Source organism: Nonomuraea spiralis (assembly GCF_014648435.1).
Lineage (GTDB): Bacteria > Actinomycetota > Actinomycetes > Streptosporangiales > Streptosporangiaceae > Nonomuraea > Nonomuraea spiralis.
In genome coordinates, this window is record NZ_BMRC01000001.1 from 66,071 (window position 1) to 179,660 (window position 113,590).

The 113,590-nt window shown below is 73.0% G+C and carries 100 protein-coding genes (2 of these 100 cut by a window edge); 50 read left to right on the forward strand and 50 right to left on the reverse strand.

What is annotated here, in order from left to right; translation table 11 throughout:
• On the forward strand, positions 1–371 hold the 3' portion of the coding sequence (locus IEZ27_RS00335; RefSeq protein WP_189645336.1) for a TetR/AcrR family transcriptional regulator. Its footprint begins 223 nt before the window's first position; 371 of the gene's 594 nt are visible here — the last part of the coding sequence; its start codon lies beyond the left edge, outside the window; it ends in the stop codon at positions 369–371.
• 19 nt (positions 372–390) lie between these two features.
• Here IEZ27_RS00335 and IEZ27_RS00340 read toward each other — a convergent pair whose 3' ends face one another.
• The 8 genes from IEZ27_RS00340 to IEZ27_RS00375 form a co-directional block, all read right to left on the reverse strand.
• On the reverse strand, positions 391–2,622 hold the full coding sequence (locus tag IEZ27_RS00340; RefSeq protein WP_189645337.1) for a SpoIIE family protein phosphatase: 2,232 nt from the start codon (positions 2,620–2,622) through the stop codon (positions 391–393).
• Positions 2,623–2,641: 19 nt separating this feature from the next.
• Positions 2,642–6,595 (reverse strand): HAMP domain-containing protein, encoded by a 3,954-nt coding sequence (locus IEZ27_RS00345; protein WP_189645338.1) that lies wholly within the window; start codon positions 6,593–6,595, stop codon positions 2,642–2,644.
• A gap of 129 nt (positions 6,596–6,724) precedes the next feature.
• Positions 6,725–7,087, reverse strand: coding sequence for an STAS domain-containing protein (locus tag IEZ27_RS00350; protein WP_189645339.1), 363 nt, complete (start codon positions 7,085–7,087; stop codon positions 6,725–6,727).
• 256 nt (positions 7,088–7,343) lie between these two features.
• Positions 7,344–8,834, reverse strand: a complete 1,491-nt coding sequence (locus tag IEZ27_RS00355) for an MFS transporter (protein ID WP_189645340.1) — start codon at positions 8,832–8,834, stop codon at positions 7,344–7,346.
• 156 nt (positions 8,835–8,990) lie between these two features.
• A complete protein-coding gene (locus tag IEZ27_RS00360; RefSeq protein ID WP_189645341.1) occupies positions 8,991–9,593 on the reverse strand; it encodes a TetR/AcrR family transcriptional regulator in 603 nt (200 codons plus the stop codon).
• 118 nt (positions 9,594–9,711) lie between these two features.
• Positions 9,712–10,155, reverse strand: coding sequence for a CBS domain-containing protein (locus IEZ27_RS00365; protein ID WP_189645342.1), 444 nt, complete (start codon positions 10,153–10,155; stop codon positions 9,712–9,714).
• 82 nt (positions 10,156–10,237) lie between these two features.
• Positions 10,238–10,780: an RNA 2'-phosphotransferase gene (locus IEZ27_RS00370; protein WP_189645343.1), complete on the reverse strand. Its 543-nt coding sequence runs from the start codon at positions 10,778–10,780 to the stop codon at positions 10,238–10,240.
• A 36-nt stretch (positions 10,781–10,816) separates the two neighbouring features.
• Positions 10,817–11,785 carry an ArsR/SmtB family transcription factor gene (locus IEZ27_RS00375; RefSeq protein ID WP_189645344.1) on the reverse strand — a complete coding sequence of 323 codons (969 nt, stop codon included), beginning with the start codon at positions 11,783–11,785 and terminating at the stop codon, positions 10,817–10,819.
• Positions 11,786–11,929: 144 nt separating this feature from the next.
• On the opposite strand from IEZ27_RS00375, the gene IEZ27_RS00380 reads away from it, so the two are divergent.
• Genes IEZ27_RS00380 through IEZ27_RS00390 form a run of 3 tightly spaced genes read left to right on the forward strand, consistent with a single transcriptional unit; the run spans position 11,930 to position 16,677 of the window.
• The gene (locus IEZ27_RS00380) at positions 11,930–13,147 is read left to right on the forward strand and encodes an MFS transporter (RefSeq protein ID WP_229822996.1); all 1,218 of its coding nucleotides are present in this window, start codon (positions 11,930–11,932) and stop codon (positions 13,145–13,147) included.
• On the forward strand, positions 13,144–13,683 hold the full coding sequence (locus tag IEZ27_RS00385) for a DUF892 family protein (RefSeq protein ID WP_189645345.1): 540 nt from the start codon (positions 13,144–13,146) through the stop codon (positions 13,681–13,683). The genes IEZ27_RS00380 and IEZ27_RS00385 overlap by 4 nt, the downstream gene beginning before the upstream one ends.
• Positions 13,684–13,740: 57 nt before the next feature.
• Entirely contained in the window at positions 13,741–16,677 is a 2,937-nt protein-coding gene (locus IEZ27_RS00390) for an FAD-binding and (Fe-S)-binding domain-containing protein (protein WP_189645346.1), read from the forward strand.
• Between the two features lie 78 nt (positions 16,678–16,755).
• Here IEZ27_RS00390 and recD2 read toward each other — a convergent pair whose 3' ends face one another.
• The 3 genes from recD2 to IEZ27_RS00405 are packed head-to-tail and all read right to left on the reverse strand — an operon-like array spanning position 16,756 to position 21,329.
• Positions 16,756–18,912: an SF1B family DNA helicase RecD2 gene (recD2, locus tag IEZ27_RS00395; protein WP_229822998.1), complete on the reverse strand. Its 2,157-nt coding sequence runs from the start codon at positions 18,910–18,912 to the stop codon at positions 16,756–16,758.
• A 10-nt stretch (positions 18,913–18,922) separates the two neighbouring features.
• Positions 18,923–20,179 (reverse strand): erythromycin esterase family protein, encoded by a 1,257-nt coding sequence (locus IEZ27_RS00400; RefSeq protein ID WP_189645347.1) that lies wholly within the window; start codon positions 20,177–20,179, stop codon positions 18,923–18,925.
• A complete protein-coding gene (locus tag IEZ27_RS00405) occupies positions 20,172–21,329 on the reverse strand; it encodes an acetate/propionate family kinase (protein ID WP_189645348.1) in 1,158 nt (385 codons plus the stop codon). The genes IEZ27_RS00400 and IEZ27_RS00405 overlap by 8 nt, the downstream gene beginning before the upstream one ends.
• Before the next feature lie 121 nt (positions 21,330–21,450).
• Here IEZ27_RS00405 and IEZ27_RS00410 point away from each other — a divergent pair, with 121 nt between their 5' ends.
• From IEZ27_RS00410 to IEZ27_RS00425, 4 genes are all read left to right on the forward strand, one after another.
• Positions 21,451–21,939 (forward strand): (2Fe-2S)-binding protein, encoded by a 489-nt coding sequence (locus tag IEZ27_RS00410; RefSeq protein WP_229823000.1) that lies wholly within the window; start codon positions 21,451–21,453, stop codon positions 21,937–21,939.
• Positions 21,936–22,907, forward strand: a complete 972-nt coding sequence (locus IEZ27_RS00415) for an FAD binding domain-containing protein (RefSeq protein WP_189645350.1) — start codon at positions 21,936–21,938, stop codon at positions 22,905–22,907. Before IEZ27_RS00410 ends, IEZ27_RS00415 begins: the two co-directional genes overlap by 4 nt.
• Positions 22,904–24,928, forward strand: coding sequence for a xanthine dehydrogenase family protein molybdopterin-binding subunit (locus IEZ27_RS00420; protein WP_189645351.1), 2,025 nt, complete (start codon positions 22,904–22,906; stop codon positions 24,926–24,928). Before IEZ27_RS00415 ends, IEZ27_RS00420 begins: the two co-directional genes overlap by 4 nt.
• Positions 24,929–24,994: 66 nt before the next feature.
• Positions 24,995–25,501 (forward strand): DUF6328 family protein, encoded by a 507-nt coding sequence (locus IEZ27_RS00425; RefSeq protein WP_189645352.1) that lies wholly within the window; start codon positions 24,995–24,997, stop codon positions 25,499–25,501.
• Here IEZ27_RS00425 and IEZ27_RS00430 read toward each other — a convergent pair.
• From IEZ27_RS00430 to IEZ27_RS00465, 8 genes are all read right to left on the reverse strand, one after another.
• The gene (locus IEZ27_RS00430; RefSeq protein ID WP_125649231.1) at positions 25,444–25,758 is read right to left on the reverse strand and encodes a cation:proton antiporter; all 315 of its coding nucleotides are present in this window, start codon (positions 25,756–25,758) and stop codon (positions 25,444–25,446) included. The two genes, IEZ27_RS00425 and IEZ27_RS00430, sit on opposite strands and share 58 nt — an antisense overlap.
• Positions 25,759–25,763: 5 nt before the next feature.
• A complete protein-coding gene (locus IEZ27_RS00435) occupies positions 25,764–26,024 on the reverse strand; it encodes a monovalent cation/H+ antiporter complex subunit F (RefSeq protein WP_185845316.1) in 261 nt (86 codons plus the stop codon).
• Complete coding sequence (locus tag IEZ27_RS00440; RefSeq protein WP_189645353.1) at positions 26,021–26,563, reverse strand: Na+/H+ antiporter subunit E; 543 nt, start codon at positions 26,561–26,563, stop codon at positions 26,021–26,023. Before IEZ27_RS00440 ends, IEZ27_RS00435 begins: the two co-directional genes overlap by 4 nt.
• Positions 26,560–28,128 carry a Na+/H+ antiporter subunit D gene (locus IEZ27_RS00445; RefSeq protein ID WP_189645354.1) on the reverse strand — a complete coding sequence of 523 codons (1,569 nt, stop codon included), beginning with the start codon at positions 28,126–28,128 and terminating at the stop codon, positions 26,560–26,562. The genes IEZ27_RS00440 and IEZ27_RS00445 overlap by 4 nt, the downstream gene beginning before the upstream one ends.
• A 21-nt stretch (positions 28,129–28,149) precedes the next feature.
• The gene (locus IEZ27_RS00450) at positions 28,150–28,968 is read right to left on the reverse strand and encodes a Na(+)/H(+) antiporter subunit C (RefSeq protein WP_189645355.1); all 819 of its coding nucleotides are present in this window, start codon (positions 28,966–28,968) and stop codon (positions 28,150–28,152) included.
• Positions 28,965–31,736: a Na+/H+ antiporter subunit A gene (locus tag IEZ27_RS00455; protein WP_189645356.1), complete on the reverse strand. Its 2,772-nt coding sequence runs from the start codon at positions 31,734–31,736 to the stop codon at positions 28,965–28,967. Before IEZ27_RS00455 ends, IEZ27_RS00450 begins: the two co-directional genes overlap by 4 nt.
• 145 nt (positions 31,737–31,881) lie before the next feature.
• The gene (locus IEZ27_RS00460; RefSeq protein WP_229823001.1) at positions 31,882–33,285 is read right to left on the reverse strand and encodes an alpha/beta hydrolase; all 1,404 of its coding nucleotides are present in this window, start codon (positions 33,283–33,285) and stop codon (positions 31,882–31,884) included.
• 78 nt (positions 33,286–33,363) lie between these two features.
• Positions 33,364–33,783, reverse strand: a complete 420-nt coding sequence (locus tag IEZ27_RS00465) for an SRPBCC family protein (RefSeq protein ID WP_189645357.1) — start codon at positions 33,781–33,783, stop codon at positions 33,364–33,366.
• A 180-nt stretch (positions 33,784–33,963) separates the two neighbouring features.
• On the opposite strand from IEZ27_RS00465, the gene IEZ27_RS00470 reads away from it, so the two are divergent.
• From IEZ27_RS00470 to IEZ27_RS00490, 5 genes are all read left to right on the forward strand, one after another.
• The gene (locus IEZ27_RS00470) at positions 33,964–35,526 is read left to right on the forward strand and encodes a TIGR02677 family protein (RefSeq protein WP_229823002.1); all 1,563 of its coding nucleotides are present in this window, start codon (positions 33,964–33,966) and stop codon (positions 35,524–35,526) included.
• On the forward strand, positions 35,523–36,728 hold the full coding sequence (locus tag IEZ27_RS00475; protein ID WP_189645358.1) for a TIGR02678 family protein: 1,206 nt from the start codon (positions 35,523–35,525) through the stop codon (positions 36,726–36,728). Before IEZ27_RS00470 ends, IEZ27_RS00475 begins: the two co-directional genes overlap by 4 nt.
• Entirely contained in the window at positions 36,725–40,783 is a 4,059-nt protein-coding gene (locus tag IEZ27_RS00480; protein WP_189645359.1) for a TIGR02680 family protein, read from the forward strand. Before IEZ27_RS00475 ends, IEZ27_RS00480 begins: the two co-directional genes overlap by 4 nt.
• Before the next feature lie 61 nt (positions 40,784–40,844).
• Positions 40,845–42,401, forward strand: coding sequence for a beta-N-acetylhexosaminidase (locus IEZ27_RS00485; RefSeq protein ID WP_189645360.1), 1,557 nt, complete (start codon positions 40,845–40,847; stop codon positions 42,399–42,401).
• Positions 42,402–42,422: 21 nt separating this feature from the next.
• On the forward strand, positions 42,423–45,005 hold the full coding sequence (locus IEZ27_RS00490; RefSeq protein WP_189645361.1) for a glycoside hydrolase family 2 protein: 2,583 nt from the start codon (positions 42,423–42,425) through the stop codon (positions 45,003–45,005).
• A gap of 13 nt (positions 45,006–45,018) precedes the next feature.
• On the opposite strand, the gene IEZ27_RS00495 is transcribed toward IEZ27_RS00490, so the two are convergent.
• From IEZ27_RS00495 to IEZ27_RS00505, 3 genes are all read right to left on the reverse strand, one after another.
• Positions 45,019–45,954 carry a carbohydrate kinase family protein gene (locus IEZ27_RS00495; RefSeq protein ID WP_229823003.1) on the reverse strand — a complete coding sequence of 312 codons (936 nt, stop codon included), beginning with the start codon at positions 45,952–45,954 and terminating at the stop codon, positions 45,019–45,021.
• A gap of 151 nt (positions 45,955–46,105) precedes the next feature.
• A complete protein-coding gene (locus IEZ27_RS00500) occupies positions 46,106–46,684 on the reverse strand; it encodes an SRPBCC family protein (RefSeq protein ID WP_189645363.1) in 579 nt (192 codons plus the stop codon).
• Positions 46,681–46,998 carry an ArsR/SmtB family transcription factor gene (locus IEZ27_RS00505; RefSeq protein WP_185845314.1) on the reverse strand — a complete coding sequence of 106 codons (318 nt, stop codon included), beginning with the start codon at positions 46,996–46,998 and terminating at the stop codon, positions 46,681–46,683. The genes IEZ27_RS00500 and IEZ27_RS00505 overlap by 4 nt, the downstream gene beginning before the upstream one ends.
• A 288-nt stretch (positions 46,999–47,286) precedes the next feature.
• On the opposite strand from IEZ27_RS00505, the gene IEZ27_RS00510 reads away from it, so the two are divergent.
• Together IEZ27_RS00510 and IEZ27_RS00515 are read left to right on the forward strand one after the other, a co-directional pair.
• The gene (locus tag IEZ27_RS00510; protein ID WP_189645364.1) at positions 47,287–47,997 is read left to right on the forward strand and encodes a hypothetical protein; all 711 of its coding nucleotides are present in this window, start codon (positions 47,287–47,289) and stop codon (positions 47,995–47,997) included.
• 84 nt (positions 47,998–48,081) lie between these two features.
• The gene (locus IEZ27_RS00515) at positions 48,082–48,531 is read left to right on the forward strand and encodes a hypothetical protein (RefSeq protein WP_189645365.1); all 450 of its coding nucleotides are present in this window, start codon (positions 48,082–48,084) and stop codon (positions 48,529–48,531) included.
• Positions 48,532–48,610: 79 nt separating this feature from the next.
• Here IEZ27_RS00515 and IEZ27_RS00520 read toward each other — a convergent pair whose 3' ends face one another.
• Together IEZ27_RS00520 and IEZ27_RS00525 are read right to left on the reverse strand one after the other, a co-directional pair.
• Positions 48,611–49,435, reverse strand: a complete 825-nt coding sequence (locus IEZ27_RS00520; protein ID WP_189645366.1) for a PIG-L family deacetylase — start codon at positions 49,433–49,435, stop codon at positions 48,611–48,613.
• Between the two features lie 199 nt (positions 49,436–49,634).
• Positions 49,635–51,026 carry a tetratricopeptide repeat protein gene (locus IEZ27_RS00525; protein WP_189645367.1) on the reverse strand — a complete coding sequence of 464 codons (1,392 nt, stop codon included), beginning with the start codon at positions 51,024–51,026 and terminating at the stop codon, positions 49,635–49,637.
• Positions 51,027–51,203: 177 nt separating this feature from the next.
• Between IEZ27_RS00525 and IEZ27_RS00530 the strand changes: the two genes are divergently transcribed.
• Entirely contained in the window at positions 51,204–51,521 is a 318-nt protein-coding gene (locus IEZ27_RS00530; RefSeq protein WP_189645368.1) for a hypothetical protein, read from the forward strand.
• A 10-nt stretch (positions 51,522–51,531) separates the two neighbouring features.
• Positions 51,532–52,770 (forward strand): cytochrome P450, encoded by a 1,239-nt coding sequence (locus IEZ27_RS00535; RefSeq protein WP_189645369.1) that lies wholly within the window; start codon positions 51,532–51,534, stop codon positions 52,768–52,770.
• Here IEZ27_RS00535 and IEZ27_RS00540 read toward each other — a convergent pair.
• From IEZ27_RS00540 to IEZ27_RS00565, 6 genes are read right to left on the reverse strand one after another with little or no spacing between them, the layout of a single operon-like run.
• The gene (locus IEZ27_RS00540) at positions 52,736–53,233 is read right to left on the reverse strand and encodes a MarR family winged helix-turn-helix transcriptional regulator (protein ID WP_189645370.1); all 498 of its coding nucleotides are present in this window, start codon (positions 53,231–53,233) and stop codon (positions 52,736–52,738) included. The two genes, IEZ27_RS00535 and IEZ27_RS00540, sit on opposite strands and share 35 nt — an antisense overlap.
• A 45-nt stretch (positions 53,234–53,278) precedes the next feature.
• Positions 53,279–54,844 (reverse strand): amidohydrolase, encoded by a 1,566-nt coding sequence (locus tag IEZ27_RS00545; RefSeq protein WP_189645371.1) that lies wholly within the window; start codon positions 54,842–54,844, stop codon positions 53,279–53,281.
• On the reverse strand, positions 54,841–55,524 hold the full coding sequence (locus tag IEZ27_RS00550; RefSeq protein WP_189645372.1) for an ABC transporter ATP-binding protein: 684 nt from the start codon (positions 55,522–55,524) through the stop codon (positions 54,841–54,843). Before IEZ27_RS00550 ends, IEZ27_RS00545 begins: the two co-directional genes overlap by 4 nt.
• Positions 55,525–55,549: 25 nt before the next feature.
• A complete protein-coding gene (locus tag IEZ27_RS00555; protein WP_229823005.1) occupies positions 55,550–57,304 on the reverse strand; it encodes a branched-chain amino acid ABC transporter ATP-binding protein/permease in 1,755 nt (584 codons plus the stop codon).
• 37 nt (positions 57,305–57,341) lie between these two features.
• Positions 57,342–58,199, reverse strand: a complete 858-nt coding sequence (locus IEZ27_RS00560) for an ABC transporter permease subunit (RefSeq protein ID WP_189645374.1) — start codon at positions 58,197–58,199, stop codon at positions 57,342–57,344.
• Positions 58,199–59,389, reverse strand: a complete 1,191-nt coding sequence (locus tag IEZ27_RS00565) for an ABC transporter substrate-binding protein (protein WP_189645375.1) — start codon at positions 59,387–59,389, stop codon at positions 58,199–58,201. The genes IEZ27_RS00560 and IEZ27_RS00565 overlap by 1 nt, the downstream gene beginning before the upstream one ends.
• A gap of 97 nt (positions 59,390–59,486) precedes the next feature.
• Between IEZ27_RS00565 and IEZ27_RS00570 the strand changes: the two genes are divergently transcribed.
• Positions 59,487–60,422, forward strand: a complete 936-nt coding sequence (locus IEZ27_RS00570) for a TIGR03619 family F420-dependent LLM class oxidoreductase (RefSeq protein WP_229823007.1) — start codon at positions 59,487–59,489, stop codon at positions 60,420–60,422.
• A 41-nt stretch (positions 60,423–60,463) separates the two neighbouring features.
• Here the strand turns inward: IEZ27_RS00570 and IEZ27_RS00575 are convergent, their stop codons facing one another.
• On the reverse strand, positions 60,464–60,856 hold the full coding sequence (locus IEZ27_RS00575) for a nuclear transport factor 2 family protein (RefSeq protein ID WP_125637694.1): 393 nt from the start codon (positions 60,854–60,856) through the stop codon (positions 60,464–60,466).
• Positions 60,857–60,868: 12 nt separating this feature from the next.
• Entirely contained in the window at positions 60,869–61,639 is a 771-nt protein-coding gene (locus IEZ27_RS00580) for a MoaF C-terminal domain-containing protein (protein ID WP_189645376.1), read from the reverse strand.
• Positions 61,640–61,705: 66 nt separating this feature from the next.
• On the opposite strand from IEZ27_RS00580, the gene IEZ27_RS00585 reads away from it, so the two are divergent.
• Positions 61,706–62,494 carry an SDR family NAD(P)-dependent oxidoreductase gene (locus IEZ27_RS00585; RefSeq protein WP_125637692.1) on the forward strand — a complete coding sequence of 263 codons (789 nt, stop codon included), beginning with the start codon at positions 61,706–61,708 and terminating at the stop codon, positions 62,492–62,494.
• Positions 62,495–62,561: 67 nt separating this feature from the next.
• Positions 62,562–63,380 carry a DUF1206 domain-containing protein gene (locus IEZ27_RS00590; RefSeq protein WP_229823009.1) on the forward strand — a complete coding sequence of 273 codons (819 nt, stop codon included), beginning with the start codon at positions 62,562–62,564 and terminating at the stop codon, positions 63,378–63,380.
• A gap of 83 nt (positions 63,381–63,463) precedes the next feature.
• Here the strand turns inward: IEZ27_RS00590 and IEZ27_RS00595 are convergent, their stop codons facing one another.
• Entirely contained in the window at positions 63,464–64,558 is a 1,095-nt protein-coding gene (locus IEZ27_RS00595; RefSeq protein ID WP_189645377.1) for a glycerophosphodiester phosphodiesterase, read from the reverse strand.
• A gap of 110 nt (positions 64,559–64,668) precedes the next feature.
• Complete coding sequence (gene hpaE, locus IEZ27_RS00600) at positions 64,669–66,135, reverse strand: 5-carboxymethyl-2-hydroxymuconate semialdehyde dehydrogenase (protein ID WP_189645378.1); 1,467 nt, start codon at positions 66,133–66,135, stop codon at positions 64,669–64,671.
• Between the two features lie 278 nt (positions 66,136–66,413).
• Here hpaE and IEZ27_RS00605 point away from each other — a divergent pair, with 278 nt between their 5' ends.
• Genes IEZ27_RS00605 through IEZ27_RS00645 form a run of 9 tightly spaced genes read left to right on the forward strand, consistent with a single transcriptional unit; the run spans position 66,414 to position 76,143 of the window.
• Complete coding sequence (locus IEZ27_RS00605) at positions 66,414–67,673, forward strand: ABC transporter substrate-binding protein (protein ID WP_189645379.1); 1,260 nt, start codon at positions 66,414–66,416, stop codon at positions 67,671–67,673.
• Positions 67,673–69,574, forward strand: a complete 1,902-nt coding sequence (locus tag IEZ27_RS00610; protein ID WP_189645380.1) for an ABC transporter permease — start codon at positions 67,673–67,675, stop codon at positions 69,572–69,574. The genes IEZ27_RS00605 and IEZ27_RS00610 overlap by 1 nt, the downstream gene beginning before the upstream one ends.
• Positions 69,571–70,260, forward strand: a complete 690-nt coding sequence (locus IEZ27_RS00615; RefSeq protein ID WP_125637687.1) for an ABC transporter ATP-binding protein — start codon at positions 69,571–69,573, stop codon at positions 70,258–70,260. The genes IEZ27_RS00610 and IEZ27_RS00615 overlap by 4 nt, the downstream gene beginning before the upstream one ends.
• The gene (locus tag IEZ27_RS00620; protein ID WP_125637686.1) at positions 70,257–70,943 is read left to right on the forward strand and encodes an ABC transporter ATP-binding protein; all 687 of its coding nucleotides are present in this window, start codon (positions 70,257–70,259) and stop codon (positions 70,941–70,943) included. Before IEZ27_RS00615 ends, IEZ27_RS00620 begins: the two co-directional genes overlap by 4 nt.
• Entirely contained in the window at positions 70,930–72,417 is a 1,488-nt protein-coding gene (locus IEZ27_RS00625; protein WP_189645381.1) for a GMC family oxidoreductase, read from the forward strand. The genes IEZ27_RS00620 and IEZ27_RS00625 overlap by 14 nt, the downstream gene beginning before the upstream one ends.
• Positions 72,414–73,850, forward strand: a complete 1,437-nt coding sequence (locus IEZ27_RS00630; protein ID WP_189645382.1) for an aldehyde dehydrogenase family protein — start codon at positions 72,414–72,416, stop codon at positions 73,848–73,850. The genes IEZ27_RS00625 and IEZ27_RS00630 overlap by 4 nt, the downstream gene beginning before the upstream one ends.
• Positions 73,850–74,710, forward strand: a complete 861-nt coding sequence (gene hpaD / locus IEZ27_RS00635) for a 3,4-dihydroxyphenylacetate 2,3-dioxygenase (protein WP_125637683.1) — start codon at positions 73,850–73,852, stop codon at positions 74,708–74,710. The genes IEZ27_RS00630 and hpaD overlap by 1 nt, the downstream gene beginning before the upstream one ends.
• A gap of 33 nt (positions 74,711–74,743) precedes the next feature.
• On the forward strand, positions 74,744–75,451 hold the full coding sequence (locus IEZ27_RS00640; protein ID WP_189645383.1) for an alpha/beta fold hydrolase: 708 nt from the start codon (positions 74,744–74,746) through the stop codon (positions 75,449–75,451).
• A gap of 2 nt (positions 75,452–75,453) precedes the next feature.
• Positions 75,454–76,143: a GntR family transcriptional regulator gene (locus tag IEZ27_RS00645; protein ID WP_189645384.1), complete on the forward strand. Its 690-nt coding sequence runs from the start codon at positions 75,454–75,456 to the stop codon at positions 76,141–76,143.
• Positions 76,144–76,203: 60 nt separating this feature from the next.
• Here IEZ27_RS00645 and IEZ27_RS00650 read toward each other — a convergent pair whose 3' ends face one another.
• Positions 76,204–77,370, reverse strand: coding sequence for an acyl-CoA dehydrogenase family protein (locus tag IEZ27_RS00650; RefSeq protein ID WP_125637680.1), 1,167 nt, complete (start codon positions 77,368–77,370; stop codon positions 76,204–76,206).
• A 177-nt stretch (positions 77,371–77,547) separates the two neighbouring features.
• Here IEZ27_RS00650 and argG point away from each other — a divergent pair, with 177 nt between their 5' ends.
• Together argG and IEZ27_RS00660 are read left to right on the forward strand one after the other, a co-directional pair.
• Positions 77,548–78,996: an argininosuccinate synthase gene (argG, locus tag IEZ27_RS00655; RefSeq protein ID WP_189645385.1), complete on the forward strand. Its 1,449-nt coding sequence runs from the start codon at positions 77,548–77,550 to the stop codon at positions 78,994–78,996.
• A gap of 69 nt (positions 78,997–79,065) precedes the next feature.
• Positions 79,066–80,181, forward strand: a complete 1,116-nt coding sequence (locus IEZ27_RS00660) for a cupin domain-containing protein (protein WP_189645386.1) — start codon at positions 79,066–79,068, stop codon at positions 80,179–80,181.
• Here IEZ27_RS00660 and IEZ27_RS00665 read toward each other — a convergent pair.
• The 4 genes from IEZ27_RS00665 to IEZ27_RS00680 all read right to left on the reverse strand — a co-directional run bounded on the left by IEZ27_RS00665 (position 80,173) and on the right by IEZ27_RS00680 (position 82,160).
• Positions 80,173–80,748 (reverse strand): class I SAM-dependent methyltransferase, encoded by a 576-nt coding sequence (locus tag IEZ27_RS00665; RefSeq protein WP_189645387.1) that lies wholly within the window; start codon positions 80,746–80,748, stop codon positions 80,173–80,175. The genes IEZ27_RS00660 and IEZ27_RS00665 overlap by 9 nt on opposite strands.
• 7 nt (positions 80,749–80,755) lie before the next feature.
• Complete coding sequence (locus tag IEZ27_RS00670; protein ID WP_189645388.1) at positions 80,756–81,418, reverse strand: glycine-rich domain-containing protein; 663 nt, start codon at positions 81,416–81,418, stop codon at positions 80,756–80,758.
• 9 nt (positions 81,419–81,427) lie between these two features.
• Complete coding sequence (locus IEZ27_RS00675) at positions 81,428–81,883, reverse strand: hypothetical protein (RefSeq protein WP_125637675.1); 456 nt, start codon at positions 81,881–81,883, stop codon at positions 81,428–81,430.
• 100 nt (positions 81,884–81,983) lie between these two features.
• Complete coding sequence (locus IEZ27_RS00680) at positions 81,984–82,160, reverse strand: hypothetical protein (RefSeq protein WP_185844866.1); 177 nt, start codon at positions 82,158–82,160, stop codon at positions 81,984–81,986.
• A 175-nt stretch (positions 82,161–82,335) separates the two neighbouring features.
• On the opposite strand from IEZ27_RS00680, the gene IEZ27_RS00685 reads away from it, so the two are divergent.
• Genes IEZ27_RS00685 through IEZ27_RS00700 form a run of 4 tightly spaced genes read left to right on the forward strand, consistent with a single transcriptional unit; the run spans position 82,336 to position 85,866 of the window.
• Positions 82,336–83,250: an ATP-binding cassette domain-containing protein gene (locus IEZ27_RS00685; protein WP_189645389.1), complete on the forward strand. Its 915-nt coding sequence runs from the start codon at positions 82,336–82,338 to the stop codon at positions 83,248–83,250.
• A complete protein-coding gene (locus IEZ27_RS00690) occupies positions 83,247–84,038 on the forward strand; it encodes an ABC transporter permease (protein WP_125637673.1) in 792 nt (263 codons plus the stop codon). Before IEZ27_RS00685 ends, IEZ27_RS00690 begins: the two co-directional genes overlap by 4 nt.
• Before the next feature lie 11 nt (positions 84,039–84,049).
• Positions 84,050–85,231 (forward strand): sensor histidine kinase, encoded by a 1,182-nt coding sequence (locus IEZ27_RS00695; protein ID WP_229823011.1) that lies wholly within the window; start codon positions 84,050–84,052, stop codon positions 85,229–85,231.
• Positions 85,222–85,866 carry a response regulator gene (locus IEZ27_RS00700; RefSeq protein ID WP_189645391.1) on the forward strand — a complete coding sequence of 215 codons (645 nt, stop codon included), beginning with the start codon at positions 85,222–85,224 and terminating at the stop codon, positions 85,864–85,866. Before IEZ27_RS00695 ends, IEZ27_RS00700 begins: the two co-directional genes overlap by 10 nt.
• Positions 85,867–85,888: 22 nt before the next feature.
• Here IEZ27_RS00700 and IEZ27_RS00705 read toward each other — a convergent pair whose 3' ends face one another.
• Positions 85,889–86,716, reverse strand: a complete 828-nt coding sequence (locus IEZ27_RS00705) for a metallophosphoesterase family protein (RefSeq protein ID WP_229823197.1) — start codon at positions 86,714–86,716, stop codon at positions 85,889–85,891.
• 137 nt (positions 86,717–86,853) lie between these two features.
• Here IEZ27_RS00705 and IEZ27_RS00710 point away from each other — a divergent pair, with 137 nt between their 5' ends.
• The 3 genes from IEZ27_RS00710 to IEZ27_RS00720 all read left to right on the forward strand — a co-directional run bounded on the left by IEZ27_RS00710 (position 86,854) and on the right by IEZ27_RS00720 (position 89,339).
• Complete coding sequence (locus tag IEZ27_RS00710) at positions 86,854–87,600, forward strand: hypothetical protein (protein ID WP_189645393.1); 747 nt, start codon at positions 86,854–86,856, stop codon at positions 87,598–87,600.
• Complete coding sequence (locus IEZ27_RS00715) at positions 87,597–88,430, forward strand: hypothetical protein (protein WP_189645394.1); 834 nt, start codon at positions 87,597–87,599, stop codon at positions 88,428–88,430. The genes IEZ27_RS00710 and IEZ27_RS00715 overlap by 4 nt, the downstream gene beginning before the upstream one ends.
• Positions 88,431–88,502: 72 nt before the next feature.
• Entirely contained in the window at positions 88,503–89,339 is an 837-nt protein-coding gene (locus IEZ27_RS00720; protein ID WP_189645395.1) for an aldo/keto reductase, read from the forward strand.
• 20 nt (positions 89,340–89,359) lie between these two features.
• Here the strand turns inward: IEZ27_RS00720 and IEZ27_RS00725 are convergent, their stop codons facing one another.
• Together IEZ27_RS00725 and IEZ27_RS00730 are read right to left on the reverse strand one after the other, a co-directional pair.
• The gene (locus IEZ27_RS00725) at positions 89,360–90,118 is read right to left on the reverse strand and encodes a maleylpyruvate isomerase family mycothiol-dependent enzyme (protein ID WP_189645396.1); all 759 of its coding nucleotides are present in this window, start codon (positions 90,116–90,118) and stop codon (positions 89,360–89,362) included.
• Between the two features lie 61 nt (positions 90,119–90,179).
• Positions 90,180–91,088: a winged helix-turn-helix transcriptional regulator gene (locus IEZ27_RS00730; RefSeq protein WP_189645397.1), complete on the reverse strand. Its 909-nt coding sequence runs from the start codon at positions 91,086–91,088 to the stop codon at positions 90,180–90,182.
• A 56-nt stretch (positions 91,089–91,144) separates the two neighbouring features.
• On the opposite strand from IEZ27_RS00730, the gene IEZ27_RS00735 reads away from it, so the two are divergent.
• Together IEZ27_RS00735 and IEZ27_RS00740 are read left to right on the forward strand one after the other, a co-directional pair.
• The gene (locus tag IEZ27_RS00735) at positions 91,145–92,434 is read left to right on the forward strand and encodes an MFS transporter (RefSeq protein ID WP_189645398.1); all 1,290 of its coding nucleotides are present in this window, start codon (positions 91,145–91,147) and stop codon (positions 92,432–92,434) included.
• A gap of 68 nt (positions 92,435–92,502) precedes the next feature.
• The gene (locus IEZ27_RS00740; RefSeq protein ID WP_229823013.1) at positions 92,503–93,420 is read left to right on the forward strand and encodes a MerR family transcriptional regulator; all 918 of its coding nucleotides are present in this window, start codon (positions 92,503–92,505) and stop codon (positions 93,418–93,420) included.
• A gap of 4 nt (positions 93,421–93,424) precedes the next feature.
• Here IEZ27_RS00740 and IEZ27_RS00745 read toward each other — a convergent pair whose 3' ends face one another.
• On the reverse strand, positions 93,425–94,774 hold the full coding sequence (locus IEZ27_RS00745) for an amidohydrolase (RefSeq protein ID WP_189645399.1): 1,350 nt from the start codon (positions 94,772–94,774) through the stop codon (positions 93,425–93,427).
• Between the two features lie 185 nt (positions 94,775–94,959).
• Here IEZ27_RS00745 and IEZ27_RS00750 point away from each other — a divergent pair, with 185 nt between their 5' ends.
• The 5 genes from IEZ27_RS00750 to IEZ27_RS00770 are packed head-to-tail and all read left to right on the forward strand — an operon-like array spanning position 94,960 to position 100,400.
• Positions 94,960–95,712 carry an ABC transporter ATP-binding protein gene (locus IEZ27_RS00750; RefSeq protein WP_189645400.1) on the forward strand — a complete coding sequence of 251 codons (753 nt, stop codon included), beginning with the start codon at positions 94,960–94,962 and terminating at the stop codon, positions 95,710–95,712.
• A complete protein-coding gene (locus tag IEZ27_RS00755; protein WP_189645401.1) occupies positions 95,709–97,424 on the forward strand; it encodes a branched-chain amino acid ABC transporter ATP-binding protein/permease in 1,716 nt (571 codons plus the stop codon). Before IEZ27_RS00750 ends, IEZ27_RS00755 begins: the two co-directional genes overlap by 4 nt.
• On the forward strand, positions 97,421–98,572 hold the full coding sequence (locus IEZ27_RS00760; RefSeq protein WP_221762332.1) for an ABC transporter substrate-binding protein: 1,152 nt from the start codon (positions 97,421–97,423) through the stop codon (positions 98,570–98,572). Before IEZ27_RS00755 ends, IEZ27_RS00760 begins: the two co-directional genes overlap by 4 nt.
• Positions 98,572–99,444, forward strand: a complete 873-nt coding sequence (locus tag IEZ27_RS00765; RefSeq protein WP_189645402.1) for a branched-chain amino acid ABC transporter permease — start codon at positions 98,572–98,574, stop codon at positions 99,442–99,444. The genes IEZ27_RS00760 and IEZ27_RS00765 overlap by 1 nt, the downstream gene beginning before the upstream one ends.
• Entirely contained in the window at positions 99,441–100,400 is a 960-nt protein-coding gene (locus IEZ27_RS00770) for an aldo/keto reductase (protein WP_189645403.1), read from the forward strand. The genes IEZ27_RS00765 and IEZ27_RS00770 overlap by 4 nt, the downstream gene beginning before the upstream one ends.
• A 59-nt stretch (positions 100,401–100,459) precedes the next feature.
• Here the strand turns inward: IEZ27_RS00770 and IEZ27_RS00775 are convergent, their stop codons facing one another.
• Positions 100,460–101,653: a S8 family peptidase gene (locus tag IEZ27_RS00775; RefSeq protein ID WP_308427238.1), complete on the reverse strand. Its 1,194-nt coding sequence runs from the start codon at positions 101,651–101,653 to the stop codon at positions 100,460–100,462.
• A 37-nt stretch (positions 101,654–101,690) separates the two neighbouring features.
• Complete coding sequence (locus tag IEZ27_RS00780; RefSeq protein ID WP_229823015.1) at positions 101,691–102,881, reverse strand: MFS transporter; 1,191 nt, start codon at positions 102,879–102,881, stop codon at positions 101,691–101,693.
• A 64-nt stretch (positions 102,882–102,945) separates the two neighbouring features.
• Here IEZ27_RS00780 and IEZ27_RS00785 point away from each other — a divergent pair, with 64 nt between their 5' ends.
• From IEZ27_RS00785 to IEZ27_RS00795, 3 genes are all read left to right on the forward strand, one after another.
• Entirely contained in the window at positions 102,946–103,884 is a 939-nt protein-coding gene (locus IEZ27_RS00785; protein ID WP_229823017.1) for a LysR family transcriptional regulator, read from the forward strand.
• Between the two features lie 10 nt (positions 103,885–103,894).
• Positions 103,895–104,224 carry a hypothetical protein gene (locus IEZ27_RS00790; protein ID WP_229823019.1) on the forward strand — a complete coding sequence of 110 codons (330 nt, stop codon included), beginning with the start codon at positions 103,895–103,897 and terminating at the stop codon, positions 104,222–104,224.
• Between the two features lie 84 nt (positions 104,225–104,308).
• Positions 104,309–105,919: a benzoate-CoA ligase family protein gene (locus tag IEZ27_RS00795; protein WP_189645406.1), complete on the forward strand. Its 1,611-nt coding sequence runs from the start codon at positions 104,309–104,311 to the stop codon at positions 105,917–105,919.
• Positions 105,920–105,937: 18 nt separating this feature from the next.
• Here IEZ27_RS00795 and IEZ27_RS00800 read toward each other — a convergent pair whose 3' ends face one another.
• Both IEZ27_RS00800 and IEZ27_RS00805 read right to left on the reverse strand, forming a co-directional pair.
• Entirely contained in the window at positions 105,938–107,449 is a 1,512-nt protein-coding gene (locus IEZ27_RS00800; RefSeq protein ID WP_189645407.1) for an acyl-CoA synthetase, read from the reverse strand.
• Positions 107,450–107,536: 87 nt separating this feature from the next.
• Positions 107,537–109,702: a choice-of-anchor J domain-containing protein gene (locus tag IEZ27_RS00805; RefSeq protein ID WP_189645408.1), complete on the reverse strand. Its 2,166-nt coding sequence runs from the start codon at positions 109,700–109,702 to the stop codon at positions 107,537–107,539.
• Positions 109,703–110,225: 523 nt separating this feature from the next.
• On the opposite strand from IEZ27_RS00805, the gene IEZ27_RS00810 reads away from it, so the two are divergent.
• A complete protein-coding gene (locus IEZ27_RS00810) occupies positions 110,226–110,423 on the forward strand; it encodes a hypothetical protein (RefSeq protein WP_189645409.1) in 198 nt (65 codons plus the stop codon).
• A 169-nt stretch (positions 110,424–110,592) separates the two neighbouring features.
• Positions 110,593–111,099, forward strand: coding sequence for a hypothetical protein (locus IEZ27_RS00815; protein ID WP_189645410.1), 507 nt, complete (start codon positions 110,593–110,595; stop codon positions 111,097–111,099).
• 660 nt (positions 111,100–111,759) lie between these two features.
• Here the strand turns inward: IEZ27_RS00815 and IEZ27_RS00820 are convergent.
• The 3 genes in view from IEZ27_RS00820 to IEZ27_RS00830 are tightly spaced (at most 29 nt apart) and all read right to left on the reverse strand, a layout consistent with a single transcriptional unit that may run on beyond the window.
• Positions 111,760–112,068, reverse strand: coding sequence for an LLM class flavin-dependent oxidoreductase (locus IEZ27_RS00820; protein ID WP_189645411.1), 309 nt, complete (start codon positions 112,066–112,068; stop codon positions 111,760–111,762).
• 29 nt (positions 112,069–112,097) lie between these two features.
• Positions 112,098–112,856, reverse strand: coding sequence for an aminotransferase class IV (locus IEZ27_RS00825; protein WP_125637648.1), 759 nt, complete (start codon positions 112,854–112,856; stop codon positions 112,098–112,100).
• 10 nt (positions 112,857–112,866) lie between these two features.
• Positions 112,867–113,590: the 3' portion of a hypothetical protein gene (locus IEZ27_RS00830; RefSeq protein ID WP_189645412.1), read on the reverse strand. It continues 299 nt past the right edge of the window; the window shows 724 of its 1,023 coding nt (coding positions 300–1,023); its start codon lies off the right edge, out of view; its stop codon occupies positions 112,867–112,869.

The following is a 113,590-nucleotide window of genomic DNA, read 5'->3' on the forward strand; positions in this document are numbered from 1 at the left end:
GCCACCGCGCGCTGCGCGGCGACCGCCCGCCCGGCCTGCCCGAGGCCCTGGCCCAGGTGCGCGAGCTCACCCTCGCCGTGTGCGCGGGGGCCACCCGCGACCCCGGCCGCTACGTCCTGCGCGAGCGGCTGATCGCCGATCATCCCGAGCTCGGCGACCGTACGGCGCGCAAACAGCGGCTCCTCGCCGCGACCATGACCGAGATCCTGCGCGAGCACGGCGCCGCGCCCGAGACGGCGGCCCTGGCCCCGCAGCTCGCGCTGGCCTGCTACACCGCAGGCCGCGCCGTCGCCGGGGACGACCCGGCGGCGCTGGCCCCCAGCGTGGCCGCCGCCTTCGACCGGCTCGGCCTGCTCCCGCCCGCGACCTGACCCCGGGTTGCGGCCCGGCTCAGCGCACGTGCACGCCGATCAGGCAGGTGTCGTCGTCGGTGTCGGAGTTGCAGTGGGTGAGCAGGTCGTCCAGCCGGTGGTCCAGCGTCGTCGCCGTACGCGAGGCGACCGCCAGCAGCCGGTCCTGGGCGTGGCGCAGGTTGTGGTCACGCCGCTCGATCAGGCCGTCGGTGTAGAGCAGCAGCGTGTCGTCGGCCTCCAGCTGGAGCCGTCCCTCCTCGTAGACCGCGTCGGCGAACGCGCCGAGCAGCGGGCCCTTGACCATCGGCAGCTCGGTGCCCCGCGCGCGGCGCAGCAGGATCGGCGGCAGGTGCCCCGCCCTGGCCCAGCGCAGGACGCGGGTGGCGGGGTCGTACACGCCGCAGATCGCGGTCGCGGTCATGCGGTCGGCGAGGTGGCGGGCGACCAGGTTGAGCCAGCCGAGCAGCTGCGCCGGGCCGCCGCCCGTCGTCGCCAGGCCACGCAGCGCGTTGCGCAGCACGACCATGCCGGTCGCGGCCTCGACGCCGTGCCCGGCCACGTCGCCCACCGACAGCAGCACGCAGCCGGACGGCAGGACGACCGCGTCGTACCAGTCGCCGCCCACCAGGTCCTCCTTCTGCGCCGGACGGTAGCGGACCGCGATGCGCAGGCCGAAGGAGTCCATGCGGCCGTGCGAGGGCGGCATGATGGCGTGCTGGAGCTGCAGGGCCAGGCGGTTGCGGGCGGCGGACTGCCGTTCGGTGCGGGCCAGCCTGTCGCGGGTCACGGCCAGCGCGACCTCCGTCCAGTGTTGCGGAGAGACGTCCTGGTACGCCCCCCGCACCGCCGTCAGCCGCCCGTCCGGCCCGAACGCCGGCTCGGCCACCACCCGCAGGTGGCGGGCCACCCCGTCGGGACGTTCCAGCCGGAACGCCGTCGCGGCCGGACGCCGGTGATGCAGCACCGCGCGCAGGAAGAGGCCCACGGCCACCTCGTCGTCGCGGTGCACGTGATCGCGCAGCCGTTCCAGCGGGACGGGCCGGGCGTCCGGCGGCAGGCCGTACAGGGAGAACATCTGGGCGTTCCAGGTGATCTCGCCGGTCAGGGCGTTCTCCTCGAAGCCGCCGATGCGGCCCAGGCGCTGGGCGTGCTCCAGCAGGCGGGCCTGGTCGTCGAGGTCGCGCCGAACGAGCAGCACGCTCCCGCCGTGGCGGGTGATGCTGACGCCGGACGCGGACGTCGCGGTGAAGGACATGTCGGCGGCGTGGAACGGCTCACCGGTCGCGTGCACGTGCTCGACCCTGGCCAGCAGCTCGCCCGCCGCGAACGGGTACGCCTCCAGCAGCAGCCTGCCCGCCCGCACCGCCGCCGGCCCGTTGGCGTGGTGGATGCGGAAGTCGGCGACGTCGCCCTGCGGATCGAGGTGCGGCACGAGGACGAACGCCGGGTCGGGCAGGGAGTCGGCCAGGTGGGCCAGCTCGGCCAGGGCGGCGTCGGCGTGGCCGGGCGGGCCGGGGGCGTTCAGGGTGAGGGCGCACAGGTCGGCCAGCGCCTCGATCTGGTGTTCCAGCCTGGGCGTGGGCTGGGGATGGTCCTCCGGCCAGCAGACCTCCAGGACGCCGAGCACCCGCCCGGCCACCCGGGCCAGGGCGGTCACCCGGCCGCCGGTGAGCTGGTGGCGGCCGATCGAGGGCGGCCCCGGCCTGTCGTGCCACAGGGTGCGGCGCTGGAGGAGCGTGCTGGTGGCCGGGGTGATCAGGCCCGGGGGGACCTGCCGCCAGAGCCCTGCCTCCTCGGCGCCGAAGCCCGCGTGACCGGCCAGCGTGAGCGAGGTGTCGGGCCCGGCCACCCATACCGCGACCGCCGTCGCCCCGATGGGCAGGAGGGCCGTCTCCAGCACCGCGTGGGCCGCGGCCTGCACGTCGGCCGCGCCGAGTGCCGCGCTCTCGGCCGTACGCAGCCGCACCCCCGCCGCCCCGCCTCCGGCCTCCGCATCGGCCGTCGGGGTGGTGACGGGGTCGGGGGTGGTGCGGTTGACGACGTCGGCCGCCAGCTCGGTCAGGGACCGGCCGGTCCTGGCCGCCAGCGTGGCGAGCTGGGCGGCGGCCTGCGCCGGGGCGCAGCGCAGGCGCTCGACCAGGATGCCCTTCGCCAGCTCGACCAGCGCGCGGTCGTCGGCCGCGCGGCGGGCCTCGTCCAGCTCGGCGCGCAGGCGTTCGACGGTCGCGGCCAGCCTGGCCAGGCCCGTCTCCTCCGTGGAACTCCCCATGGCGCGACTCCTCACCGCGTCAGGCCGGATCCATCCAATGCTGGATACGGCCGATGAGCTGGTCGGCGTCCACCGGTTTGGTCACGTGGTCGCTGGCCCCGGCCGCCAGCGACTTCTCCTGGTCGCCCGGCATCGCCTTGGCTGTGACCGCGATGATCGGCAGGTCGGCGTAACTGGGCATCGCGCGGATCGTCTCGATCGCCGTGTAGCCATCCATCTCGGGCATCATCACGTCCATCAGGATCAGGTCCGTCTCGGGATGGGCGGTCAGGGTGTCGATGCCCTTGCGGCCGTTCTCGGCGTGCAGCACGTTGACGCCGTGGATCTCCAGCATGCTGGTCAGCGCGAACAGGTTGCGTACGTCGTCGTCCACCACCAGCACCGTGCGCCCGGACAGCGTGTTGTCGATCTCCCGCCCGGACGCCGTCCCCACGGACCGGGACCTCACCAGCGGCAGCACGTCGCCGGGCTGGTCGGCGGTCAGGTGCAGGGCGATGCGCTCGCGCAGCTCGTCGAGGCTGGACAGCAGCTCCAGCGGCCGGTCGCCGATCCGCGCGTCCTGCGGCGGGGTGGACCGCCAGTTGGTGTAGGCCAGCACCGGCACGCCGCGCAGCCCCGGATCGCCGTCCATCGTCTCCAGCAACCCGTAGGCGGCCAGGTCGGGCAGGTCGAGATCCAGTACGACGCAGTGGCAGGGCTCGGCGGCCAGCAGGGCCGCCGCCTCCTCCGCGCCCGCCGCCGCGACCACCGCGACGGCCCCGCCCAGCGAGTCGTGCGAACCGGCCAGGCCGCTCACCACGCTCTCGGCCACCAGCGACAGCAGCCCGTGGGCGCGTTCCTCGATCACCAGCAGCCGCCGCGGCTGACCGGCCACCGGCGGCGCGACGGTCTCGGTGGGCGCGACGCTCTGCTCGTGCCCCTCGAAGCCGGGGCGCGCGACCGGCAGGTAGAGGGTGAACACGCTGCCCCGGCCCGGCGTGCTCCGGACGGTGATCGCGCCGCCGAGCAGGTAGGCGATCTCGCGGCTGATGGACAGGCCGAGGCCGGTGCCGCCGTACTTGCGGCTGGTGGTGCCGTCGGCCTGCTGGAACGCCCCGAAGATCACCTCAAGCTGCTGCTCGGGGATGCCGACGCCGGTGTCCATGACCCGTACCGCGATGGCGGGGGCGTGCTGGCGTACCGAGGCGGGCAGCTCGCCGCGGGCGGCCGGTTCGATGCGCAGTTCGACGCTGCCGGTCTCGGTGAACTTGACCGCGTTCGACAGCAGGTTGCGCAGCACCTGGCGCAGCCGCGAGTCGTCGGTGAACAGGTCGGCGGGCACGCCCGGCGCGGTGGTGACGCGGAAGTCGAGGCTCTTCTGCGAGGTCATCGGCCGGAACGTGGCCTCGACATAGTCCAGGAGCTGGCGCAACGGCACCCATTCGGGATTGATGTCCATCTTGCCCGCCTCGACCTTGGACAGGTCGAGGATGTCGTTGATCAGCTGCAGCAGGTCGGAGCCCGCCGAGTGGATGATCCCGGCGTACTCGACCTGCTTGGGCGTCAGGTTGCGCGTGTGGTTCTGGGCCAGGAGCTGGGCCAGGATGAGCAGCGAGTTGAGCGGCGTACGCAGCTCGTGGCTCATGTTGGCCAGGAACTCGCTCTTGTACGTCGAGGCCAGCGTGAGCTGGTGGGCCCGGTCCTCCAGCTCCTGCCTGGCCTGCTCGATCTCCAGGTTCTTGGTCTCGATGTCCTGGTTCTGGCGGACCAGCAGCGTCGCCTTCTCCTCCAGCTCGGCGTTGGAGCGCTGGAGCTCCTCCTGCTGCTGCTGCAACTCCTCCGAACGGGCCTGCAACTCGACGGCCAGCCGCTGCGACTCCTTGAGCAGCTCGTCGGTACGGGCGTTGGCCACGATCGTGTTGAGGTTGACCCCGATCGTCTCCATGAGCTGATCGAGGAAGACCAGATGGACCGGCGTGAACGCCTGCACCGACGCCAGCTCGATCACGCCGAGCACCTGCTCCTCCACCACGATCGGCAACACGATCACCGAACTCGGGTCGGTCCTGCCGAGCCCCGAGGAGATCGTGATGTAGCCGGGCGGGACGTCGGCCATCGCGATCGTCCTGCGGCTGCGGGCGGCCTGGCCGACCAGCGCCTCGCCGAGGCGGAATCTGGTGGGGCGGTCGGGGTCGGCGGGGTAGCCGTAGGCGCTGATGAGCCGGAGTTCGTTCTCCTCGGCGGAGAAGAAGGCGCCGTACTGGGCGCTGACCAGCGGGGCGAGTTCGTTCATCACGAGTTCGGCGACGGTGGCCAGGTCGCGGTGGCCCTGCATGAGGCCGGACATGCTGGCGAGGTTGGACTTGAGCCAGTCCTGCTGCTCGTTGGCGGTGGTGGTCTCGCGCAGGGACTTGACCATCGAGTTGATGTTGTCCTTGAGGTCGGCCAGTTCGCCTTCGGCGTCGACGGTGATCGAGCGGGTCAGGTCGCCGGAGGTGACGGCGCTGGTGACCTCGGCGATCGCGCGTACCTGGCGGGTGAGGTTGGCGGCCAGCTCGTTGACGTTCTCGGTCAGGCGTTTCCAGGTGCCGGACACACCCTCGACCTCGGCCTGGCCGCCCAGCCTGCCCTCCCGGCCCACCTCGCGGGCCACCCGGGTGACCTCCGCGGCGAAGGAGGACAACTGGTCCACCATCGTGTTGATCGTGGTCTTCAGCTCAAGGATCTCGCCGCGGGCGTCGACGTCGATCTTCCTGGTCAGGTCGCCCCTCGCTACCGCGGTGGTGACCTGGGCGATGCTGCGTACCTGGTTGGTCAGGTTGTCGGCCATCGAGTTGACGTTGTCGGTGAGGTCCTTCCAGGTGCCCGACACCCCTCGTACGGTGGCCTGTCCGCCGAGGTTGCCCTCGGTGCCGACTTCGCGGGCGACGCGGGTGACTTCGTCGGCGAAGGCGGACAGCTGGTCGACCATCGTGTTGATGGTCTCCTTGAGTTCGAGGATCTCGCCTCGGGCGTCGACGCGGATCTTCTGGGTGAGGTCGCCCTTGGCGACGGCGGTGGTGACCTCGGCGATGCTGCGGACCTGGGCGGTGAGGTTGTCGGCCATGACGTTGACCGATTCGGTCAGGGCTTTCCAGGTGCCGGAGACGCCTTTGACGTCGGCCTGTCCGCCGAGCCGGCCGTCGGTGCCGACTTCGCGGGCCACCCGGGTGACTTCGTCGGCGAAGGAGGACAGCTGGTCGACCATGGTGTTGAGGGTGTTCTTGAGTTCGAGGATCTCGCCGCGTGCTGAGACGGTGATGCGCTGGGACAGGTCGCCGCGGGCGACGGCGGTGGCGACCTGGGAGATGTTGCGTACCTGGTCGGTGAGGTTGCCGGCCATGAAGTTGACGGAGTCGGTGAGGTCGCGCCAGGTGCCGGCGACGCCTTCGACTTCGGCTTGGCCGCCGAGCTGGCCTTCGGTGCCGACCTCGCGGGCGACGCGGGTGACTTCGTCGGCGAAGGAGGACAGCTGGTCGACCATGGTGTTGACGGTGTTCTTGAGTTCGAGGATCTCGCCGCGGGCGTGGACGGTGATCTTCTGGGACAGGTCGCCGCGGGCTACGGCGGTGGTGACCTGGGCGATGCTGCGTACTTGGTCGGTGAGGTTGCCGGCCATGGCGTTGACGGATTCGGTGAGGTCTTTCCAGGTGCCGGAGACCGAGGGGACGTCGGCTTGTCCGCCGAGTCGGCCGTCGGTGCCGACTTCGCGGGCGACGCGGGTGACTTCGGAGGTGAACAGGGACAGTTGGTCGACCATGCCGTTGAAGACGGAGGCGATCTCGCCGAGCAGGCCGTCGGCGTCCTCGGGCAGGCGGGTGCGGAAGTCGCCGTCCCGTACCGCTGTCAGCCCGCCGAGCAGCTGACGCAACTCCGACTCGCCCACCTCAGCGGGACCTCGGGCACGCTTGGCGCGTCCACCCGAACGTACGGTGCCGACCGTGGGGTCGCTCATGTCGTGTTCCTCGTTCCGTGCTCGCCCGGCATGGAAGAACTTCAACTCTGGGTAGCGGAAGAGTAGCCGCCTGCGCCCAGGCGCGCGCTAGCCCCGAAGTTAGCCAAGAATGCCCTTGCGCGTCGCCGCTCACCCGGAACGTTCGGTGGTGGCCCTGGCCGCGGCCACCGCGTCGGCGACGGTGTCGTGCACCGGGACGTGCGTCAGCACCCCGGTGATCTCCAGCAACCGGGCGGGCAGGGGCTGCACCCCCGCCAGGCGCACCGTGCCGGACCTCCCGAGCCGGTCGGTGGAGAAGGCCAGCAGGACGTGCAGGCCCGAGCTGTCCATGAACGGCACCTGGGCCAGGTCGAGCACGACCTGCCGGCCGGGCTCCGGCCGTTCCCCGAGAAAGCTCTCGAACTGGGCGCGGTTGGTGACGTCGAGCTCTCCGCACACGACGATCACGGTCACGCCGGGCTGCTCCCGGCACAGCAGCGTCAGGGATGGCATCGCCGCCGCTCACCGCGCCCGCGGACAGGACGGGGCCTGCGGGGAAGGCACGCCGTCCGGCGCCTGGCCGGCACCGGCCCCGGTGAGGGTCGGGTACATCGAGAAGCCGCGTCCCGCGGGGGGCGGAGCAGTCACCCAAGCAGAATAACCTCCCGGGGTCGCCTGGGACATCCCGCCGTTCGCGGCGCGACCGGCGGGACGTCGGGGGGCAGCCGTAGGGCCTGCCCAGGGCCCGTGCGCGGTGTCAGTGGCCGTATCAGTGGCCGTGGCCGTGGCCGACGAACGCGCCCGCCGGTCTGCCCGGGGGGACGAGCCCGAGCGAGATCACGGCCGCCGCTCCGGCGACGACCGCGCACAGCACGAGCCCCGAGGTGAAACCGGACACCCCGGCCCCCTGCCCCAGGCTGGACGCGGCCACCGTGGACACCACCGCCACCCCGATCGAGCCGCCCAGCTCGTGGAAGGTGTTGATGACGCCGGACGCGACGCCGTTCTCGCCGGGCGGGACGTTGGCCATCGTGGTCGTCGTGGCGGTCACGAAGGCCGGCCCGATCCCCAGGGCGGCCAGTACGAACCCGGGCAGCAGAGTGGTGTACGCGCCGGCCTCGGGGGAGACCCGCGTCATCAGCGCCGCCCCCGCGGCGGTCAGCACGAACGCCGCCACCGCCACCGGACGGCCGCCGATCTTCCCGATCAGACGCCCGCCGAGGTGCGCGCCGAGCGTGATGGCGACGGCGACGGGCAGGAACGTCAGGCCGGTCTTCAGGGCGCTGAAGCCCAGGACGTGCTGGAGGTAGAGGGAGCTGAGGAAGAACAGGCCCAGCATCAGCCCGGTGGCGACGAGCATGACGAACGCGCCCGAGACGACCGGTCGCCTGGCCAGGGTCTCGATCCGCATGAGCGGGGCCCGTACGGACCGTTCGACCAGCACGAACGCGACGTAGGACACGGCGGCCCCGGCCAGCGGCAGCACGGTTCCCGTGGCGCCCCAGCCGCCGTCACCGGCGGAGACGAGGCCGTAGATCAGCAGGGCGGTCGCCAGGGTGACGAGCAACGCGCCTCCGACGTCAACGCGCCCACGCCCCGCCCCGGCCTCAGCCGTCGAGCCGTGTGCGCCGTGCGGGCCATGCGGGCCGTGCGCGGCGTGGCCCTCAAGGGCGGCCGGGACGACGGCGGGGACGGCCGCGAGGACCAGCAGGCCGATGGGCACGTTCACGAAGAACACCCACGTCCAGCCGGGGCCGTCGGTCAGGACGCCGCCGAGGAGCACGCCCAAGGCGGCGCCCGTACCGCCGATCGCGGCCCAGACGGCGAGCGCGCGGGCCCGGCGCTCGCCCTGGAAGACGGTCGTGATGACGGCCAGGGCGGCGGGGGAGAGCAGCGCCGCGCCCACCCCCTGTACGGCCCGTCCCGCGATGAGCGTGCCGCCGTCGTCGGCCAGGCCGCAGACGAGCGAGGCCGCGGTGAACAGCGCCAGTCCGGCCAGGAGTGTACGGCGGGGGCCGATCGCGTCGGCGAGCCTCCCGCCGAGGACCATGAGGCCGCCGAAACACAGCGTGTACGTGGTCACCACCCAGGTGAGCGCCTCACGTCCCAGCGCGAGATCGGTGCCGATGGTGGGCAGGGCCACCTGGACGACGGTGATGTCGATGATCAGCATGAACTGGGCCAGGCACAACAACACCAGCACCGCCCAACCCTTGCTGCGAACCGCGACGGGATCCCGCGTCCCAACGTGCTGACTCATCCCTCAACTCCTTAACTTGAACAACGGTGTTCAAGTTAAGCACAACAAAACGGTACGCCGGTAGGGTGTCGCCGGATTGGGGGCATGGCGAAGCGCGGCGTTCAGGAGGTGTGGTGACGCGCGGCGTTCAGGGCGCGCAGGGGGAGGTGGGAGACGTCAGGACGCTTGGGCGGAGGTGAGGAGGGAGAGCATGGTGCGGGTCAGGACGGGCTCGACCTCCTCCGGGGACAGGCGGCCGGCCTCTCGTTCCTGGGCGGCGCTGTGGATGATGGCGAAGAACGTCGTCACCAGCCACTCCAGCGGCAGGTCCGTACGGAAGTCGCCGTCGTCCTGGCCGCGGGAGATGAGGCGCTCCACCCGTCGCAGCGGGCGGCTGTGGTGCTCGCGGATACGTTCGGTGGGCAGCACGCGGTCGGCGGCCAGGAACAGGCGGCGGTGCCGGTTGAGGATCTCCCACGACGATCGCAGCAGCCGGGTCATCGCCTCCGGGGCGGGAGCGGTGTCGAGGGTGTCGTCCTCAAGCACGGCGTCCGCCATGCCGACGGCGTGGTCGAGGACGGCGTCCACCAGGGCCTCGCGGGAGGGGAAGTGGCCGTACAGGGTGACGCGGCCGACCCCGGCGGCCTTGGCGATGTCGGCCACGCTCGCGCCCGGGTCGTCGCTCAGCAGCCGCGTCCCGGCTTCCAGGATGGCGGCGATGTTGCGTTCGGCGTCGGCCCGGCGGGCAGGCACCGGCTGTCGGGCGGCGGTCGTCCCCATGCACCCCAGCCTACGACGCCCGCACTCGAAGATCGCCCGCACCCTCGGCGAACCACCGCCCGGAGGGCCCGACGGGAGGGCTCGGCGGCGGCCTGACAGCCCCAGCGCCGGGGGCGGGTCAGATGGTGAGGGTGTGGTCCAGGAGGGACTGGAGGGTGACGGCGCCCGCTACGCGGCCCGCCTCCACGATCGCGACCAGGGGGCTGTGTGTGCGGGCCATGAGGGCGGCCAGTTCGAGCACGGTCGCCTTCGGGTCCGCCACCGGCAGCTCGCGCGGCTGCGCGGGAAGGGATTCGCGGACGGTACGCGTGCCGAGCCTGCGCAGGAACAGGTCCGCGTGGGCCTCGTCCACGACCCGGGCCAGCGCGGGATCGTCCTGGCAGTAGGCCGGTACGGCCAGCCGGAGCACCTGGGTGCCGGGGAGGATGCTGTGCGGGCGGCCGTCGCCGTCGATCACGATGAGGCCGGGGAGGTCGCGTTCGGCCAGCAGGCGGGCGGCGTCGAGCGCCGACGTGTCGAGCGTGACCGTCGGGAAGTCTGTCATGAGATCGCGTGCGCGCATGGGTGTCCGTCCTCCGCGCGCCAGCCTAGCCAACACCTCCGCTTCCTGAGCGACCGGCGGCCCGCGCATGCCACGGGCCGGGTCAGGAAGGGAGGTGGAGGTGGGTGGGGGGTACGTGGTCGGTCAGCCAGACGTTGTTGGCGCTGCGGAGGAAGCGGTGGCCGGTGGCGTGCAGGTCTCCGGCGGCGACCACCAGCACCACCGGTACGCCCCGGCGCGCGCCCACCCGTACGGCGGTTTCCCGGTCGGGGGACAGGTGCACGTGGTGGCGGCCCATCGGCCGCAGGCCCTCGCGCCGGATCGCGGCCACGAAGCGGCCCACGGTCCCGTGGTAAAGGTACGCGGGAGGCTCCACGGAGGGCAGGCCTAGCTCCACAGGCACGGAGTGACCCTGGCTGGCGCGGATCCTGCCGTCATCGAGCGCGTAGCGGCGTTTGTCGTTGGCCGCCACGACCTGGCGCAGCTCGTCAGGGGTGATCGGGAAGCCGTGCGCGGAGGCGGCGGCGAGCAGGTCGTCGACGGGCACCCAGCCGGCGGCGTCGAGGGTGAGGCCGATGCGGCCCGGGTCGTGGCGCAGGTGCCTGGCCAGGTACTTGGAGACGCGGATCATGCGTTGTTCGTCCATCTGTGCCCCCATTGTGGCAGCGGCGGGCGCGCGGAGTCAGCTCATTTGTGCCCGTACGAGGTCGTCGCCGACGCCCGTACGGCTGTAGAGGACCGAGCGGCCGGCCCGGACGCGGCCGACAAGACCGGCGTCGAGCAGGACCTTGAGGTGGCGGCCCACCGAGCCCAGGCCCTGGCCGGTGAGCGCGACGAGCTGCGTGGTGCTCTTCGGGGCCTCCAGCAGCACCAGCACGCCCGCCCGCGCCTCGCCCAGCAGCCTGCCCAGCGCCTCCGGCGCCGCCGGCGGGCCCACGTCGGCCAGCGGCCCCGAGCACGGGTAGACGATCGCGCAGCGGCGGGAGCCGTGCCAGCTCACCCAGCCCTGCCGCGGCGTGACCGGGACGAACATCAGCCGGGCGCCCGGCAGGTCCCGAGGCGGGTTGTCGGAGGCGTTGATCTGCAGCCGGCCGTCCCCGAGCCAGCGCAGGCCGGGACGCATGCCGTCCAGGGCCGCCGCCCAGCCGCCCCGGCCCAGCCGCGCGGTACGGGCCACGACGTCGGCCTCCGCGATCCGGCGGCGCCGCGCCCAGGTGGGCCGTACCGTCTCCCGCCACACCCACTCCAGCCGGGCGGCCATGCGCTCGGGCAGGTCACGGCGGTGCAGCACGGCGGGGACGGGCCCGCCCAGCGACTCGGTCAGATCCTCGCGCGCCTGATCGGGCGGCGTCTCGCGCACACTCGCCACCTCCTCCTCGAAGGCGGCCTCGCCCTCCCCCTCGGGCGTGGGCGTGAGGAACGTCGCGTTCCACGTACGGCCCAGCGCGGCCCGGACGAGCAGCGCCGTGATCGGGTCGGCGGCCTGCCCGGCCCGGTAGGCGGGCAGGTGGGCGGCCAGCCACGCGCCCTCGCCGGGATGGGCGGCCGTGCCGCGTTCCAGCGTCTTCAGCGCGGCGATCGTCTCGGCCAGCGGCGACAGGACGAACCGGCCGCCCGCGAGCGTGTCGGCGTCCACCTGCCAGAAACCCATGCCACCGCCCTGATCCCACCCGCTGTTCCGCCGGTGCACGAAGTCTCGCCTGTTGTTTCGCCGGTACGCGAAGTCTTGCCCGTTGTTTCGCCGGTACGCGAAACAGTAACGCCCGTCGCCGCCGGTCGCGAAGACTGCCGTCCCATGCGCACATACCGGGACCTGTTCGGCAGGTCCGGATTCACCCCGCTGTTCCTGGTCTCGTCCGGTCAGGTGGCGGGGCAGACGGTGAGCGGGCTCGCCCTCGGCACCCTCGTCTACGCGGGCACCGGGTCGCCGCTGCTGTCCGGGCTGGCCATGTTCGGCCCGGCCCTGTCCCAGGCGGTCGGCGCGGCGACCCTGCTGTCGGCGGCCGACCGGCTGCCGCCGCGCGCCGCGCTGACCGGGCTCTCGCTGGTGTCCGCGCTCGCCGCCGCCGTCCTGGCCGTCCCCGGGCTGCCCGTGTGGGGGATGCTCGTCATCGTGCTGGCCCTCGGCGTGCTCTCCTCACTCGGCGGCGGCGTCCGCTACGGGCTGCTGAACGAGCTGCTCGACCAGGACGGCTACCTGCTCGGCCGGTCGGTGCTCAACATGTCCTCCGGGATCGTGCAGATCGCCGGGTTCGGCGCGGGCGGCGTACTGGTGACCGTCCTGTCGCCGCGCGGGACGCTGCTCGCCGCGGCGGCCATCCACCTGGCCGCCGCCCTGGCCGGGCTCGGCCTCGGCCGGCGGCGCCCGCGCGCGGCCGGGCGGCCCTCGCCCGCCGAGACCTGGCGCGACAACGCCCGCCTGTGGTCCTCCCGCCCGCGCCGGCACGTCTACCTGGCGCTCTGGCTGCCCAACGGCCTGATCGTCGGCTGCGAGTCGCTGTTCGTGCCCCTCGCGCCCGAACGGGCCGGGCTGCTGTTCGCCTGCGCGGCCGCGGGCATGCTCGCCGGGGACGTGCTGGCCGGGCGGTTCGTGCCGCCGCACTGGCGGGCGCGGCTGGTCACGCCGCTGCACCTGCTGCTCGCGCTGCCGTACCTGGCCTTCGTGGTGTACCCGTCGCCCGTGCTGATCGCGCTCGCCTCGGCCGGGTACGCCGCGACCCTGCTGCTCCAGGACCGGCTCATGGCGCTCACGCCCCCCGAGCTGAGCGGGCACGCGCTCGGGCTGCACTCCGCCGGCATGATCACCACGCAGGGCCTGGCCGCCGTGCTCGCCGGCGCCCTGGCCGAACGCACCTCGCCCGTCGTCTCCATGGCCGTGCTGGCCGCGGCGTCGGCGGCGATCACCCTGGCGCTGGTTCCCCGCCTGCGGCCCGCCCGTGTCGCAACCGCCCGGAATGCTCCGGCGAAGCTACCGTTGACCAGGGGAAATCGCCGGGGGAAGGACAGCTCATGACGCAGACGGACGACTTCGTGCTCGACGTCACCAGGATCCGCGAGCAGGTACGCCAGAAGATGGACGATGGGCCGATCACCCAGACCTTCGGCCACGACCCGCGGAAAGTCATCGAAGTCCTCAACGACGTGATCGCCACCGAGGTGGTGTGCTGGCTCAGGTACACCCGGCACGCCATCTCCGCCAAGGGCATCGACCGCGCGCAGGTGGCGGCCGAGTTCACCGAGCACGCCAAGGAGGAGCTCGACCACGCGCTCCGCGCCGCCGAACGCGTCAGCCAGCTCGGCGGCGAACCGGACTTCGACCCCGCCAAGCTCGTCCAGCGCTCCCACACCGACTACCAGGTGCCCGCCGACACCGACCTGAAGGCGCTGCTGGAGGCCAACCTGTGGGCCGAGCGCATCGTCATCTCCACCTACCAGGAGATCATCCGCTGGCTCGGCGAGGGCGACCCCACCACCCGCCGGCTCATGGAGTCGATCCTGGAAGAGGAGGAGGAGCACGCCGACGACCTCACCGACCTGCTCGGGGTCTAGAACCGCGCTTGGGCCGCCGTTGGGCGGCCCGTGAGGCGGCCCGGGTAAGTGCCCGGCATGAAGAGCCTGGTCAACACGCCCGTCACGCACACTCCGCCGTACCGGGAGATCGACGTCGAGACGCTGCGCGGCCGCCTCGCCGAGGCGGTGGACGGCGAGGTGCGGTTCGACGCCGGCAGCCGCGCCGCCTACGCCAGGGACGCCTCCAACTACCGGCAGGTCCCGATCGGCGTCGTCGTGCCGCGCGACCTGGACGCCGGGGTCGCGGCAGTGGCCGTGTGCCGGGCGAGGGACGTCCCCGTGCTCTCGCGCGGCGGCGGCACCAGCCTGGCCGGGCAGTGTTGCAACGCGGCCGTGGTGATCGACTGGTCCAAGTACTGCGGCGCGGTCGAGTCCGTGGACGCCGCCGGCCGTCGGATCGTCGTCCAGGCGGGGGCCGGGCTCGACCAGGTCGATCACGAGCTGGAGCCGTACGGGCTGATGGTCGGGCCCAAGCCGTCCAGTCATGCGGCCTGCACGATCGGCGGCATGATCGGCAACAACTCGTGCGGGGCCTCCGCCCAGGCGTACGGGAAGATGTCGGAGTCGGTGCTCCGGCTGGAGATCCTCACCTACGACGGCGTGCGCGCCTGGGTGGGGCCCACCGGCGACGCCGAGTACGACCGCATCCAGGCCCAGGGCGGCCGCCTGGCCGAGATCTACCGCCAGGTGCGCGAGCTGCGCGACGAGACCATGGAACTGGTCCGCACCCGCTACCCCAAGCTGGAACGCCGCGTCTCCGGCTACAACCTGGACCAGCTCCTGCCCGAGAACGGCTTCGACCTGGCCCGCGCGCTGACCGGCAGCGAGGGCACGCTGGTGACCGTGCTGCGCGCCGAGCTGCGCGTCGTGCCGCGCCCGGCCGCCAGGGCCCTGGCCGTACTGGGCTTCCAGGACGTCTTCACCGCCGCCGACGCCGTCCCCGCCGTGGCCGCGCACGCGCCGCTCGCGCTTGAGGCCATGGACGAGACCATGTACCGGCTCGCCCGGCGGGAGCACCCCGACGACCCGGCGCTGCGCGACCTGCCCGAGGGCGGCGGCTGGCTGCTGGTGCAGTTCGGCGGTGACACGCCCGAGCAGGCGCGCGAGCGGGCCGAGACGATGATGCGCGAGGTGGGGGAGCGGGCCGAGGCGCCCACGCCCACGCACGCCTTCCTCGGCGACCCGGCCAGGGAGGACCGGATGTGGCGGTGGCGCGAGTCGGGGCTCGGCGTGGAGGCGTACCCGCCGACCGGGCGCCAGACGTACGAGGGCTGGTCGGACGCGGCCGTGCCGCCCGAGCGGCTGGGCGACTACCTGCGCGGCTACGAGCGGCTGCTGCGCGAGCACGACTACCAGGAGTCCGCCCTGTACGGCCACTTCGGCCAGGGCTGCGTGCACGGCCGCCTCCCGCTCGACCTGCACACCGACGACGGCGTCGCCAAGTACCGCGCCTTCGCCCGCGAGGCCGCCGAGCTGGTGGCCTCCTACGGCGGTTCGCTGTCCGGCGAGCACGGCGACGGCCAGGCGCTGGCCGAGCTGCTGCCCGTCATGTTCGGCGAGGAGGTCGTGGCGGTGTTCGGCCGCTTCAAGGCCATCTTCGACCCGCGGAACCGGATGAACCCCGGCAAGGTCGTCCACCCCCGTCACCTGGACCAGGACCTGGCCCAGCGCCGCTTCTACCCGCACGAGCCGCGGCACACGTTCTTCCAGTACCCCGACGACCACGGGCGGTTCGGGCACGCCGCCACCCGCTGCGTCGGCACCGGCAAATGCCGCAAACACCCCTTCGAGGGCGGCGTGATGTGCCCGAGCTACCGGGTGACCCGCGAGGAGGAGCACTCCACGCGCGGGCGCGCCCGCCTGCTGGAGGAGATGGTACGCGGCGACGTCATCACCGACGGCTGGCGTTCCACCGCCGTGCGCGACGCGCTCGACCTGTGCCTGAGCTGCAAGGGCTGCCGCTCCGAATGCCCGGTGAACGTGGACATGGCCACCTACAAGGCCGAGTTCCTGGCCCACCACTACCGGGGGCGGATCCGGCCGCGCGCCCACTACTCGATGGGCTGGCTGCCGCTGTGGGCCGCGCTCGCCTCCGCCGCGCCCGGCCTGGTCAACTCCCTCGCCGCCGCGCCCGGCCTGTCGCGGCTGGTCAAGGCCGCGGCGGGGATCACGCCGGAACGCGACCTGCCGAGGTTCGCCCGCGAGCGGTTCACCGACTGGTTCAGGCGGCGTCCGGCCGGCGGGCCCGGCACGCGGGGGCGGGTGGTGTTGTGGGCCGACACGTTCACCGACCACTTCGACCCGCACATCGGCCGGGCCGCCGTGGACGTGCTCGAAGCGGCCGGGTTCGAGGTGATCGTGCCGCCGGTGACGTTGTGCTGCGGGCTGACCTGGATCAGCACCGGGCAGCTCGGCGTGGCGCGGCGGGTGCTCGCGCGTACCGTGGGGGCGCTCGCGCCGTGGGCCGAGGCCGGGGTGCCGGTGGTCGGGCTGGAGCCGAGTTGCGCCGCCGTGTTCCGCGCCGACGGGCCCGAACTGCTCAACACCGCCGAGACGCGGCTGCTGGCGGATCGGTTCCTAACCCTGGCCGAGCTGCTGGAGACCCGCGCGTCCGACTGGCGGCCCTGCTCGGTCGGCGGTCAGGCGATCGCGCAGGTGCACTGCCACCAGAGCGCGATCATGGGGTACGACGCCGACCGGGCCGTGCTCGACCGGTTCGGCATCCGGACCAGCGTGCTCGACTCCGGCTGCTGCGGCCAGGCCGGCAACTTCGGCTTCGAACGCGGGCACCACGAGGTGTCGGCGGCCTGCGCCGAGCAGGGCCTGTGGCCGGCCGTACGGTCGGCGGAGCCGGACGACGAGCTGCTGGCCGACGGCTTCTCCTGCCGGACCCAGATCGCCGCCGCCGGCACCGGACGCCAGGGCCGCCACCTCGCCGAACTCCTGGCCGCCGCCCTGGTCCGCCCGGAGTGACCCCGGAGTGATCCCGGAGTGACCCCGGAGTGATCCCGGAGTGATCCCGGAGTGATCCCGGAGTGGCCCCGCCCGGGGTCAGGTGGCCAGGCTCTGGGCGAGGCGCCGGGGCAGGCCGGTGTTGCGGGGGAGGCCGACGCGGCGCACCGCCAGCTCCAGCGCCTCCCGCTGCCCCACCAGCACGACCCACGCCTTGGCCCTGGTCACCAGCGTGTACAGCAGCTTGCGCCGCAACATGATCCCCCCGGCCTCGGCCACGATCGGCGCCACCACGAACGGGTATTCGCTGCCCTGCGACCGGTGCACGCTGATCGCGTAGGCGTGCGTGAGGTCGTCGAGCTCGCCGAAGCCGTACTGGACGGTCTCGCCGTCGTCGGTGCGGACCTCGACCACGCGGTCCTGCGGCAGCACGGCGGTGACCGTGGCGGTCTCGCCGTTGAAGACGCCCTTGTCGTAGTTGTTGCGGATGGGCATGACCCGGTCGCCCACCCGGAACACCGACGCCCCCGACCAGTGCTCGGGTTTGTCGTCGGCCGCCGGGTTGAGGCGGTCCTGGAGCAGCCGGCCCAGCGTCACCGCGCCCGTCTCGCCCTTGCGCATCGGGCACAACACCTGCACCTGGCCGGGCGGGACACCCTGCTTGCGGGGGATCGCCTCCATCGCCAGATGGGCCACCCGCTCGGCGACCCGCGCCGGGTCGTCGAGCTCCTCGAACCAGAACCCGCCCCGCCCCGGCGTCGCCGGCACACGACCGGCCCTGATGAGGTGGGCGGCCTCGACGATGCCGCTGCCGCCCGCCTGGCGGAAGACGTGGGTGAGCCGCACGCGTGGGATCGCCTCCACGCGCAGCAGGTCGGCCAGCACGTCGCCGGCCCCGATGCTGGGGAGCTGGTCGCTGTCGCCGATGAGCAGCAGATGGCTGCCCGGCGGGACGGCCGCCGTGAGCCGTGTGGCCAGGTGGAGGTCGAGCATCGACGCCTCGTCGACCACGATCAGGTCGGCCTGCGCGGGCGCCTCCTCGAACAGCGTCGAGGCGTCGGGGTCGGGCCGGTGGGCGAGCATGCGGTGGATGGTCATCGCGGGCAGCCCGGTCAGCTCCGACAGGCGTTTGGCCGCCTTGCCGGTGGGCGCCGTGAGCGTGACCGAGCCGCCCGACGCCCGGACGACGGCCGCCACGGCCCTCACCGTGTGGCTCTTGCCGCAGCCGGGCCCGCCGGTGATGATCGACACGGTGCTGGTGAGCGCCATGTTGACGGCCGCGCGCTGGTCGTCGTGGAGGCTTTCGTCCTCGCGGAAGGACCGCAGCGGCAACGTCGAACGGGCCCGCACGAGCCTGGTGAGCTGCTCGGTGAGCTGCTGCTCGCGGGCGTGGACGTGTTTGGCGAACGCCACCGCCCGCCCCGGCTGGGCCTCGTCGGCCTCGACCACCACCCGCCGCTCGGCCACCAGGGCGTCGAGCATCGGCTCGACCACGGCGGGATCGAGCTCGATCAGCTCGGCCGCCCGCGCCACCAGATGGGGCACCGGCACGAAGCAGTGGCCGTCGCGGATCGCGGCCGAATCCAGCCGGTCGAGCAGCGCCGCCTTGACGCGCTGCGGGCTGCGCTCGGGCACCCCGCGCTGCAGCGCGATGCGGTCGGCGACGCGGAACGCGATGCCCCTGACCCGGCCGATCAGCCGGTAGGGGTCGGTGGACAGGACCTCCTCGGCCTCCCCGCCGAACACCTGGTGGATCTTGGCCGCCAGCAGCGGGCTGACGCCGAGCCCCTGCAACGTCACCATCAGCGCGGCGATGGCCCGCTGCTCCTGCCACGCCTGGACGATCTGCGCCTGCCGCAGCGGCCCGATGTTGACGACCTCGGTGAGCCGCTCCGGCTCGGCGTCGATGACCTTGAGCGTCTCCTCGCCGAAGTGGTCGACGATCGCGTACGCCAGCCGCGGCCCGATGCCCCGGATCAGCCCCGACCCCAGGTAGACGCGGATCGCCCGGACCGTCGCCGGCACCACCCGCTCGCACCCGGCCACCGCGAAGCGCCTGCCGTGGCGCGCGTGGTGGCTCCAGTCGCCGGTCAGCCGCAACGTCTCGCCCGGCTGCGCGCCCGACAACGCCCGGCCCGTGGCCACGAAGTCGGGCACGCCCTCGGCGCTCATGCGCGCGACGGTGTATTCGTCGTCCCTGACGTAGACGAGCTGCTCGACCGAGGCCTCCACAGCAGCGATCAAACCATCTGCCACCGACACTCCGTCACATGGCGCTGGGATACGTCTCCGGCTCGACGTCGTCCCACGGCTCGGCGTGCAGCGGATGCAGGGCCTCGGTCACGTCCAGCCAGATGAAGGCGTCGTAGCGGTCGCCGAGCACGGTGGGCACGTAGTTGCCCCGCTGCTCGCGTTCCGGCCGGTACACCACGCCGATCGCGCGGTGCCCGAGCGGCTCGTCGTACCAGCGCGGCCGCGGGCGCTCGGGCGTCACGAACAGGCCGCGCTCGCCGGCGAGGGCGTCGTGCAGCAGCGCCTCCAGCGAGCCGGGCCGGGCCGGCGGGACCGGCATGACGTGCGCCCGCGCGCCCCAGTTCGCCGCGGCCACGACTGTCCCGCGGTAGCCGCCGAAGCCCACCAGGACGACGTCCTCGCCGTGCCGTTCGCGGGCGAGCTGCCCGAGGCTGGTCATGCCGGCGGCGGCCATGTCGGTGGCGCGGGCGTCGCCGACGTGCGTGTTGTGCGCCCACACCACGCCCTTGGCCTCGTGGAAGGCGGCCAGCCGGTCCAGGGTGTCGGCCATGTGCACGTCCCTGATGTTCCACGAGGCGGGGCCGCCGCGGACCATCGCGCGGTAGTAGCTCTCGGCGCCGGCCACGACCTCGGCGTTCTGCCGGGCCGCGAAGCCGCCCTCGTCGTCCGGGGCGCTCTCCACGACGGCCCGCAACATCCGCACGACCTCCTCCTCGCAGGAGTCGGGGACCAGGCGGGTCTCCAGGCCGTACCGCCGCGGGTCGTGGCCGTAGGACTCGAAGCAGTACAGGGCCTCCATCACCGTCTCCATCCGGCCGGGCAGACGGGCGGCGGCGTAGCGGCGCACCGCGCGCAGGGACTCCCACAGGCTGTAGACGTCCAGGCCGTGGAAGCCGCAGCGCTCCCCGGGCGGCAGCGCGGCGTTCCAGCGGCGCAGCCAGCGGCAGAACTCCGCGACCTCCTCGTTGGCCCACATGAACGCGGGCCAGCGCCGGTAGGCGTACAGGGCGTCGAAGGGGTCCTCGCCGTCGCCGGTGACGGCGCGGTTGACGCGCTCGCAGTCGGGCCAGTCGCCCTCGACGGCGACGAACCCGAACCCCTTCTCGGCGATCAGGCGGCGGGTGAGCGCGGCCCGCCAGGTGTAGAAGTCGTGCGTGCCGTGACTGGCCTCGCCGATCAGCACGAGCGTGGCCTCGCCGACGCGGTCGAGCACCGGGTCGAGGTCCTGCTCGCCCGTCAGCCGCAGGGCCGAGCGGGTGACGTCATTCATCGCCGTCCTCCTCTGGTGGCCCGAGGACGCCCAGACATTCGCGGGCGAGCTGGAGTTCCTCGCGTACCTGGACGACCAGTACGGGCACGGCGGCGCCGTCCCCGCTGACCGGGCCGTCGTCGTGCCGGTTGCCGAGCTCGGGCGGCTCGACGCCGAGCAGCCCGAGGCGGCGGCAGACCGCCTCCCGCACCTCGGGCTGGTCCCAGCCGATCTCGCCGGTGAACACCAGCGCGTCGATCCTGGGCAGTGACGTGGCGGCGGCGGCGATCTCCCGGGCGACCCGGTGGCAGAACACCTCAAGGGCGAGGGCGGCCTCGGCGTCGCCGGCGCGTTCGGCCTCGACCAGGTCGCGGGTGTCGCCCGAGCGGCCGCCGGACAGGCCGAGCAGCCCGGAACGGCGTTGCAGGCCCTCGTCCAGCTCGTCCGCCGACAGGTGGCCCTGCGACAGCAGCCACATCAGCATGCCGGGATCGACGCTGCCCGAACGCCTGCTCATGGGCACGCCGTCCAGCGGGGTGAACCCCATCGAGGTGTCCAGGCTGCGCCCGCCCGACACCGCGCACACCGAGGAGCCGCCGCCCAGGTGGGTCAGCACCAGCTCCAGCTCGGCGAGCGGCCGGCCGATCAGCTCGGCCACCCGGTCGGCGGTCCAGGCGTAGGACAGGCCGTGGAAGCCGTAGCGGCGCAGGCCGTACCGGTCGCGCCACTCGCGCGGCAGGGCGTAGACCGCGGCGGCGTCGGGCAGGCCGGCGTGGAAGGCGGTGTCGGGGCAGAGCACGTGCGGTACGGCGGGAAGCTGCTCGCGGGCCGCCTCCAGCAGCGCCAGCGCGGGCGGCAGGTGCAGCGGCGCCAGGCTCACGACGCCGCGCAGCGCCTCGGCCGTCTCGTCGTCGGCGACCGTGGGCACGCGTACGACGTCACCGCCGTGCACCAGCCGGTGCGCCACCGCGCGCACGTCACGGTCGAAGTGGCCCCCCAGGAACGCCGCCAGCTCCTCGCGCGCCGAACCGGGGTCGGCGGCCCGCTCGGCGTGCGCGCTGTCGAGCACGCAGCCCCCCTGGACGAGGTCGAGGCGCAGGCTCGACGAGCCCGCGTTGACGGTGAGCACCGCCCCGGACTCCGTCACCTGCTCGTCGAACGCTCGTCCCATGCACTCCTCCCCTTCCCGGCTACCCGGCGCCCGCGCGCCGACACCTGGAGGGGCGTCGGCTTTACCCCACGATGTCCGAGGCCGGGATTGTCCCCCGGGGGAGCCGGGTAGGCGAGCGCCTATGGACATCACCCTGCAGGTGAACGGCGTGCCGCACACCCTGGCCGTCGACCCCAGGATCTCCCTGCTCGACCTGCTGCGTGAGCGGCTCGGCCTGACCGGCTCCAAGAAGGGCTGCGACCACGGCCAGTGCGGCGCGTGCACGGTGCTGATCGACGGCCGCCGGGCCAACGCCTGCCTGGCGCTGGCCGTCGCGGCCGACGGTTGCGAGATCACCACGGTCGAGGGGCTGGCCAGGGGTGAGGAGCTGCATCCGCTGCAGGCCGCGTTCATCGAGCACGACGCCTTCCAGTGCGGCTACTGCACGCCGGGCCAGCTCTGCTCGGCCGTCGGCATGCTGGGCGAGCCGGGGCCGAGCGCCGTCACCGCCGACCTCCTCCTCGACCCCGGCCTGACGCCCGAGGAGATCAGGGAACGCATGAGCGGCAACCTGTGCAGGTGCGGCGCCTACCCCAACATCGTCACCGCGATCGGCGAGGTGGCGTCGTGAAGCCGTTCGAGTACGCCCGCGCCCGGAGCGCGTCGGACGCGGTCGGCAGGTTCGGCCCCGGCGCCATGTACCTGGGCGGCGGCACCAACCTGGTCGACCTCATGCGGCTCGGCGTGGCCGGTCCCGACCGGCTCGTCGACGTCAGCCGCCTGCCGCTGGACACGATCGAGCCCGTGGGCGACCGGCTGCGGATCGGCGCGGCCGTGCGCAACAGCGACCTGGCGGCCGACCCGTACGTCCGCACCCGCTACCCGATGCTCGCCCGCGCCGTGCTGACCGGCGCCTCCGGCCAGGTCAGGAACATGGCCACGACGGCCGGCAACCTGCTGCAACGCACCCGCTGCCCCTACTTCCAGGACGTGACCAGGCCGTGCAACAAACGCGAGCCAGGCACCGGCTGCCCCGCGATCGAGGGCGACCACACCAACCTGGCGGTCCTGGGCACCTCGGACGCCTGCGTGGCCACCCACCCCTCCGACATGGCCGTGGCACTGGCCGCGCTCGACGCCGAGGTGCACGTCACCGGCGCGTCGGGGGACCGGATCATCCCCATGCCCGGCCTGCACCGCCTCCCCGGGGACGAGCCAGAACGCGACACCGTGCTCGACCCCGGCATGCTGATCACCGCCGTCGAGCTGCCCCCGCCGCCGCCGGGCGCCTCCCTGTACCGCAAGGTCCGCGAGCGGGCCTCGTTCGCGTTCGCGCTGGTGTCCGTCGCCGCCGTGCTCGACGTACGCGGGGACGGCGTGGTGGCCGGGTGCCGCATCGCGCTCGGCGGCGTGGCCCACGCGCCCTGGCGGGCCGAGCGGGCCGAACGCGCGCTGATCGGCGGCCCGGCGACCGGCGAGGCGTACCTGCGGGCCGCCGAGGCCGAGCTGGAGCAGGCCAGGCCGCTGCCGCGCAACGCGTTCAAGCTGCCGCTGGCCCGCAACCTGATCGTCCGTACGCTTGAGGAGCTCACGCCGTGAACCGCATCGAGGGGCGCGTCAAGGTCACGGGGCTGGCCACGTACGCCGCCGAGTACCCGGTCGAGGACGTCGCCTACTGCTGTCCGGTGCAGTCCACGATCGCCAGGGGACGGGTGACGCGGGTGGACGCCGGCGCGGCGCTGGCCATGCCGGGCGTGCTCGCCGTGTTGTCGGTCGACGACCCGCCCGGCCTGACCGGCGACGCCGACGCCGAGCTGGCCCTGTTCGGCTCCCGGGACGTCGTCTACCGGGGCCAGCTCGTGGCCGCCGTCGTCGCCGGGACCTACGACGAGGCCCGCGCCGCCGCCGACGCCGTCCGCGTCGACTACGAGCCGCAGACCCACGACGTACGGCTGCGCGCCGACCATCCCGGCCTCTACCGCCCGGAGGTCGTCAACCCGAACCTGGCCCCCGACACCGAGAAGGGCGACGTGGAGGCCGGGCTGGCCGCCGCCGCGGCCACCGTGGACGTGACGTACACGACGCCGCCCCTGCACAACAACCCGATGGAGCCGCACGCCGCGGTGGCCCTGTGGGCCGAGGACGGCCGGCTGCTCGTCTACGACTCCACCCAGGGCACCAGCGGCGACCGGGACGCCATCGCCAAGACCTTCGGCCTGCCGCCCGAGCAGGTGCGCGTGGTGTCCAGGCACGTCGGCGGCGGCTTCGGCTCCAAGGGCACCACCAGGCCGAACGCCGTGCTCGCCGCCCTGGCCGCCAGGGCCGCGGGCCGCCCGGTCAAGGTCGCCTTCACCCGGCAGCAGATGTTCGACCTCACCGGCTACCGCACCCCCACCATCCAGCGGCTGCGGCTCGGCGCGGACGCCGACGGCCGGCTCACCGCCGTCGAGCACGTGGGGTACGTCCAGAGCGGCCGGCTCGTCGAGTTCGCCGAGCAGACCGCCACACCCGGCCGCGTCATGTACGCCACGCCCGCCCTGCGCACCGCCCACCGGCTCGTCCGCCTCGACGTCGCCACCCCGTCCTGGATGCGCGCCCCCGGCGAGTGCCCCGGCATGTACGCCCTGGAGTCGGCGATGGACGAGCTGGCCGAGGCGGCCGGGATCGACCCCGTCGAACTGCGCATCGTCAACGAGCCCACGTCCGAGCCGGACAGCGGGCTGCCGTTCAGCTCCCGCAGCCTGGTCACCTGCCTGCGCGAGGGCGCGCGGCGCTTCGACTGGGACCGCCGCGACCCGGCGCCGGGCATCAGGCGCGAGGGGGAGTGGCTGGTCGGCACCGGCGTGGCCGCCTCCACCTACCCGGCCAGGCGCGGTCCTTCGAGGGCCACCGTGACCGTGGACGAGGACGGCGACTTCGTCGTCCAGGTGGCCGCCGCCGACATCGGCACCGGCGCCCGTACCGTGCTCACCAGGATCGCGGCCGACTGCCTCGGTGTCGCCCCCGACCGGGTGCATGTCGAGCTCGGCGACAGCGACCTGCCCGACGCGCCCGTCGCCGGCGGGTCCATGGGCACGGCGTCGTGGGGCTCGGCCGTCGTACGGGCCTGCGAGGCGCTGCGGGCCGACGGCGGGCAGGGCACGGCCGACACCGCCGAGGAGGTCAGGGCGGACGAGGAACTGGCCCGGCACGCCTTCGGCGCCCAGTTCGCCGAGGTCAGGGTCAGCTCCGTGACCGGCGAGATCCGGGTCTCGCGGCTGCTCGGCGTGTTCGCCGCCGGACGCATCCTGGACGCCAGGCTGGCCAGGTCGCAGTTCATCGGCGGGATGACCATGGGCATGGGGATGGCGCTGATGGAGGAGACGCTGACCGACGACGAGTTCGGCGGTTTCCTGCGGCGCGACCTGGCCCAGTACCACGTGCCGGCCTGCGCCGACGTCCCGGCGGTCGAGGCGGTCTGGATCGACGAGCAGGACGGCCTGCTCAACCCGATGGGCTCCAAGGGCATCGGCGAGATCGGCATCGTGGGCACCGCCGCCGCGATCGGCAACGCCGTTCACCATGCCACCGGCAGGCGGGTCCGCGACCTGCCCATCACGCCCGCCAAGATCCTCGCCTGACTCCCGGGATCGAGGTTTCGACCGGCCTCCGCCAAGGAAGAGGAGAACATCCACCGAGGAGGCCGAGTGAAACGCGAGTCGCACGAGGAACGCGCCGACCGCAACTTCGTCGAACTGCTCCAGGGCGCCCGCGTCGCGGTGACGGGGGTGCAGGTGCTGTTCGCGTTCCTGCTGACCGTGCCCTTCTCGCCGGGGTTCGTCAAGCTGGACCAGCCGGACCGCTGGTTGTACTTCGCCGCGCTGGTCAGCGCCGCGATCGCGTCGATCTGCTACATCGCGCCGACCGCGCAGCACCGCGTGCTGTTCCGGCAGGGCCACAAGGAGACCCTGGTACGTCGGTCCAACCTCTACGGCCTGTTAGGCGCGCTCGCCCTGGTCGTGTCCATGACCACGGCCACCATGCTCGTGATCGACTACCTGTTCCACTCCACCCTGGCCCTGGTCACCGCGGGCATCCTGGCCGCGCTGGCCGCCTGGACCTGGTTCGGCCAGCCCGCCCTCGACCGCGCCGACGATCAGTCCTCCTCCTCCGGCGGCAACTCGGTCTCGTCGCGGGGCGAGTCCCGCGAGTAGGCCGCCCGCCCCACCATGTACGCCGCCACCGACACGGTGATCACCTGCGACGCCCCCACGATCAGCAGCGGGCCGGCGTTCCACCAGGTGGGCCGGTGCAGCCACATCGCGGCCAGCACCAGCAGCACGCCGAGCACCTGCGGCTTGGTGCCGGCGTGCATGCGGTCGAGCGTCGTACGGAAGCGCACCAGCCCCGCGCCCGCCGACAGCGCGAGGACGGCTCCCACCACCAGGCAGACCGCCGCCGCGACGTCCATCCCGCTCACCGCGACCGCCCCGGGAAGAACCGGGCCAGCGACACCGACCCGACGAACCCCAGCAGCGACAGCACCTGAAGCACCGGCAGGTCCGAATAGTCGTCCGTGACCACCGCGAACAGCCCGACGCCGCACATCGCCAGCGAGGTCAGCACGTCCAGGGCGACCGCCCGGTCCAGCATCGAGGGCCCGCGGCCCACCCGCCACAACGCCGCCGCCGCCCCGCATCCCAGCAGCCCGACCGTCACCAGGTACACCGCCGTCACCGCAGCTCCTCCCGGTCCGCGCGGGTCCCGAACGCGGCCACGATCCGCGACTCCAGCCCGGCCACGTCCCGCCGCACCGCGTCGGGGACACCCTCTCCGGCCATGCCGAGCACGTGCAGCAGCAGCTCTTTCCTGTCCATGTACGCCTCCACCACCAGGCTCCCGGGCACCGTGGACAGCGCCACCATGATCATCACGGTCATCGACTCCGAGGACGTGCGCAGCCGTACCCGGACCAGCCACGTGGGCGGATCGCCGGGCCGCACCACCCACTGCACCACCCGTACGGTCGACAGGAACAGGTCCCAGCCGAACCACACCAGGAACCGCACCAGCGGCAGCGGACGCACCCTGATCCCGGGGTCGAGGACGGGCAGCGGCAGCAGCCAGGTCACCACCAGCGCGGTCGCCAGCCCGCCCAGCACGTTCCCCGCGGACAGCTCGCCCCACAGCGTCACCCACACCAGCGTCAGCCACGCCACCAGCGGCAGCGGCACCCGGCGGCCGAACAGCCGCGGCGCGAGCAGCCTCTCGCTCACCGCCGCGTCCCCAGCACCGCGGTGATGTAGGTCTGGCGCAGGCTCAGCTCCGCGGCCACCCGCTGCGTCAGCGCCGCCAGCGGCCCGGCCAGCACCGTGAACGACAACCCGAACGCCACCAGCGCCGCCGTCGCGCCCAGCAGCACGGGCGGCAGCGCGGTCGTGGTCACCACCGGCTCCTCACCCGTCTCCTCCTCGCTCTCCATCACCTCTCCCAGCCGGTCCTCCCGGGGCTCGCGCCAGAACGCCTTGCCCCACGTCTTGGCGATCGCGTACAGCGTGAGCAGGCTCGTGAGCAGGCTCCCCGCCACCAGCACGAGCGCCGCCGGCCCGCCCTTGGCCAGCCCGGCCTGCACCAGCAGCAGCTTGCCCAGGAAGCCCGACATCGGCGGGATGCCCGACAGGTTCATCGCGGGCACGAAGAACAGCACCCCGAGCACCGGCGCGGTCTTCATCAGGCCGCCGAGCCGGTTCACCGACGTGGTGCCGGTGCGCCGCTCGATCAGCCCGGTCACCAGGAACAGGCTCGTCTGCACGGTGATGTGGTGGACGATGTAGAACACCGCTCCCGCCAGGCCCGCCACCGTCGACAACCCGACCCCGAACACCATGTACCCGATGTGGCTGACCAGCGTGAAGGACAACATGCGCTTGATGTCGGTCTGCGCCACGGCCCCCAGCACCCCGGCCAGCATCGTGGCCAGCGCCGCCCACATCAGCAGCGTGGAGACCGGCCCGCCGGGGAACAGCAGCGCCTCCAGCCGGATGATCGAGTACACGCCGACCTTCGTGAGCAGCCCGGCGAACACGGCCGTGGCCGGGGCGGGCGCGGTCGGGTAGGAGTCCGGCAACCACGCCGACACCGGGAAGATCGCCGCCTTGATCGCGAACGCCAGCAGCAGCGTCAGCTCGACCAGCAGCTTGACCGGCTCCGGCAGCGTGCCGAACCGCTCGGCGAGCTGCGCCAGCGACAACGTGCCCGTCGCTCCGTAGGCGACCGCCAGCGCGATCAGGAACAACATCGAGGACGCCAGCGCCATCAGCGTGTACGTCGCCCCCGCCCGCATCCTGGACTCGGTCCCGCCGAACGTGAGCAAAACGGACGAACCGCTCAGCAGCATCTCGAATGCCACGAACAGGTTGAACAGGTCACCGGCCAGGAACGCGTCCGCCACGCCCGCCACCATCACCAGGAACGCCGGATGGAAGATCGCCATCGGCGCGTCGTGCTCCGCCTCGTCGTAGGCGCTGGCGATCGAGTACACCATCACGCAGAGCGTCACCGCCGACGACACCACCAGCACCAGCGTCGAGAGCCGGTCGGCCACCAGGCAGATCCCGATCGGCGAGGGCCAGCCGCCCAGCTCGGTCACCAGCGGGCCGTGCGCGTCGGCGTGCGCGAGCAGCAACACCGACACCGCCAGCGAGATCCCCAGCGTGGTCACGCTGATGGCCGACTGCAGATGCCGCAGCCGGCCGCCGATCGCCAGCTTGATCCCGGCCGCCAGCAGCGGCAGCAGCACCGGCACGCACACCAGCCCGCGCAGCTCGACCAGGTCACCCATGCGCCCGCCCCGTACCGGCCACTAGTCGTCGCCCTTCAGCTCGGGATCGTGCGCGAGCGCCTGACGGGCCCGCTCCGCGCGCAGGGCCGAGCGCATCTGCCTGCGGGCGTCGCGCTGCCTGGCCCTGATCCGCTGCCGCAGCTCCTTCTCGCGGTCCTCCTGCTCGGCCCGCCGCCGGGTGTGCTCGCGCCGCAGCTCCTCGATGCGTTCCACGTTGTCCCCGGCCGGGGGCTCCTTGCGCAGCGCGGCCTCCTCGAAGCCGCGTTGCAGTTCCTCCTCCGACAGCCCCTCGGCCATCCCGTCGCGCATCCACCCCTCCAGCTCGGTGTGCACGCGGGCGATGCGCCGTTCCAGGTCGGCCTCCTCCAGCCGCTCCCGCTCGGCCTGCTCGGACTCCAGCCGGGCCAGCTCGGCCCGCTGCTCCACGACCAGCCGCCGGTAGTCGTCCTGCCGGGCGCGCAGCGCGTGGCTCAGCTCGCCGCGCCTGGCCCGCAGCCGTACGCGCCGGTCCTCGGTGTCGTCCTGCACCTCGTCGCTGCCGGTGAGCTGCCACGTCCGGTGCACCATGGCCAGCACGAACGACGTCACGCCCAAAGTGATCACGATGGCGGTGAGCACCATCGCCTGCGGCAGCGGATCGGCCATGTCCCGCACCGGCGTGACGCCCAGGATCGGCGGGCCGCCCGCGTCGCCCCCGGCGGTGACGATCAGCAGGTTCACGCCGTTGCCCAGCACGACGACCCCGGCCAGCACCCGTACCAGGCTCCGCTCCAGCAGCAGCGTCACGCCCGTCGCGATCAGCACGCAGCAGCACAGGAACGGCACCAGGGAGATCGTCACGGGCCCTCCTCGGCCTCGACCTGCCGGTCCAGCTCGGCGCCGAGCCCGCGCAGCACGTCCTGGACCATGCCGGTCACCGAGACGTACACGCCGAGGTCGAACAGCAGGCCCGTGGACACGTGCAGGCTGCCGACCAGCGGAACGTGCACGTCGGCCGACAACATCTCCAGCGCCGCCCGTCCGAACAGCAGCCCGGCCAGGGCGGTGGCGGTCGACATCGTCAGCCCGACGCCCATCAGCACGCCCGCGTGCACGGGGACCGCCGCGGCCAGCTCGTACCGGCCGCCGGCAAGGTAGCGCACGGTGATCGCCAGCCCGGCCACGATGCCGCCCGCGAACCCGCCGCCGACCCCGCTGTGCCCGATGAACAGCAGGAACACCGACAACACCAGCACCGTGTGGAAGGTCAGCCTGGCCGCCACCTCGAAGGCGACCGCCCGCTGCCCGCGCGGCAGCGTCGAGGCCAGCCAGCGCGTACGCTCGGCGGGGACCCGCCCGCGGTCGTCCCGCTCGATCTCGTACGTCCTGCGCCGCAGGAACACCAGGCTGGTCACGCCCAGCGTCAGCACGACCAGCACCGTGCTCTCGCCCATCGTGTCCCAGGCCCGGACGTCGAGGATGATCGCGCTGACGATGTTGCGCGCCCCGGCCTCGCGCGCCGCGGCCGGCATCAGCGACCCGACGGCCCACGTGCTGCGCGCGCTCATGGCCAGCATGCCCGCCCCGGTCACCACCACCCCCACGGCCAGCCCGAGCGCGAGCCGGAACAGGCGCGGCAGGCGGGCCCTGACCGGCCTCACCGGCAGCCGCCGCAACACCAGGGCGAACACCACCAGGCTCAGCGTCTCGGCCAGGAACTGGGTCAGCGCCAGGTCGGGCGAGCCGTGCGCGAGGAACAGCAGCGCGGTGCCGTACCCGATGAGGCCGATCAGCACGGCCAGCAGGATGTACGCGCGGGCGAACAGCGCCAGCGCCGCCGCCGCGGTGATCAGGACGGCGAGGACCGGCTGCTCCACGCGGTCCCAGGCGACGACGGGCACGTCCAGGCGGGGCAGGCCGCCGTAGAGGACGGCGAACAGGCCGACGCCGGTCGTGGCGGCCAGCGTGAGCAGCAGGTAGTCGGGCAGCGAACCGCGCTGGACGAAGCCGGTGGCCTGGATCGCGAAGCGGTCCAGGCGGCGCACCGCCGACCAGAAGATCTGCGTCGAGTCCAGCACGTGCAGCGCCGCGCCCGCCCTGGCCACCGGCTCCCTGGCCAGGAACAGCAGCACGCCGGCGGCCAGCGCCACGGCCGACAGCAGCAGCGCGGGCGAGAACCCGGCCCAGATCGCCAGGTGCGTGTCGTGCCCGGGGTCGCGGAAGGTGCCGGTGTAGCCCGACATCGCGCCGCCGAACCAGGGGGCGAAGGGCGCCAGCACGAGACCGAGCACCGCCAGCAGCGCGGGGGGCGCGAACGTGGCCGCCGCCGGCCGGTGCGTCGGCGTGGCCGCCAGGCCCGGTTTGGCGGCGAAGGCCCCCCACAGGAACCGCAGCGTGTACGCCGCCGTCAGCGCCGACCCCGCCACCACCCCCGCCAGCACGAGCGGCTCGCCCATCAGCGCCTCCAGCGCCGCCTCCTTCCCGGCGAACCCGGCGAACGGCGGCAACCCCGCCATCGACGCCCCCGCCAGCACCGCGACCGCGCACACCCACGGCATCGACCGGCCGACCCCGCTCAGCTCCCGCAGATCGCGCGTGCCCGCCGAATGGTCGACGACGCCCACGACGAGGAACATCGCGGCCTTGAACAGCGCGTGCGCGGCCAGCATGCCGGTCCCGGCCAGGGCCGCGCCGCCGTTCCCCGAGCCGAACAAGGTGATCAGGAAGCCGAGCTGGCTGACCGTGCCGTAGGCCAGCAGCCGTTTCAGGTCCGTCTCGCGCAGCGCCCGCCAGCCGCCCAGCAACATGGTCAGCACCCCGAGCGGCACCGCGACCGCCCGCCACAGCGGCACGTCCCCGAACGCCGGGCCGAGCCTGGCCACCAGGTACACCCCGGCCTTGACCATGGCCGCCGCGTGCAGGTACGCCGAGACCGGCGTCGGCGCCGCCATCGCGGCCGGCAACCACGTGCTGAAGGGGAAGATCGCCGACTTCGCCAGCGCCCCGGTCAGGACCAGCACGAGCCCGGCGGCCAGCGGCCCCGGCTGCGGCGGCCGGGCGATGACCGCCGAGATCTGGAACGTGCCCGCCGCCTGCCCGACCAGCACGAACCCGGCCAGCATCGCCAGCCCGCCCAGCGTGGTCACCATGAGGGCCTTCATCGCCGCCCGCCGGCTGGCACGGCTCTCGGGGTGGTAGCCGATCAGCAGGTAGGAGAAGACGGTGGTCAGCTCCCAGAACACGTACAGCAGGAACAGGTTGTCGGCGGTGACCAGCCCCAGCATCGACCCGGCGAAGGCGGTCATCGCGCCGCCGTAGCGGCCGAGGCCGTCGTCGCCGGCCGGCAGGTAGCGCGCGCTGTAGACCAGGACCAGCACGCCGACGCCGGTGACCAGCGTCATCATCAGCACGGTCAGCGTGTCGGCCCGGAAGGACAGCTCCAGCCCGAGCGCGGGCGCCCACCGGGTGTCCTCCCGCGCCGGCAGCCCCCGCACCGCCAGCCACACCGTGTACACGAAACCGGCGCCGGGTGCCAGGGCCAGCAGCAGGAGGGAGTTCCGGCCCATGCGCGCGGCCAGCCAGGGAGCGCAGACCGCCGCGAGCGCGTGCAGGATCAGCAGCGACTCCATGGGCTCCTCGGGCGGGAATTTCCGGCTACGTCCGCCCAATCTCTCCCGCCCGGTGACCCACGCCGCGTAGGCACGTCCGGGGTTGACCCGAACGTCACCAGTCCCTCACCCGCGCATGAGCGGGGTGAGGGACCGGGCGAGCGCCTCAGACCTTCGCGCAGGCGCCGGGACCCGGCGCCCGCGCCGTGATCACGTACCGGTCGATCTGGCGGTCGAGGCAGGACGAACCGGCCTTGTACGCCGTGTGCCCGTCGCCGTCGTGGGTCAGCAGCACGCCGTTCTCCAGTTGCCCGGCCAGCCGCCTGGCCAGCTCGTACGGCGTGGCCGGGTCGCGCGTCGTGCCCACGACCACGATCGGCGGCGACCCGTGGGCGCGCACCTTCCTGGTGAAGCGCTTGCCCTTGACCGGCCAGTACGCGCACCGCTGCTCGGGATGGTCCAGGCAGTTGACGGCCGCCAGCGCCTCGGTGCTGTTGTCGTAGCTGCCGTCGGGACGGCGTCCGTGATTGACGTCGGCGAGGGCGAGCATCGCGGTGCCGTCGCCCCTGAAGGCGAGGGTGAGCGCCTGGCGCAGGTAGGGCCAGCTGTCCTTGGCGTACATGGCCTGGTTGACGCCGGCCCGCAGGATGGCCTCGTTGACCTGCCTGCTGTCGCCGTCGTTGCGCAGCGGCGCCCGGTCGGCCCGCCGGTAGAGCGCCTCCAGCCGCCTGGCCGCGGCGGCGACGGTGTGCTTGGGGAAGGGGCAGTCCTCGGCCCTGAAGCAGTCACGCAGGAACGACTCGCGCGCCACCTGGAACCCGCGCTCCTGCGCCGCGCCGAACTCGGCCAGCGTCTGGCCGGGGTCCTCGGCGCCGTCGAGCACCATGGCCCGGATCCTGGTGGGGAACAGGTCGGCGTAGCGGGCGCCGAGGTAGGTGCCGTAGGAGAAGCCGAAGTAGGTCAGGCGCGCGTCGCCGAGGGCGGCCCGCATCACGTCCAGGTCGCGGGCGACCTCGCCGGTGCCGACGTGCGCGAGGAGCTGCTTGCCGGAGTTGGCCGCGCAGCCCTGGGCGAAGATCTTCGTCCAGGCCTTGGCCCGCCTGATCTCGGCGGCGTTGTCGGGGGTGGGGTCGGCGGCGAAGTAGGCGTCCAGGCCGAGGGGGGACAGGCAGCGTACCGGGGACGAGGCGCCCACGCCGCGCGGGTCGAAGCTGACCACGTCGAAGTGCTGCCGTACGGCGGCGGACATGACGTTCTTGTCGGCCTTCAACAGGGTCGCGCCGGCGCCGCCGGGACCGCCGAAGTTCAGCACGATCGAGCCGGTCCTGCGGCCGGTGGCGGGCAGCCGTACCATCGCGATCCTGATCTGCCGGCCGCCGGGCTTGGCATAGTCCAGCGGGACGGTCAACTTCGCGCACTGGAACCCGCTGCCGCACCCCGACCAGGCCAGGCGCTGACCGTAATAGGCGTCGAGCCCGGCCGGCGTGGCCGCCCGCGCGGCGCCGGACAGTCCGGCGGCGGCGATCAGACCTGCGAGTACGGGCGAAATAATCGTGATTAATCGTCGCATAACCACAAGCTGACCGGCATGCCTTGCGAGCCCCTTTAAGCACGGTGGAACAGATCACTTGCAAGGGGCGCCCCGGGGTCAGCCGCCTTCGGAGACCCGGCGCTCGACCTCCTCGGCCAGCCGGTCGAGCGAACGGCCGAGCAGCTCGCGCACCTCGCCGGCCCTGGCCCCGGAGTCGGGCTCGTCGAGCAGGGACAGATGCACGGTCACCTCGCTCATACCGGCCGCGGAGTCGGACACCTGCAACCAGCCCGCGTAGTCGGGATGGTCGCGGCCGCCCCACTCCACCCGGAGCTGCTCCTCCTGGGCGCGGAACAGCCCTTCGTGCCGGCCGCTCCCCGGGATCAGCTCGCCGCCCGCCTCGACCGTGCCCGCCCCGCCGTCGCCGACCCACAACCCCTGCGGCAGCCACCGGTCCATCAGATCGACGTCGGACGCGACCCCGAACACGATCATGCTGTCGGCCGGCATCGCGCGCGTCGCCTCGATCTCCGCCATCACACGCCCCCGAATCCCCCCGAATGCCGCCGTGCCGGGCGCGGACCGAGCCGCCTGCCGCGGGCAGCCGAACGCGGCGACCATACCCGTGGCATCTGCTCGCAAACCGGCCCCCGCGGGGCCCGTCTCTCCGGCTACGGTGGCTCCGGTGAAAGCGCGGTGAGAGGGGAGAGCGGGGCGATGGCGGAGCTGCCACGAGTGCCGCCGGAGATGTTCCGGTTCGCCACCACAGAACGGGCAGACCTGCACACGGCCCTCCTCCACGTCCTCGGCACGGCCGCCGAGCGGCTGGAGCCCGAGCTGACGGCCGGCGAGCTGCGCGACCGGCTGCGCGCGTCCGGCTGGTACGCCCCCGTCGGGGACCACGACCTCACCACCGCGCTCGAGCAGCTCGCCGGCTGGCGGCTGCTCGACGTGATCTTCAACCACGCCGCCGGATTCGCGACCGCCGAGGAGTACGAACGCCGGAACCTGCGCTACACGCTGACCGCCCGCGGCGAGGCCGCCTTCGCCGGACTGCGGCACGCGACGCGGACCCTGGCCTCGGCGGACGCGCTGCACACCGCCGTCCACACCGCGGTTCTCGACGCCGTCGCCGACCGGCTGGAGGAGCTGGACGCCCTGCTGGCCGACCCCGACCCCGGCCGCGACCGGCGGGTGTTCACCTGCCTGCGGGAGCTGGAGAGCCACCTCGACGGGCTGCGGCACGACACCGTACGCCTCAACGGCGGCCTGCGGCGGCTGCTGCGCGCCGAGAGCTCGGACCTTGGCACGTTCCACGAGACCGGTACGGCCACCGTCGCCTACCTCCAGGAGTTCGTCACCGGCCTGGACCAGCGCGGCGAGACCATCGCGCGGGCGCTGCGCGGCGTGGCCGGGCGCGGCGTCGGCGTCCTGCACACCCGCGCCCTGGCCGGCGCCGACCTGCCACGGCTCCCCGGCGCCGACCTCGTCACCCCCTGGCTGGCTGCCCGCGCCAGCGCCTGGGACGAGCTGCGCCTGTGGTTCGATCCCGACCCCGCGAGCGGCGCCGAACCCCGGCTGCGGCGGCTGCGCGAGGCCGCCCGCGCGGCCATCGCCACCCTGCTCCAGCTCCTCGACCGCGTCACCCGCGCGGGCCGCCCCTCCTCCGGCGCCGCCGCCGACTTCCGCGCGCTGGCCCGCTGGTTCGCCACCACGCCGGGCGAGGACGACGCCCACCGGCTCTGGGACGCCGCCTTCGGGCTCGGCCCGGCCCGCCACGCCCACCTGGGGCACGCCGACGCCGAACTCGTCCCGGCGGGGGCGTCCTGGGCCGAGGCCGGGCCGGTCGCGGTCTCGGCGCTGCTGCGCTCGCGCGGCACGACCGAGCGCATGGGCCGTACCGGGCGGGTGCGCGACGTGGCGGCCCTGCGCGCCGAGCGCCGGGCACGGGCGGAGAAGGAACGCGCAGGGCTGGAGGCGGCCTGGGAGGCGCTGGCCACCACCGGCGCGCTGCGGCTGTCCCGGCTCGGCGCGCTCGACCACGACACCTTCGGCAGGCTGCTCGACCTGCTGGGCCGCGCCCTCGCCGCGCCCCCCGACGCCACCGGCCTGCGGCGGGCCGTCACCTCCGACGGCCGCGTCGAGGTCGTGCTGCGCGCCCCGGACGACGGCGCCGTCGCGGTGCTGCGCACGTCCGAGGGCTGGTTCCGCGGCCCCGACTACCTGCTCGACGTGCGTTCCAAGGGCGGGCACGACCACCGGAGGGCCGAGGGGACATGAGCAGCCTGGCCAACCAGCTCGTCCGGGCGGAGAAGGAGGAGATCGCCCGCGCGATCAGGACCCTCCTCGCCCGGCCGTTCCTGTCGGCGCACGACGAGCCCGCCGCCTTCGCGGTGATCGGGAAACGGCGGGAGCCGCTGACCCGGTGGTTCGACTACTTCTGCGGCTGGCGGCTGGTCGTGGAGCCGCGCGAGGGCTACGCGCGGCTGGTCAAGGTCGGGCCGCGGCCGACGGCCACCCGCCCGGCCCGCTGCCGCCGTGCCGGTGGGGCGCCGTTCGACCGCCGCCGGTACACGCTGCTGTGCCTGTGCGCGGCCGAGCTGCTCGCCTCGCCGGTCACCACGATCGGCATGCTGGCCCGGCGGGTGGTCCAGGCGGCGGCGGTCGAGCCGGGGGTGCCCGCGTTCGACCCGGTCAGCGCCGACGAGCGGGCCGCCTTCGTCGACGCGCTCAAGCTGCTCGAACAGCACGGCGCGATCACCGCCGCCGACGGCGACACCGACGCCTACCTCGGCGACGAGGACGCCAAGGTGCTCTACCGCGTGGACACCACCCGCGTGGTCCGGCTCCTCGCCGCCCCCGTCCCGCCCTCCCGCCTCCCCGCCCCGACCGATCCGACCGCCGCCCTGACCGCCGACCTCACCGTGGAGGCCCGGTACGGCGGCGGCGAGCCGACCGAGACCCAGCGCGCCCTGTGGGCCCGCCACTCCCTGCTGCGCCGCCTGCTCGACGAGCCCGTCGTCTACCGCGACGAGCTGACCCCCGCCCAGGCCGCCTACGCCGACTCGCAGGCCGGCCGCCGGATGATCCGCAGGGCCGCCGAGGAGGCCGGGTTCGTGCTGGAGGAGCGCGCCGAGGGCCTCCTGCTCGTCGATCCCGAGGCGACCGCCACCGACATACGGTTCCCCGACGACGGCAGCCACGCCAAGGTCGCCGCCCTGCTCCTGCTCGACCTGCTGGTCACCGCCGGTCCGCTGGCCGCCGGCCGGCTCGACGAGGAGGCCGCCGAGCTGCTGCGGAGCTTCCCCCGGTGGGCGGGGGCGTACCGGTCGGACGGGGGCGCGCCCAGGCTGGCCGCCGACGCGCTGGAGGTTCTCGCCATGTTCGGGCTGGCCCGCCGTACCGGCGACCGGGTGGCTGCCCTGCCCGCCGGAGCCCGCTACCGGGTCGATCGCGGCCCGGCCGACACGGAGGACGCATGACCCTCACCGAGCTCACGCCCGCCCTCGCCGCCCCGGGCATGGAACGGCGCTGGACCCCCGTACGCGCCGGGATCCTCAACGTGTGGCGCTACTACGACGAGGTGTTCGAGTTCCACCGGGGCAGGCTGCTGCTGCGCGGGCCCAACGGCAGCGGCAAGTCCAAGGTGCTCGAACTCCTGCTGCCGTACGTGCTGGACGCCAGCCTGAAGCCGAGCCGGCTGTCCACGTTCGGCGGCACCGAGCGGACCATGCACTGGAACCTCATGGGCGACGGCGCCACCGGCCTCACCCGCGTCGGCTACGTGTGGCTGGAGTTCCGGCACGCCGACGGCCGCTGGTTCACCTGCGGCGCCCGGCTCCAGGCCACCGCCCACACCAAGAACGTCACCGCCGCCTACTTCACCACCGGCTCCCGGATCGGCCTGCCCGGCGGCGTCCGGCTCGCCGGCGACGGCGGCCAGCCGCTGACCAGAGCCCAGCTCGCCGACGAACTCGGCGAGGACGGGATGGTCCACGAGTCCGCCGACGCCTACCGCGAGGTCGTCCGCCGTACCCTCTACGCCGCGCTCAACGAGCAGCGCTACGACTGCCTGCTCACCGCGCTGCGCCAGCTCCGCACCCCCAAGCTCTCCGAACGCCTCGACCCCGGCCTCCTGTCCGACCTGCTGTCCAGCGCCCTGCCGCCGCTCGGCGAGGGCGAGATCCACGAGATCGCCGAAGGGTTCGAACGGCTCGACCGCCGCCGCGAGGAGCTGCGCCTGCTCGACCGCGACGTCGAGGAGGCCGACCGGCTCGCCGCCGCCCAGCGCGGCTACGCCCAGAAGTTGCTGCGCGCCGCGGCGGCGGCCGTGCTGTCCGCCGGGCAGGCCGTGGACACCCTCGCCGCCGAGGCCAAGGCCAAGCGCGAGGCGCTCCGGCAGGCCGACGACGAGCTGGCCGCCGCGGCCGTACGGCTGTCGGAGGAGGAGGCGCAGGAGCTGGCCCTGGCCGCGCAGCTCGACGGGCTCAAGGAGAGCCAGGCGTACCGGTCGGAGGGCGACCTGCACCGGCTGCGCACGCGGGCGCGGGAGGCGCACGAGTCGGCGGCGCGGCTGCGCGACCAGGCCGGGGCGGCCACCCGGGCCGCGTCGGCCAGGCAGGAGTCGTCGCTGCGCGCGGCGGCCGCCGCCCGCGCCGCCACCGGCCTGGCCGACCGTGCTCGCGCCGAGGCCCGCCGCGCCGCCGAACGCGCCGGGCTGCTCTCGGTCCACCTGGAGTGCGAACGCCCGGTGCCCGAGCCCGCGGGCTCGCCGGAGGAGCGGGGCGACGACGGCGAGGAGTCCGTACGCCGTGCCCGCGAGCTGCTGCGGGCCGCCGTGACCAGCCGGACCGGCCAGCTCCGCGAGGTCAGGCAGGCGGCCGTCGAGCACGAGGAGGCGATCGGCCGCCGTACCGCCGCCGAGCACGACCGCGACCGCGTCCGCGACGACCTGGCCGAGGCGATCGCCGCCCACGAACGGGCCGGCGCGAACCGCGACGAACGTGCCCGTGACCTGGCCGCCGCCCTGGAGGAGTGGGCCCGCGGCTGCGCCCACCTCCGGCTCGACGCCGAGGAGCTGGCGGGCCTGGCCGACCGGTCCGAGCAGGCCGACGAGCTGGTCGGCATGGCCCGTACGGCGGCCGCGGTCCGGCTGGCCGCCCGCGAGCACCACCTGACGGGCCTGCGCGACCGGCTGCACGCCGAACGCGCGGAGCTGGCCCGCGAACGCGAGCGCCTGGCCGAGCGGACCGTGCTGGAGCCGCCACCCTCGCCCGCCCGCCCCGCCTCCCGGTCCGGACGGCCCGGCATGCCGCTGTGGCGGGCACTCTCCTTCCGCTCCGGCGTCGATCCCGTCACGCAGGCGGGCGTCGAGGCGGCGCTCGAAGCCTCGGGCCTGCTCGACCTGTGGCTGCTGCCCGACGGCGGCATCGACCCCGGCGAGCACGACGCCTTCGCGGTCGCCGCGCAGGCCCGGCCCGCGCCCGGGTACAGCCTGGCCGACGTGCTGTTCACCGAGCCGGGCGGGCCGCCGTCCGCCGACCGGGTGCTGGCGGCGGTCGCCTTCGCCCCCACCGCGCTCGGCGTCGACCACCCCGCCGTCGTCGGCGCCGACGGCACCTGGCGGCTCGGCCCGGCCACCGGGCGCTGGGTCAAGCCGGAGCCCTCCTACCTCGGCGAGGCCGCCCGCGAACGGGCCATGCGCCGCCGCGTCGCCGAGCTGGACGACCGGCTCGCCGACCTGGCCGGCACGATCGCCGAGTGCGACCACCTGTTCAGGGTGCTGGCGGGCGACCGCGACACGCTCGCCGCCGAGCTGCGGCGACGGCCCGACAGGCGGCCGTACGTCGGGGCCGCGCGGGCGCTGGACGAGGCCGTGGGCAAGGTCGCCCTGCTGGAGGACCAGCTGAGCGCGCACGAGCAGCGCCTGCACGAGCGGGAGAAGGAGGCGGCCAGGTCGCTGCGCCGGCTGACCGAACCGGCCGCCCGGCACGCGCTGCCCGCCGGGCGGCCCGCGCTCGACGAGCTGGAGGCGGCCCTGCGCGCCGCCGAGACCACCGGCGCCGTCTGGCACGACCGGCGCGGTGACGCCCGCGCGGCCAGGGAACGCGCCGGGCAGGCGGCCGAGACCGCCCGCGAGTACCAGGACCTCGCCGTACGCGCCATGGACCGGGCCGAGGAGTCCGCCGACGCGGCCGTCGTGCTGGCCGAGAAGCTGACCGCCGTCGAGTCCGCGGCCGGCGCCGAGCATCTGGACGTGCTCGGCCGGCTCCAGGACGTCCAGACCGCCTACCAGGGCTGCCGCCGCCTGATCAGGTCCGTCCACGACGAGACGGCCAGGCTCAACGCCCGGCTCGGGCGGCTCAGGGGCGAGCTGGGCCAGGCCGAGGAGAAGCACGCCGAGGCCGGACGCGCGCGCGAGGCGGTCGGCGCGCGGTTCCGCCGCCTGCTGGCCGGTCACCTTCCCGCGGACGCCGACGTCCCGGCCGGGCTCGCCCCCGACGCCGGGGTGCGGGCGGTGCTGGAGGCGGCCGGCGACGTGGCCGTACGGCTCGCGGCGGTGCCGTACGAGCAGCGGCACGTCAGGGAGGCCGAGGCGCGGCTGCGGGACGCCTTCCACCACGCCAGGGAGATCCTGGCCGGCCGGGCCGTGCTGGAGCTGGCCCCCGACGAGGACGCGCAGGTGCTGACGGCCTCCGCCGGCGGTGTACGGGCCGGGGCGGCGGCGCTCGGCGCGGCGCTGCGCGGCGAGCGCGACGAACGGCGGCGCGACATCACCGAGGCCGAACGCGACCTGTTCGACCGAACGCTGGCCGGTGACACGCGGCGCCACCTGGCCGACCGGATCAGGCAGGCCGCCGCGCTGGTCGAGGGCATGAACCAGCGGCTCGAACGCGTCCGCACGGCCTCGCGGGTCGCGGTGCGGCTGGTGTGGCAGGTCGATCCCACCCAGTCGGCGGCCACCCGCGCGGCCCGCGACCTGCTGCTGCGCGACCCGGCCGGGCTGGGCGAGGCCGACCGCGAGGCCCTGTACGCCTTCTTCAGGGACCGCGTCGAGGAGGCGCGCGCCGACAACTCCTCGGCCGGCTGGGAGGACCAGCTCATGAAGGTGCTGGACTACACGGCCTGGCACCGCTTCGTGGTACGCCTCGACCGCGGCGACGGCCAGGGCTGGCAGGACCTGACCAGGAAGCTGCACGGCGCGCTGTCGGGCGGCGAGAAGGCCATCGCCCTGCACCTGCCGCTGTTCGCCGCCGTGGCCGCCCACTACCGGACCGACCCCGGCTGCCCCCGGTTCATCCTGCTGGACGAGGTGTTCGTGGGCGTCGACCGGACCAACCGCGGCCAGGTCTTCGACCTGCTGGTCGACCTCGGCCTCGACCTCGTGCTCACCTCCGACCACGAGTGGTGCGAATACCGCGAGCTGGACGGCATCGCGATCCACCAGCTCATCACCGGCGACGGCGACGACGCGGTGACCACGGCCCGGTTCGTCTGGAACGGCTACCGTACGGTTCCCACGGAGACCCTTGATTAGAAAGGTTCTTTACTACCAGCGATCGCGTCCGTATGGTGGGGGCAACCCACGGGAGGCGGTCATGAAGATCCGCACCGCTGCGGTCGTGCTGACGACCCTGCTGGCCACGTCGGTCTCGGCGTCGGTGACCGTCTCGCCGAGCGCCACGGCGGCCGCCGCCGTCGCCTTCGGGGCGATCGTGCCCGCGCCGGTGAGCGCGGTCCCGGCGGCGGGGGTGACGTACCTGATCACCGCCGCGACGGCCGTGTACTCCGAGGCGCCGGAGGTGGGCGAGCAGCTCGCGCGGCAGTTGCGCCGTTCGACCGGCTACCCGGTCCCGATCGTGACCGCGCCGCCGGCCGACGGGATCACCCTGCGGCTGGGCGAGGTGGCCGGCGGGGACGAGGCGTACCAGCTCGACGTGACCGCCACCGGCGTCGTGGTGCTGGCCAACCGGGCCGCCGGGCTGTTCAACGGGGTGCAGACGCTGCGGCAGCTGCTCCCGTACGCGGCCGACGCGGCCACCGTGCAGCCGGGGCCGTGGCCGGTGCCGGGCGGGCGGATCGTGGACCGGCCGCGTTACCCGTACCGGGGCGCGATGCTGGACGTGGCCAGGCACTTCTTCCCGGTGGGCGCGGTCGAGAGGTACCTCGACCAGATCGCGCTCTACAAGATCAATTACCTGCACCTGCACCTGTCGGACGACCAGGGATGGCGCATCGCCGTCGACTCCTGGCCCCGGCTGGCCTCCTACGGCGGCAGCACGGCGGTGGGCGGCGACCCCGGCGGGTCGTACACGAAGGCCCAGTACCAGGAGATCATCGCGTACGCCGCCGCCCGAAATATCACCATAGTTCCGGAAATCGACATGCCGGGGCACACCAACGCCGCCCTCGCCTCCTACGGCCAGCTCACCTGCGACGGCGTCGCCCCGCCGCTCTACACCGGCACCGACGTCGGGTTCAGCTCGCTGTGCACGTCCAAGGAGATCACCTACACCTTCGTCGACCAGGTGATCGGCGAGCTGGCCGCGCTCACCCCCGGCCCGTACCTGCACATCGGCGGGGACGAGGCCGCTTCCACCGCGCCCGCCGACTACAAGGCGTTCGTGGACCGGGTGCAGGGCATCGTGACCGCCCACGGCAAGACCGTGATGGGCTGGCACGACGTCGTCAAGGCCACCCCGCTGCCCACCACGCTCGTCCAGTACTGGGGCAGCGACCCCACGGAGACGGCGGTCTCGACGGCGGGAAGGAAGGTCGTCATGTCGCCGTCCGCCCGTACGTACCTGGACATGAAGTACAACCGGCGCACCCCGCTCGGGCAGACCTGGGCGGGCCTGATCGAGGTCAAGGACGCCTACGGCTGGAACCCCGGCGCCTACCTCCGGAGGCTCCCGCCCGAGCAGGTGCTCGGCGTCGAGGCACCGCTGTGGACCGAGACGATCAGGACGCCGGCCGACATCGACTACATGGCCTTCCCGCGCCTTCCCGCCCTCGCCGAGCTGGCCTGGTCCCCGTACGCCACGCACGACTGGACCGCGTTCCGGCAGCGGCTCGGGGCGCAGGGCCCGCGCTGGCGCGTCATGGGGATCGCCTACTACCGCTCCACCCAGATCGCCTGGCCCTCCGGTTCTTAGGAGCCCCCTCAGGAGCTGCGCATGTCCCGATCGATCAGATGCGTCCTGGCCGTGCTCGTCCTGCTGCTCGCCTCGGGGGTGGTGAGCGCCGGCAGCGCCGTCGCGGCGGCCGGCTCGACCGAACTGGCCTCGGGCTGGGCGCTGCGCCCGGCCACCGGCCTCGCCGACGGCGGCGCGGCGATCTCCCTGCCCGGGTACGCCACCACCGGCTGGAACCCGGTCACCCTGCCCTCGACCGTGCTGGCCGGGCTGGTCGCGAACGGCGTGTACCAGAACGTCTACTTCGGCCAGAACCTCAAGAACGTGCCCGACCTGACCACCCAGGACTGGTGGTTCCGCGGCGAGTTCACCGCCCCCGCCACGGCCCCCGGGCAGGTGTACTGGCTGCGCTTCAAGGGCCTCAGCTACCGCGCCCAGATCTGGCTGAACGGCGTGCAGCTCGACGCCGCGGCGGTGGGCACGTTCGTCGCCCACGAGTACGACGCGACCGCCGCGATCAGGCCGGGCGCGGCGAACGCGCTGGCCGTCAGGGTCACCCCGCCGCGCCACGACTGCAAGGACCTGTCCGCCTGCACGGTCGACTGGAACCCCGAGGCCCCCGACATGAACGCGGGCATCTGGAACACGACCCTGCTGGACACCACCGGCCCGGTGGCCCTGCGCGACCCGTACGTCCGGACGACCCTGTCCGGCTCCGCCGCCGACCTGGCCGTCTACGTGGACGCCGTCAACGCGACCGGCGCGCCCGTCACCACCACGGTCAGCGGCACGATCACCAAGGCGGGCCGGCCGGACCTCGCCTTCTCCCAGAACGTCACCCTGGCCGCCCACGAGCGCAGGGAGATCGCCTTCGCGCCCATCCGCGTCGATGATCCGGTGTTGTGGTGGCCGTACCAGTTCGGCAGCCCCGAGCTGTACCGGCTGACGGTCAGCGCCGGCGCCTCCGACAGCAAGTCGATCGACTTCGGCATCCGCGAGGTCACCGACTACCGCACCACCGTCAACGGCACCTCCTTCGCCGGTTACAAGATCAACGGCCGGCCGATCCTGCTGCGCGGCGGCGGCTACGTGTGGGACCTGATGCAGCGCTGGGACACCCGGACGAACGCCGCCCACGTCAACTACGTCAAGGGCATGGGCCTGAACACCATCAGGCTGGAGGGCACCCTCGGTAACGAGGAGCTGTATGACCTGGCCGACAGGGCGGGAGTCCTGGTCATGCCCGGCTTCGTCTGCTGCAGCGCCTGGGAGGACGACAGCGCCTGGACCGCCGAGCAGGAGCGGGTCGCCCGCGAGTCGCTGAACAGCCAGTTGCGCTCGCTGCGCCACCACGCCTCGGCGTTCCTGTGGACCTACGGCAGCGACCAGCCGCCGACGGCCGCGCACCTGGCCGCGTACAAGAGCGTGGCCGCCGCCCTGCGCTGGCAGAACCCGACACTGGACAACGTCGCCACCTGGTCCAACGCCGACGCGGGCATGAAGATGGACGGCCCGTACGTGTGGGAGCCGCCGGTGTTGTGGTGGGACGAGAGCAAGAGCGGTGGCGCGTTCGGCAGCACGGGGGAGGAGGGCACCGAGTCGCCGCCGCCCCTGGAGACGCTGGAACGTTTCCTGGCCCCCGCCGACGTCTGGCCCATCGGCACGGCCTACAACTACCACGCGGGCAAACCCGGCAGCGTCTTCGACACCATCGCCCCCTACACCACCGGCCTGAGCAAGCGTTACGGCACCGCCACCTCCGCCGCCGACCAGTCACGCAAGTCCGAGGCGCAGAACTACGAGAACGCCCGCGCCTTCTTCGAGGCGTGGAGCGCCAGGCAGCACGTGCGCTCGTTCGGGTCGATCTTCTGGATGCTGAACAACGCCTGGCCGTCGGTGCACTGGAACCTCTACGACTACTACCTCAAGCCCGGCGGCGGCTACTTCGGCGCCAAGAAGGCCACCGAGCCCGTGCACATCGCCTACGACTACCTCACCCGGGCCGTCCACGTGGTCAACTCGACCCTGACCACGCGCTCCGGCCTGACCGCCACGGTGTCCGTGCACAACCTGCCGGACCTGGCCCGCAAGTACACCGCCTCGGCGCCGGTCACGGCCACGGCCAACGCGGGAGTCCAGGTGCTGACGGTCCCGGCGGTGACCGGGCTGTCGCGGACGTACCTGATCAGGCTCCAGCTCAAGGACGCCGCCGGGGCGACGGTCAGCGACAACGTCTACTGGTACTCCACCTCGCCCGACACGCTCGGCAACAAGAGCAACTGGTACCGCACCACGCCGAAGACGTACGCCGACCTGACCGGCCTGAACACCCTGCCGGCCGCGAACGTCGCCGCCACCGCGGCCCGTACCGTGTCCGGCGGCTCCGAGACGGTCACGATCACCCTGACCAACCCCGCCGGCCTGGCCTTCCTCGTACGTCCGGAGGTGGTCGCGGACGGGCGCGAGGTCGTACCGGTCCTCTACAGCGACAACTACGTCACGTTGTGGCCGGGGGAGAGCACGACGATCACGGCCACGTACCGGACGGCCGACCTCGGCGGCCACCAACCGGCACTACGGGTACGCGGCTACAACGTCCCGGCCGCCACGGTCCCCATACCCTGATCCCGCACCGCGTTCATCGAACGGTGGCGAGCGCCTGGGCCCAGGGCGGGTTCGCGCCCGCCACCGAGCAGGTCAGCGCCGACACCCGGGCCGCGAACGACGCGGCGGCCACGGCGGTCTCCAGGTCGAGGCCGTCGAGCCGCCCGCCGAGCAGGCCACGCGCGCCCAGGTCGTGCAGCAGCCCGGCGGTGAAGGAGTCGCCGGCGCCGACCGTGTCGACGACCTCGACCCGCGGCGCGCGTACCTCGGCCCGCTCACCGCCGAGGGACACCAGCGCACCCGCCGCCCCCCGGGTGACCACCACGAGCCGGGCCCCCGCGGCGTGCCAGGTGTCGCAGGCCCGTTCCACGGACGCGCCGGGCATCAGGAAACGCAGGTCGTCGTCACTGAGCTTGAGCACGTCGGCCCACCGGCACCAGCGCTCGACCTGGTAGTCCTCACGGACGGCCAGGCTGGGACGCACGTTGGGATCGACCGACACCGTGGCCCGCGCCGCGGCCCGCCGCGCGAACTCCTCGACGGCCGCCCGCCCCGGCTCCCTGACCAGCGCCAGCGATCCGGTGTGCAGGCAGGTGGCCGGGCCCAGCCTGGCCGGGTCGAGCTCCTCGGCGCTCCACTGCCAGTCGGCGGTGCCGCCGGCGTAGAAGGTGTAGGCGGCCCCGCCGTCGTCGTCGAGCGCGGCGACCGAGAGCGTACTCGGCTCGGCCGCCTCGACGGCCGCCGACAGATCCACCCCCGAGGACGTCAGCCGGTCACGGAACAGCGCCCCGAACACGTCACCCGAGACGCGCCCGAGGAAGCGGGTGGGGGTGCCGAGGCGGGCGAGCGCCACGGCCGTGTTGGCGGGCCCGCCGCCGGGCAGCACCCGCAACCCGAGCTCCCCCCGCCCGGCCTCCCCGCCCGCGCCGGTGAAACCATCGGCCACGCACTCACCCAGAACAGCGATCACCGACCCCGCCTCCCTGGAGCTCACCCACTCCGACCCAAGCCTCCCGCCCCGAACCCCATCATCCCAGCCCACGCCCCACAAGATGGCGACGTGCCATCCCCTCGGAGCCGCCATGCCCGTCGCGACGCCATGTCTTCCGGAAGAGCGACGGTCAGGATGCGTCGTCCTCGTCGTCCTCCAGGTGGTCGGGCAGGCCGGTGGCGGGGACGCCGAACGTCCGCGCGTACTGGTCGTTGAGCTCCGGCCAGCCGAAGTTCATCGCGGCGGCGCCCCGGATCGGCGGGATCGGACGCCCTTCGAGCAGCTTCTCGGCCACGTCGAGGCAGATGTGCCAGCCGGCCGCGACCTTCGGCAGCCAGTCCCGCTCCTGGACGGTGTGCCGCAACGTCAGCCGGGTGCCGGTGCCGGTCGCCGCCAGTTCCCAGCGCAGCAGGTCGGTGCCGAACGTGTGCTCCAGCAGCGTCGGCGGCTCGGCGCGTACGACCTCGGCCTCCATGTCCTGGGGCTTCTCGTCGTCGATCATCGTGAGCGTCGCGCCGCCCGCCTCGGAAAGATCACGGTCGGCGCTGTACGGCGCCCACGCGGCGAGCTGCCCCGGCTCGGTCAGCGCCCGCCACACCCTCTCCGGCGGATGACGCAGCTCGCGGACGAGGACGAGGGTCCAGCGGTCTCCCGCCGCCTCGCTGCCGACCTGTGCCGGCGGGCTCGGACGGTACGCGTCAGAGGTCATGACGTCTCCTCCAGGTTGTCGAGATGGCGTTCGAGAGCGTCGAGATGCCGGTCCCACAGGGCCCGATACGGCTGAAGCCAGTCGTCCAGCGCGCGGAACGGGCCCGCGTGGATGCGGTAGATCCGCCGCTGCGCCTCGGTACGGCAGGTGACGAAACCGGCCTCCCTGAGCACCTTCAGCTGCTTGGACACCGTGGGCTGGCTGACGTCGAGCGCCTGGACCAGCTCGTTCACACTGCTCTCGGCCACCCGGAGCCGATCGAGAATCCGACGTCGGGTCGGCTCGGAGAGCACGGAGAACGCATCCACGGACATGCCTTCATATTCCACAACCGGCATATACCTGTCAAGGCATACACACTCATCGGCGCGCCCTGCCAGAAGTCCGCCCACCCGGCCTCCGGGCCGCCGCCCCACCCTGTGGCGGCACCTCGGCTCCGAGCGCCGCATGCGTGGCGCGGTGGCGGGAGGTCTCGTACTGGAGTGGGTTCCGGTCGGTCCGGGCGGGCTTTCGGGATCGCTAATGTTATCTCTTCGTGATGTGCGCTCGGAGTGGGTGATTTGTGCTGCGTGTGTTTGTGTGGAGGGATTAAGTGTCAGGATATGTCGTGTTTATGGGGAGATTTTGGGGCGGCGCTGTCCGAACATTCTTATGGTTACGATTCCTTCGTCCAGTCGTTCTGCGGAGCGGGGGGAAAGAAGGGCGCCATCGATTCCCAGGATTTGGCCGAACTCGAAAAGCGCCGGAACGATTCCGACTTCGCCGTGGCGTTCGCCAGCGTGATGCCGCCGCGCCAGCTCAAGAGCCTCCTGGCCGGTCTGCGCCGCGCTCACGCCATTCAGTCCGCCAACCTCGACAGGTTGGCCAAGGCCCTGAGCACGCTCCTCGGCACCGCCTCCCGCGCTCCCGGCCCGGCGCGGATTTCGGCCCCTTACACCCATCGCCTGCTCGAAAACCTCGACACACCGGAAACCGGTTTCGCCATCGGACAATTGCTGCGCTACGGACGTTTCGACGAGCCGTTCCTCCGCGACCTCGCCGCCAAGACCTACGACTACGAACGAAGCCAGGCTCCCGGCTCCCCGTACTGGCGGAATCTCCATCCGGACTCGCAGCCGATGTGCGCCATTCCCCTGGACGAACGCGACCCCATGGCGGGCGTCATGGCCGCCCTCGCCAACCACCCCAGGGCGGCCCGCGAGTTCCTGACGGACGGGCGGCGGGACCCGCTGGAGTACCTCACCTGCGAGCGCTTCTGGCCGGGGAACACGGAGGCGTACCTCGACCGGGCGATCGACATCGCGGGGCTCTAAAAGACCCTCGGCGGCGAGGCTGTGATCAGAGGCTGTGATCAGAGGGCGTCGAACCAACTCGCGAACCCGATCATCACACCACACATGAGATCATTTCGCCGAGCGAGCATGTGGCTGGCCGCGTTCGTCGTCGGCCTGCCCTCGCTGGGGGTGGCGGCGGTGGTCGCCGCGTTGCGGGGGCGGCCGTGGGTGTTGTTCGCGGTGCCGTACCTGGTGTTGTTCATGCTGGTCCACCTCGTCGGCCTGATCCTGCTCGCCCTGCTGCGCTTCCGGCCGGACTGGCTGCGCGCGCTGGTGGCCGCCGTGGCGGCGTACACGATCGCGTCGGTCACGCCGGCGATCGGCACGATGACGCGCTTTCCCTACCATGTGGTCAGGTGCGGCGGCCTGCCCGTCGTCGCCACCGGTCTCGCGGCGAGCATGAGCTACAACGTCCCAGGGGACGAGGACTACGGGGTGACGCTGTTCGACGGGCCCTTCTTCTGCACGGAGAAGGAGGCCAAGGCCGCCGACTTCCACCACTACGACTTCTGACCCGGACCGCCGGACCGGTCGTCGTTCGCGGGGACGCGAGCGGCGTACGGTCCGGTGGTCGGCTCGGAGGAGGCCGGTGTCAGGGGCGGAGGCCGGTGAAGAGGTCTTCCTCGTGGTCGGGGGCGTCGACCTTGTTGAGCTTGCGTTCGAACGCCTCGTGGGAGAACGCCTGGTGCTGGGCCTCGTCGGGCATGCGGAGGAGGAAGATGTTCTCGCCCTGGCTCTCGTGGGACTTGAGGGCCTTGAGCTTGCGCTCGACCTGCGGGGTGACGTCGACGATGGCGGTGACCAGCTCGTCGGGGGTGCCGAAGTCGTCGGACGGCTCGAAGCCGCCCAGGTCGACGCCGCTGTCGCGCATCAGCTCGAACATGCGCTTGATCGACGCTCGGGGGATCGCCGTGTAGTAGAACTTGTCGGGGATGCCGGTCGCCTCGACGGCGGCCACCGTGATGCGGTGGGTCTGCACGTGGTCAGGGTGGCCGTAGCCACCGCCGCCGGTCTCGTCGTAGGTCACGACCACCTGCGGGCGGTAGTGCTCCATCAGCTCGCCCAGCCGGGCGGCGGCCGCCTCGACCGGCACGTTGGCGAACGCGTTGGGGTGGTGGTTGGTGTCCCAGCCGTCCATGCCGGAGTCGCGGTAGCCGAGCAGCTCCAGGTGGTCGATGCCCAGGTGTCCGACGGACTCGCGCAGCTCGGCCAGCCGTCGTTCGGCCACCCTTTCGTCGTCGTGGCCCTCCTCGCCCGGTTTGACGCCGCCGACGTCGTCACCCTGCTCGCCGTTGGTGCAGGTGACCAGCACGGTGCGGATGCCTTCGTCGGCGTAGCGGGCGAGGATGCCGCCGGTGCTCAGGCACTCGTCGTCGGGGTGGGCGTGGACGACCATCAAGGTGAGTTCCCGATCCATGAGGGGAACCCTACTCGGCGCATGCGACACTTCCGCCCGCGCGTTCGAACGCGCGGTGGACGGGCGGAGGGCCAAGGAGGGGCGCGCGCCCGGGGGTGGGGGTGTGGTGAAAAGGGCGGGGGCGTGGTGAAAAAGGGCGTGGGCCTGCGAAAAGGGCGAGGGCGCGTTGAAAGGGCCGGGGGCGTGGTGAAAAGGCGGGTCAGGCGGTGGTGATCAAGGTGGTGGCCTTCTGGCGGGCGGTGGCGGCGGTGGCGTGGTCGCCCAGCCGGTCGGCCAGCGCCGCGTGCTTGAGCCAGTTGAACGGGCTGCACGGCCGTACGCTGACGCGTTCGCTCACCAGCACCCGGGCCACCTCGTGCCGCCCGCCCCGCAAGGCCGCCTCCAGCAGCGTCTTCTGCACGGCGTCCCGCTGGGCGTGGCTGCCGCCGAACTCGTTGACCCGGTGCCTGATCGGGTACAGCAGGTCGACCGCCGTCCCGAAGTCGCCCCGCCCGTACGCCACCAGGGCCCGGCACACCGGCAGCCCCACCCGCAGCGTCATCGCGACGTTGGCGACCCCGGGCCGGGACTCCAGCGTGTACGCCTCCCGCGAGGCGATCAGCTTCTCCGCCTCCCCGATCCGCCCGGCCCCCACGTACGACATGACCGCGTGCATGTCGTTGAAGGCGTAGAACGGCTCGGCCACCAGCGGCGGCCAGGCGTCGGCCAGGGCCTGCCAGCGTTCGTGCTGGTCGGAGCCCTCCAGCAGGAGCCGCCAGAGCAGCGCGGCGGCGTCCAGCAGCTCCATGGACGTGCGCCCGCCGGCCAGCACCGCGTCGTGCACGGCCAGCGCCCGCTCCACGTCCCCGGCCTCCAGGGCGTAGAGGGCGTAGTGCCACCAGGTGTGGACGTTGAAGAACGTGCCGGTGGACCAGTCGTCGAGGCGGGCGTCGAGGTAGCGCACGCCCTCGCCGAAACGGCCCTGCATCTCGTAGGTGTGCACCACCGCGTGGATGCCCCACACGTCGCGCCGGTTCAGCTCGACGGCCCGCAGGCCGACCTCCTCCGAGCGGTCGTAGTGGCCGGCCTCCTCCAGGCCGAAGGCGTACATGCCGAGCAGGTGGCCGAAGTGCGGGTCGTCCTCGTGCCAGGCGGTGAGCGCGCCGCCGACGCGGTCGCGCAGCGCGCGGGCGTCGCCGGTGAAGAAGTCGAGCTGGTGTCCGGCGGCCAGCGCCAGCGCGTCGCGCGGGTGGGCCGTCGTGATCTCGGCCAGCAGCGCGCCGCAGGCGGGCAGGTCGCCGGCGAGCAGTGTCCGTACGGCCGCCACGTGGGCGCGTTCGCGGGGGAGCAGCGAGGACTCGTCGGCCTGGCGGCGGAAGGCGTCGAACCGGTCCCGCGCGGTACGGGCCTCGGCCGCCTCGGTGGTCAGCAGGCCGAGGTAGGCGGCCAGCACGTTGGCCATCGGGAAGCCGGGGGAGTCGGCCAGCGCCGCGTCCGTCTCGGCGTCGACCTCGGACCGGAAGTGCAGCAGCTCGTCGATCGCCCGGTCGTAGTGCCGCGTGGCGGCGGCGCTCGCGCCGGTCATGGCCAGGCCGTGCTGGTCGGTGCTCACCGGATCACTGTAACCGCGCGACCGGTCGGGGAACCGGGATGACGCCCAGGGCCACGCGCCCAGGCCAGGCGCGGGTCGCGGACGGCAGACTTCGTTCGGGTCCGTACGAGATATCCGGAAGGCTTGTCCGCCCACAGCCGTCGCCGTAATGTTTGTGGCCGAACGAGAGGAACGGCGATGGCCGAGGAGATCGTCGAGCGCCTTGTGGCGGCGGGCGTGGACGACTGGGGCCTGGACAACCGCAGCGCCATGCTCCGCGTGCCGCCCGAGCCCCTGGACGGCTACGGCTACGACCGGGCCAGGTCGCCGGTGTTGCCGATGTCGCTGACCGCCGCGCTCGCCGCGCTCGCCGCGTTCGAGGCCGACGGCGAGCTGATCGGCGTGCTGGGCACGCGGTTCACCGCCGCCTACCTGGCCTGCAAACGCGATGAGGTCGAACGTTTCTCCCGGTACGTCACCGACCGGGAGCTGCGCGAGTACGCCCACCACCTGTGAAGGAGCGCCCATGCGCCTGGCCGACGTCGACCTGGCCGACCCCGGCAGGTTCACCGACGGGGTGACCCCGTGGCGGATGTTCGACGTGCTGCGCGAGCAGTCGCCCGTCCACTGGCAGGACGAGCACGGGCACGGCAAGGGCTTCTGGGCGGTCACCCGGCACGCCGACATCGTGGCCGTCGGCCGCGACCCGGAGACGTTCACCTCCGAGGGCTTCACCAACCTGGAGGAGGTGGACGAGCGGCAGGCCGCGATCCGGCGTTCGCTGCTGGAGACCGACGGGCCCCGCCACCACGCGCTGCGGCGGTTGTTGCTGCGCGACTTCTCGGCCAGGTCGGTGGCCGGTTACGAGGTCTTCCTGCGCGGCCTGACCGCCACGACCCTGGACGCCGCCCTGCCCAAGGGCGACTTCGACTTCGTCAAGGAGGTCGCCGCCGACTTCCCGATCAACGTCCTGGCCCGCATGCTCGACGTGCCCGACACCCAGCGGCTCATCGACTGGGGCAACCAGATCATCGAGAACACCGACCCGGAGAGGCTGCACGCGAGCGAGCGCTTCAAGGACCTGCCCTTCCGCAGCCCGGCCTCCCTGGAGGTCTTCGAGTACGGCCGCGAGCTGGCCGCCCGCCGCCGTGGCGGCGACGGCACGGACCTGGTCAGCAGGCTCGTCAACCAGGTGCCCGTGGACGGCCTGCCAATGTCGGAGCGCGACTTCGACAACTACTTCCTGCTGCTGGTCGTGGCCGGGAACGAGACCACCAGGCACGCCGTCTCACACGCCATGCTGGCCCTCCTGGAGCACCCGGACCAGCTCGACCGGCTGCGCGCGGACGCGTCGCTGATGCCGCGCGCCGTGGACGAGTTCCTGCGCTGGGCCTCGCCCGTCTACCACTTCCGCCGTACCGCGACCCGCGACGTCACCCTGCGCGGCCGCCGCGTCGCCGCCGGCGACAAGGTCGTCATGTGGTACGCCTCGGGCAACAGGGACGAACGCGTCTTCCCCGACCCGTACCGGTTCGACGTGGGCAGGGACGCCGACGAGCATCTGACGTTCGGCAGGGGCGGCCCGCACTACTGTCTCGGCGGCGCGCTGGCCAGGCTGGAGATCCGGGTGCTGTTCGAGGAGCTGCTGCCGCGCCTGTCGTCGATCGAGCTCGCGGGCGAGGTGCGCAGGATCCGTTCCAACTTCGTCAACGGTATCAAGGAGCTGCCGGTCAGATGCTCTCCAGGTGCTCCATCACGCGCTTGAGCGAGCCGGCCAGCTCGCGCCGCTGCTCACTGTCGAGCTCCTTGACCACGAACGCCTCCTGCCGGTTGAACTCCGGGAACAGCTCGCGCATCAGGCGCTCGCCGGTCGCGGTGAGCGCCAGCATGACCCGGCGGCCGTCCGTGGGATGCGGGAAGCGCCGCAGGTGACGGTAGGACTCCAGGGTCTTGACCACACCCGTGAGCGTGCCCTTGGAGATGCCCGCCTCGGCGGCGACGTGGCGGGTCTCGCTCTCGCCCCAGATCCACACCACCCACATCACCACGAACCCGGTCCAGGTCAGGCCCGTGTCACGCAGCACGGTCTGCTCCAGATAGTTGCGGATGGCCGAGGAGGCGCGGTAGATGTTCGACACCGCCCACATGGCCTCGAAGTCGATGTTGAGCTCGCCGAGCCGCTGGCCGATGGCCTCCTCGGTGTGGCGCAGGGTGTGGTGTCCCGTCATAGCCCCGAAGTATATTCGGTACCTAACAATCTTGACGTACGCGGCTCACGAACGGGACCAAACGATCCCGCCGCCGAACACCGTCAGGTCAACCGGCGCCGCCGTGACGTCCTCGTCGGCCGTCGCCGCGCTGACGCACAGGTCGGCCACCTTGCCCGTGGTGAGCGTGCCCTTCCAGCCCTCGGCGAAGTCCTGCCGCGCCCCCGCGATCGTATAGGCGGACAGGGCCTCCCGCAGCGAGACGCCCTCGCCGTCGCGCGCGACCAGCGCGGCCACGCCCGCCCGCCAGTCCGGCGCGGTGACCGGCGCGTCCGAGCTGCACGCGGTCAGCACGCCCGCGTCGATGGCCGAGCGCGCCGGCCACTCCCGCTCGGCCGCCGCCGCGCCGAACATCTCCCGCGTGGTGCCCGACTCGACGTGCTGGAGCACCGGTTGCAGGTTGATCCCGTAACCCAGCTCGCCGAGGGTGGCCAGCGCCTGCTTGGAGGCGAACTGGCCGTGGATCACGTAGTGGCGCGGGTCGGCCCTCGGGTACTCGCGGGACAGGGCGGCCAGCGCGTCCACGACGGCGTCGATGCCCCTGCTGCCCACCACGTGCACGCCCGCCTGGAGGCCGGCCACGTGCACCAGGCGCAGGATCTCGTCCAGCTCGGCGACGCGTTCGGCGTCCGTCCCGCCATGGGTGCACAGCGAGCCGTGCCCGCCCGACGGGTACGCCTCCCGCATCCAGGCCGTCTCCGAGGGCGGGATCCCGTCGGCGAACACCTTCACGCCCAGCAGCCGGACCAGCCGCTCGTCCACGCCGTCCAGGTCGTCCGGGAGGCGGGCGAGGTAGGCCTCGGTGTCGGCGACCGAGGCGCCCGACATCGGGCTCGGCAGGCCCAGCACGCTCACCCGGGCGGTCAGCTCGCCGGCCCGCGCCAGCTCCGCGTACGCGCTCAGCACCCCCGGCCCCATGCCGCCCGCGAACGCCGCCCCGCCGCCCGGCCCGAGGCCCGGCTCGGTGAAGCTGGTGATCCCGGCCCGGTTCAGCTCGGCCACCACCTCGCGCAGCACCCGTGCCAGGCCGCCCTGGGGCGGGGGCACCAGGCGCTGCACCAGGTCCTGGTCCCCGTGGTGCAGCAGGCCGTCGCCGTCCGGCAGCCCGGCCAGGCGCAGGGCCGCGGAGTTGGCCCACGTGGTGTGGCCGGAGAAGTCCTGGAGCAGGACGGGGTGGTGGGGGGCGACGTCGTCCAGGTCCGTCTTCGACGGCATCCGGCCCTCGGCCAGGTAGCCGGGGTTCCAGCCGATCCCGCGCACCCACTCGCCGGGACCCGCGGCGCGTACGGCGGCGGCCACCCGTTCCCGCACCTCGGCGATCGACCCGAGCGCCACGTCCAGGCAGAACGGCGGGCGGGTCAGGCCGTAGGCGCAGGCGTGCAGGTGCGAGTCGTTGATCCCGGGCAGCACGACGCGGCCCCGCAGGTCCACCACCTCGCCCGCGCTCCAGCCGGAGGTGTCGCCGACGTGCACGATCTCACCGCCGCGCACCGCCACCCCCGTCGCGTACGGCCGCGCCGGGTCCATGGTCAGCACCCGCCCGTCGACCAGCAGAAGATCGGCGTCCGTCATGAATCGTCTCCCAGGTAGGCACGCTTGAGCGCGGCATCGGACTCGCGCAGCGGCGCGGGCTCGCCGCCGTAGGTGATCGCACCGTGCGCCAGCACGTACGCGGTGTCGGCCAGGGCCAGCGCGGCGTGCGCGAACTGCTCGACCAGCAGCACCGCGCAGCCCTCGTCGGCCAGCCGCCGGATCACCGGCAGCAGGCGGCGTACGACGCCGGGGGCCAGGCCGAGTGACATCTCGTCGAGCAGCAGCGCCGCCGGGCCGGTCACGATGGCCCTGGCCAGCACGAGCATCTGCTGCTCGCCGCCGGACAGCAGCCCGGCCCGCACGTCGAACCGCCGTTCCAGCTCGGGGAACAGCTCCAGCGCGCGTCGCGGGTCACCGGCCAGGGCCAGGTTCTCGCGCGTGGTGAGGGTGGCGAACACGGCGCGGCCCTGCTCCACGTGCGCCAGGCCGTGCCTGGCCCGGCGGGTACGCGGCCGGCCGGTCAGCACGCTGCCGCCGAGCACGATCTCGCCCCTGACCGCGGGCACGACGCCGGAGACGGCTTCGAGCAGCGTGGTCTTGCCCGCGCCGTTCGGGCCGAGCAGGACGGTGACCTGCCCCGCCGCGGCGGTCAGCGTCACGTCCCTGACGACCGGCTGGCCGCCCCTGGCCACGGTCACGTCCCGCAACACGAGATCCACGGGGTCACCTCCTGTCCGTACGCGCTCACGCGGCGGGCTCCTCGCCCAGGTAGGCCCGCAGGACGCGGGGCTCGGCGAACACCTCGGCGGGCGGGCCCTCAGCGACGACCCGGCCGAAGTCCAGCACGGTCACGCCCGTGCACGCCGCCCTGACCAGGTCCAGGTCGTGCTCGATGAGCAGGACGGCGGCGCCGTACCGGGCGGGGACCCGCCGCAGCCACGCGCCCAGCCGTTCGCTCTCGGCGTGCCCGAGGCCGGCGGCGGGCTCGTCCAGCACGGCGATCGCGGGACGGGCCAGCAGGGTCCCGGCCACCTCCAGCAGCCGCCTGGTGCCCACGTCGAGCGCGGCGATCGGGTCGCCGGGCGCGACCGCGACCAGCCCGGCCAGGCCCTCGGCCAGCTCGTCGTCGCCGAGCGCGCGGCGCGCGGCGAAGCGCAGGTACTCGCGCACCGACAGGCCCACCGGCACCCGGTCCTGCTGGAACGTGCGGCGCAGCCCGGCCCTGGCACGCCGGTGCACCGAGGTGCCGCCCCGCCCGTCCGCGACGACCACCCCGCCGACCTCGACCACGCCGCCTCCGGCGGGGACGAATCCGCTGATCGCGTCCACCAGGGACGACTTGCCTGCGCCGTTCGGGCCGACCAGCCCGTGCACGTCACCGGCGAGCACCGTGAGGCCGACCTCGTCCACGGCGACGACCTGGCCGTACCGCACGCTCACCCGTTCGATGCGCAGGGCCGCCCGCGGCTCGCGCGGGCTGGGCCCGTCCGGCGTGATCTCGGGCGCGGCCGGTTCTGGGCCGGGCGGGGGAGCGGCCACGGCGCTGGAGGCCAGCGCGCGGCGGGCGCGCAGGGCCTTGCGCACTGCCGGGCGCAGGGCCGTGCGCAGGCCGTCGCTCATGCCCGAGCCCTGCGTCATCGCCTGAACGGCGCCGACCGCGAACACGACGTTGGCCCACTGCTGCGGGACGCCGAGCCGCCGCAGCAGCTCGCTCACCAGCACCCCGAGCGCGCCGCCGATGAGCGCGCCCTCCGCGTGGTGCGCCCCGGCCATCACGGCCATCGCGTAGGCCACCAGCGACTGGCCGGGGTCGAAGTTGCGCGACACCACCATGGCGAGCTGCCCGGCCAGCAGCGCCCCCGACACCCCCGCGATGAAGGCGCTGACCGCGAACGCGCTCAGCTTGGCCCCGGGCACGCTGGTCCCGGCCGCCGCCGTGGCGCGTTCCGACTCCTTGAGCGCCCGCCAGGACGCGCCGAGCCGGGTCCGCCGCACCAGCGACAGCGCCACCGCCACCAGCGCGAAGACGCCGCAGCAGAGCAGGAAGAACTGGCGGTCGGAGGTCAGCCCCGCCGGACGGCCCACCACGACGCCCTGACTGACGCCGGGAAAGGAGTTGGCGGCCATCACGACGTCCACGGTCGCGGCGAAGCCCAGCGTGATGATCGCCAGGTGCACGCCGCGCAGCCGCAGCGCGGGCAGGCCGATCAGCAGCCCGAACGGCACGGCGGCCAGGCCCGCGAGGGGCAGCCAGACGTACAGACCGCCGGGGACGTCCCAGACGTTGAGCTGGGCGGTGGTCCAGGCGCCGATCGCGGCGAAGGCCATCTGGCACAGGGACACCATGCCCGCCTGCCCGGCCACCACGCCGAGGCTCTGGAGCAGCACCCCGGAGATGACCGCCGACATCGCGAGGAACACCCAGTACGCCGGCAGCCCGGCGGCCAGCCCGTAGGCCAGCGCCGCGAGCCCGAGGCCCGCCACCGCCCACCGCGCCACCGCCCGCCCGCCAGCCGATCGGCTTGTGTCCGGTTTGTCAGCGGGAGGCATCCCACACCTCCCTGCGCCGGCTCCACACCAGGATCAGCAGGATGGCCGCGAACGGCACCACGTCCCGGTACTGCTGGACCACCGCCGACCCCGCGAGCACCCCCTCCAGCAGCCCGAGCGCGAGGCCGCCGGCCAGCGCCCCGGCCAGCAGCCGCAGCCCGCCGAGCAGCGCCGCCGCGCAGGCGGGCACGATGAGCATGCTCAGCGACAGGATGTCGCTCGACCGTACGGGCGCCACCACCAGCAGCACCAGCGACGACAACGCGCCGGCCAGGGCCCACACGGTGACGGTGAGCGCGCGGGTGCCGATGCCCAGCAGCTCCGTGGTCACCGGCCGCTCGGCCATGGCACGCAGGCGCAGGCCCAGCGGCGTACGGGTGAGCAGCAGCGACGTGCCCGCGCCGATCACGACGGCCAGGGCGAGCAGGACGACCGCGCCCTGCGTCACCACGACCCCGGCGAGCGTGGCGACGCGGCCCGCGGCCGGGTTCGGCAACACCCGCGGCTCGTCGCCGAAGGCGATGTAGGCCAGCGCGATGATCCCGATGAGCTGCGCGATCGACACCGCCGTACGGGTCTGCGGCCCGCTCTCGGCGAACCAGCGTGTCATCACGAACCCGCACAACGCCGACACCAGCGCCCCCGCCGTCACCCCGGCCAGGGCCGCCGCCCAGTACGGCCACCCCGTCCCGGCGAGCGCCGCCATCACGTACACCCCGGCCACGCCGGTCGCCGCGACGGCCAGGTTCACGGTCGCGGTCAGCCGGTACATGGCGGTGAGCAGGAGGCCGAGGGCGGCGAACGTGCCGCCCGCGGCCAGCCCGGAGACCAGGCCCTGGAACATCAGTCGAGCGTCCCGGGGTAGCGCACCCACTCGGGCGTGACCACGTGCCAGGCGCCGTCCTTGAGCTGGACGATCTTGCCGGCCCGGTTGGAGAAGTGCCTGGGAGCCTCCCCGAACTCGTACGGGGTGCCGGTCAGCGGCGTCTGGACGGGCTTGAGCGCCTTGAACGCCGCCGTCACCGCCTCCCGGGTGATCGGCCCCTTGATCGTCTTCAGCGTGTCCACGAAGTACGTGGCCGCCAGGTAGCCGCCCTGCCCGAAGGAGGTGAGGGGCACGTTCTTGGAGGTCATCAGCGTCCGCCAGTCCTTCAGCGCGGGCGAGTCCGCCTCGGTGAACGGCTCGAACTCGGCGTTGGCGTACGTGCCGTCGCCGTCCGGGCCGAGCGCCTTGGCGACGGCCTCGGTGTAGGGGGCGGTGGTCATCAGCCAGTCGATGCCCTTGACGTCCTGCTGCTTGACGACCTTCATCCAGGCGATCGCCATCGGCTCGGTGCCGTTGTACAGGACCGCCTGGCAGCCCTCCCGCCGGGCCCGCAGCACGAACGGCGTCGGGTCGGAGTCGGGCTTGACCGTGCGGTCGTCCAGGGTGAGCTTCTTGCCGGTGAGCGCGGTCCAGCTCTTCACGGCGCCGCCGTAGGCGTCGTTGGTGTTGCCGAGGATCGCCAGGAACATGCAGACCTTGTCCCGCTTGAGCACCTCGGAGGCGTAGTAGAGGTTGATCGCCATGTTGAGGTACGGGCCGGTGTTCACGGGGGAGATCGCCGGGGACTCGAAGCAGGTCGGGTCCACGCCGGTGCCCTGGATGGAGACGATCTTCGACTGCTGGTAGAAGGGCGCGTTCACGGCGCAGTCGAGCAGGCTGGCCGAGCCGACCAGCGCCACCACGCCCTGGTTGGTGACGACGTCCCTGGCGGCCTGGGCGGCGGCGGCCGGGTCGCCCTTGTCGTCGGCGCTGACGTACTCGATCTTCTGGCCGTTGACTCCGCCCTGCTCGTTGACCCGGTCGAAGACGGCCTTGGCCGCGGCCGAGGAGTCGGGGAAGGTGACCGCGCCGCTCAGCGAGCTGACGCCGCCCACCTTGATGGTGCCGGTGCCGCCGGGCGAGGCGGCCGTGGGCTCGTCGGACAGGCCGCATCCCGCGATCAGGAGCAGCGCGGCGAGCGGGACGGCGAGTGCCCTCTTGGGGATCATGGGCGACCTCTCTGCGGATTTTGGGAGGGATCGTAAGGTGCCAAACGATTGCGTTCAAGAGCTAGATTGCTGAAGATCGTTCGGGTATGAAAGCAAGATGAAGCAACCGCGCATGCAACTCGTGTTGTCCGAGAACTGGACGATGACCTCGGCCCGCGACCTGCCGGCGCTGGTCCGGTGGGCGCGTGAGGCCGAGGACGCCGGGTTCGACTCGGTCATGATCAGCGAGCACATGGTGCTCGGCCCCGACGCCGGCGCCCGGGGCCGCATGGCCAACCCCCGCGAGTACGCGCTGCCCGGCAACCAGGACCCGTTCACGCCGTGGCCGTACTCGCTGGGCCTGCTGGCCGCCATCGCCTCGGTCACCTCCCGGCTGCGCCTGGCCGCCGCCGCGGTGCTCGCCCCGCTGCGCCACCCGCTGGCGCTGGCCCGCGAGCTCGGCACGCTCGACCTGCTGTCGGAGGGCCGGCTGATCGTGTTGCCCACCGTGAGCTGGAGCCGCGACGAGTACGCCGCGCTCGGCGTGCCGTTCGACCAGCGCGGCCGGCTGCTCGACGAGCAGCTGGAGATCTGGGAACTGCTCTGGCGCGACTCGCCGGTCTCCTACCACGGGCGGCACTACCGGTTCGACGAGGTGTACTTCGAGCCGAAGGCGTACCGGGAGAGCGGGCCGGCGCTGTGGTTCGGCGGCGCGCGGATGAGCGGGCACCTGCTGCGCCGGATGACCCGGTGGGGCAGCGGATTCAACCCGCTCGGCTACCCGCCGGCCGAGGACATCAAGGCGCTGGCCGACGGCATGGCCGCGGCCGGGCGCGACATCGGCGAGCTGGAGCTGGCAGGCGGCACGCGGGCCGTCTTCCCCGACGCCGTCTCCTGCGCGCCGCTCGGCCCCGCCCTGGAGCACATCCCGGCCCGGATGGCCGAGGGGTACACCACGTTCTGCATCAAGCCGTCCCAGTTCATCGACGACCCGGACGGCGTGGGGGCGTTCTGCCGCGAGGTGATGCGGCGCGTGGCCGGGCTGACGGGGTGAGGACGCCGCGCGGCCGGCCCTCATCCGGCCGCGCGACGGGATCATGGGGCGAGCGCCTCCCGGACGAGGGCCGTGTCGGTGAACTGTTCGAAACGGGTGGCGAGGCCGTCCTCCAGGTGCCAGACGTGGGTGAAACGCACCCTCATCGACTTGCCGGTGGCGCGGTAGACGCCGCTGTAGTGGCCGATCACCACGATCACGTCGCCGCCGTCCACGTACTCGTCCGGCTCGGCCTGGTATCCCTCCCACTCGCCGCCCAGCTTGGCGAACACCTCCGACAACACCTGCTCCGGCCCCACGTACGTGCCCCCGTACGGGAAGCCGGCCATCTCCGTCCACCGGGCCCCGGGGGCCAGCAGGGATACGATGCCGTTCACGTCGCCGGCCGCCGAGGCCGCGTAGGAGGCGCGTACCGCGTCGAGATTGTCACTCATATGTGTTTCTCCTCAGACCGGTTCCTCGCCGGCCGGATAGATGATCTGACCCAGCGGCTCGATGTGCGCGCCGCCGGGGGAATGGTGGATCTCGCCCTCGCCGGACAGCCCGAAGAACGTGCCGACCGTGCGCAGGGCGCTCCAGTCGTAGAGCCAGGTGGCCGCCACCGGGATGCGGAACTCCCGGAAGGTGAACACGTACAGGTTGTCGGCGATCTTCCAGGCGGAGGCCAGATCGACGTCGCCGTGGCCGCGCTGCGCGCCGGCCAGGCACTGCCAGGCGTAGCGCTCGGAGCTGAGGTAGACGTGCTCGTAGAGATGCTCGGGGCTGTAGCGGTACAGGGCCCGCAGTCCGATCAGCTCGCGGGTCGGCGCGGGCGGCGGGCCGGTGACCTCCTGGCCCTCGATCACGCCGGGCGTGAACGTCTGGGACACCCGCGGCTGGCCGGGGACCGGCTCGGGCGCGATGACGGAGACGACGCGCAGCGCCCGGCCCGTGCTCGTGTGCAGGACGGTGACCGTGTACTCGCGCGGCCGCTCGGTGTGCGCGCGGCCGACGTAGAACAGGTCCTCCCGCATGGCCACGGCCTCGTACGGCTCGGCGGGGCCGCCGTCGGCGTGCACCTTGTAACGACTGGCAAAGGACAGTGACGTCTTGCTGCCGTCGTCGAAGGTGAGGTCCACCTCGGTGCCCGCGAGCGCGTACGTGGCCGGAAGGCGGTTCGTGGCGATCCCGGGCGCGAAATCGTCCATGTTCTTCCAACCGGCAGGGCGATCGGTCATGGCCGCTCCTTCCTCCACGAATTCGTCTATGAAATCATATAGCTTCCCGTTGTAAAGGAGTAGGCGATGAGGCTCAAGGGAAAGGTCGCGCTGATCACCGGAGCGGGCACCGGCATCGGCGCGGCGACCGCCCGCAGGTTCGCCGCCGAGGGGGCCTCGGTCATGCTGACCGGCCGCCGGCCGGGGCCGCTCGCCGACGTGGCCGCGGACCTGGGCGACGCGGGGGCCGTGGCCTGCGCGGACATGTCCGACACCGTCCAGGCGCGGGAGGCGGTCGAGGCGTGCCTGCGGCGCTTCGGCGCGCTCGACGTGGTGGTGGCCAACGCGGGCGGCCACGGGGGAGGGCCGGTCGGCGAGACCGACGACGCCTCCTGGCGGCTCAGCCTCGACGCCAACCTCAACACCTGCTTCGTGACCTGCCGGGAGACGCTGCCGGCGCTGGTGCGCTCGAAGGGGGCGATCGTCGTCGTGTCGTCGATCGCGGGCCTGGCCGCCGGTCCCGCCGTCTCCGGATACGTCACGACCAAGCATGCGCTGATCGGCCTGACCCGCTCGATCGCCCGCGACTACGGCCCCCAGGGCGTCCGGGCCAACTGCCTGTGCCCCGGCTGGGTCCGTACGCCGATGGCCGACGAGGAGATGGACGTCCTGGTCGAGCGGGACGGCATCAACCGCGACGAGGCGTACGAGCTGGTCACCAAGGACGTGCCGCTGCGCCGCCCGGCCACCGCCGACGAGATCGCCGCGATCTGCCTGTTCCTCGCCTCGCCGGACAGCGCCGTCATGACCGGCAGCGTGGTCGTGGCCGACGGCGGCGCCACCGCCGTCGACCTGCCCACGCTCGCCTTCGACTGATCGCCGACGCCTAGGACGCCGTTTCCCGGGCACTGGAAGGTTCTTCCGCGAACCCCCAGGAGGAACGGTGAGCACCGCACAGAGCGCGGGCCGCGAAGCCAAGGACGCGGCCCGCAGGGCGGCCGACAGCCCGGCGATGAACACGCTGGCCCGCGTCGGGCTGGCCTGCCGAGGCGTGCTGTACGCGCTGATCGGAGTGCTGGCGCTGCAGATAGCCTTCGGCGACGGCTCACGCCAGGCCGACAAGTCCGGAGCCATCACCACCATCGCCGCACTGCCCTTCGGTCAGGTGCTGCTGTGGATCATGACGGTCGGCTTCGCCGGGCTGGCGCTGTGGCAGGCCTCGGAGGCGGTGTTCAGTCACCGCAAGGCCGCCGACCGCGTCCAGTCGGCCTTCCGTACCGGCGTGTACGTCCTGATCTGCGTGACCCTGCTGAGCGTGCTGCTGGCGGGCCGGGCCAAGTCGGACGACAAGCAGTCGCAGAACCTGACGAGCAAGCTGCTCGACCTGCCCGGCGGCCAGATCATCGTGGGCCTGGTCGGGCTCGGCGTCATCGCCCTCGGCGTCTACTGGATCCACGAGGGCCTCACGAAGAAGTTCGAGCGCGAGCTCGACCTCGGCCGCATGTCGCCCAAGGCCCGCTCGGTGATGGAACGCCTCGGCCAGGCCGGCTACGTCGCGCGCGGCGTGATCACCGGCGGCGCCGGTGTCTTCGTCGGCTACGCGGCGGTCACCTTCGACCCCGACAAGGCGGGCGGCATCGACGCGACCCTGCGGCGCTTCGCCGACACGCCGGTGGGACCGTGGTTGCTCGCGGTGGTGGCGCTCGGGCTGCTGCTGTTCGCGGGCTACTGCTTCGGCGAGTCCCGCTGGCGCCGTACCTGACGGCCGCCGCGCGGGAGCGGCGGAACCCCCGGCCGGGGGCCCGCCGCTCCGGCGCGGGCGGAATCGTGACCGTCAGGAGGGCCTCAGGCGGGGCGTCCGGCGACGACCGCGCGGCCCATCGCGGGGTCGTCGCAGAACGCGCCGTCGATGCCCAGCTCGATCAGCCTGCTCAGCCAGCCCGCCACGTCGCCGGTGGCCCGCCCGTGGACCGGGCTGGCCGGGTTGCCCTTCCGGTAGTCGGCGGGAAGCTGGGAGTTCTCGTTGCGGATCGTCCACACGTGCACGTCGAGCCGGCGGCGGTGGGCGTCCTGGACCAGCGTGGTCGGCGGCAGCGTCGCGCCCGAGGCGTCCACCGGGACCACGCGGCGGGTGTCCACGCCGATGCCGGAGGCGTACCGGGCGACCTCGCGCAGGCCGTCGGGGGTCACCATGTCGTCGTAGGTGCGGGTGCTGCCCGAGGCGACCCAGTCGTAGGGCGCGCCGCCGTAGGTGATGAGCTGGATCAGCGGCAGCCGCGTCCGGCCGCGCAGCTCGCGCAGGTTCGCGGTCTCGAAGGACTGGATGTACGCCTTGCGCACGTGGTACCGGTTCAGCACCTCCAGCAGCGGCTCCTCCAGCGACAACCCGGCCGCGTCGAAGTACGTCGGGTGCTTGGTCTCGGGATAGACCCCGACGCCGTGCCGGAGCGCGAGCTGCACGACCTCCTCGAACGTGGGGATCTCGGCGAGCCCGTCGAAGGCGGTGTTGTCCGGCCGCAGGTCGGGCACGCGTTCCTTGGCCCGCAGGGTCTTCAGCTCGGCCAGCGTGAAGTCCTCGGTGAACCAGCCGGTGACCGGCCGGCCGTCCACGGTCTTGGTCGTGCGCCGGTCGGCGAACTCGGGGTGGACGGCCACGTCGGTCGTGCCGGAGATCTCGTTCTCGTGCCGGGCCACCAGCACGTGGTCCTTGGTGGAGACCAGGTCGGGCTCGATGTAGTCGGCGCCCATCGCGATGGCCGCCTCGTAGGACAGCAGCGTGTGCTCGGGCCGGTGGGCGCTGGCGCCGCGGTGCCCGATCACGACGGGGGCCTGGCCGCGGCGCTCGGCCGTGGCGGATGGCGTCTGGGTCAGTACGACCGCGACCGTACCGCCGGCCAGGAGGGTGGCCAGCACGCTCGCGAACAACCTGCGCGTCGTCATGCGCGCACGGTAGACCGCCGAGGTGGCCCGCGCGTTACACATGGGCGCACAGTGAAAGACGCGGCACGGTGAAAGACGCGGCACGGTGAAAGACGCGACCGGCCGGGAACTCAGCCGAGCCCGAAACGGGGGATCGGCAGGTCCTCGGTGGCCACGTGCACGATGTGGGCCTCGGTGTAGACGTCGATGCTGTACCGGCCGCCCTCCCGGCCGAGCCCGCTGGCCTTCACGCCGCCGAAGGGCGTGCGCAGGTCGCGGATGTTCTGGGAGTTGATCCAGAGCATGCCGGCCTCCACGGACTGGGCCAGGCGGTGGGCGCGGCGCAGGTCGCTGGTCCACACGTACGCGGCCAGGCCGTACCGGGTGGCGTTGGCCAGCTCCACCGCCTCCGTCTCGGTGGAGAAGGGCGTCACGCACACGACCGGGCCGAAGATCTCCTCCTGGAAGATGCGCATCGCGGGCGTCACGTCGGCGAACACCGTGGCGGCCAGGAAGTTGCCCTCGGGCAGGCCCTCCGGACGGCCGCCGCCGGCCACCAGGCGGGCGCCCTCCTCGACCCCGGCGCGCACGTACGACACCACCCGCTCGTAGTGCTCGGGATGGATGAGCGCGCCCAGTTCGGTGGCCAGGTCGTGCGGCGGGCCGACGCGCACCCGCGCGGCGCGCTCGGCCAGCCGGGTCACGAACTCCTCGTAGACCGTGTCCTGCACGAGCACGCGGGAGCTGGCCGTGCAGCGTTCGCCGTTGAGCGAGAAGACGCCGAAAACGGCCGCGTCGAGCGCCCGTTCCAGGTCGGCGTCGTCGAAGACCAGCAGCGGCGACTTGCCGCCCAGCTCCATCGACAACGTCTTCAGGCCGGTGGCGGCGTCGCGCATGATCGTCTGGCCGGTGGTGGTCTCGCCGGTGAAGGAGATCACCGGTACGTCGGGATGGGCCACCAGCGCCGCCCCGGCCCGTTCGCCGATGCCATGGACCAGGTTGAACACGCCGGTCGGCAGCCCGCCCTCCTCCATGATCTCCGGCAGCAGGCTCGCCGACAGCGGCGACCACTCGGCCGGTTTGAGCACCACCGGGCAGCCGGCCGCCAGCGCCGGGGCCAGTTTCCAGGTCTCCAGCATGAACGGCGTGTTCCACGGCGTGATCAGCCCGGCCACCCCGACCGGCTTGCGCACGACGTAGTTGAGCTGGGCCGAGCCGACGCGGTAGACGTCCTCGCCCAGGCTGGTGATGACGTCGGCGAAGAAACGGAAGTTCTGCGCGGCGCGGCGGGCCTGGCCGCGGGCCTGGGTGATGGGCAGGCCGGTGTCGCCGCACTCCAGCTCGGCGATGCGCTCGTCGCGGGCCTCGATGGCCGCCGCGATGCCGCGCAGCACCTCCGCCCGCCGCTCGCCGGGCATCCGCGGCCACGGCCCGTCGGTGAACGCCTTGAGCGCGGCGCGTACGGCGAGATCGACGTCCTCGGCGTCTCCTGAGGCAACGGTCAGCGTGGGTCGGTTGGTCGCGGGTTCGAGCGAGGTGAACGTCTCGCCGGACACGCTGGGGACGTGCGTCCCGTCGATGTAGTGCTCCAGGTTCAACGGGCGATCTCCTTGCACTGGGACGGCGGCTCTCCGGCCACGGGTGCGATCGATCCCCTGATGGGCGTGCGGCCGGACCGGAACCACATGGCACTCCTCCTCGGCCCCGCCACGATGATTTCCCAGGTGGAAGGCCCAGCGGAAGGCCCCTCGCAACCCCGTCAAATCGTATAGGACATCGTCGATGATACATGCGGAGCCTATGGACAGAAATATCTGATGTCGTACATGATTTGTCCATCGGGGCTGGACGCACGGCGCTTCTAGGAGGGGTGCGAATGCGATGTCCACGACGCCTGGTGTGGTGGGCCGCCATCGCTCTGGTGGTCTCCGCCTGCGGGACCGGCCAGGACGGCGGGACCACCAGAACGGCCTGCGGCACGGGGAAGCCCGCCACCGGGCCCCCCATCACCGTCGGCGCGATCGTCACCGCCAGCGGCGGCATCGACTTCAGTTCGGCCACCACGGCGGCCAAGGCGTACTTCGACTGCGTCAACGCCGGCGGCGGGATCGGCGGCCGGCCGGTCGAGTACCTGGTCGAGGACGACGGCCTCAACCCGCAGAAGGCCTCGGCCCTGGCCACCAAACTGGCCGGCAACAAGGACCTGGTCGCCCTGGTCGGCGGCTCCAGCTTCGTGGCCTGCGGCGTGTCCGGCCCGATCTGGGAGCAGAACGGGCTGTTCGACGTGCTCGCGGTCGGCGTGCCGAGAGACTGCTTCGAGTCGCCGCGCATCTCCCCGGTCAACGCCGGGCCCAGGGTCAGCGCCGTGGCCGCCGCCCAGTACGCCGTCGAGGTCAAGGGCGCCAGAAGGGTCGCCCAGATCAGCAACCGGGTGCCCAACGTCGGCGACTGGACCCAGGACGGCGTGCGCGCCTACCTCAGGAGCAAGGGCCTGACCTCGGCCGGCGACGTGCTGCACGACCCCGGCATCAAGGACGCCACGGCCGTGCTGCTCGAAGCCATGCGGGGCCGGCCCGACGCGATCATCCTCCAGGACCCCGCCCCGGACGACGCCGCCATCCTCAAGGCCGCCCAGGCGCAGGGCCTGCGGGACAAGGTCACCTTCGTCTGCCTGACCCCCTGCTACGACACCACCTTCCCGGGCCAGGTCGGCAGCTACTGGGAGGGCTTCGTCTCCAACTCCGAGTTCACCCTGCTCGACGCCACCACCCCGGACAACAAGCTCTGGCGCCGCGTCATGGACGAATACGCCGACGACAAGGCCCCCCGCGACTCCTTCTCCCAGGGCGGCTTCCTGGCGGCCAAGATCTTCGTCGACACCCTCGTCAAGACCGGTGGGACGATCGACCGCGCCTCGGTGAGCCGGGCCCTGTCGGAGGTCAAGGGCTTCCGCAGCGACCTGCTCTGCGCCCCCTGGTACTTCGGCCGTGCCGCCCGGCACAACGCCAACCACGACACCCGCTACGTCGAGATGAAGGGCGGCGGCTGGTCCAAGATCAAGGACTGCACGCCGACCCAGGACCCCGACCTCGCGCCGATCCTGCGGGAGGAGAAGCAGTTGGGGCTGACCGGTTGATGTTGCCGTTCGTCATCAGCGGGCTCGCGCTCGGCGCCGTCTACGCGTTGTCGGGCGTGGGCATCGTCGTGCTCTACCGCGCCACGGGCGTGCTCAACCTGGCCTACGGAGCGATCGGCGCGATCGGCGCGCTGCTGTCCTGGCAACTCCTCCAGGACGGCTGGCCGGTCGCGCCCGCCCTGATCGCCGCCCCGCTGCTGTCGGCCCTGCTCTCCGGCCTGTACGGCGGCCTGATCAGCCCGCTGGTCGCCGGCCGCGACCCGCTGGTCAAGGCGGTGTGCACACTCGGGTTCGCGCTCGTGCTGCTCGGCCTGTGCTACTGGACGTGGAGCGACGACCCGCGCACGCTCACCCTGCCGACCGACACGGCCGGGTTCGACGTGGGCGACTCCGGCGTACGGGTCACCCTCACCCAGGCCCTCGCCCTGGTCCTCGCCGTGGCGCTGACCGCCGGGACCGCCGCGCTGCTGCGCTGGACCGGCTTCGGCACCGCCATGCGCGCGCTGGCCGACGACCGCGAGATCAGCGCGCTGCTCGGCGTGCGCATCCGCCGGGTCGAGACCGTCACCTGGGTGGCGGGCGGCGCGGTGGCCGGGCTGACCGGGCTGGTACTCGGATCGCTGACCCGGCTGGAGGCGGGCACCCTGACGTTCCTGGTGATCGCCTCGCTGGCGGCGGGCGTGGTGGGCCGCTTCAGGTCGCTGCCGGTCACGCTGGCCGCCGGGCTGGCGATCGGGCTGGCCGAGGCGGTGGGCGGGGCGTGGGAGCAGACGGCGCCGTACCGGTCGGTGGCGCCGTTCGCGGTGGCCGTCGCGGCGATCCTGTGGCTCCAGCGCAAGGGCGCGCGGGCCAGGCGGGGCGGCACGGTCGAGGTGCGGTCGGCCGGGACCGCGTCCACGGAACCCGCGGAGCGGGTCCGGCCGCTGCCGCCCGGCGACCCGCGCTCGGTGCTGCGCGTGGTGCTCGGGCTGGTGGCGGGGGCGGGCGCGCTGGCGGTGCTCGTGCCCCTGGCCGTGGACGGCTACTGGGTACGCGTGCTGACCTCCGCGGTCATCTTCGTGATCCCCGCCGCGGGCATCGCCCTGCTGTACGCGCGGCTCGGCCTCGTCTCGCTCGGCCAGGTGGCGCTGCTGGGCGTCGGCGGCTGGGTGGCGCTGCGGCTGGCGTTCGCCACCGGATGGCCGTTCCCGCTGGTGGTGCTGGCGGCGGGCGCGGTGACGTGCCTGGTCGGCATCGTGTACGGGCTGCCCGCGCTACGCCTGTCCGGCGTGGACCTGGCGCTGGTGACGCTCATGGCCGGGGGAGCGTTCCAGGTGGCGTTCTCGGCGACCGGGTTCCCCGACGGCGGGTCCGGGTTCCTCGGCCGGGTGGCGGGCAGCGGGATGCAGCAGGCCATGCCGAGGCCCTCGATGGCGGCCTCCGACACCGGGTTCTTCCGCCTCGCGGTCGTCTGCGCCGTGCTCGCGCTCATCCTCGTCGTGCTGCACCAGCGCGGGCGGCCGGGACGGGCGTGGGCGGCGATCAGGAGCGGCGAGGCCGGCGCGCTGGCCGTCGGCGTGGCCCTGACCAGGTACAAGGTGTGGGCGTTCGCGCTGGCGGCGTTCGTCACGGGCACCGCCGGGGCGCTGCTGGCGGCCAACACCGGGCGGCTGGACCCGATCTCGTTCCGGGCCTCGGACTCGGTGCTGCTGTTCGCCGTCGTCCTGGTCGGGGGCGCGTACGGGCTGACCGGCGTGGTGTTGTCCGGCGTCGTCGGCCAGGTCGTGCCCGCCGCCCTCGACGCCGCCGGGGTCAACGGCAACCTCATGCTCGTCGTGTTCGGCGCGGGCACCGTGCACGCCCTGGTCACCGCGCCGCGCGGCATCGGCGGCCGGCTAGAGGACCTGCGGCGGCCCGCATGAGGCTGGAGATCGAGGACCTGCGGGTACGGTTCGGCGGCGTACGCCCGCTGGACGGCGTCACCCTGACCTTCGACTCCGGCCTGTGCGGGCTCATCGGGCCCAACGGTGCGGGCAAGACGACCCTGTTCAACGTCCTGTCCGGCTTCGTACGGCCGGTCTCCGGGCGGATCACCGCCGGCGGGACGGACCTGCTGGCGCTCGCGCCGCACCGGCGGGCCCGGTGGGGGCTGCGCCGCACGTTCCAGCAGGAGCAGGTGGTCGCCGAGCTGAGCGCGGCCGGCAACCTGCGCCTGGCCGCCGACCACCTCGGCGGCCCGGACGAGGGACTGCTCGGGTTCTGCGGCCTGGAGGACCCGGCGCGGCCGGCGGGCGAGCTGACGCTGCTGGAGCGGCGGCGGCTCGAACTGGCCCGAGCGCTGGTCGGCACACCCAGGATCGTGTTGCTCGACGAGCCGGCCGCCGGGTTGTCGGAGACCGAGTCGCGGGCGCTGGCCGAGGTGGTGGTGGCCGTACCGGAGAAGTTCGGCGCGCTCGTCGTGCTCATCGAGCACGACGTCGCCCTGGTCGGCGAGGTCTGCGCGACCACGGCCGTCCTGGACTTCGGCCGCCTGATCGCCGCCGGCCCGACCGCGGCGGTGCTGGCCGACGAGCGGGTGCGCGCCGCCTACCTGGGGGAGGCGCCGTGAGCCTGGAGGTGCGCGGCCTGCGGGTGCGCAGGGGCGGGCGAGAGGTGCTGCACGACGTGGCGCTCGACGTGCCGCCCGGCGAGATCACCGCGCTGCTCGGCGCGAACGGCGCGGGCAAGAGCACGCTCGTGCTCGCCGTGGCCGGACTGCTGCCGGTCGCGGCGGGCGGCGTCACCGCCGACGGCGACCAGCTGACCGGCCTGCGTCCCGAACGTGTCCGGGCCCTGGGCGTCGCCGCCGTCCCCGAGGGGCACCGGGTGCTGCGCTCGCTCAGCGTGGCCGACAACCTGCGCGTGGCCGGACCCGACCCCGCGCCGGCCCTGGCGGCCTTCCCCGAGCTGGCCGAGCTGCGCGACCGGCAGGCCGGCACGCTGTCCGGCGGCCAGCAGCAGATGCTCGCCCTGGCCCAGGCCATCGCCGGCGCCCCGCGCTACCTGCTGGTGGACGAGCTGTCCTTCGGCCTGGCGCCCGCCGTCGTGGCCAGGCTCGTCCCCGCCCTGGCCGCGCTCGCCGAGGCCGGGATCGGGGTGCTGCTCATCGAGCAGTACACCCGGCTCGCGCTGGAGCTGGCCACCCGCGTCCACGTGCTGGACCGGGGCCGCGTCGCCCTGCGCGGCACGCCGGACGAGCTGCGCGGCCGGCTGCGCTCGGCCTACCTGGGAGAGGGCGATGGAGACCTTTGACGTCGTCGTGGTCGGCGCCGGCTCGGCGGGTGCCGCCGTGGCGCGCCGGCTGGCCGACGACGACGCGCTGCGCGTGTTGCTGCTGGAGGCGGGCGGCCCCGACGTCAACCCTGACATCCACGACCCCGGCGGGGTGTTCCGGTTGTGGGGCGGCCCCGAGGACTACGACTACCGCGTCGCGCCCCAGACCCGGCTCGGCGGGCGGCGGCCGCACTGGCCGCGCGGGAAGGTGCTGGGCGGCTCGTCCTCGCTCAACGGCATGATCTTCGTCAGGGGCGCGCCGGCCGACTACGACGCCTGGGGCCCTGGCTGGTCGTACCCCGAGGTGTTGCCGTACTTCAAGCGGCTGGAGGACTTCGACCGGGGAGCCGGTGACTACCACGGCGCGGGCGGGCCCGTACGGGTGATCGCCGATTACGCGCCGCACCAGGTCAACGCGGCGATCGTGGCCGCGGCGGTCGAGCAGGGCATGCCGTTCAACCCCGACTGCAACGCCGAACGGCCCGACGGCGCCGGGTTCTGCCAGCTCACGATCCGGCACGGCCGCCGGCACAGCACGGCCGACGCGTACCTGCGCCCGCGCTGCGACCGGCCCGTCCTGGAGATCCGCACCCGGGCCCGCGCCCGCCGGCTGATCATGCGCGGCCGCCGGTGCGTCGGCGTCGAGTACGCCCAGGACGGGCGGCTGCACCGCGTCGAGGCCGCCCACCAGGTCGTGGTCAGCGCCGGGACCGTCGAGTCGCCGCGCCTGCTCCTGCTGAGCGGCCTGGGCGACGCCGCCGGGCTGCGACGGCACGGCCTGGCCGTGGTGGAGGACCTGCCCGGCGTGGGACGCAACCTGCACGACCACGCGCTGGTCCCGGTGATCGTGGCCGCGCGCCGTCCGGTGCCGCCCGCGCTGCCCGGCCTGCAGCCCATGCACAGCCAGCTCTTCTGGCGCAGCCGTCCCGGACTGCCCGGCCCCGACGTGCAGCCGCTGTTCTTCCACATCCCCCTGTACGACGAGGACATGACCGGCCCGGACGACGCCTTCACCCTCATGGCCGGGATCGTCCGGCCGGAGAGCAGGGGCCACCTGGCGCTGACCTCGGCCGACCCCGACGCACCCCTGCACATCGACCCGGCCTACCTGCGGGCGTCCGCCGACCGCGCGTGCATGCTCGCGGCCGTCGAGCTGTGCCGGGAACTGACCCACGCCGCCGCCCTGCGTGAATGGGCGGGACCGGAGCTCTACCCCGGTGACCGTGAACTGTCCGAGCACATAGAGAGGACCTTGGTGACCTACCACCATCAGGTCGGGACCTGCGCCATGGGGACCGTCGTGGACCAGCGGCTCAGAGTCCACGGCATCGACGGGCTGCGCGTCGCCGACGCCTCGGTGATGCCCGCCGTCACGTCAGGGAACACGAACGCGCCCGCCATCATGATCGGGGAGCGGTGCGCGGACATGGTGCGAGAGGAGATCGGCTCATGACCGGCCTGTACATCGGCGGAGCCTGGGGCCCGGCCGCGGACGGCGCGACGTTCGCCACGCTGGACCCGGCCGAGGCCACCGTCATCACCGAGTGCGCCGAGGCGGGCCCGGCCGACGTGGACCGCGCGGTGACGGCCGCCAGGGCCGCGCTCGACGATCCGGCCTGGGCGCAGCTGCCCGCCGCCGCCCGCGCCAGGCTGCTGTGGAAGGTGGCCGACCTGGTGGAGGAGCACGCCGACGAGCTGGCCGAGCTGGAGACCAGGGACAACGGCCAGCCGCTCGCGGTGGCGAGGAACGTGACAGTCCCCGGCACTGCCGAACATTTCCGATATTTCGCAGGATGGTGTACGAAAATCGAGGGCTCGGTGTTGCCCGTCTCGTACCCCGACACGCTCCACTACACCCGGCGCGAGCCCGTCGGCGTGTGCGCGCTCATCACCCCGTGGAACTTCCCGCTGATGATCGCGGCCTGGAAGCTGGCCCCCGCGCTGGCCTGCGGCAACACGGTCGTCCTGAAGCCCGCCGAGCAGACCCCGCTGACCACGGTCCGGCTGGTGGAGCTGATGGAGCTGGCGGGGTTCCCGCCCGGCGTGGTCAACCTGCTGACCGGCGGCGCGGAGACCGGCGCGGCCCTGGCCGGGCACGCGGGCGTGGACAAGATCTCCTTCACCGGCTCGACCGCGGTCGGCCGCTCGCTCGTGCACGCCTCCGCGGGCGACCTCAAACGCCTGACGCTGGAGCTGGGCGGCAAGGCCCCGAGCATCATCGCCGCCGACGCCGACATCGACGCCGCCGTGGCGGGCAACGTCCAGGGCGCGCTGTTCAACAGCGGGCAGGTCTGCGCCGCGTACTCGCGTTTCTACGTGGACCGCAAGCGGGCCGACGAGTTCACCTCGAAGATGGCCGCCGCGGCCGCCGCGCTCAAGGTCGGACCCGGTCTCGACCCCGCCACGGACCTCGGCCCGCTCATCAGCGAGGAGCACCTGATGAGCGTCGACGCCCACGTCCGCAGCGCGCTGTACGATGGCGCGCAACTCGTCACCGGAGGCAGACGCGCCGACGGCCCCGGCTTCTTCTACCAGCCGACCGTGTTCGCCGAGGTGACCGACACCATGGCCGTGGCCCGCGAGGAGGTGTTCGGGCCCGTCATCCCGGTGCTGGCCTACGACGACCCCGAGGAGATCGTCGGCCGTGCCAACGGACTGGAGTACGGCCTGGCCGCCTCCATCTGGACCAACGACCTGTCGACCGCCCACCGCCTGGCCGCCCGGATCAGGGCGGGAGCGGTGTTCATCAACATGATCCACGTGCCCGACGCCGCCACCACGTGGGGCGGCTACAAGGCCAGCGGGTGGGGCAGGGAGATGGGCCCGTACGCCATCGACGCCTACACCGAGGTCAAGGGCGTCTGGACACACCTGGGGAGGGTGTGATGGGAGAGCTCGTCCTGGCAGCCAAGATCACGCATGTGCCGTCGATCTGGTTGTCGATCCAGCCGGGCCGGCACTTCGGCATCCGCCGGCCCGCCGAGCTGGCCCTGACCGAGATCGGCAGGCGGGCGCGCGAGCTGGGGGCGGACACGTTCCTGATCGCCGACACCCACTGGATGAACAGCATCGGCTTCCACCTCAACGGCAAGGAGCGCCACCGCGACTCCTACGCCAGCCACGAGCTGCCGCACTTCATCCACGACCTGGACTACGACTACCCGGGCGACCCGGAGCTGGCCGAGCAACTCCGCGCCGAGATCGTCGCGGGCGGTCAGAAGGCGCTCGTGCACACCTACCGAGACCTGGGCCTGGAGTACGCGACGCTGGTCCCGATGCACTTCATGAACGAGGACTCCGCCGTACGGGTGTTGCCGATCGGCTGCAACATCTACTCCTCCATTGACGAGAACCGGCGCATCGGCGAGGCCCTGCTGCGCGGCATCCAGCGCAGCGAGCGCAAGGTCGCCTTCCTGGCCAGCGGCTCGCTCTCGCACGCCTTCCCGCCGAACGAGACCGCCGAGTCGCTGCTCAACGAGGTCAGCAGCCCGCTCAACCGGAAGATCGACATGGCCGTGCTGGACATGTGGGCCGAGGGGCGCATCGAGGAGTTCCTGGACATGTTGCCCGACTACAACGCCCGGTGCACGGGCGAGGGCGCGATGGCGGACACGGCGATGTTGTTCGGGCTGCTGGGGTGGCGGTCGTACAAGGGGAGGGGGGAGCAGCTCTGTCCGTACTTCGGCTCGACCGGAACCGGCCAGGTCGTCGTGGACTTTCCCGTGCCCGCGTACGATAAGATCTGAAATCATATGTGAAATATGACAGACGGAGGTTCTATGGCGGGGCTGTTCTCCCGGCGGCTCGACCCCCGCCCGCCCGGCGGTCCCGTCGTCGTCCTGCTCCACGGCTTCGGCTCCGACGGGCAGCGCGACTGGCTCGACACCGGGACCGCCGCGATGCTGGCCGCCTTCGGCCACACGGTGATCGTGCCCGACCTGCCCGGACACGGGTCCAGCCCCGATCCCGCGACGGCCGCCGAGGCGCACGCGCCGGCGATCGCGCGGGCCGTGCTCGACGTGCTCGACGGCGTGGAACGCTTCGACCTGGTCGGCTACTCGCTCGGTGCCAGGATCGCCTGGGAGCTGCCCGCCCTGGCCGGCGACCGGCTCGGCCGCTGCGTGCTCGGCGGCCTCGCGCCCGGCGAGCCGTTCGCCGGCGTCGACGTCGCGGCGCTGCGCCGGGCCGTGACGTACGGGGAGCAGCCCTCCGACCCTTTCACCGCGATGATCGCGGGCCTGGCCCGCACACCCGGCCGCGCCCTGTGCGTGGAAGGGCTGCGTGAGACGCCTTTCACGGCACGCTCGTGGTCGGGAAAGCTGCCGCCCGTGTTCGTCGTCGGGCAAGATGATGGGATGACAGCGGGCATCGAGCATATTGTCGAGCTGACTCCGGGGGCGGAGCTGGTGAGAGTTCCGGGTGGTCACGTCGAAGCTCTGGCGGGCGCGGGCCTGCGCGAGGCCGTCGTGAAGGTCCTGCAGGGGTGATGGTGAGCAGCACGAGAAAACCGGCCCAGGCCAAGCGGCCCAAGGGCTCCAAGGCCGAGATCAGCTACGACCTGCTGCGGGCCCGCATCCTCGACGGCACGTACGGCCCCGGCTACCGGCTGGTCATGGACCAGCTCGCCAGGGAGACCGGCGTGAGCACGATCCCGCTGCGCGAGGCCGTGCGCCGCCTCCAGTCCGACGGGCTGGTCGAGGTCGTGCGCAACATCGGGGCCCGGGTCGCCGTCTTCGACTCCGTACAGGTCGAGCACACCCTCAACGTGCTGGCCCGGCTGGAGGGCTACGCCACGGCCATCTGCGCCCCCCACATGGACGCGGCCAAGATCCAGGAGTCGCGCGAGATCAACGAGCGGATGAAGGAGGCGCTGGAGGAGTTCGACCCCACCTCCTTCACCGCGCTCAACCGCGAGTTCCACTTCTCGCTCTACCGCCACTGCCCCGACGAGCACCTCAACGCCCTGCTGGAGTCGGAGTGGGCGCGGCTCGACCACATGCGCCGCTCCAGCTTCACGTACGTGCCGGGGCGGGCGCGCAAGTCGGTGGAGGAGCATGACCGCCTGCTGGGCCTGATCGAGAACGACGCCGAGGCCGGGGTGATCGAGCAGGCCGCCCGCAACCACAAGATCGCCACCGCCGACGCCCTGCACACCGCCCAGGTCTCCCGCCAGCACTGACCGCACTCACACCATCGGCCGGACCCGCACCATCGGCCCGGCCCATCTCGTCGGCCGGGCTCAGGGCTCCAGGGCGAAGACCGCCCATTCCTCGCCCTGGGCCAGCCCGGCCAGCTCGCGCCCGCACTCGCGCAGCACCTGCGGGCCCGAGGTGATGTGCTGGGCTCCGGCGTGCGCGTCCCGGAACAGGCGCTGGATCAGGCCGTCGCGCAGCGCGCCGGTGCCGCCCGAGGCGTAGACGAACCCGGCCACCTCCGTGAGCGTCGAGGTGGCGTGGTTGAGCGCGAGCCGTACCATCGTCTCCTGGCGGGTGGACAGCGTGCCGCCCGCGTCCAGGGTGGCTTCGACGTCGTCCCACGTCTGGCGGACCAGGGCGTGCGCGGCGCGGTGGGCCGCCTCGGCGCGGGCGAAGCCGGTGTGGAAGGCCTCGCTCGCGGCGAGCTGGCCGGGCCGCCCGGCACGGGCCGTCACGTGGCGGCCCAGCTCGTCCAGCAGGCGGCGGCCGACGCCGAGCGCCCAGGCCGAGTGGCAGATCAGCGCCTGGTCGAGCAGGCCGAGCCGGTAGATCGCGCCGCCGCGCAGCGGCTCGTCCTGGCTGAACAGGTGCGTCCGGGACTCCGGCACGAACACGTCGTCGATGGCGTAGTCGATGCTGCCCGTCGCGCGCAGGCCCAGGACGTCCCAGTTGCCGAGCGGCTCGGCCGCCTCGACCGGGGTGATGAAGATGCGTTCTTCGCCGGTGCCCTCCACGACGCCCAGGCTGTGCACGTACTGGGCGTGCGGCATGGCCGAGGCGAAGCTCCACCGGCCGCTCAGCCGGAAGCCGCCGTCCTCGCGTACGGCGGTGCCCGGCCGGGTGCCCTGGCCCGCGAACAGCGGCGTCCGGGGGCCGCGGAAGATGTGTTCCACGGCCTCGTCGCCCAGGTAGGCGCCGCCCGTGCCGTTCTCCAGGGTGGTGGCCATGACCACCCAGCCGGTCGAGGCGTCGGCGTAGGACAGCTCCTCGAAGACGGCGAGCAGCTCCGCCGGGGACAACTCCGCGCCGCCCAGCGGGGCGGGCAGCCAGATGCCGAAGAGCCCGGCCTCGTGCAGGGCCTCCACGACGGGGTCGGTGAGCCTGCCCAGCGCCTCGGCCTCGGCGGCCTCGCGCTCGATCAGCGGGCGCAGGTCGCGGGCACGGTCAAGGTGGGTCGGGCCGGCGGAATGCAGTCGCGGCTTGTCGCTCATGTCCCGGTGCTCCTGTTCGTGATCGTCGCGGTCCTTCCTCCGTCAGATCACGTCCCCGCCCGGTTGTCCAGCCTCCCTGGGAGAACACCACGGGCGCGGTGTCCGCCGGGGACTGTCCGGCAGCCGGATGAGCGGATGGCTTTGCATGACCATGCGTTGCAATGCATAATCTTATCCATGTCCAAGGTTCTCACCTCCCTGCCCACCGGCGAGCGGGTCGGCATCGCCTTCTCCGGCGGTCTCGACACCTCGGTGGCCGTCGCGTGGATGCGCGACAAGGGCGCCGTCCCGTGCACCTACACCGCCGACATCGGCCAGTACGACGAGCCCGACATCGCCTCGGTGCCCAGCCGCGCGCTGGCCTACGGGGCCGAGCTCGCGCGCCTGGTCGACTGCCGCGCCGCGCTGGTCGAGGAGGGCCTGGCCGCGCTCACCTGCGGCGCGTTCCACATCCGCTCGGGCGGGCGGGCCTACTTCAACACCACCCCGCTCGGCCGCGCCGTCACCGGGACCCTGCTGGTGCGGGCCATGCTCGAGGACCAGGTGCAGATCTGGGGCGACGGCTCGACGTTCAAGGGCAATGACATCGAGCGGTTCTACCGCTACGGCCTGCTGGCCAACCCCCACCTGCGCATCTACAAGCCCTGGCTCGACGCCGACTTCGTCTCCGAGCTCGGCGGGCGCAAGGAGATGTCGGAGTGGCTGCTCGCCCACGGGCTGCCCTACCGCGACAGCACCGAGAAGGCGTACTCGACCGACGCCAACATCTGGGGCGCCACCCACGAGGCCAAGACCCTGGAACACCTCGACACCGGCGTCGAGACCGTCGACCCGATCATGGGCGTGCGCTTCTGGGACCCCGAGGTCGAGATCCTCGCCGAGGACGTCACCATCGGCTTCGACCAGGGCCGCCCGGTGACGATCGACGGCAAGGAGTTCGGCTCCCCGGTCGACCTGGTGATGGAGGCCAACGCGATCGGCGGCCGGCACGGCCTGGGCATGTCCGACCAGATCGAGAACCGCATCATCGAGGCCAAGAGCCGCGGCATCTACGAGGCCCCCGGCATGGCGCTGCTGCACGCCGCCTACGAGCGGCTGGTCAACGCCATCCACAACGAGGACACGCTGGCCACGTACCACAACGAGGGCCGGCGGCTCGGCCGGCTCATGTACGAGGGCCGCTGGCTCGACCCGCAGGCGCTCATGCTGCGCGAGTCGCTGCAGCGCTGGGTCGGCACGGCGATCACCGGCGAGGTCACCCTGCGCCTGCGGCGCGGAGAAGACTACTCGATCCTCGACACCACCGGCCCCGCCTTCAGCTACCACCCCGACAAGCTGTCGATGGAGCGCACCGAGGACTCCGCGTTCGGCCCGGTCGACCGCATCGGCCAGCTCACCATGCGCAACCTGGACATCGCCGACTCGCGCGCCAAGCTGGAGCAGTACGCCACGCTCGGCATGGTCGGCACCACCCACCCCGCGCTCATCGGCGCCGCCCAGGCGGCCTCGACCGGCCTCATCGGCGCGATGCCGCAGGGCGGCGCCGAGGCCATCGCCTCGCGCGGTGAGGTCGCCGAGGACGACGAGCTGCTCGACCGCGCCGCGATGGAGTTCGGCACCGACTGACGCGCCTTCCCTGGCCGCCGCCGCGCGGCCCGGGGCGTGGCGCGCGGACGCCACGGGTACGGACCGAAGATGATGATCGACGAGCGGGACGGCGCGGACGTCACGCCCGCCACCGACTGGCTGCTCGGCCCGGTGTCCCGCGAGGAGTTCCTGCGGGGCCACCGGGAGCGGCGGCATCTCCTGCTGCGCAGGCGGTCGCCCGGCCACTACCGCGAGCTGTTCTCGCTGGCCCGCTTCGACGAGCTCCTGTCCGGCTCCGGCCTGCACGCCGGGGCCGTGCGCGTGGTCCGTGACGGCCGCGCCGACGGCGGCGCGGCCGGGCTGGAGGAGCTCTACGCCCGCTACCGCGACGGCTCGACCCTGATCATGCCCTCGGTCCACGAACGCTGGCCGCCGCTGCGGGAGCTGTGCCGCCGGCTGGCGGGCGAGTTCAGCGCGGAGTGCCGGGTCAACGCCTACCTCACACCGCCGCGGGCGCGCGGCTTCGACGTCCACCACGACTCCCACGACGTGTTCGTGTTGCAGGTGGCCGGGTCCAAACGCTGGAGACTTCATGAGGACGCCCGCCAGGAGTTCGACCTGTGCGAGGGGGACCTGCTCTACCTGCCGCGCGGCCTGCCGCACGAGGCCGCCTCGGCGCACGGCGCGTCCCTGCACCTGAGCGTCGGCGTCCATCCCCTCACCTGGGCCGACGTGCTGCTGGCCGGGTGCGAGGCGGCCGTCGCCGCCGACCCCGCCTTCCAGGAGCCGCTGCCCTTCGGCTTCGCCCGTACGACCGGCGGCCGGGCCGCCACGCGGGAGCGCGTCCGGGAGCTGACCGCCCGCCTGGGAGCCGCCCTCACCCCCGACAGGCTGGCCGACGACGCCGTGGACATGGCGCTGCTCGCCGAGGGCGACCGGCTGGGCGGCCACCTGCTCGACCTCGCGGGCCTGGCCCGACTCGACGCGGGCACCGCCGTACGGCGCCGCCCCGGCCTGCGCTGGGAGACCAGACGGGACGCCGGCACGCTGGTCCTCGCCTTCCACGGCAAACGGCTGAGCCTCCCGGCCCGGCACGAGGCGGCCTTCCTGCGCATGGCGGACGGCGAGCCCTTCACGGCGGCCGGCCTGCCCGGGGAGGACGGCCTCGCCCTCGTACGCCGCCTGGTCGAGGAGGGTTTCCTGACCCTCGCGGCGTCAGGCTGACCCGGTGGGCCTGCGGAAGACGCAGCGCACGACGTGCCAGTGTTTGGGCTCGTCCCTGGCGTCGATGCCGTCGTAGCGGTCCTCGCGCAGGACGACCGGCTCCAGCCGGGGGAACAGTGCGCCCGCCTCGGGAGCGCGCAGGAACGTGCGTCCCGGCCGCCCCGCCCAGGCGTCCTCGGGACCGAAGAACGTGCAGCACAACACGCCGCCCGCGGCCAGGCCGCCGGCCAGCGCGGCCGCCACCCGGCGTACGTCGGCCCTGGGCAGGAAGGGCAGGACGTGGATCGCGACCATGAACGAGTAGGCCCCCGCCGCGACCGGCACGTCACGTACGTCGGCGTGCACGACCCGCAGCCGCGGGTGCCGCCATTCCGCCGCCAGCGCGAGTGTGCACGGGTCGGTGTCCACGGCCTCGACCGAGAAGCCCAGCTCCAGCAGGAAGCGGGTGTCGTTGAGCGGGCCCGCGCCGACGTCCAGCGCGCGCCCGCGGACGCCGCCGAGCACGCCCAGAGCCTCGACGACGAGCGCGTTGGGCCCCCGCCCCGCCCGCAGGGAGGCGTAGGTCACGCCGCCGCTAGCCGCTCACCTTGAGGATGCGCTGCTCGACCAGCACCTCGGCCAGGGCGACCCGCTCCTCCCCGGTCAGGCCGCCGGGCAGCTCCCTGACGTAGAAGGCGCCGGTGCGGGCCACGAACTCCAGCGCGGGCGAGGCGATCATGTTGGCAGCCACCAGCGGTTCGCCGGACGGGGAGAGCAGCTCGACCTGGTTCCCGTCGCGGCGGGTGGTCAGCAGCCCGGCGCGGTCGTTCACCACGCGGCGGGTCAGCGTGACGGTGCGGTGGTCGTACCAGACGTCGGGGAGCGGGCAGCCGAAGAGCTCCTCGTAGCGGTCGCGGAACTCGGCGAACGTGGCCACCGGGGTTTCCTCGGCGGGCTCGTCCGGCACGCCGGGGTCGTTGCTCGGGCTGTGGTGGACGTACCGTCCGAAGTAGGTGCGGCAGAACTCGGTGTACAGGCCGGTGAACAGGATGAAGTGATGCCAGGCGTCGTCCACGCGCGTCGAGTGCATCATCCAGATCCGCGACCGGTCGACCTGCGTGAGCACGAGGTACTTCTTCGCCTCGGCGAACAGCTCCCCGGCCTCCTCCTCCGTCGCGGCGACGTGCTCCTTGACGAGCCGTTCGAGGAGGTAGGGCGCCTGGTGGTCGAGCGCGGCGAGCGAGGTGTCGGTGATCATGGGGTCCCCCTACTCCGGCGACGACTTCCTGCGGCAGGACGAGACGCACACGCTGCTGCAGTCGCGGCAGGTCATGCAGGGGCTGTGGCAGTCGGCGCGCTCGGTCTTGACCCGCAGGTGCAGCCGGCCCGTCCGGATCTCCCCGGCGTCCTCGGCGACCTCCGAGGTCAGGGACGCCTCCGCCGTGCCGGCCTGCCGGCGGACGACCTTGGCGTCCCGGCGTACCCAGAGCACCTTCGCGCCGAAGAGCAGGATGGTCTCGGGCACGTTCTCGATGTGCAGGACGCCACTCAGCGGGATGTCGAGGGCCGAGTTCAGATCCTCCAGGCTGGGATACAGCGTGACGAAGCCGTCCTGGTGCGGCGGGCCCACATAGCCCCAGAACGTCATGGTGTCCGGGTGGCCCTCCTGGAGCAGCTTGACCAGGAGAGGATGCGCCTCGGGCCCTTGTACGGCTTTGCTCATGGCAGTACTCCTCGTTCCCGGCGAGCGTGACATCCCGGACCCGGGGGCGGCGGCGCGACGCGCCGCCGCTTTGCCGAACCCGGGGCCGCGCCGGGCCGGCTCAGCCGAGGTCGGCCTGTGGCGCACCCGGGGCGTTCGCCTCGGCGAAGACGCCCGCCTGCTCGGACGCCGGTGACGGCGTCTGCTCCATGAGCGCCTGGATCGCGGACCTGCGCCTGTCGAGGCCCGCTTCGTCGATGCTGATCCGCCGCCGGTTCCGGCTCTTGTCGTCGGTCATGCTCGGCAACCGTAGTGAGCCGGACGTCAACGCGGGGCAACGTCAACACCTTGTTTGGGCGCGGGAGCCGGCACCCGGCCAGCCGTTCTGACCTGGTCTCTTCCGGTTTTACGCCATCAAGGTCGGCGGCCGGACCCCATGGTGGCCGGGCGGCCGGCTGCCTAGCGTGACCGTCGTGATCAGTCTCAGGGGTTTGACCAAACGGTACGGCGCCCGCACGGCGGTGGACGACCTGTCGCTGGAGCTGAGGCCCGGCGCGGTGACCGGCTTCCTCGGGCCGAACGGAGCCGGTAAATCCACCACGATGCGCCTCGTCCTCGGGCTCGACCGGCCCTCGGCGGGTACGGCGCTCATCGGGGGCGTGCCGTACCACCGGATCAGCAACCCGCTGCGGACGGTCGGCGCGCTGCTCGACGCGCGGGCGCCGCACCCCGGGCGCAGCGGGCGCGCGCACCTGACCGCGCTGGCCCGCAGCAACGGGATCGCCACGCGGCGGGTGGGCGAGGTGCTGGAGAGCGTCGGGATGGCGGGCGCGGCGAGCCGCCGGGCCGGGGCGCTGTCGCTCGGCATGAGCCAGCGGCTCGGCATCGCCGCCGCGCTGCTCGGCGACCCGGAGGTGCTGATGTTCGACGAGCCCGTCAACGGGCTCGACCCCGACGGGGTGCGATGGGTGCGCGGGCTCATGCGGTCGCTGGCCGCCGAGGGCCGCACGGTGTTCGTCTCCAGCCACCTGATGAGCGAGATGCAGCTCACCGCCGACCACCTGGTGGTGATCGGCAAGGGCCGGCTGATCGCCGACGCGCCGCTGGCCGAGGTCATCGGGCGCAGCTCGCTGACGGCCGTGCTGGCGCGCACCCCGCACGCGGGGGATCTGGCCGGACGCCTGCGCGCAGCCGGGATCGCCGCAGAACGCGTCGCCGAGAACGAGGTCGTCGCCACCGGCGCCCCCATCGAACGGGTCGGCGACCTGGCCTACGAGGCCGGGATCAGGCTGCACGGGCTGCGCACCCGGGAGGCGTCCCTGGAGCAGGCCTATCAGGAGCTGACGGAGAACAGCGTGGAGTACGGGGCGACGGGAGCGGGCGCGTGAGGGCGTTGGGACAGGCGGCCTGGGCCGAATGGGGGAAGTTGTGGTCGGTCCGGTCCACGTGGTGGTGCCTGGCCTGCGCGTCGGCGCTCATGGTGCTGACCGCGGTGGCCCTGGCCGCCGCCCAGGCCACCGACGCCGTGCGCGACCGGGTGCCCGGCGTACGGGTGACCGCGAGCGAGTCCGTGGTGTCGGCGACGTCGTTCGTGCAGTTCGCGCTGGTCGCCCTGGCCATGCTGGTGATCACGGCCGAGTACTCCTCCGGCGGCATCAGGGTCACGTTGCAGGCCACGCCGGTACGCGGGGTCGTGCTGGCCGCCAAGGCGCTGGTCGTGGCTCCGGTGATGTTCGCCGCCGGGGTGCTGTCGGGCGCGGTGGCGACGGCGGCGGTCTACGCGGTGCTCCAGGCCGACGCGTTCGGCGGGCTCGTCGTGCTGCCGTTCGGGGAGGCCGTCCGTGACCTGGCGGGCGCCGGCCTGTACTTCGCCCTGGTGTCGGTGCTGACGCTGGGCGTCGGGGCCGCGATGCGCAGCGCGGCGGGCACGCTGACCGTGGTGTTCATGCTGCTCATGGGCCTGCCGCTGCTGCTGCTGATGACCGGGAGCCAGGCGGCGCTGGACGCCTCGATGCGCATGCCGATGTTCGCCGGGCTGGCCTTCATGGACAGCGTGGACAACATGACCGGCGGGCCCATCCCGTACTCGGCAGGGGAGGGTCTGGCATGGCTGCTCGCCTGGGCGGCGGCGGGGGTGGCGGCGGGCTACGCCGTACTGCGCCGCCGCGACGCCTAGACTTCGGGCCCGTGTCGGACCATCGGGACAACGAGCAACGGGATACCACGGGCAGGCGGGCGGCCAGAGCCCTGACCGGGGTGCTGGCCGGCATGGCGCTCGGCGCCGTCGAGCTGGCCTTCCTCTGCGTGGCCTGGCCCGCGTCGCTGATCCCGGCCGCCCGCCCGGCGGCCCGGCGCGGCCTGGCCCGGCTCATGGCGCTCGAACGCGCCCGGCTGAGCAGGTGGCTCGGCCACCCCGCCACCACCCGCGACGGCGGTTACGCCTACCTCGCCGCCCGCGCCGCGCTGGGCGTGCTCGGCGGGTACGGCTGCGCCGTCGCCCTGTTCGTCGGCGGCCTGCTGCTGGCCGGCGGCGCGTGGGAACTGGTCGCGGGCGGTTCGGACGCCGTCCCGATCGACCTGCCGGGCGTCAAGATCGTCACCAGCGGCGGCATGCTCGGCCTGACCGGCGGCGTGGCCCTGCTGGCGGTGACCGCGCTGCTCGCCCTGGCCATGGGCGCCCTCGAACGCCGCCTGGCCGCCCACTTCCTCGGCCCCGGCGGCGACGAGCTCATGCGCCGCCGCATCGCCGAGCTGACCGCGACCCGCTCCGGCATCGTCCGGGCCGTGGACGACGAACGCCGCAGGATCGAACGCGACCTGCACGACGGCGTCCAGCAGCGCGGCGTGGCCCTGGCCATGCTGCTCGGCCGGGCCCGGCACGGCCGCGACCAGGCCAGGACCGCCGAGCTGGTCGACCAGGCCTACACCGAGTCCCGCCGCCTGCTCGACGAGCTGCGCAGCGTGGCCTGGCGCGTCTACCCCACCGCCCTGGACGAGCTGGGCCTCAAGGCCGCCCTCGCCGGCGTCGCCGAACGCGCCGGCGTGCCCGTCACCGTGCACTACGGCCTGTCGGCCCGCCCCGCCGGCGAGATCGAGACCGCCCTGTACTTCGTGACCAGGGAGGCGATCACCAACGCGGTCAAGCACGCCCGCGCCCGTGACATCCTGGTCGTGGTGGGCGAGGACGAACGGACGGTGAGCGTGGCGGTCTCCGACGACGGCGCGGGCGGTGCCGACCCGGCGGGCGGCGGCCTGTCCGGGCTGGCCCGGCGGATCCTGGCGCTCGACGGCGCGTTCACCGTGGACAGCCCGCCCGGCGGGCCCACGAAGATCGTCGCCACGCTGCCGAAGGAGCCGCCGTGCGGCTGATCCTGGCCGACGACTCCGTGTTGCTGCGCGAGGGCCTGACCCGGCTGCTCGCCGAGGCCGGCCACGACGTCGTCGCGGCCGTGGGCGACGCGCCCGCGCTGCTGGCCGCCGTCGCCGGGCACCGGCCCGACGTGGCGGTCATCGACGTACGCATGCCGCCCGGCCACAAGGACGAGGGGCTGCGGGCCGCCCTGGAGATCCGGGCACGATGGCCGGAGGTGGGCGTGCTCGTCCTGTCCCAGTACGTCGAGCAGCACTACGCCGCGACCCTGCTGGCCGGGCCCGCCGAAGGGCTCGGCTACCTGCTGAAGGACCGGGTCTCGGAGGTGGCCGACTTCCTCGACTCGCTCGAGCGCGTACGCGCGGGCGGCACGGCCTTCGACCCCGAGGTCGTCCGGCAGCTCCTGGCCCGGACCAGCCACGCCGACCCGCTGAGCCGGCTGAGCCCGCGCGAGGGCGAGGTGCTGGCGCACCTGGCGCAGGGGCTGGTCAACGCGGCCATCGCCGAGCGGCTGCACGTGTCGGCGTCCACGGTGGAGAAGCACGTCAACGCGATCATGGACAAGCTCGACCTGCCGCGCGACGCCGGCTACAGCAGGCGGGTGCTGGCGATCCTGCGCTACCTGGAGAGCTGACGGCCGGGACGGTCCGGCCTGCTCACACGTCGATCACGCGGGGCAGCGCCGGAGGGTTCGGCCGGGGTTGCCACTCCCGGGGGTAGCCGAGCGAGACCTCCATGAACGGCACGCCGTCGTAGTGGGTCAGGCGCGGGATGTGCAGGTGGCCGTACACGACGACGGCGGCGTCGTAGTCGAGGTGCCAGCGGGCGGTGCGCTCGGTGCCGCACCACTGGGCGAACTCCGGGTACCTGAGGACCCGTGTCGGCTCGCGGACCAGGGGATAGTGGTTGACCAGCACGGTCGGTAACCCCGGCGGCCGGGCCGCCAGCCGCGCCTCGGTCAGCTCGACCCGGGCCGCGCACCAGGCGTCCCTGCTCGGGTGGGGGTCGGGGTGCAGCAGCGCCTCGTCGGTGCAGACGATGCCCGACTCGTACGCCATCCGCAGCGCCTCCTCCTTGGTCGCCGCGCCCTCCGGCCGGAAGGTGTAGTCGTACAGGACGAACAGCGGCGCCACCGTGACCGGCCCGCGCGCCCCCTCCCAGACCGGGTACGGATCCTCGGGGGTCACGACGCCGAGGTCGCGGCAGAGCTCCACCAGGTACCGGTAACGCTCCTCGCCGCGCAGCCGCACCGGGTCGCGGGCCGGCGTCCACAGCTCGTGGTTGCCCGGCGCCCAGACGACCTTGGCGAACCGGCCGGCCAGCAGGCCCAGCGCCCAGGCGATGTCCGTGGACAGCTCGCCGACGTCGCCCGCGACGAGCAGCCAGTCGCGGTCGGCCCCCGGGCGCAGCTCCTCGACGATCTTCCGGTTCTCGGGATGGTGCACGTGCAGGTCGCTGACGGCGAGCAGACGTGGAGCAGTGATCACGTCTCGGATCGTACGCCGCCCGGCGGGCCGGGCGGTCCGTGATGCTGACCGTCCGGCTAGTAGGCACGGTCGGCGTCGCCCCAGAGCATTAGTCCTCACCGGCCGACAAGGGGGGCCGGTGAGGGGGAGGGACGATGAAACGATCAGGCAAGCGCGGGGGCTCGAAAACGCCCAAACGGCATAGGGGCGATGATGACCAGTCGCCGCAGGGGAGCACCAAGAAGGTCGTCAAGACCAGGAGGCAGGAGCCTCCCTCCGTCCTCGCGCGCCTGCTGACGGAGGTGCCGGACATGGCCGTCCAGGTGGTGGGCTTCCTCAGCCCGATCGACATCTACGCCGTGCGCCGGGTGAACAAGCAGGCTGCCGGGCTCGACCTCGTGCGCATCCCGCCGCCCGAGGCGAACATCCCGGACGGCCAGCCGTGGGGGCAGCTCGACCAGGAGATCATGTTCTGGCTCACCGAGGTGGCGCGCATCCGCCCCGGCGTGCCTCCCGAACGGTTCGTGTGGGCGCTGCGGAAGCTCTACAGCCAGGGGCTCGACCAGATGTACCTGGACCGCGACCGCATGGAGCAGATGGTGGTGGCGCTGGTCCAGAAGCGCACCGGCCTCCCCTTGAGCACCCGCGTCCCGGCCGCGCCGGACGGCGCCCGGCGGAAGATCGTCTCTCCGCTCCCGGCCGTTCCCGAGATCGCGAAGACGATCAAGAAGCTCGCGAAGCTCAACGGTCAGCAGAACGCCGACCAGATCATCGCGGACCTGGACAAGTTCTGGAAGGACCTGGAGGGCGAGCGCGAGGCCATCAGGGACATCGAACGCGCGAAGCCGGAGAACCAGTGGACGACCACCAGGGACCCGGACAACAGTGAGGGGGAGGCATGACGGCGGACGCGGCGGTCGTCCAGCGGGCCGTACGGGACCGCTTGCAGGGCAAACTCGACCTGGTCAGGGCCTGGCTGACCAGCACCGAGGACGGTGGTGTGGAGACCGCCTTCCGCCGCGGGGCCGAGCGGTCCCCGCGGTCGGGTCCGGGCGGCGCCGACGGGCTGGTCTGGGCGCTGGTCCACCTGCGCGACAGCCTCGAAACCCTGCGCACCCTGGACGGGAACCGCCCCCGCGACACCCCCGACCGCGTCAGGAAGGCGAACGCCGCGCTCCCCGCCCTCCTCGACGAGGCGCGGAAGACGCTCGACGCCTGCCAGACGCTGGCCAGGGCGTACCTGCGCGGCGGCCCGGGGAACGCCGACAGGGACCAGCGGCACGCCGACGTCGTCCGCCGGCTGGAGACGGACGCCAAGGCCATGGACGACCTGCAGAACGAGTACGAGGCCGTACGGGCCGACCTCGTCCCCGACTCGCCCGACGACACGGACGACGCGGGTGCCGCCCCGCCGCCCGAGGTGCCCGCGCTCAGCCGGGCCGCCGAGATCCTCGACCAGGCCCGGCGATGTTGCCTCAAGGGCTATCTGGCGCTGCGGCTCGTCGTGGACGAGGAGATGCTGAGCTCGGCGAAGGGGACGAGCCTGAGCCCGTTCGAGTGGCCTCTGCTGCCCTACCTCGACCACCAGGAGGTGTTGCTGGCCTACCTCGACGTGCCCGCGGACGGCAAGGGCCGCGACGAGACGGACACGCTCCTCGCCGAGGCGCTCTCCGGCCCCCAGGGCAGGCAGGAGGTCCACGCCGCGGTCGAGGCGGTCAACCAGGGCCGCTGAGATCCGCCCCGGGTTGACCGCGGCGCCGCCGGGTACGTACGACACCTGCCCGCACCCGGAAGAGGACCAGCCATGACGACCGCGCCGACCCTCGTGCTCTCCGACGGCCGCCCCATGCCGCGCCTGGGCCTGGGCACCTGGCCGATGGACGACCGCCAGGCGCGCCAGGCCGTCGGCCACGCCCTCACGCTCGGCTACCGGCTGGTCGACACCGCCGCCGGCTACGGCAACGAGCAGGGCGTGGGCGCCGCGGTCGCCGAGTCCGGCGTGCCGCGCGAGGAGCTGTTCGTCACCACGAAGCTGCGCGGCGCCCAGCACGGCTACGACCTGGCGCTGCGCGGTTTCGAGGAGAGCCGGTCCCGGCTCGGCCTCGACTACGTCGACCTCTACCTGATCCACTGGCCGCTGCCCGGCCACGGCCTGTTCGTCGACACCTGGAAGGCGTTCGTACGGCTGCGCGAGGAGGGCCTGGCCCGCTCGATCGGCGTCTCCAACTTCACCCCCGGCCAGATCGAGCGGGTGGTCGAGGCCACCGGGGTGTGGCCCGCGGTCAACCAGGTCGAGCTGCATCCCGGGTTCCCGCAGGGCGACCTGCTGGCCTGGCAGGCCGGGCACGGCGTGGCGACCGAGTCGTGGAGCCCGCTCGGCGCCGGGGGCAAGCTGCTCGACGACCCGGCCGTCACCGAGGTCGCCGCCGCGCACGACCGCACCCCCGCGCAGGTCGTGCTCCGGTGGCACGTGCAGCTCGGCGCCGTGCCGATCCCCAAGTCGGCCGATCCCGGACGCATGCGCCACAACCTGGAGGTGTTCGACTTCGAGTTGTCGCCCGAGGAGATGGCGCGCGTCTCGGCGCTGGGCAGCGGCGGTGGCCGGCTCGGCGGCGACCCCGACCACCACGTGGAGCTGTAGCGCCCGGGAACCCGAGGGCCTCAGAACTTCGTGGCGGCCAGCCAGTGGTCCAGCAGGGCCCGGTCGCCGGTGATCGTCAGCCGTGGGTGCCCGGACGGCAGGCGGCGGGAGAACAGCAGCAGCAGGTCCGCGACCGCGCCCGCGGCCGTCACGTCGCCGGTGGTGTCGCCGTGTTCGTACCGGACGCCGTCCGGGGTTCTGGTGATCGTCCAGCCGGTCGTGTCCGAGGGCCGGATCGCGATGCGCTCACCCCGGCCCCGCAGCCCGGCGAGCCGCGGCAGGAACGCCTCCGCCGCCGGGTCGGACAGCAGGGCCAGGCCCTCGCCGATCCCGTCGGCCGCCAGGTCCGCCGCCACCTCGTAGCCGGCGCCCGTCGCGAGGGCGGCGTCGGCGTGGTGCACGCAGGTCTCGTTGAGCATCCTGCGCAACCAGAACAGCGCGGGCCGCGGGCCCAGGAACGTCCACACCGGGCGATCCGGCCCGCCGTCGCGGACCGCGCCGGCCAGCGTCGCGGCGCCCTCCTCCAGCCATCCCGTCCAGCGGGCCGGCTCGCCGGGCTCGGCGTCGGGGACGGCCGGGACGGCGGCGTACGCGCCCGTGCGCACGATCTCCGCCGCCCAGCGGTGGGCCTGCCCGATGTGCCCGGCCAGGTCGCGTACCCGCCATTCCGGACACGTGGGTACGACCGTGTCCGGGTCCGCCTCGGCGACCACCCTGGCGAACGCCGCCGTCTGCTCCTTCAGGCCCAGCGCGAGCCGTTCGTGACCGAGTTCCCTCATCTGCCGCACTCCTTCGCGTCGGTTGACGCCGTCACGGTAGGAACTCCAGTCGGACTGGAGGTCAAGTACCGCCGGACGCGGTGGACGGAAGGGCGTGCCGGTCGCGTACGAGGGCGAGCATCTCGTCCACCGAACCGGCCGGATCGCTGATCGGGAACTGCGTCGCCCGGATGATCGCGTCGGGGTCGACCAGCAGGGTGAGGCGCTTGAAGCGGTCGGCGCCGGCCGCCCGGAAGGTCGGCAGCAGCAGCCCGGCGGCGAGTCTGCTGTCCTGGTCGGACAGGAGGGGGAAGGGCAGCCTCGCGTGTGCCGCGAAGGCGGCCAGCTGGTCGGGGCGCTGGGTGCTCACGCCCCGGATCGCGGCGCCGGCCGCCTCGAAGTCGGCGCACCGGGAGGCGTAGGTGAGGGCCTCCAGCGTGCAGCCCGTCGTGCCCGGGATGTCGGCCCAACCGGGCGGGTAGGCCTGGGCGCCCGGGGCGAAGGCGCCGGGGAAGAAGTAGAGCACCGTCCAGACGCCGTCCGGAGCGCCGGGCGCGACCGGCTCGCCGTCATGGCGTCGCAGCACGACGTCCGGCATCTTCCGGCCGACCAGCTCGTGCACGCGGCGGCTCTCGGCGGACCCGTCCTCGCTGGTCGCGGTCAGCGACCCGTCGCCCATCACATGTCTGGTGCCCCAGTCCTGGAGGGCGATGAGCGCCGGCAGCAGGCCCTCGCCCTTCGGGGTCAGCACGTAGTCGTGGCGCGGCGGGCGCTCGGAGTAGGGCCGCCTCTCCAGCACGCCGTGCTCGACGAGCTTGGCCAGGCGTTCGGCCAGGGCCCGGCGGCTGACGCCGAGCTCGCGCTGAAGGCCGTCGAAGCGGGTGGTGCCGCCCGCGATGTCGCGCACGACCAGGAACGTCCACCAGTCGCCGATCACGCCCAGCGCTTGGGCGATGCCGCAGTCGGAGTCGGGTAGCTCTGCGCGCTTCACATCCGTCAGTATAGAGTGCGTTCCATTCTGGAACTTACTTGGCGAAGGGCGCTGGCATGGACAACGGCAGTGGAGGGGCGGCGGGCGTCTTCTGGCGCTGGTGGACCGCGGGCACGACGAGCGCGGTCGGCTCGGCGGTGGGCGCGGTGGCGTTACCTTTGACCGCCTTGACGGTGCTGGACGCATCCGCGTACGAGATGGGCCTGATCGCCGCCGCCGGTTACGTCGCCTGGATCGTGATCGGCCTGCCCGCCGGCGTACTGGTGCAGCGAATGCCCATGCGAAGGGTGCAGATCATCGCGGACGTGGCCCGCGCGGCCGCGGTCGTCTCCATCCCGGTGGCCTGGTGGCTGGACCGGCTGACGGTCGCCCAGCTGGTGGTCGCGGCCCTCGTGATCAGCTTCGCGAACGTCGTCTTCGACGTCGCCAACTCGACCTTCCTGCCGTCGATCGTGAGCAAGGAGCAGTTGCAGTCCCGCAACAGCCTGACCTCCGGCACCCATGCCGCCACCCAGCTCGGCGGGCCGTCGATCGGCGGTCTCGTCGTCCAGGTGCTCGGGGCGGTGCCCACCCTCCTCGTGGACGCGGTGAGCTACCTGGTCTCGGCCCTGCTGCTGCGTACCCTGCCCGAACGCCATCCGCAGGCCCCCGACCGCTGGCCGCCGATGCGCGCGATGATCCGCGAAGGCTGGCGGTTCGTCGCACGCCACCCGGTCATGGGCCCGTGCATGTGGGCCGCCACCGCGGCGAACACGGTCTGCGGCGCCCAGCAGGCGATCTACGCGCTGTACCTCGTACGCGAGCTGCACGCCGAGCCGGGACTGGTCGGCCTGCTGCTGGCCGCGGACGGCGCCGGAACGCTGGCCGGCGCGGCCCTGACGAACCGGATCACCGCCCGGCTCGGCACCGCCCGCGCCCTGATCCTCGCCGGCTTCCTCACGGTCGCCGGGGCGCTCGTCGTCCCCCTCGGCGCCGGTTGGCAGGGGTACGCCGCCTTCGCCGTGGGCAACGTGGTGTTCTCCGCCGGGGTCGTGCTGCTCAGCGTGGTGACCCGTACGTACCGGCAGATCGCCAGCCCGCCCGACCTGCTGCCCCGGGTGATGGCCACGGTCCGCTTCGTCTCCTGGGGCGCGATCCCGGTCGGCGGACTGGTCGCCGGAGGCCTCGCCGGGGTGTTCAGCGGCCGGACCGCCCTGCTGGTCTTCGTCGCCGCGGCCGTCTTCGTGCCCCTGGTCCTGCTGGCCTCGCCCATCCGGCACCTGCGTGACCTCACCGACCACCGGCAGGACGACGGGCCCACCGGCTCGGCGCCGCGTCGCCGCCGGCTCGCCACGGAAACAGGCTGAGGCTTCCCGGGCTGCGGGGCCGGCCGGGAAGTGGTGTCATTGAGGCATTCATCCCGGTGGAGGTTCACGTGCCTTTGGGGCAGGACACGATCGGCATCGGTGACCTGGCGCGGCTGACCGGCGTGTCGGTGCGGACCCTGCGCTTCTACTGCGACGAAGGCGTCATCGAGGCCAGGCGCAGCACGGGCGGCCATCGCAGGTTCGATCCGGCGGCGGTCGAGCGGGTCGCGCTGGTCAGGCGGCTGCGCGGGCTCGGGCTGGGGCTGCCCTCGATCGTGGCGGTGCTGAGGGGCGAACGTTCGATGGGCGAGGCGGTGGCGGCCGAGCGGGCCGAGCTCGACGTCCGGCTCGCCGGGCTGGCCTGGCGGCGGGCGTCGCTGCGCGCGGTCGAGGAGGCGGCCCCGGCCGACCGGGCGGCCCGGCTCGGCCTGCTGGCGGCCGTGGAGGACGGCGTGGCGGCCCGCGACCTGCTCGTCCGCTTCTGGCGCGGCCAGATGCTCTCCCCGGTGTCGGGTGCGTGGTTCGCCGGGTTCCTGGCCATGGTCGTGCCGCAGCCGCCCGTCGATCCGACGCCGTCGCAGGTGGTCGCGTACGCCGGGCTGGTGGCGGTGGCCGCCGACCGGTCGCTGGCCCGTACGCTGCTGGCCCGCGCCCGCGCGAACGGCAGGGCGATCCCCGACGAGGACGCGCTGATGACCGGCGTCGGCGAGGTGTGCGCGCTGGCCGAGCCGCTGGTCCGCGCGGGCGCCGAGCCGCGCGAGGGGCCCGAGCTCGACCTCTACGTGGGTGTGCACGCCTCGGCGCGCGGCGTCAGGGACACCCCGGCCTTCCGCCGCGAGCTGCTGGCCGGCGTGGCGCCCGACCGCGACCCCCGCATGCGCCGCTACTGGCGGCTCGTGGCGGAGGTCAGCGGCGACCCCGCCACGCTGGGCGACAGCCACCTGTGGCTGACCGACTCCCTCGAACGGTGGGTCGAGGGCCGCTGACCCCTTATCGCTCGTACACGACCTTGCCGTCCACCAGCGTCATCGCGATGGGCACCTCGGGCAGGTCGGCCGGGTGCACATCCAGCAGGCCGGCGTCCAGCACGCACAGGTCGGCCACCTTGCCGGGCTCCAGCGAGCCCTTCCACGACTCCGCGCCGTCCTGCCAGGCCGGGGCGATCGTGTAGGCGCGCAACGCCTGGTCGAGCGCGAGCCGCTGGTCGGGGGCGCCGTCCACGGCCCACCGGGTGGCGGCCGCGGCCACGCCGTGCCGCCAGTCGGGGGTGAGCATGGGGGCGTCGGAGCTGAGGCAGAGCCGTACGCCGGCGGCCAGCGCGTCCCGCACCGGCCAGGCGTGCCCGAGCGCGGCCTGGCCCAGGGCGTCGCGCAGCATGGGGGAGGCGGCGGCGGCGATGCCCGGCTGGGTGGTCAGGCCGATGCCGGCCGCGGCCATGGTCTTGAGGGTGTCCGGATGCAGGACGTCGCCGTGGACGAGGTAGTGGCGCCGCCCCGGGGCCCCGGCCAGGGCGCGGGTGACGGTCCTGGTCGCGCGGCTGCCGGTGGCGTGCACGGCGACCTGGTGCCCGGCCGCGGCGACGGTCTCGATCATCGTGGTCAGCGCGTTCTCGCGCTCGTCCAGGGAGTCGCCGTCGACCAGCGGGGCGCCGTGGGTGCCGTCCTCGTACGGCTCGTCGCTCCAGGCCGTGCGCATCGGCGGGATGCCGTCGGCGAAGATCTTCACCCCGGTCACCTTGAACCAGCCCGGCACCTCGGCGGGCGGCGTCAGGTCGCGCAGTCCGGCGACCACGTCGGGCAGCGAGCTGCGCCCGTCCATCTCGGCGAAGAGCAGCAGCGCGCTCACCCGGGCCTTCAGCTCGCCCCGCGCGGCCATGTCGGCGTACTCGCGCAGGACCTCGACGCCGAACCGGCCGCCGCCGTCGTGCTCGCAGGGGCCGAGTCCGGGCTCGGTGTAACTCGTGATGCCCAGGGAGGCCAGCAGGTCGCCGGTGCGCAGGATCGCCGCCCGGCGTTCCTCCGCCTTCCCTAATCGCGAGTCGGGGGCGAGGTTGTCGGTGCCGGTCAGGCGGTCCAGCAGGAGGTCCGGCCAGCGCAGGCCGAGCCAGGCGCCGTGCAGGTGGGCGTCGTTGATGCCGGGCAGCACCGATCTGCCGCGCAGCCGTACGACCTCCGTCTCCGGGCCTACCATGGCCTGGACCTGCAACGGAGTGCCGACTCTGACGATGCGCCCGTCCTTGATCGCGATCCCGGACGCGAGATGGCCGGCCGGGTTCATCGTGTGCACGACGCCGCCGGTCATGACCAGATCAGCCGACCTGTTGTCAGCCGCAGATTTCATATCCGCTCCGCTCTGGACACTCTCATTTCCATCCGCATAACGTACATGGAATCAGATACGATTTCGTGCCGGGAGGTGACGATGCCTCTGCGTTCCGAGGCACGGCGCATCATCGATCGGGCCCCTCGCGGACCGGCGCCCACGCCGTCAACCGCCGCGGCCGACGACCGCCGCCGGAGCCGCTGATGGGCGCTCCCGTGGACGATGTCCTCGACGTACGGGACATCAGCGTCTCCAGGGGAGAGGTCCCCGTCGTGCACGAGGTCAGCCTCGGCGTCGCCCCCGGCACGGTCACCGTACTGCTCGGCGCGAACGGCGCGGGCAAGACCACCCTCCTCGACGGCATCGCGGGCCTGGCCCCCGCCGCCTCCGGCACGGTCACGCTGGCCGGCGCCACGCTGACCGGCCTGCCCACCTACCGCCGCGCCCAGGCCGGCCTCGGGTACGCCGAGCAGGCCCGCACGGTGTTCCGCACGCTCACCCTGGAGCAGAACCTGCTGGTCTCCGGCGACGGCGACCCGGCCATGGTCTACGACATCTTCCCCGAGCTGGACCGCAGGCGCACCCTGCCGGCCGCGAACCTGTCCGGCGGCGAGCAGCAGATGCTCGTCATCGGCCGGGCGCTGATCGCCGGGCCCAAGGTGGTCCTCATCGACGAGATGTCGCTCGGCCTCGCGCCCGTCGTGGTGCGCCGGCTGATGGGCTCGGTGCGGGAGCTGGCCGAGCGGGGCATCGGGGTGCTGCTGGTCGAGCAGTTCGCCAACCTGGCGCTGGAGATCGGCACCCGCGCGTACGTGCTGCGCAAGGGCCGGGTCGTCTTCGACGGCCCGTGCGAGGAGCTGCGCGGGGCCGAGGACCGCCTGCACGAGTTCTACTTCGGCGCCGTCACCGACGACGGCCTCGCCCAGGCGGCCGGCACGGAAGGCGGGAGCTCATGAACGCGCTGCTCAGGACCTGGGGTCCGGGGCTCGGGCTGGCCGTCGCGGCGTGCGTGGTGCTGCCGCTGGCGCTGCCGCCGTACTGGATCTACCTGGCCATCGCGGCCGTCGTCAGCGGCGTGCTCATGCAGAGCTACGGCGTGATCGTCGGGCGGGCCGGGGTCATGTCACTGTGCCAGATGTCGTTCGCGGCGATCGGGGCCTGGGTCGTGCTCCGGCTGAACCTGGCCGACGCGCCCGGCGGCCTGCTGCTGTGGCTGGTGCTCGGCGGGCTGGCGGCGGTGCCGGTGGGCGTCGCGATCGGGCTGCCCGCGCTGCGCATCAGGGGCGTCAACCTCGCCGTCGTCACGCTGGGCTTCGCCGTCTCCACCGACATCGTGCTGAACGCCAACCAGTTCCCGGGCACGACCGAGCTGAAGACCGTCGTGCGGCCGGGCCTGTTCTCCTCCGACGCGGCCTACTTCGTGCTGGCCATGACCGTGTTCGTACTGATCGCGATCGGGCTCGCGCTGGTCAACCGGACCAGGATCGGGCGGTCCTGGCTGGAGCTGCGGCACTCCGAACGGGCGGCGGCGGCGCACGGCATCTCGGTGGCGCGCAGCAAGCTCACGGCCTTCGCCATCAGCGCGTTCATCGCCGGCATCGGCGGCGGGCTGATGGCGGGACAGCTCGGCCTCGTCGTCTCCGGAAATTTCGCGATGATGCAGTCGCTGGCGCTGTTCGCGGTCGCCGTGCTCATCGGGCCGCACAACACCGAGGGCGCCGTCCTGGGCGGCATCTTCGGCGCGGTCATGGCCACGATCCTGGAGAAGCTGCGCCTGCCGCAGGACCTCGGCGGCATCCTGTTCGGCGCCATGGCGATCTTCGCCCTGCGCAGCGGGGTGAGCCAGACCGACTTCACCCGGGCCCGCAAGCGCGAGCGGAACGCCCGCCCGCTGCTGGCGGCCGCCGTGCCCGCCGAGGAGCCGGTTCCGGTCTCCCCGGCCGCCGGCGGCGAGGGGAACGTGCTGGAGGTACGCGGGCTGAGCGTACGGTTCGGCCAGGTCGTGGCCCTCGACGGGGTCGACCTGACGGTTCCGGCGCTCGGCGTCTGCGGGCTCATCGGCCCCAACGGCGCCGGAAAGTCCACGCTGATCTCCGCCGTCACCGGCTTCGCCGCCCGCTACGAAGGCTCCGTCGTGCTCGCGGGGGAGCCACTCGACCGGCTCAGCCCGAGCGCCAGGGCCCGGCGCGGGCTGCGGCGCACGTTCCAGACCACCGCCATCGCCTCGGAGCTGACGCAGGAGGAGTACCTGGCGATCGTCGCCGGGCGGCGCCTGCCCAGGGAGGAGTCGGAGGAGGTGCTGCGCTTCTTCGGCTGCCCTCCGGGCGAGGTGCCCGTGTCGATCCTCGACGCGGGCACCAGGAGACTGCTCGACGTGGCCGCCGCCGTCGCCGCCAGGCCGAAGGTGGCGCTGCTGGACGAACCGGCCGCCGGCCAGTCGGCCGCCGAGTCGCTGCGGCTCGGCCGCCGCCTGGCGCAGGTCCCGGCCCGCTTCGGCGTGTCGATCCTGCTGGTGGAGCACGACATGGATCTCGTACGAGCCGCCTGCGGCCAGGTCACGGTGCTGGACTTCGGGCACGTGATCGCCTCGGGGCCGACGCTCGACGTCTTGGACGCACCGGCCGTCAGGGCCGCCTATCTCGGGACCGTCTTGGAGGAGACATCGTGAAACGCGTACTCATGGCTCTGCCCGTCCTTGGCCTGCTGACCGCCCTGACGGCCTGTTCCGGCGGCTCGGGCACCGACGGGCCCATCAAGGTCGGCGCCGTCAACGGCGTCACCGGCCTGTTCCAGACCCCGGAGGTCCCGCAGGCGGTCAAGGCCGTCTTCGAGGAGGTCAACAAGGCCGGCGGGATCAACGGCCGCAAGATCGAACTGCTCAGCAAGGACGACGCGATGAACCCGCAGCGCTCCACGGAGGCGGCGCGCGAGCTGATCGACTCCGAGGAGGTCGTGGCGCTGGTCGGCTCCTCCAGCGCCGTGGACTGCGGGCTCAACCGGGCCACCTACAGCAAGGCGCAGATCGTCTCCATCCCGGCCGTGGGCGTGGACCCGGCCTGCTTCACCAGCCCGAACATCGCCCCGGTCAACCCCGGCCCGTTCAAGCTGCTGACCGCGATGCTCTACTACGCCTCCGAGACGCTCAAGCACGACAAGGTGTGCCTGGCCTTCACCGTGCTGCCGGGCAGCGGCGGCGGCATCGACGCGGCCATCAAGGAGTGGAGCGACATCACCGGCAAGACACTGGCGGTCAAGGACACCTCGGTCGGGCAGGGCGACCCGACGCCGTACCTGGTCAAGCTCAAGTCGGCCGGCTGCCAGGCGGTCGTCTACAACGCCCAGGTCGGGCCGTGGTTCGCCCAGGCCAAGACACAGGGCATGCAGGACGTCGACTTCATCCTCATGGCCAACGCCTACACCGACGCCAACGCCGCGCTCATCCCGGCCGGCATGAAGGCCCAGGCGGGCACGGAGTGGCAGCCGTACACCGACGAGACCCTGCCGGGCAACGAGCGGTGGGCCAAGATCGTCAACGACAACAAGATCCAGAAGACCGCGTTCAGCCAGGGCGGCGTGATGGCGGCGGACGTGTTCGTCCAGGTCCTCAAGACGATCAAGGGGGACATCACCCGCGAGTCGGTGACCAAGGCGTTCAAGGAGATGCAGCCCATCACCTACCCCATGGTCGGCACGCCCTGGGTGTTCGGCCCCGGCCAGACGCACAACCCGATCGAGGGCAGCCGGTTCGTCAAGGCCGAGAACGGCAAGTGGACGGTGTTGCCCGAGGGCTTCATCGTCCCGAAGCGGAACGGCTGATGCCCGACTCCGTGGTCGCGGGCCTGACCAGCGGCGGCGTGTACGCGCTGCTCGGGCTCTGCGTGGTCCTGACGTACCGGCTGGTCGCGGTGGTCAACTTCGCGATGGCGGCGGTGGGCGCGATGGGCGCCTTCGTCATGGTCACCCTCACCGACGCCGGCCTGAACGTCTGGCTCGCGCTCCTGCTCGGGACGCTGGCCGGCGGGCTGGTCTCGGCGCTGCTCGGCCTCGGCCTGGTGCGCTGGTTCGGCGAGCACGACCTGCGGACGAAGGCGGCCGTCACCGTGGCGGTGTTCGTCGCGCTGATGTCGGTCGGGCTGCGCCTGTTCGGCAACAACACCAGCGGCGCGCGGCGCTTCCCGCAGCCGTTCGACGCGCCCGCCTTCACCGTGGGCGAGGTGGTCGTGCCGCAGGCGGTGCTGGTGTCGTTGTCGTTCGCGGTGCTCATCACGGTCGGCGTGGGGCTGCTGCTCGGGCGTACCCGGATAGGACTGCGGCTGCAGGCGCTGTCGGAGCGGCCGGCCACCGCGCAGGTCGTCGGCATCCCCGCCCCCCGGCTCGCGCTGGCCGTGTGGGTGGCCATCGGCGCGATCAGCACGCTCGTCATCGTGCTGGTCGCGCCCCGGCTCGGCGGCGACTTCTCCACCCTCGGCAACCTCGTCACGACCGCGCTGGCGGTGGCCATGGTCGGCGCGTTCAGCAGCCTGTGGCTGACGCTGGCGGGCGGGCTGCTGCTGGGCTGCCTGGAAGGCGTGACGGCCTCGATGGAGACGGTCCAGCAGTACCGGGGGGTGCTGCCGTTCCTGGTGATGGTGGCGCTGTTGTGGTGGCGCAGCCGGCACCAGGTCTGGGACTCGGAGGCGAACGTATGACGGTCAAGGTCCCCCAGCGGCAGATCGGGGCGCACGGCCCCGAGGCGTCGGTGTTGTCGCTGGGGTCCTGGCACACCTACGACCGGATGGACTTCCGCGCGGCCGTCGAGCTGCTGCGGCAGGCCGTGGACCTCGGCATCAACCTGTTCGACGTGGGCGTCTACGGCCTGCCGGGGCAGCGGCCGGTCTTCACCGACGTCCTGTTCTCGGCCATGGTCAGGGCCGCCGGCCTGGCCCGCGAGGACTACCTGCTCTCGGTCAAGCTCTGGCTCCAGGGCCACCCCGAACGGCCGCTGCGCGACCAGCTCGAACGGGCGCTGCAACGGGCCGGCACCGACCACGCGGACCTGGCCGTGGTCGGCGACGTCCACCGGGACGACCTCGACCTGCGCCGCCTGGCCCGCGAGCTGGCCGCGCTGGAGGCGGAGGGCCTGCTCGGCTGCTGGGGGGTCAACAACTGGTCGGCCACCGCGATCCTGACCATCCGCAACCACGCCCGCGACCTCGGCTCGCCCGGACCGCAGCTCGCCCAGCTCAAGTACAGCCCGTGCCGCCGCTCGATCCCCGAAGGGGTGCCGTTCTCGGAGGTGTTCGACGCGGGCGTGTCGTTGCAGGCCAGCGACGTGCTCGAAGGCGGCCTGCTGGCGGGGAAGGAGACGCCGGCCCGGCCGGTCTTCCCCGACCACGGCGGGGTGCGCGGGCGGGCCGCGAAGGCCGCCGCCGGGCTGGCCAAGGTGGCGGCGGCGCTGGAGGCCACGCCCGCCCAGGTGTGCGTGGCGTTCTGCCTCACCCATCCGGCGGTGGCCAGCGTGTTGTTCGGGGTCACCAGCGCGGCCCAGCTCGCCGACAACGCGGGCGCCCTCGCCCTGCTCGACCGGGTCGGCCCGGCGCGGCTGCGCGAGCTGGCCGCGCCGTTCTGGGCCGACGCCGACACCGTGGACCCCGAAGGGCCCTGACGTTCCGGGCCCCGGTCCCCTGGCGGGGGACCGGGACTTTCAGCGGGGCGCCGGGACTCTCAGCGGGGCGCCTGGACCAGGCCCGCGCCCAGGTCGGCGAAGTCGGCGCCGTCGTCGAACACGCCCGTCGCCGCCGTCAGCAGCAACTGCCCGGTGACCGCCGCGGCCCTGGCGCCCTCGCCCCGCGCGCGCAGCTCCTGCCACCACAGCGCCGCCGCCCCCGCCACGTGCGGCGCGGCCATGCTGGTGCCGCTCTTGGAGGTCAGCCCCCCTCCGGTACGGGCGGAGACCACGTCCACGCCCGGCGCGCAGAGCTGCGGGAAGGTGTTGGAGAAACGCGCGACCGACAACCGGCCCGACGGCTGCCGCTGCACCGCGCCGACGGCCATCATGCCCTCGGCGGCCGACGGCAGCTCCGGCCCGACCTCGAAGTCCGGACGCAGCTCGCGGTGGCTGGCGTTCCCCGTGGCCGCGACCACGACCGTGCCCGTGCCGAACGCCGCCCTGGCCGCGATCATCCGCATCAGCGAGTCGTAGAGCCGCAACGTCGCCCGGTACGACTCCAGCGCGATCGAGGTGGCCAGGAACTGCGGCAACCCCCGTTCCTCCAGCTGGCGCATGGCCGCGGGGAAGTCGATGCCGAGCGACATGGTGATCACGTCGGCGTCGTTCCCGATCGCCCAGAGCAGGCCCTTGACCGTGCCGGCGGTCGAGCCCTTGCCGTCGTCCCCGAGCACCTTGCCGATCAGCGCGCGCTCGACGCCGGGCGCGACGCCGACGCGCATGCCGTCCACCGGGCGGCCGAAGACGGTGCCGGCGCAGTGGGTGCCGTGGCCGACCTTGTCGCCGCCGCCCGAGCCGGTGAAGTCCTCCTCCACCAGCGTCATCCCGGTGAAGGCCGGGTGCGTGGCGTCGATCCCGGTGTCGAGGATCGCGACCACCGTCCCCGCCCCGGTACGGGCCGAGGCGTCCGCGCCCAGCGCCCGTACGCCCCACGTGACCCGGTCGCCCGCCTCCGCCTCCGGCGGGGGCGCGTCGGCGTCCTCCGGCGCGCCCGGGACGCTGGTCGGCATCGGCCGGGCGACCGCGGCCACCGACGGGTCGCGCGCCAGGTCGGCCACCTCCCGCTTGCCGAGCCCGACGACCTCGACGTGCGGCTCGCCCGGCGCCTCCGCCGCCGCCGCGCCCCGTTCGAACGGCGCGGCCATGCGGGTCCTGCTCAGATCCCTCAGCACGATGAACTGGTCGGCCATTGCCTTCCCCTCCCGGAAGTCGCCCACCCCTGTGATGTCAGGCGTACTCCCGCCGGGGCGCCCTGGCAACAGCCCGCCGCCTCGGGCCCGCGACGAGCACGGTCACGATCGCCAGCAGCAGCCCGGCCGAGGTCGCGACGATCAGCCAGGACCAGCCGGCGTGGCCGTAGACGGCGCTGCCGGCCGTGCCGCCGGCGCCGCTGCCGAGGTAGTAGCACAGGGTGTAGATCCCGGCCGCGCGCCCGCGGGCGGCGGGCGGGGCCTGCGCGGCCACCCAGGCGTTGGCGACGGCGTGCGCGGCGAAGAACCCGGCGGTCAGTACGGCGAACCCGAGCACGACCGCGTACAGCGGGTCCAGGACCGTCAGTAGCGACCCCGCGGCCGTCACGGCCAGGGCGGTGACCAGGGCCGCCCGGCGTCCCATCCGGTCGGCCAGCCGTCCCGCGGCGGCCGAGGAGGCGGTGCCGAGCGCGTAGGAGAGGAACACCAGTGAGGCCACGGCCGGTGTGAGCGACAGGGGCGGCGCGGCCAGGCGGAAGCCGGCGGCGTTGTAGAGGGCGACGAACGCGCCGACGCCCAGCGCGCCCACCGCGAACGGCGCCAGCAGCGCGGTCCCGATCCGGGCACGCTCACGGGTACGGCTCACCGGCGGCGCGGCGGGCAGCGTACGGGCCGCGTACGCCGAGCAGAGCAGCGACAGGCCCGCGACCACCAGCAGGCCGCCCCGCCACCCCCACGGCCCGGCGGCGAACCCGGCGCCCAGCCTGCCCAGCATGCCGCCCACGGAGTTCCCGGCGATCATCACGCCGACCGCGCCGGCCAGCCTCGACGCCCCCACCAGATCGGCCAGGTACGCCGCCCCCACCCCCGCGAACCCGGCGACCGCCACCCCCTGCGCCGCCCGCATCACCACCAGCACGGGGAACGTCGGCGCCAGCGGCAGCGCCAGCCCGATCAGCGCCGAGACCAGCACGGACCACACGATCATCCGCCGCCGGCCGGCCACCTCCGCCAGCGCGGCCAGCGGCAGCACCGCCATCGCGAGCGCCGCCGTGGGCACGCCGATCGCCAGCGACGCGCCGCCGGGATCGAGGTGGAAGTCCGCGGCGAGCTGCGGAAGGACGGGCTGCGGCGCGTACAGCAGGGCGAAGGAGGACACCCCGGCCGCCGCCACGGCCGGACCGGCCCGCCGGGTTGTCACGACACGCTGAGCTTCGATGACCGCCACGTCAGGAAACGCTAAGCAAGGCTAATAAATACGTCCAATGCTGAAATGGGGGATAATTCATGCTGTGGTGGATGAATTCGAGCTGATTGACGAGAGGCTGGCCGCTGGGCTGGCTCCCACGCTCGCCCTGCTGGCCGCCGTCGGCGAGACCGGGCACGTCACGCGGGCGGCCGAACTGCTCGGCGTGCCCCAGCCCACCGCCAGCCGCCGCCTGGCCGCGCTCGCCGACCTGGTCGGCGCGCCCCTCGTGGTCCCGTACGGGCGGGGCATCCGGCTGACCAGGGCCGGGCGCGTCCTGGCCGCCGCCTCCGGCCGGGCGCTGGCCGTCATGGAGTCGGCCGCCCGCGAGGTGCGCGAGGAGATCGACCCCGGCAGCGGCCGGGTCGTGCTCGGGTTCCTGCACCTGCTGGGCCGTACGCTCGTCCCGTCGCTCATCCGCGGCTTCCACGAACGCCACCCGGGCGTACGCTTCAGCCTGGCCCAGGGCTCGCGCCAGGACATGCTGCGCGCGCTGGGCGAGGGCGAGATCGACCTGGTGTTCGTCGCGCCCCTGCCCGACGGCGACCCGGCCCTGGCCGGGCACCCGCTGGCCGACCAGGAGCTGGTGCTGTCCGTGCCGCCAGGCCACCGCTTGGCCGGGCGCGCGCGGGTACGCCCCGCCGAACTGGCCGGGGAGGAGCTGGTGACGCTCGAACACGGCTACGGCGTGCGCCAGATCACCGACGACCTGTGCGCGGCGGCCGGGTTCACGCCCAGGATCGCCTTCGAGGGACAGGAGTCGGAGACCGTGCGCGGCCTGGTGGCGGCCGGGCTCGGCGTGGCCGTGCTGCCCCGTCTCGCGCCCGCCGAGGGCGTGGTGCAGATCCCGCTCTCGCCCCCGGTGTTCCGGACGATCGGGGCGTGCTGGCCCGCCGGTACGCGGCTCACGCCCGCCGTACGCGCCTTCCTGGACCACGTGCGCTCCGGCGCCGCCGATGTCGGGCCCGGCCTGCGTCCCTGCTAGAAGAATGACCGTGAGACACGACGGAGACGCGGGCGTGCCCGGCTCGCTGGCGAAGGTGCTCGCGGACGTGACCGCCGAGCGGATGGCCCAGGACGCGCGATGGGGCATGCAGGCGCTGCCCGACGGCACCGGCGGCGAGCACAGGACCGCCGAGTCCGACCGGGCCAGGGACGAGACCGAGGCCGCGGCCCGGCGGGGCGCGCTGACCTGGCGGCACGTCCTCGTGGAGGAGGTGCTGGAGGCCCTGGCCGAGAGCGATCCCGTACGGCTGCGCGCCGAGCTGATCCAGGTGGCCGCGGTGGCCGTCAAGTGGAGCCAGGCCCTCGACCGCCGCACCTGACCGGTTCGCGAGAAGTAGTTGACGGCTCATCAATTCTGTATGGAAGATTCAGCTACGCACGCCCGCCCGCGGATGGGGACGACCATGCCTGCCGAGTCGTTCAACGCCAGCGCCTTTCTCGTGGACCGCCTGGTCGAGACCGGGTACGGCGATCGCGTCGCCGTCGCGGGCCCCGCCGGGACCCTGACATACGGGCAACTGGCCACGGCCGTCGCCGAGTTGGCCGGCGGGCTGCGGGTGATGGGGGTGCGGCCGGAGGAGCGCGTGCTGCTCGTCCTGCCGGACCGGCCCGAGACGCTGATCACGATCCTGGCCGTGATGCGGATGGGCGCGGTCGCCGTACCGGTCCCGACCTCGTACGACGGCCCGGAGCTGGGCGACCTGGTCAGGGAGTCGAGGGCGCGGGTCGTGGTCTCCGCGCCCGAGTTCGAGCCGGTCGTGCAGGAGGCGTTGCTGTCGGCGCCCGAGGTCGTGGTGCTCGTGCTCACCGACGCCGCACGGCAGCCTCCCGGAGGCACGCGCACCGTCGCCGCCCTGGGGGCCGGTCAGCCGGCGATCGAGCCGGGCGTGCCGGTCTGCCTGTGGTCGGACGTGCTGGAGGCCGGCCGGGCGACGACCGGGCCGTACGACACCTGGCCGGACTCACCCGCGCTGTGGCTGCACACCTCCGGCGCCACCGGCGCGCCCAAGGCGGCCGTGCACCGCCACGGCGCGCTGCGCGACGTGCACGAGACCTTCGGACGCCAGGTGCTCGGCCTGCGCCCCGAGGACCGGTGCTTCTCGGTCGCGCCGCTGTACCTGCCGCACGGGCTCGGCAACTCCCTGATCCTCCCGCTCGCCGCGGGCGCCACCACGATCCTCGACCCGGCCAGGCCCACCCCGGGCGGCGTCGTCGAACGCCTGCTGGCCGAGCGCCCCACCCTGTTCTCCGCCGGCCCGTCCCTCTACGCGGCCCTGCTGGCCGCCGCGGCCCCAGAGAACGCCTTCGCCTCGGTACGCCTGGCCCTCTCCACCGGCGACCCCCTGCCCGCCGAGCTCCACCGCCGCTTCACCGCCCGCTTCGGCGTGGACCTCGTCGACGGCCTGGGCAGCGCCGAGACCCTGCACGTCGTCCTGTCCGGCCGGCCGGGCCGGGCGCTTTCCGCCGGCGCCGGCACCGCCGTGCCCGGCTACGAGCTCCGCCTGCTCGACGACTCCGGCGCGCCGGTCGCCGACGGCGAGCCCGGCCACCTGTACGTCCGCGGCGACTCGCTGGCCACCGGCTACTGGTGCCGTACGTCCGCCACCCGCCGGGCGTTCCAGGGGGAGTGGCTGCGCACCGGGGACGCCTGCGTCCGCGAGCCCGGCGGCTCCTACCGCTTCCTGGGCCGCGCCGAGGACCTGATCAGGGCGGGCGGCACGTGGACGTCGCCCATGGAGGCCGAGGCCCGGCTGCTGGAGCACGCCTCGGTCGCCGAGTGCGCGGTGGTCGCTCGCACCGTCGGTGACGGGCCGGAGCAGCCGGTGGCCTGCGTCGTGCCCGCGCCGGGACGGCCGATCGACCCCGGCGAACTGATCGGCTTCTGCGCGGAGGGCCTGCCCGCCGCCCGGTGTCCGGGCGAGGTGCTGGTCCTGGACGAGCTGCCGAGGACGGCGACGGGCAAACTCCGGCGCCCGGCGCTACGGCAGCTCGCCGCCGACCTGCTCGCCAAGTGACGGCGGGCCCGCCCGTACTCAGAAGGCGTCGCGCAGTTCCCGCTTGAGCACCTTGCCGGAGGCGTTCTTCGGCAGCGCGTCCACGAACACCACGTTCTTGGGCGTCTTGAAGGGGGCCAGCCGCTCGCGCAGGAAGGCGTTCAGCTCGGCGGCGGTCAGCCCGGCGCCCTCGCGCAGCACGACCGCGGCCGTCACCGCCTCGATCCACCGCTCGTCCGGCACGCCGAACACGGCCGCCTCGGCGACCGACGGATGCTGGTAGATGACCTCCTCCACCTCGCGGCTCGCCACGTTCTCGCCGCCGGACTTGATCATGTCCTTCTTCCTGTCGACCACCGACAGGTAGCCGTCGGCGTCCATGACGCCGAGGTCCCCGCTGTGGAACCAGCCGCCGCGGAAGGCCTCGGCGGTCTTGTCCGGGTCGTCCCAGTAGCCGAGCATGGCGTGCGGGCTGCGGTGGACGATCTCGCCGACCACGCCCGGCGCGACCGGCCGGTCCTCGTCGTCGACGATCCTGGTCTCGACGTTGAGCGCGGGACGCCCGGCCGAGCCCAGCCGGGTCAGCTGCTCCTCCGGCCGCAGGATGGTGGCCAGCGGGGCCATCTCGGTCTGGCCGTAGAAGTTGAACAGGCGCACGTCCGGCAGCCGGGTCGAGATCTCCTTCAGCACCTCGACCGGCATGATGGAGGCGCCGTAGTAGCCCTTGCGCAGCGAGGACAGGTCACGGCGGTCGAAGTCGGGGTGGCGCAGCAGGCCGATCCACACCGTCGGCGGGCAGAACAGCTTGGTCGCGCGCTCACCCTCGATGGTGGCCAGGATCGAGGCCGGGTCGGCGCCGGGCAGGATGAGGTTCGTGGCGCCCAGGTAGATGCCGGGCGTCAGGAAACAGTGGAGCTGGGCGCAGTGGTAGAGGGGCAGCGCGTGCACCTCGACGTCGTCGGAGCTCATCTCGCCGTCCACGACGCAGCTCACGTACTGGGCCAGCAGGCTTCCGCTGGACAGCGTGGCGCCCTTGGGGCGGGACTCGGTGCCGCTGGTGTACATGAGCTGGATCGGGTCGTCGTCGGCGATCTCCACCTCGGGCTCGGCGTCGTCGCCGCGCCAGCCGGCGAAGGACTCCCAGCCCTCGGCCGCGCCGATCACGCCGCGCACCCGTACGGCCGGCCCGGCCGCGGCCTCGGCCACCGGCAGCAGCGCCTCCTCCACCAGCATCCCGGTCGCGCCCGAGTGCTCCAGGATGTACGCCACCTCGCGCGGGCCCAGCATGAAGTTGATCGGCACGGAGATCGCGCCCAGCCTGGCCAGCGCGAAGTAGGCCAGCACGAACGCGTGGTTGTTATGGCTGAACAGGGCGAACCTGTCGCCCTTGGTCACGCCCCGGGCGGCCAGCGCGTTGGCCGTGCGGTTGACCTCACGGTCGAGGTCGGCGTAGCTCTGGCGGATGTTGCCGTAGATCACGGCGGTCTTCGCGGGGAACCTGGCGGCCGACCGCCGCAGGAGGTCACCGATCGTGTGCTGGCGCGTCGTCATGCTGGGCACCCCCATGCCGAATGATGTTCGGCGATCGTACCCGAAGGAGGCGGCGCCCGCCGAGACCCCGGCGGGCGCCTTTCCGGCTCACCCAGGCTGGGTGACGCCGTTGACCTTCAGCGTGTACGGCGCGTACTGCTGCACCTGCTCGGTGGGCTCGTCATAGGCCACGATCGCGACCACGGACGGGAACACCGCGAACGGCGCGAGCTGCAGCCGGTTGAGGTTGATCGTGCCCTTGCCGTCGAACTGGGCCTGCAGCACCACCGAGTGCCGCTCGTCCAGGCCGACCAGGCGCACGTTCCAGTTGCTGACCGGCGTCGGGGAGATCTCGGTCGGGGAGTCGAACGGCTCCAGGCTGGACCCGTCGCTCACCGACGTCGCGCCCACCGTGACGTCGTCGATCTTCCAGCCGCCCTCGTTGACCCCGCCGTCGCTCACGTACTGGAAGCCGACCAGGATCTCCTTGCCCGCGTAGGCGGACAGGCTGTAGCTGTGCGGCTCGAACCCGGTGGTGGTGCCGTTGACGGCCGGGCCGAGCGGGCCGGCGGTCGTCCGGTCGCCCGGGATCGCGGTGTAGGTCTTGCCGCCGTCCGCCGAGACGATCACGTAGCCGTAGTCGAAGCCGGACTCCGCGCCGTACTTGGCGAGGAAGCGCAGCGTCGGGTCGGCGGTGGGGACCGTCACGCGGCTGACCGCGGCGACGTTGAGGTTGCTGGCGTTGCCCGACCACAACACCGCGTTGCCCGCGCGGTCGGGATCGTCGGAGACGACGGTCCAGGCCAGCGGGATCGGCGGCAGCGTCTTGGCGCCGGCGAACGACAACGACTGCGGCGCCGCCCCGCCGGGCTTGCGGATCTGCACGTAGTCGGCGCCGTTCGGAGCCGCGCCCGGGGTGTTGTACGCGGCCGGGTTGGCCAGGTTGACCGTCGAGTTCAGGCTCGCGGTCGTCACCCGCTTCTTCGGCACGCCCAGCACCACGCCGCGGTCCCCGACGACCTTGTCCACCAGAACCATGGTCTGGTAGTCGTGGATCGCCTGGTACAGGTTCGTCTTCCCGAGCGCGGCCTTGACGCTGGCCAGGCCCTGGAGGGCGCCGTCACGGTGCAGCTTGGACAGGAAGTCCGCGCCGTACCGGTCGTACAGGAACAACATGAACGAGTACGCGTTGCCGTAGTCGGCCAGCACCGCGTCCGGGTTGCCGCCGTCGCCCCACAGGTTGAGCGAGTTCTGCGGGCCGCCGCAGTTGCGCGGGTTCGGGTTGTACGGCGTCTGCACGATGCCGAAACCCTGGAAGCAGTTGATGTGGTTGTCGAACCCCTTCTCGAACACCGTCGCCTTGGGGTTGCCGTAACCCGTCACCGAGATCGCGAAGTCCGACAGGCCCTCGTTCATCCAGGTGGTCTCGAGCGGGTCGGTGTAGTAGTGCAGCAGGTGCTGCCACTCGTGGGCGAAGACGCCCTCGTACTGGAAGGGCCGGGCCGAGCGCGAGGTGCACACGTCGGAGGTCGGGTTGTCGGGTGGGTTCGCGCCGGTCCTGTGCAGCCAGTCGAACGCGTCGATCGTCATCACGTTGCGGTCGAGCAGCTCGTTGTACTGCGAGGAGAAGAAGCCCGCGATGTAGGTGGTCGCGGCCGGGAAGGTGTAGTAGTTGTCGTCCCGGACGTTGTCGATCAGCGTCACCGTACGGTCGCCGGCGCCGGTGTAGACGCCGCCGTTGCCGTTGGCGTCGGGGCCGAGCGTGGCGTTCGTGCCGTCCCGGTCCGGCGGCGTGCTGAAGGTCGCGGTCTCCTTCGGGAACATGTTCGTGTCGAACTGCTGCACCAGGTTGGAGACCTGGGCGTCGGTGATCTCCGTCGTCCCCGGCACCTGCATGCGGCAGTCCCCGGCCGGGAAGGCCAGGTCGTTGGCGACCCAGACCTCGATCTTGTTGCCGACGCCGCGCAGCGTGTAGTCCTTGCGGTACAGGCGGCCGTTGTAGTCGTCGGTGGCCAGCCACTGCCGTACGGTGCCGACCGGCGGGGTCTCGGCGGCGGCCTTGGCCTTGGCCCCGGCCCTGGCCTCGTACTTGGCGGGAACCTTGACGGGCTTGCCGTCGAGCGTGAAGTCCTTGCGGGTGAGCTCCTTGACGTCGCTCGGCGGCTGGGCCGCCGAGGCGGCGGCCGGTGTGGATTCGGCCGACGCGGGTGACGCGGTCAGCGCAGGTAGTAAGAGAAGTGCGGCAGCGATTCCGATGATTCGGGTGCGCGCCATTGAACCCCCTAGCTATGGGTGTTGCCCGGATGGAACAGGGGTGACATCCGGTAATTACCGGAACCCGATTGGCGCGCGCAATAGGGGCATTTGCCAACAAAACGCAGCGGAATTGGCGATCACATCGTGACGGCCGGCCGCCGGTAGGACTCCAGCCGCCGGTCCAGGTCGTAGGTGTTCATCGTGACCAGCACCTCCTCGGCCCCGGCGACCTCCACCAGCGACCCCACCACGCGGCGATCGACTCACCCGGCACGAGCGTGGGTGAAGGCAGGCCCGCCACCGATTGTCTGAACTGGCGAAGGGGGCTGTCAGACAATCGGCGGTCCGCCGAGACTGAGGACTCGCCGGTGACACGGCGGATGTCGATGCAGCCGCTGACCTGGGCGGGGCTGTGAACTGCCTGTTCCTGTTCAGGCCGGAACACGGGGACAGGCGGCGACCCCGCGTTGTGCACTGGACTTTGTGTCCGCCCCGGACACGGACCGGAGATCACCCATCAAGAGTGACGAAAGGTGACAGCATGACCAAGACGATGCTCAAACTGGCTGCGATCGGGCTCCTGACCGCAACCGGACTCGCCCTGACCGCCGGCCCGGCAGCCGCCAAGGACGACTACTATCCCGGCGGCGGCACGGTCGCCCCGATGGGCGACGACTTCTGGCCCCACAGCGGAGGGGTCGCCCCGAAGGACGACTACTACCCCGGCGCCGGCGGGTGAGCCCCGGGGCGGAGTTTCGATCTGCGCGTTGAGCGCGATGACAGAATGCCGGCACCGCCGCTCGAGACGCAGCGGTGGTTCATCGCCCAGGAAAACGCGTGCGCTCGACCTGGATGTCGCGCCGTGTGGCAAGAAGGCTTCGGGAAATGACCTTTCGGGAGGCGGTTTCATGCCCAAACTCAGGGCCAGATTTGCAGCGCTTGTCGTGGCGATTCTTGCCACTCTCTCAGTCGTGACTCCTGCTGCAAGTGCGGCCGACAGCGGCGAGTGGAAGACGTACGGCCCCTACAGTTTCGTGTTCGATCTTCAGAGCAGAACGTGCATGGTCTCCATCTCCGGCGGCGCCACCTATGAGGGGTCCTGCGCGGCAAGCGGCACGAGGGGACGTTGGCACGTCCGCTACAACACGGTCACCCATCTGGTCGCACTCCACAACGTGGCCTATGACACCTGCCTGAACGTCGACAGCAACTTCAAGGTCACCACCGGTGGCTGCAGCAGCGTCTGGACCCAGGGGTTCAACGAGGAAAAGATCTCGTCCGGCACCAGCCAACACAGTGGCCGATACATGTACCACCCGCTGGCGGACGCGAGCAAGTGCCTCGTGAGGGGCTGGCGCATCGGATCCTGCAGCGATACGGGCGCCGTATATTATCAATACTACAATGCCCCGTAGGTCACGTTCATAGCTTTCCGCGTCAAAGGCCCCGGTATCGTGTGATGCCGGGGCCTTTTGTTTCTCACCTCAAGGAAGCCTTGTGCTGTCGGGCCGACGGCAACCTGGAGCGGGAACGGCCGTCGCGATTCTTGCGCCATCGAACGGCACCTTGAAAAAACGTAGAAGGAGCCCGGCGCCGAGTAACACCTTCCGCCGGCATCTTCCCGTGCAAGCTGTGTGCTCAGCGCCGCCTTCACGCCTCTTCCCTACGCATGGCGCCTCAGTCCGTGTCGGGCGCCGTGAATGGTGGCGACGCGCAGTACATGCATACGGGGAGAATGTCCTGTCTACCGCAGTCGGGACAGCGGTAGTACCTGTCCTTCGATCGGGCTCTCTGCCAGAACGCGACCACCACAGCGACGCCTACCACCGAGAGCAAGCTGATGCCCGGGACCATGAGCGCTCGCGCCGCTGCCGTCTCGACCAATCCAACCCACGCGATCAATCCCGTGAACGCGAAGATGGCGGGCTTGTAGATGGTGCGCTTCCGCTCGGGTTCGGCGGCCGGCTGGAGCGTGATCGGCGTCGCGCTGAGCGACTCCCACAACATTCCGCATTCGGAGCATCGCCATGGCTCCGCCGTGTCGGCATTGTCGGGGCGGGCGCACCGGTGGGTGGTCAAGGACGTCCTTCGCGTGGGGGTGTCGGCAGATTGGTCTGATCTGCGTCGCGCCACTCAAGCCGAGCACCGGCGCTTCTCGCGATGACCGTGTGGGCCAGGTCGGCGGCGTCCTGGTTGTGGCGACGGTCGGCACGGGCCGGCGCCGCCCCCGCCGCGCCGGGCACGCTGTGGTGCTCGGCCACCCGGACCCGGTGGTAGCCCGGCTCCTCGGCCTGCCGGGCCAAGGCGACGGTGTCGCGCAGGGAGGTGGCCGCGTCAGAGCCCTGACACAGGAGCGAACGGTCGAGAATCGAGTACAGGGTCACGCCTGCGTGCAACGCCGGACGGCCCGGGATCAATCCAGCGGGTCCCACGGGAGGGCGTCGTAGAAGGCGAGCAGCCGGGCCAGCGTCTCCGCGTCCTGGCGCAGCGGCACGCCGTCGACCTCGCCGACGGCGACCACGCCATGGGAGTTGCACAGGAACACCAGGTCGAAGCCCGGCAGGTCGGCGACCCGCAGCGGGCGGCGTTCCTGGGGCACGTCCAGGTCCTCCAGCAGGCGCATGGCGGTGCCGTGCAGCATGGGGGCGTCCGGCCACAGGAGGCGGCCGCCGGACAGGCAGCCGACGTTGGTGATCGCGCCCTCGCTGATCAGGCCGTCGCCGGTGGTCAGCAGTGCCTCGTCGAAGCCCAGCGGCCCGGCGGCGCGCCGGATGTGCGCCTGGGCGAACCCGGCCGCCTTCTTGATGTGCGGCAGGTATCGCTGGTAGGCGACGGCCGTGACGCGCTGCGGGCGGGCCGAGACCTCCGTGGGCGGGGCGGCGGTGGCCACCACCCGCGGGCGGCCGTCGTGCTCGACGACATAGACCCGCACGCCCGCGTCGCGCAGGTCGTCGCCGAGCACGGCCCGGATCGAGCCGAGCACCGCCGCCCGGTCGAGCGCGGCGCCGAACACCTCCAGGTTGGCCGCGGCCAGCCGGTCCAGGTGGTGGGCGAGCCCGCGGGTGCGCCGGTCCCTGACCTGCATGGCGGTGAAGTGCCCGTAGCGGGCCTCCAGCGCGAAGCGCGCGTCGGCGTCCACCGCCCTGCCCTCGACCACCGCTCGTACGATCACGGGAGCGACGTTACCCCTTGCGGTAGACGGCCACGGACCAGCGGACCGGGCGGTTGGTGTCCGGGCCCATGATGCCCGCCCTGACGGTGACCTTCACCGGCTTGCCCGCGGGGACGCGGAACTCGTTCATCGCCATCGGATACGGGCCGCTCTCCCACTGGCCGCAGGTCGCGGTCACCTCGCCGCCCTCCCCGCCCTCGATCAGGTACGTGAACCGCATCCGCGGTGCCAGGTCACCGGCGCAGAGCGCCTCGATGCCGATCCGGCCGCCGTCGCCCCCGGGCGTGACCGTGAACGTCCTGTCCTGAGGCCACACCAGTTGCCGGGTGGCGGCGGCCAGGTCCCAGCGTGCCAGCCGCTTGGGAAAGGGCTTCAGAGGCCCGGGCTCGACCGGTCGGTCGGGCGGGGTCCATTCGTAGACGGCCAGGCTCCAGACCGCCTGGTCGGGCTTCTGAGTCACGCACGGCCCGTCCTTGCTCTTGCGTACGCACCCCCAGCCCCTGGTGGCCGTGTCGAACGTGACGGTGACCTGGCCGGCTCCGCCGGGCACGACGAGCGGGACCAGCTCCATGTCCTTCGGGCACGGGGAGAAGGACCGGGAGGCCACGGCGTCGCCACCGGTCACGGAGATCGCCGGCGGCTTGGCCCTGGGGCCGCCCTCGCACAGCGCGGCCACGTCCAGCGGCTTGCCCGAGACCGGGATCGTGACCGACGCCTTCGTCGTCTTCTCCGTC

Bases quoted from the DNA above. Each gene is read 5' to 3' on its own strand.
- IEZ27_RS00500 (WP_189645363.1), bottom strand. From the start codon at position 46,684: ATGACCTCTGACGCGTACCGTCCGAGCCCGCCGGCACAGGTCGGCAGC.
- IEZ27_RS00535 (WP_189645369.1), top strand. From the start codon at position 51,532: ATGCGCCTGGCCGACGTCGACCTGGCCGACCCCGGCAGGTTCACCGAC.
- IEZ27_RS00745 (WP_189645399.1), bottom strand. From the start codon at position 94,774: ATGAAATCTGCGGCTGACAACAGGTCGGCTGATCTGGTCATGACCGGC.
- IEZ27_RS00470 (WP_229823002.1), top strand. From the start codon at position 33,964: ATGGCGGAGCTGCCACGAGTGCCGCCGGAGATGTTCCGGTTCGCCACC.
- IEZ27_RS00680 (WP_185844866.1), bottom strand. From the start codon at position 82,160: ATGACCGACGACAAGAGCCGGAACCGGCGGCGGATCAGCATCGACGAA.
- IEZ27_RS00570 (WP_229823007.1), top strand. From the start codon at position 59,487: ATGAAGCAACCGCGCATGCAACTCGTGTTGTCCGAGAACTGGACGATG.
- IEZ27_RS00530 (WP_189645368.1), top strand. From the start codon at position 51,204: ATGGCCGAGGAGATCGTCGAGCGCCTTGTGGCGGCGGGCGTGGACGAC.
- IEZ27_RS00595 (WP_189645377.1), bottom strand. From the start codon at position 64,558: ATGACGACGCGCAGGTTGTTCGCGAGCGTGCTGGCCACCCTCCTGGCC.
- IEZ27_RS00350 (WP_189645339.1), bottom strand. From the start codon at position 7,087: ATGCCATCCCTGACGCTGCTGTGCCGGGAGCAGCCCGGCGTGACCGTG.
- IEZ27_RS00800 (WP_189645407.1), bottom strand. From the start codon at position 107,449: ATGACGACGCGCCAGCACACGATCGGTGACCTCCTGCGGCGGTCGGCC.
- IEZ27_RS00640 (WP_189645383.1), top strand. From the start codon at position 74,744: ATGGCGGGGCTGTTCTCCCGGCGGCTCGACCCCCGCCCGCCCGGCGGT.
- IEZ27_RS00670 (WP_189645388.1), bottom strand. From the start codon at position 81,418: ATGATCACCGACACCTCGCTCGCCGCGCTCGACCACCAGGCGCCCTAC.
- IEZ27_RS00540 (WP_189645370.1), bottom strand. From the start codon at position 53,233: ATGACGGGACACCACACCCTGCGCCACACCGAGGAGGCCATCGGCCAG.
- IEZ27_RS00615 (WP_125637687.1), top strand. From the start codon at position 69,571: ATGAGGCTGGAGATCGAGGACCTGCGGGTACGGTTCGGCGGCGTACGC.
- IEZ27_RS00545 (WP_189645371.1), bottom strand. From the start codon at position 54,844: ATGACGGACGCCGATCTTCTGCTGGTCGACGGGCGGGTGCTGACCATG.
- IEZ27_RS00815 (WP_189645410.1), top strand. From the start codon at position 110,593: ATGCCCAAACTCAGGGCCAGATTTGCAGCGCTTGTCGTGGCGATTCTT.
- IEZ27_RS00765 (WP_189645402.1), top strand. From the start codon at position 98,572: ATGCCCGACTCCGTGGTCGCGGGCCTGACCAGCGGCGGCGTGTACGCG.
- IEZ27_RS00485 (WP_189645360.1), top strand. From the start codon at position 40,845: ATGAAGATCCGCACCGCTGCGGTCGTGCTGACGACCCTGCTGGCCACG.
- IEZ27_RS00625 (WP_189645381.1), top strand. From the start codon at position 70,930: ATGGAGACCTTTGACGTCGTCGTGGTCGGCGCCGGCTCGGCGGGTGCC.
- IEZ27_RS00795 (WP_189645406.1), top strand. From the start codon at position 104,309: ATGCCTGCCGAGTCGTTCAACGCCAGCGCCTTTCTCGTGGACCGCCTG.
- IEZ27_RS00565 (WP_189645375.1), bottom strand. From the start codon at position 59,389: ATGATCCCCAAGAGGGCACTCGCCGTCCCGCTCGCCGCGCTGCTCCTG.
- IEZ27_RS00560 (WP_189645374.1), bottom strand. From the start codon at position 58,199: ATGTTCCAGGGCCTGGTCTCCGGGCTGGCCGCGGGCGGCACGTTCGCC.
- IEZ27_RS00610 (WP_189645380.1), top strand. From the start codon at position 67,673: ATGTTGCCGTTCGTCATCAGCGGGCTCGCGCTCGGCGCCGTCTACGCG.
- IEZ27_RS00380 (WP_229822996.1), top strand. From the start codon at position 11,930: ATGCGCACATACCGGGACCTGTTCGGCAGGTCCGGATTCACCCCGCTG.
- IEZ27_RS00805 (WP_189645408.1), bottom strand. From the start codon at position 109,702: ATGGCGCGCACCCGAATCATCGGAATCGCTGCCGCACTTCTCTTACTA.
- IEZ27_RS00445 (WP_189645354.1), bottom strand. From the start codon at position 28,128: ATGGGTGACCTGGTCGAGCTGCGCGGGCTGGTGTGCGTGCCGGTGCTG.
- argG (WP_189645385.1), top strand. From the start codon at position 77,548: ATGTCCAAGGTTCTCACCTCCCTGCCCACCGGCGAGCGGGTCGGCATC.
- IEZ27_RS00505 (WP_185845314.1), bottom strand. From the start codon at position 46,998: ATGTCCGTGGATGCGTTCTCCGTGCTCTCCGAGCCGACCCGACGTCGG.
- IEZ27_RS00400 (WP_189645347.1), bottom strand. From the start codon at position 20,179: ATGAATGACGTCACCCGCTCGGCCCTGCGGCTGACGGGCGAGCAGGAC.
- IEZ27_RS00365 (WP_189645342.1), bottom strand. From the start codon at position 10,155: ATGCGCGCACGCGATCTCATGACAGACTTCCCGACGGTCACGCTCGAC.
- IEZ27_RS00475 (WP_189645358.1), top strand. From the start codon at position 35,523: ATGAGCAGCCTGGCCAACCAGCTCGTCCGGGCGGAGAAGGAGGAGATC.
- IEZ27_RS00390 (WP_189645346.1), top strand. From the start codon at position 13,741: ATGAAGAGCCTGGTCAACACGCCCGTCACGCACACTCCGCCGTACCGG.
- IEZ27_RS00410 (WP_229823000.1), top strand. From the start codon at position 21,451: ATGGACATCACCCTGCAGGTGAACGGCGTGCCGCACACCCTGGCCGTC.
- IEZ27_RS00775 (WP_308427238.1), bottom strand. From the start codon at position 101,653: ATGGCCGACCAGTTCATCGTGCTGAGGGATCTGAGCAGGACCCGCATG.
- IEZ27_RS00345 (WP_189645338.1), bottom strand. From the start codon at position 6,595: ATGAGCGACCCCACGGTCGGCACCGTACGTTCGGGTGGACGCGCCAAG.
- IEZ27_RS00375 (WP_189645344.1), bottom strand. From the start codon at position 11,785: ATGGGTTTCTGGCAGGTGGACGCCGACACGCTCGCGGGCGGCCGGTTC.
- IEZ27_RS00585 (WP_125637692.1), top strand. From the start codon at position 61,706: ATGAGGCTCAAGGGAAAGGTCGCGCTGATCACCGGAGCGGGCACCGGC.
- IEZ27_RS00460 (WP_229823001.1), bottom strand. From the start codon at position 33,285: ATGCGACGATTAATCACGATTATTTCGCCCGTACTCGCAGGTCTGATC.
- IEZ27_RS00430 (WP_125649231.1), bottom strand. From the start codon at position 25,758: ATGGACGTCGCGGCGGCGGTCTGCCTGGTGGTGGGAGCCGTCCTCGCG.
- IEZ27_RS00405 (WP_189645348.1), bottom strand. From the start codon at position 21,329: ATGGGACGAGCGTTCGACGAGCAGGTGACGGAGTCCGGGGCGGTGCTC.
- IEZ27_RS00605 (WP_189645379.1), top strand. From the start codon at position 66,414: ATGCGATGTCCACGACGCCTGGTGTGGTGGGCCGCCATCGCTCTGGTG.
- IEZ27_RS00675 (WP_125637675.1), bottom strand. From the start codon at position 81,883: ATGAGCAAAGCCGTACAAGGGCCCGAGGCGCATCCTCTCCTGGTCAAG.
- IEZ27_RS00735 (WP_189645398.1), top strand. From the start codon at position 91,145: ATGGACAACGGCAGTGGAGGGGCGGCGGGCGTCTTCTGGCGCTGGTGG.
- IEZ27_RS00810 (WP_189645409.1), top strand. From the start codon at position 110,226: ATGACCAAGACGATGCTCAAACTGGCTGCGATCGGGCTCCTGACCGCA.
- IEZ27_RS00360 (WP_189645341.1), bottom strand. From the start codon at position 9,593: ATGGGGACGACCGCCGCCCGACAGCCGGTGCCTGCCCGCCGGGCCGAC.
- IEZ27_RS00660 (WP_189645386.1), top strand. From the start codon at position 79,066: ATGATGATCGACGAGCGGGACGGCGCGGACGTCACGCCCGCCACCGAC.
- IEZ27_RS00510 (WP_189645364.1), top strand. From the start codon at position 47,287: ATGTCGTGTTTATGGGGAGATTTTGGGGCGGCGCTGTCCGAACATTCT.
- IEZ27_RS00385 (WP_189645345.1), top strand. From the start codon at position 13,144: ATGACGCAGACGGACGACTTCGTGCTCGACGTCACCAGGATCCGCGAG.
- IEZ27_RS00710 (WP_189645393.1), top strand. From the start codon at position 86,854: ATGAAACGATCAGGCAAGCGCGGGGGCTCGAAAACGCCCAAACGGCAT.
- IEZ27_RS00520 (WP_189645366.1), bottom strand. From the start codon at position 49,435: ATGGATCGGGAACTCACCTTGATGGTCGTCCACGCCCACCCCGACGAC.
- IEZ27_RS00770 (WP_189645403.1), top strand. From the start codon at position 99,441: ATGACGGTCAAGGTCCCCCAGCGGCAGATCGGGGCGCACGGCCCCGAG.
- IEZ27_RS00455 (WP_189645356.1), bottom strand. From the start codon at position 31,736: ATGGAGTCGCTGCTGATCCTGCACGCGCTCGCGGCGGTCTGCGCTCCC.
- IEZ27_RS00370 (WP_189645343.1), bottom strand. From the start codon at position 10,780: ATGGACGAACAACGCATGATCCGCGTCTCCAAGTACCTGGCCAGGCAC.
- IEZ27_RS00630 (WP_189645382.1), top strand. From the start codon at position 72,414: ATGACCGGCCTGTACATCGGCGGAGCCTGGGGCCCGGCCGCGGACGGC.
- IEZ27_RS00715 (WP_189645394.1), top strand. From the start codon at position 87,597: ATGACGGCGGACGCGGCGGTCGTCCAGCGGGCCGTACGGGACCGCTTG.
- hpaD (WP_125637683.1), top strand. From the start codon at position 73,850: ATGGGAGAGCTCGTCCTGGCAGCCAAGATCACGCATGTGCCGTCGATC.
- IEZ27_RS00580 (WP_189645376.1), bottom strand. From the start codon at position 61,639: ATGACCGATCGCCCTGCCGGTTGGAAGAACATGGACGATTTCGCGCCC.
- IEZ27_RS00355 (WP_189645340.1), bottom strand. From the start codon at position 8,834: ATGAGTCAGCACGTTGGGACGCGGGATCCCGTCGCGGTTCGCAGCAAG.
- IEZ27_RS00490 (WP_189645361.1), top strand. From the start codon at position 42,423: ATGTCCCGATCGATCAGATGCGTCCTGGCCGTGCTCGTCCTGCTGCTC.
- IEZ27_RS00340 (WP_189645337.1), bottom strand. From the start codon at position 2,622: ATGGGGAGTTCCACGGAGGAGACGGGCCTGGCCAGGCTGGCCGCGACC.
- IEZ27_RS00650 (WP_125637680.1), bottom strand. From the start codon at position 77,370: ATGAGCGACAAGCCGCGACTGCATTCCGCCGGCCCGACCCACCTTGAC.
- IEZ27_RS00725 (WP_189645396.1), bottom strand. From the start codon at position 90,118: ATGAGGGAACTCGGTCACGAACGGCTCGCGCTGGGCCTGAAGGAGCAG.
- IEZ27_RS00755 (WP_189645401.1), top strand. From the start codon at position 95,709: ATGAACGCGCTGCTCAGGACCTGGGGTCCGGGGCTCGGGCTGGCCGTC.
- IEZ27_RS00515 (WP_189645365.1), top strand. From the start codon at position 48,082: ATGAGATCATTTCGCCGAGCGAGCATGTGGCTGGCCGCGTTCGTCGTC.
- IEZ27_RS00575 (WP_125637694.1), bottom strand. From the start codon at position 60,856: ATGAGTGACAATCTCGACGCGGTACGCGCCTCCTACGCGGCCTCGGCG.
- IEZ27_RS00465 (WP_189645357.1), bottom strand. From the start codon at position 33,783: ATGGCGGAGATCGAGGCGACGCGCGCGATGCCGGCCGACAGCATGATC.
- IEZ27_RS00720 (WP_189645395.1), top strand. From the start codon at position 88,503: ATGACGACCGCGCCGACCCTCGTGCTCTCCGACGGCCGCCCCATGCCG.
- IEZ27_RS00750 (WP_189645400.1), top strand. From the start codon at position 94,960: ATGGGCGCTCCCGTGGACGATGTCCTCGACGTACGGGACATCAGCGTC.
- IEZ27_RS00480 (WP_189645359.1), top strand. From the start codon at position 36,725: ATGACCCTCACCGAGCTCACGCCCGCCCTCGCCGCCCCGGGCATGGAA.